Here is a 110,579-nt window from a genome sequence, read left to right as displayed (position 1 = left end):
AGCGGCGGCATCAGAACCGCGGAGGCGGCGGCGGAGATGATCGCGGCGGGCGCGACCCGGCTCGGGCTGTCCAAGTCGCGCGACGTGCTCGACGGTTTCCCGGCCTGACCGGCGCCGGGAAGGCTTCGCGGCCTTCCGGTTCGCCCCCGCGCCTCCCGAAGATGTTGCGCCGCCGCGCGTCAGCAGCGCATGTCGGAGCTGTTACCGGCGGGCTCGAGTTGCGCACGCCCACCGGAGAGATGAACGTCGACGCCCGAATCGGTGACCTTCACCTCGGTCGCGGTCATGCCGAGCGGGTAGCTCTGCAGACTCTGAGTGAACAGGTCGACGATGCTCTGCACGAAATCGGCGGGCAGACCGATGCCGAGCAGTTCCGCCGACATCGTCTCCACCTGTACTGCGCCGTTCACGATCTGCGGCTTCAGCTGGAGTTCGGCGATGCCGCCGAGCACCGCCAGGGTGAGCATGCCGGAACTCGCCGAGGAGGTCACACCGCTGACCATGCCGCCGAGTGTCTCCTTGATCCCTTCGTTGCTCCAGGTCACGTCGGCCGAGGAGCTACCGATCACGCTGCCGTTGTGGTCGGCGACGTCGACGTCCCGGAAGACGGCGTGCACCACCATGCCGACGGCGGGCCCGAACTTGGAATCGGCACTGTTCACGCGCACCGACGGCACCTTGCCGTCGATCCAGGTGAGCAGCATCGGCTTGGGCCCGAAGCTCACATCGATCTTCGATCCCATTTCCTTCTCGAACTGCGAGCTGATGCAGTTCGAGACCGTGTGCCTGGCGTAGGCCTCGCCGCCGACCAGGACCGTGGCGAGCAGAACCGCTACCACGGTCAGGGCGATCAGCAGGCCTCGCCGGTTGATCGTCGAGGTGGAGGTTGCGTTCGTACTCATGGTCAAAATTCTTCCCGACCTTTCTGAGCCGTCTCTGTGGAGGCAGTGAGGGGTTCGAATGTGACATGAAGCACAAAATCCGAGCGTAGCCTGATGTCCATGGCTGGCGATGGGGCAAGCCGCGCGATCGGATCCGCGGAACAAGGATGGCGTGTCCTGCGCCGCTGGGCGGGTCGGCACGCCGGTTTCTTCACGACTCGGCAGGTGCTGCGCACGGGGTGCGGGGCACGGGTGCGGGTGGCCCTCGGCGACGGTTCGGTGACCAGGGCGGGAATCGGCATGCTGCGGTTGGCCGGGTGGCCGGAAGGTCCACTCGACGAATACGCGATGTGGACGGCCTGGTTCGACGGCGCCGCGGCCGTTTCCCACCAGAGTGCGGCGGAGCTGCACGGGCTCGGCAGCCTGCGCCCGCGCTTCCTGCACCTGTCGGTCCGGACGGGCCGTCCGCCGGTCACGCCGCGGCTGGCGGTGGTGCGCCGCTCGCTGGCCGGCGCCGACGTGGAATCCACGGGACCGTTCCTGGTGACGACGCCGGTGCGCACGGTGCTCGACCTTGCCGAGGCCGATATCGGCCAGGCCGCTCTCAACGAGGTGGTCGCCGACGCGGTGGCCATCCACCGGTGCGCGGGCGAGGAGATCACCGACGCGGGGGCGCGCTTGTCGCCGCGCGCCGCGCGCCGGGTGTACCAGGCGCTTGCCGTAGCGTGACGAAACCGGCCCTCAGCCTCGATCGAGCGGCGCGACCGCCTGCCAGGGCACCGAGAGCACGTTGTCGCGCAGTCGGCGGCGGTAGCAGCGAATCGGGAAGCCCTCGGCGCGCAGCGCCTGCGCGGCCGCGCGCCAGCGGACGCGAGGACCGAACGGCGCCATCGGCGCGGCGTGCGCCCACGCGCGATCGGCGGCGGCGAGCAGCGCGTGGATCGGTTCGCCGGGGACATTGCGGTGGATCAACGCCTTCGGCAAGCGTTCGGCGAGGTCGGAGGGCCGTTCCACGGTGAACGGGTCCCAGGCCAGCGTGAGCGAGCGCGGCCCGTCCCGGTCGAGCAGGACCCATGCGCAGCGTCTGCCCAACTCGTCACAGGTGCCGTCGACCAGCAAGCCGTCCGGCGCCAGCCCGGCCAGGACGGTCGACCACGCCTCGGGCACCGCCGATTCCGGATACTGCCGCAGCACGTTGAAGGCGCGCACCAGCACAGGTCGCATCCCGGCCAATTCGAAGCCGCCGCGCGCGAAGGTGACGCCGTCGCGGCCGGGCACCACGCGCCGCGGATCGATCTCGAGCCCGACCACCCGCACGTCGGGGCGGATCGTGCGCAGCCGCGCGGCCAGCTCGAACGTGGTCCAGGGGCTCGCGCCGTAGCCGAGGTCGACCACCAGTGGATCAGGCGCGCCGCGCAACCGGTCGGCGACGGATTCGTCGTTGATCAGCCAGCGATCGCTGCGGCGGAGACGGTTGACGGCGGTGGTGCCGCGGGTGATGGTGCCGACCGGTTTGGTCAGCGAGTGGAGTGCTGTTCTTCCAGCCACCGCACCGTGAACTCTGCTTCGCCGCGGAACAGGTCGACCAGGTTGACCAGCATCAGCTGTTCCAGGCGCGGCCCGACCATGGGAATGAACACCTTCGCCTCCGAGGCGAAGCGCATGGTGCAGCCGGTCTCGGTGGGGAACAGGCGGATGGCGCCGCCCAGGCTGCCGGGCCCCGCCGGGATGGACGCCGAGTACTTGCCGGTGGTCTCCTCGGCGTCGTACGGGCTGTAGGACTCCTTGCGGGTGATCACCATGTCCTTGCGCATCACCGTCTGGGCGATCTCCGGCAGCATGTCGCGGGGCAGGACGTGATGCAGTTCGACGTCGATGCCGCCGTCGCTCGCCTCCAGCCGGACCACCTGGTTGCCGGGAGTGAGCTTCCGCATCTCTTCCATCCGCGCTTCCCAGTAGTCGCGGTTCGACAGCGCCGCGTACAGCTCTTTCGTGGTGTGCAGCGGATAGCGGGCGGAGTAGTCCAATCGGCGTGCCATGGGCTCACACGTTACTGGGTGCGACGGCGCCGACCTCGGCGGGCGGGTGGAGTACCCACCAGCCACGAACGCGGGGACCGTGGGGTGTGACGTCGAACAATGCCCGCACGCGCCGGGTGGGTCAGTGCTCCGCGAGCCAGGTGGCGGTGAACTCGGCCTCGTTCTTCAACAGCTCGGTGAGGTGCTCCGCGATCGCCTTCTCGATCTTGCCGCCGAACAGCGGAATCTTGACCTCGATGGTGCCCTCGACCGTGGCGACGGCGCCGGAGCCCTCGGCGGCCAGGGTGATGGTGCCGCGCACCTCGGCGGGCGCGCCCTCGACGCGGGCTTCGAAGGTGGCCTCGTCTCCGGTCCATTGTTCGGCGCGCGGAATGATCAGGTCGCCGGGGCGCACCGCGGTGATCGCGGGCGGCAGCTGCTCGGCGGGGATGGCCTGCACCATCTCGACGCGCGCCTGGTCACCGCTGACGGTGACCGAATCCAGCCGGGCGTTGGGGCCACCGACCGCCGCGATGCGATCCTTCCAGTACTGGTCGTTCGCGAAAGCCGCGCGCACCGCGGCGGGCGGATGAGAGTAGCGGGCCGTGTACGCCAGCGGTGTAGCCATGGGTGCACACGCTACCGTGCGGCGCTGGAGCCGCACGAGTCGTGCCGCCGGAGCTGCCTGCGGTGGAAATACGCTGGCGAATAGCTGTCAGTGGGCGCCGCAACCGGGCGTTCGAGCTTCGGGAGTGACGCCCCCGATCTGCCCGAGGCGGAATACGCGAGCGTGCGGTCATCAGGGCGCACGCTACCGTTTAGCATCGTGCGAACTTCACGAGTGGTGCCGTCGGAACTCCTCGCCGGTACCGGTGCGCGGCTGCGCGCGGACGTGCCGCTTTCGGAGCTGACCACACTGCGGGTGGGCGGGCCCGCTCTGGTCGCCGACTGCGCGACGACCGAGGCGCTGGTCGCGACGGTGCGCGCGCTGGACGCGGCGGGCGTCCCGATACTGCTGCTCGCCGGTGGCTCGAATCTGCTGATCGCCGATGACGGCTTCGACGGCGTGGTGGTGCGGGTCGCCACCACCGGTGTCGAGATCGGCGACGGCGGCGTGGTCGCCGAGGCCGGCGCGAACTGGGACGACGTGGTGCGCGCGACAGTCGCCGCGGGCCTCGGCGGGCTGGAGTGCCTGTCCGGCATTCCCGGCTCGGCCGGTGCGACGCCCGTGCAGAACGTGGGGGCCTACGGCGCGGAGGTGGCGAACCTGCTGCGCCGGGCACGCCTGCTGGACCGCGCCACCGGGGAGGTTCGCTGGGTGGAACCGGGCGAACTCGGCTTCGGTTACCGCACCAGCGTGCTCAAGCACCGTGACGACGCCGTCGTGCTCGCGGTCGACTTCGCTTTGCGCACCGACGGTTCCAGCGTGCCGCTGCGGTACGGCGAACTGGCATCGACGCTGGGCGCCGCGGTCGGCGAGTCCCGGCCCGCGGCGCAGGTCAGGGAAGCGGTCCTGCGGTTGCGGGCGGGCAAAGGCATGGTGCTGGATCCCGCCGATCACGACACCTGGAGTGCGGGATCGTTTTTCACCAACCCGGTGGTCGCGCCGGAACGGGAGGCGCAGGTACGCGCCGCGATCGCCGCTCACGTGGGCGACGTCGCGGTGCCGACCTACCCGGCGCCGGACGGGGTCAAGTTCTCCGCGGGCTGGCTGATCGAGCGGGCGGGATTCGCCAAGGGCTTTCCCGGCGACGGGGCGCCCGCCCGACTGTCGACGAAACACACACTGGCGCTGACCAATCGCGGCGCCGCGAGCGCGGCCGATCTGGTGGCGCTGGCCCGGACGGTCCGCGACGGCGTCGCCGAGCGTTTCGGGATCCGTTTGGAACCGGAACCGGTCACCGTCGGTCTCACGCTCTGACGCGCTGAGGCCGACACCACACGCTGCGACTTCGGGATGGACCGCGCGCCGCGCGTAGATTCGACGAAGTGAACCACCGCCCGATGATCCGCAGATCGGTTGCCGTGGTGTCGGCTGTCCTGCTGGTGGTCGTCGCCTCGGCGTCCGGATGCACGATAGGCCGCGACTCCGGCAAGCCGGGTGCCGCCGCAGGCCCGATCGCCACAGCGACATTGAACCCCGCCGACGATGCCGCGAACGTCAACCCGACCGCCCCGGTTTCGGTGACGATCAGCGACGGCACGATCGATCAGGTCGCGCTGACCAACGCCGCGGGCAAGCAGGTCCGCGGCGAACTCGCGCCGGACCGGCGCGGGTTCACCATCACCGAGCCGCTCGGCTACGACGCCACCTACACCTGGTCCGGCACCGCCGTCGGCACCGACGGCAAGGCGATCCCGATCGATGGCTCGTTCCGCACCCTCGCACCCAAGAGCACGGTTCCCGCGACCCTGAACATCGGCGACAACCAGGAGGTCGGCATCGCGGCGCCGCTCATCCTGCAGTTCAAGTCCTCCGTCACGAACAAGGCGGCGGTGGAGAAGGCGCTCACCATCACCACCGACCCGCCCACCGAGGGCGCGTGGGCCTGGTTTCCGGACGACGGGGGCTCCCGGCTGCATTGGCGTCCGAAGAACTACTGGACGCCGGGGACGAGCGTGCACGTCTCGGCGCGGCTCTACGGACTCGATCTGGGCGGTGGCAATTACGGTGATTCCGACCTGACCACGGATTTCCGCATCGGCCGCAGCCAGATCGTCAAGGCGAGCGCCCCGAGCCACCGCATGCAGGTGGTGCGGGACGGGCGGGTGGTGTTCGACTTCGCGGTCAGTTACGGCGAGGGCAACGAACCGCGCAACGTGACCCGTTCCGGCGTGCACGTGGTCACCGAGAAGTACGAGGACTTCATGATGTCGAATCCGCCGTACTACACCAATGTCCGGGAACGCTGGGCGGTACGCATCTCCAACAACGGCGAATTCATTCACGCCAACCCGGAATCGCTGTCGGCGCAAGGGTCGGCGAACGTCACCAACGGGTGCATCAATCTGTCGCCCGGGGACGCCCAGTCCTATTTCCCCACGGCCTTGTACGGCGATCCGGTCGAGGTGACCGGGACCTCGATCCCGCTCTCGGCCGCCGACGGCGACCTCTACGACTGGACCATCGACTGGAGTACCTGGAAAACCATGTCGGCGCTGCAGGGTGCGCCGTCGGCTGTAGTCTCCGCCACGCCCCTGCCGCCGCAGCCCGCCGGAGCGCGCTGACCGGCGCTAGCGCGCCTTCACGCGCTGCGGTTCGAACTCACTGTCGTCCGCGTGTTCCGCTTCGACCTCGCGGTTGGCGGCGCGTTCGGCCCGGATCGCGTCGTGCCGCTCGGCGAGCAGGTCGCGGATCTCGGTCAGCAGTTCGACCTGGCTGGGCTCGGCGGCCTTCGGGGTGCCGAAGCGGTTCTTGATGGTCTTCATCGGCAGGATCAGCACGAAGTACAGCACCGCGGCGACCATGACGAAATCGATGGTGGCTGTGATGATCGGGCCGATGGCGATGAAGGTGGCGGGCTTGGACGGGATCAGCTGCACGCCGAGACCGAGCTGATTGGTGCTGCCGAAGACCGCGAGCAGCGGATTGACCACGCCTTTCGTCACCGACGTCACCACGGAGGTGAACGCGGTGCCCATCACGACGGCGACCGCGAGGTCGATGACGTTCCCGCGCATCAGGAACTCTTTGAAGCCCTTGAGCATGAGCCGAATCACTCCCATCCGATGTCCTTGGCTTGCGGCTGCACGGATGGTAGCGGCTCCGGGCGAAGAGCGACGTCCTGGCAATCCGCGGCCGGACCGACGGCGCCGGCCGAGTTATGCGCTCAGCTATGAGGTGCGGCGGGCGAATCGGCCCGCGTCCGCTTGGTCGCGCGGCTTGATGATGATCTGGTCCAGGTTGACGTGCGCGGGCCGGGACGCGACGAACCCGATGACTTCCGCGATGTCCTGGGCGACCAAGGGGTCGATGCCCTCGTACACCTTGGCCGCCCGGTCGGCGTCGCCGCCGAAACGCACCAGCGAGAACTCGGTTTCCACCGCGCCGGGGGCGATCTCGGTCAGCCGCACCGGCTGACCGAGCAGCTCGCCGCGCAGCGTACGGTGCAGCACGGCCTGGGCGTGCTTGGCGGAGGTGTAGCCGGAACCGTTGTCGTAGGCGGTGAACGCGGCCACCGACGTGACGGTGACGATCAACCCGTCACCGGAGGCGATCAACTTCGGCAGCAGGGCCTTGGTGACGCGCAGCGTGCCGAGCACGTTCGTCTCCCACATCCAGCGCCAGTCGTCCAGATCGGCCTCGGCGACCGGAGCGAGCCCCTTGGCGCCGCCCGCGTTGTTGACCAGCACGTCGACGCGCTCGACGGCTTCGCCGAACGCGCGCACCGATTCGTCCGAGGTGACGTCGAGTTCGACTGCGGTGCCGCCGATCTCGTCGGCGAGGCGGCGGAGCCGATCGAGCCTGCGCGCGCCGACGTAGACGTGATAGCCCTGCTTCGCCAGCTCCCGGGCGGTGGCCTCCCCGATCCCCGAGCTGGCTCCGGTGACGACGGCGGTGCGAGTGCTCATGCCCAGTGATCCTAGGTGCGCGAGGTTTGCCGGATGCGGCCGGTCGTCGCGTGCGCGGTTAGCCTCGGGGCATGGCTATTCGGGACGTGGTGAGCGCGGACGGAACGAACATCGTCTACCGGGTGAGCGGTCCGGCGCACGGCAGGCCGCTGGTGTTGCTGCACGGTTGGTCGGCGAATCTGCGCTGCTGGGGCGCGGCCGCCGACGACCTCGCCGCCCGTTTCCGGGTGATCGCCGTCGACCTGCGCGGTCACGGCTACTCCGACGCGCCCACGGCGGGCTACGACGACCCGAAGAACTGGGCGGCAGACCTCGCGGCGGTGCTGGCGGCCGAAAGAATCGCGTCCGGCGCGGTGCTACTCGGCTGGTCCTATGGCGGGATCGTGCTGTCGGACTACTTGACCACTTACGGCACCGACGCCGTCGCGGGTGTCGTCTACACCGGCTCGATGGCGAACATAGGTCCCGGCGTGCCGGGCGCGGCGACCGGCGACATGATGCGCGAGGCCATCCCCGGTGTCTTCGAGGAGAGCGCGGGCCGGGCGGTGCGGGCCTTCGGTGTGTTCGGCAACGCCAACACCGGACCGGGCGCGGACAAGGGGCCGGATGCCCAGCGCCTGTTCGGGGCCAGTCTCGCCACCTCGCCCGCGGTGCGCAAAGCGCTGTTCTACCGGACCGTCGACAACACCGAGATGCTGCGCGCATTGGACGTTCCGGTGCTCGTCCTGCACGGGACGGCCGACCGGGTCGTCCCGATCGAGAACGGCCGCTACATCGTCGAGGCCGTCCCGGACGCGCGCGCGTCGTTCTGGGAAGGCGCGCAGCACGGGCTGTTCATCGAGGACCGTCCCCGGTTCGTCGACGAGGTCGGCGCGTTCGCCGAGAGCCTGTGATCGGATTCATGTCGGCCCTGTGATAGCTCTCACTTGCCGTGGATAGCGTGTCTGGGCCGGGGAACGCAACGTGCACTATGGATAGTGTGAGCCAGCGCCAGGGCCTACGGCCGAACCGTATCGCCGTGTTATCGGTGCACACCTCACCACTCGCTCAGCCGGGCACCGGCGACGCGGGCGGCATGAACGTCTATGTTCTGCAGACGGCCGTCGAGCTGGCCCGCCGCGGCACCGAGGTGGAGATCTTCACCCGGGCCACGGCGTCCAACGTCCCGCCCGTCCAGGAGGCCGCGCCCGGCGTGCTGGTGCGCAACGTGGTGGCGGGCCCGTTCGAGGGGCTGGACAAGCACGATCTGCCCACCCAGCTGTGCCCCTTCACCGCGGAGGTGCTGCGTCAGGAAGCCAGGCACCTGCCCGGTCACTACGACCTGGTGCACTCGCATTACTGGCTGTCCGGCCAGGTCGGCTGGCTGACCAGGGACCGCTGGCGGGTGCCGCTGGTGCACACCGCGCACACGCTGGCGGCGGTGAAGAACGCGGCGCTGGCCGAGGGCGACTGTCCCGAACCGGCGACACGCGAGATCGGCGAGAAACAGGTGATCGCCGAAGCCGATCGACTGGTCGCCAACACCGCCGAGGAGGCCCGTCAGCTGGTCGAGTTGTACGGGGCCGATCCCGAGCGCATCGATGTCGTCCCGCCCGGCGCCGACCTCACCCGCTACCGCCCCGGTGACAAGGCCGCCGCCCGTGCCGCGCTCGGGCTGGCCGCCGACGAGCGGATCGTCGCGTTCGTCGGCCGGATCCAGCCGCTGAAGGCGCCCGATGTGCTGGTGCGCGCCGCGGCCGAGGTGCTGCGGACCGACCCGGATCGCGAACTGCGCGTGCTGATCGTGGGTGGCCCGTCCGGCAGCGGGCTGGAGCGGCCCGACGCGCTGATCGATCTGGCCGCCGAGCTGGGGATCGCCGAGCGGGTCAGCTTCCTCCCCCCGCAGCCGCCGCAGCGGCTGGTGCAGATCTATCGCGCGGCCGACCTTGTGGCGGTGCCGAGTTACAACGAGTCCTTCGGCTTGGTCGCCATCGAAGCGCAGGCCAGCGGCACCCCGGTGCTGGCCGCCGATGTGGGTGGCCTGGGCACGGCGGTGCGCCACGAGGTGTCCGGCCTGCTCGTCCCCGGACACCGCACAGTGGATTGGGCGAACGCGCTGCGTCACCTGCTGGACGACCCCGACCGGCTGCGTCGGATGAGTGAGCAGGCCGTCACGCACGCGGCCAACTTCTCCTGGGCGCACACCGCCGACGGGCTGCTCGCCAGCTACGCCGCTGCTCTGGCCGGTTTCCGGGACGAGCGGGCGGGCCTCGGCGGCCGCGGCCTGGCGCACAGCATGGTGCGCGACGATGCCTACGACCGAGTCTCCGCGGGCCCGGCCGGAGAACGGACGGCCGCCCTGCTCGGCGAGACCAGCCAGTCCAGATCGCGGGCGCTGTGGCGGCGCCGGATGGGAGTACGCCGGTGAACGAGGCACAGGTGACCGCGCAGCTCATCGACGAGACGCTGCGCGACAGGGAGATCGAGTACACCCGGCCGGGGGAGGAGACGTTCGTCGTCGTCCTGCCCGGCGAGCGCAAGCTGAAGACCACGGTGATGCTCACGGTGGGCAAGCACGGCGTCCGGTTCGAGGCGTTCGTCTGCCGCAAGCCGGACGAGAACTTCGAGGGCGTCTACAAATTCCTGCTGCGCCGCAACCGCAGGCTCTACGCCGTCGCCTACACCCTCGACCGGGTCGGCGACATCTACCTGGTGGGGCGGATGTCCGCGCACGCCGTCACCGCCGACGAGCTGGATCGGGTGTTCGGGCAGATTCTCGAGGCCGTCGACGCCGACTTCAACGTGCTGCTGGAACTCGGCTTCGCGGAATCCATTCGGCGGGAATGGAAGTGGCGCGTCTCGCGCGGCGAGTCGCTGCAGAACCTGCGCGCCTTCGAGCACCTGGTCGATTCCGCGGACAAGCCCTAGCCGGTCGCCGGACCCGGCGCGCCGGGTGACAATCGCAGGCGGCTCGGATCGGCGGAGGGATACGGCGTTGGCGATTCTCGCTCTGGACATCGGCGCGACCAAGTTCGCGGCCGGAGTGGTCGGCCCCCGTGCCGAGGTGCGCGATGTCCGCCGGGTGGACGTGCCGGACGCCGCCGTGTGGGATGCCTGTCGTGAACTGCTGCTGGCGGTGGCGAATGGGGAACCCGTCGACGCGGTGGGGATCGGGGCGGCGGGACCGGTGGACGTGCGGACCGGCGTCACGGGTCCGTTGAACATTCCCGAGTGGAAAGCGGGATTCCCGCTGGTCGCGGCCGTGCAGGAGTTGTTTCCCGCCGCGACGATTCGTTTCGCTATCGACGGCGCCTGCCTCGCGCTGGCCGAACATCGCCTCGGCGCGCTGCGCGGGGTGCCCGACGCGCTGGCCATGACCGTGTCATCGGGGATCGGCGGCGGCATCGTCGCGGACGGCAAAGTGCTGCTCGGGCGCACCGGAAATGCCGGGCACGTCGGCCACATCGTCGTTCCCGGGTGGGACACGCCTTGCGGCTGCGGTGGCCGCGGCTGCGTCGAGGCGGTCGCGAGCGGCATGTCGTCGGTGCGCTGGGCGCGCGAGCAGGGCTGGTCCGGCGCGACGGGCGCGCACCTGGCCGCGGACGCGCACGCGGGCGACGAGATCGCCGTCGCCGCGCTGCACCGAGCGGGCACCGCGCTCGGCGCGGCGATCGCCTCCGCCGCGGCCCTGCTGGACGTCGACCGGGTGGTGATCGGCGGCGGATTCGCGCAATCCGGTGCGCCGCTGTGGGATCCACTGCGGGCCGCGCTGAACGCGCACGCCGGGTTGACGTTCCTGCGCGGGCTGCGAGTGGAACTCTCCGGAATCACGCACGGCGCCACCCTGGCGGGCGCTGGCGTGCTCGCCGCGGGCGGACCGGTCTGACTTCGCGCTTTCCCGCCCGCGCCGGGGCGGCGTGGCGGGAACCGATGCGACCCGGCTGAGCACGCATGGGAGGATGACGGCATGACGTACACCCTCGTGCTGCTGCGCCACGGCGAAAGCGAATGGAACGCCCTGAACCTGTTCACCGGCTGGGTGGACGTGCATCTGACCGACAAGGGCATCGCCGAGGGCAAGCGTGCCGGGGAGCTGCTGGCCGAGCACGGCATCCTGCCGGACGTCGTCTACACCTCGCTGCTGCGCCGCGCGATCTCCACCGCGAACATCGCGCTGGACGCCGCCGACCGGCACTGGATCCCGGTGATCCGGGACTGGCGGCTCAACGAGCGGCACTACGGCGAGCTGCAAGGCAAGAACAAGGCGCAGGTCCGGGAGAAGTACGGCGACGAGCAGTTCATGCTGTGGCGCCGCAGCTACGACACCCCGCCGCCGCCGATCGACCCGGCCAACGAGTACAGCCAGGAGGGTGATCCGCGCTACGCCGGCATCGACGTCCCGAAGACCGAGTGCCTGCTGGACGTGGTCAACCGGATGGTGCCGTACTGGGAGTCGACCATTTCGAAGGACCTGCTGTCCGGCAAGACCGTGCTGGTCGCCGCGCATGGCAACTCGCTGCGCGCGCTGGTCAAGCACCTCGACCGGATCTCGGACGAGGACATCGCGGGCCTGAACATCCCCACCGGCATCCCGCTGCGCTACGAGCTGGACGAGAACCTTCGCCCGGTGCGCCCGCACGAGTACCTGGATCCCGAGGCGGCCGCCGCCGGAGCCGCTGCCGTCGCCGGGCAGGGCGGCAGATAGCCCGCACAGCGCGAGCCTGCCACGCGCCGTCACCCGCCAGGGTGGCGGCGCGTTGTCGTTTCCGAGGCAGGCCGGCGGTGTTGCCGGGCGACACGCCGATGGGACGGGATCGACCTGCGGCGCGGCCACGGCAGATTAAGTTACCCACTGTTTTTACCGGCAAGTAGATAGGTACACTCTGGTCGTTCGACCAGCCGAGAGGTGGACCACGTCCGATGAAGTACGCGTTGCGGGCCACGGTGGCGGCAGTTGCCGTCACGATGCTCGTTCCCTTCCTCGCCGGCGGCGCCGATGCCGTCGCGCCGCCCACCGGTCCGGACGGCGGTCCCGCGGGAGCAGCCTGGGCGGCCACCCAGGACGGCCCCCAGCAGTACCCCAACATCCATATCCAGTGGGACGTCCCGATCACGATGAGTGACGGGACGGTCTTGAAGGGCAACGTCTACCGGCCCGCGGACGTCTTGGGCCGTCCCGTGGACGCGCCCACGCCGACGATCGTCAACCTCACGCCGTACACCAAGCTGGTCTCGAACCTGGCCGATCACGCCCAGTCGATACCCGGCCTGTCCGACGCGCTGATCGAGTTCTTCCGGCAGATCGACATGAGCGGCACCCCGCTGTCCGGCGTCACCGATCTGACGAAGGCGTTCGGCGGCGGCGAACTGCGCAACTTCACCGTCGACCGGCAGTTGATCAAGAGCGGCTACTCGCAGGTGGTCGTCGACGTGCGCGGCACCGGTTTCTCCCAGGGCGTCTGGGACATGCTGCGCGGTCGCGAACAGCAGGACACGGTCGAGGTGATCGACTGGGCGTCGCGCCAGCCGTGGTCCAACGGGCGCGTCGGCATGAACGGCATCTCCTACTCCGGGATCAACCAGGTGCAGGCCGCCGAGCAGCGGCCGCCCGCCTTGCAGGCGATCTTCCCGGTCGTGCCGGGCAGCGACCTGGTCAACGACGTGCTGGCGCCGGGCGGCGGCTTCGGCTTCAACTTCATCCCGCTGTGGCTGACCGCGATCAACGGCTTGAAGCTTCTGCCCGACCTGGCCTCGGTGCTCAACGGGCAGTTGGACACCACGTGGCTGGCCGACCGCGCCCGCGACCCGTTGACCTTCATGGACGTGCTGCTGAACGTCTACACCACCGCGCGCATAGAGGATCTCGACCCGCGCGCCAAGGAACTGCTCACCGACGGCTCCGCGCCGCGGCGGGACTGGCTCGGTGATCCGAGCGGAATCCGGACGCCGACCTTCGTCACCGGCGGCTGGCACGACCTGTTCACCTACTCGGAATCCAAGATCTACAACGAGATTCCGCTGCCGCCGGGCCAGAAGCAGTTGCTGATGGGCAACACCTACCACCTGAATTCGGGCAACGAGTACGGCAAGCCGGGCCTGCCGCCGCGGCTGGACGTGCTGCAGCGCGCGTGGTTCGACAGGTGGCTCAAGGACATGGACAACGGCATCGACCAATACGGTCCGATCACCTTGCGCCAGCAGGGCGGCGGCTGGATCACCACCGACTCGTTCGCCGCGCCGAGCCCCTCGGCGGGTCCAGCCCAGGCGGTGCACCGCAGGATGTACCTGACGGCGGCGCCCAGTGGCACCGCGAACAGCGTCTACGACGGTTCGCTCAGCCCCGAGGACAGCGGCGAGCCCGCCCGCTTGACGGTCGCGCCCGGCCTGACCAGCCTGTGCTCCAACGATGCGGCCCAGGGCAGCGCCGGTGTGCTGTCGGTCATCGACGGTTGCGCCAAGGATTCCAGGGTCGAGGAACTCAACGGACTGACCTTCACCAGCGCCCCGGTCGCCGAGCCGACCTCGATCTCCGGGCGGATCGCGGTCCGGCTCAACACCGTCCAGGACGCGGCGGACGGCTACTGGGTGGTCACCGTGAACGACGTCGCGCCGGACGGGCAGTCCAGCGTGCTGTCCTCGGGACAGCTCATGGCCTCGCTGCGGGCGATCGATGACGCGAACAGCAGCAAGTCGGCCAACGGCGACTACACCGATCCGCGGCCGTTCACCTCGCTGGAGCAGCGGCAGCCGACGGTACCGGGCGAAGCGACCACGCTGGACATCGCGCTGCCCGCCACCGAGGCGCTCCTGCAGCCGGGCCACCGCCTGCGCGTCGACGTGTACGCGGGCAACTTCCCCAAGGGCCTTCCGATCCTGCCGATGCTGATCGACACCGGCCTGCGGCCCCAGCATCTGGAGCTGGATCCCGACCGTCCGAGCTTCGTCAACATCCCGGTCCGGGGGAATCCGGGCTGGTAGACCGGGGCGTGCGCCCTCGCGCATCAAGGTTGATACCGCGGGGTATGGGTGAGGGAGCACGCTCCGACCGGTTCTGTGCACAGGCCGGGAAAAATTTTCCGCGCGTGTGTCGATCGTGTGGACTTCCCGTTCGACCTATGGGTGAGAGGGTCCAGTCAGGGACCCGGACAGCCAGGGAGACGACGATGAAGTTCATGCTGATCATGCGCGCCACCGACGAGGGCTACGCCACGATGGTGAACACCGACTTCGAGCAGATGCTCGACACCATGGGCAAATTCAACGACGAGCTGATCCGGGCGGGTGTGCTACTCGCGGCGGAGGGGCTGGAGGACGCCGCCGAGGGCGTGGTCGTCGACTACTCCGCCGAGACCCCCATCGTCACCGACGGCCCGTACGGCGAGACCAAGGAGCTGTTCGGTGGGTTCTACCTGCTCAACGTGGCGTCGAAGGAGGAGGCGATCGAGTGGGCAAAGCGGATGCCGATCACCGGTCCCGGCTTCAAGACCGAGATCCGCCGGGTTCCGACGATCGACGAGTTCCCGCAGGACAACGTGTGGGTCCAGAAAGAGCGGGCGTGGCGCGAGGCCACCGGTCAGCTCTGAGCGGATCGAGGCACGATGGGCGACCACACCGGCCGTGCGGCCGTCGCGGCGGTCTGGCGGATCGAGTCGGCCCGGATCGTCGGCGCGCTCGCCCGTTACACCGGCGATTTCGCGCTGGCCGAGGATCTGGCACAGGAGGCCCTGGCCGAAGCGCTCGTGACGTGGCCGCGCGAAGGTGTACCGCGCAACCCCGCCGGGTGGTTGCTCACCGTCGGCCGCCGTCGCGCGATCGACGCGTTCCGCAGGCGTTCCGCCCTCGACGAAAGGTACGCCGCCTTCGCCCGTGACCTGGGTGAGGGCGGCGCCGTCTCGGGCGGCGCACCGGCCGATCCCGTCCGGGACGCCCAAGACGTGCTGTGGGATCCGGACCGGATCGATGACGACCTGCTCGCGCTGATGTTCGTCGCCTGCCACCCCGTGCTGTCGCGGGAGGCGCGGGTGGCGCTCACCTTGCGGGTGGTCGGTGGTCTGACCAGCGACGAGATCGCCAGGGCGTTCCTCGTTCCGGCCGCCACCGTGCAGGCTCGGATCACGCGCGCGAAGAAGACCCTCGCGGCGGCGCGGGTGCCGTTCGCCGTGCCCCCGGCCGACGAACGGAGCGAGCGCCTCGGCTCGGTGCTCAGTGTCGTCTACCTGATCTTCACCGAGGGGTCGTCGGCCAGCTCCGGTGCGGAACTGATCCGGCTCGACCTCGCGAGCGGGGCACTGCGCCTGGCCCGGGTGCTCGCCCGGCTGATGCCGGAGGAGCCCGAAGTGCACGGCCTGCTGGCGCTGCTCGAACTGACCGCGGCGCGTTTCCCCGCCCGCACCGGCCCGGACGGCGAGCCGGTGCTCTTGGAAGACCAGGACCGCCGCCGCTGGGACCGGGCCGCGATCGGCCGGGGCCGAGCCGCGCTGGCCCGCGCCGAGCAGGCCGGCCGGGGACTCGGCGCCTACGGCTTGCAAGCCGCGATCGCCGAATGCCATGCCGTCGCCCCGTCGGTCGAGGAGACGAACTGGGAGCGCATCGTGCTCGTCTACGAGGCGCTCGGCCGGCTCGCGCCGTCGCCGGTGGTCGACCTCAACCGGGCGGTGGCGGTGGCCATGGCGCAGGGGCCTGCCGCGGCACTGCCCCTCGTGGACGAGCTGGCGGCCACCGAGGCGCTTTCGCGGTCGCACCTGCTGCCGAGCGTTCGCGGGGAACTGCTCGTCCGGCTGGGACGCACGCAGGAGGCGCGCACCGAACTCGAGCGCGCCCTCGGGTTGTGCGGCAACCGGCGCGAGCGGGTGGTACTGGAGCGCAAGCTGGCCGGTCTCGACGCGGTCGACCCGGATTGATCGCCGGTGTCAGTCGGCGACGGCGAACGCGGCCGCCAAGGGCGGGAACATCGCGCGGGCGTCGTGTCCGGCGAACCAGAGACCGACGGCGAACACCGATGTCGCCTCCAGGTACCGGGCCCGGTGCAGCCCACCCGCCGGAAACGGTTGCGCCCCGAGATCTTCGGCGAGCGCCGCGACCGCCCGCACCGCGGCCTCGTCGTCGCCGCAGAGCGGCATCGCCAGGCGGCGCTCGTCGAAGACGCGCGCCGTCGCCTGCCACACCTCGGCGGCACACAGGTTGAACGCCTTCACCACATGCGCTCCCCGCGCTTGCGCCGCGATCCGCTCGGCGACCGCGTCCTCCGTGAGGACGAACGCGGTGACCCCTTCGGGCGCCGCGGCGTCCGGGGCGAAGGCGTTGGTGCAGTCGATCACCGTGCGACCTGCCAGCAGCTCGCCCACGGCGCTCAGCACCTCCGGCAACGCCGCGACCGGTAACGCGAGCAGCACCACATCCCCGAAAACCGCTGCGTCGGCGACTGTTCCGGCTCGCGCGCCGATCGCGGCCGCCAGTTCCGCCGCGGCGCCGGGGGATCGGGCGCCGACGAGCACCTCGTGACCCGCCGCGCTCCAGCCGCCGCCGAGCGCCCGCGCCATCGCGCCCGCGCCGATGATTCCGATTCGCATCCGAACTCCTGACTCGAAAGGTGTACGGAGACGAGGCTAGGAATCCCGATAGGCACCCCAGGGTGCGCAACGGCGCTGGCAAGCTGGAGCCGTGAGCGCCGCACCGAGTGATCCGGTCACCGCCGAACGGGTGGAATTCGCGCCCTACGGCGACTTCGAATCCGACTGCCCGGCCCGGATGGGCGTGGACATCTTCGGCAACTCCTGGTTGCCGGTGATCGTCTACCTGCTGCGCGAGGGCCCCATGCGGCCCGGTGAGCTGCGTACGGCCATCGGCGGGATCAGCCAGAAGATGCTGACGCAGACGCTGCGCCGGATGGAACGGATGACGCTGGTGCGCAGGCGTCGCTACGCGCAGGCCCCGCCGCGCGTCGAGTACGAGCTGACCGCCGCGGGCGCGGACCTGCTCGCCCCGATCTACGCCCTCGGCGACTGGGTGGACAAACACGGCCGCGCGGTCAACGAGGCGCTCGCCCGAGCCGACGACACAGCAGACTGACCGGTCGGTGAATACGCCGCGGGTACGCAAGGCCGAACAGTGCGTAAACATGCGGCTAACGGGGCCGGAAGGGGCTATGACCTGCGCGAAACTTCGTGTACCCGGCGTTGGCCGGTGGGTCGGCGACCGTACGATTCAAGTGTGAGTGTTCCCCAGGCCGTGCTGCTGGCCATCTTGGCGGCTGTCGTCGGCCTGGCAGTCGGCGGGCTATTGATCCCGTATGTGAATGCCAGGCAGGCCGCGCGCAGGCAGGCCGAGTCCGGTCTCACCATGTCCCAGGTCCTCGACCTCATCGTGCTCGCCTCCGAGAGCGGGATCGCCGTCGTCGACGAGTACCGCGACGTGGTGCTGGTCAATCCGCGCGCGGAGGAACTCGGACTGGTCCGCAATCGCCTGCTCGACGAGCGCGCGTGGGCCGCGGTGGAGAAGGTACTTGCCACCGGCGAGTCCGCCGAGTTCGACCTGACCGCGAAGAATCCGGTCCCCGGCCGCGGCCGCATCGCGGTGCGCGGCGTCGCCCGGCAGCTGTCGCGCGAGGAGACCACCTTCACCGTGCTGTTCGCCGATGACGATTCCGAGCAGGCCCGCATGGAGGCCACCCGCCGCGACTTCGTCGCAAACGTCAGTCACGAGCTCAAGACCCCGGTCGGCGCGATGAGCCTGCTCGCCGAAGCTCTCCTGGAATCCGCCGAAGATCCGGAGGCCGTGCGACACTTCGGTCAGCGTGTGCTCGGCGAATCGCGCCGCCTCGGCAAGATGGTGACCGAACTCATCGCGCTCTCCCGCCTGCAGGGTGCGGAGAAGCTGCCCGAGCTCGAGGTGGTGGACGTGGACACCGTGGTGACGCAGGCGGTCGATCGTTCCCGCACCGCCGCCGAAGCCGCCGGGATCACCGTCAGCACCGATCGTCCGAGCGGGCTCGAGGTGCTCGGCGACGAGACTTTGCTGGTCACCGCACTGTCCAACCTGGTGGAGAACGCGATCGCCTACTCACCGGCCGGCTCCCATGTGTCGGTGAGCCGCTCGTTGCGCGGCGATCACGTGGCGATGGCGGTCACCGACCGCGGCATCGGCATCGCCAAGGAGGATCAGGAGCGGGTGTTCGAGCGATTCTTCCGGTCCGACAAGGCGCGTTCGCGCCAGACGGGCGGCACCGGACTCGGCCTGGCTATCGTCAAACACGTGGCCGCCAACCACAACGGGGAAATCACCTTGTGGAGCAAGTTGGGCACCGGATCGACGTTCACCTTGCGCATACCCGCCCACCACGAAGCAGGCGCCGACGACGACAACGACGGCGCCGTGGTGAGCACGATAGAAACAAGCCCGCGTCCTACCGGACCGGGCCGACCGAATGGTGTGGAGGCACGCAGATGACGAGTGTTCTGATCGTCGAGGATGAGGAGTCGCTGGCCGATCCGCTCGCGTTCCTGCTGCGCAAGGAGGGTTTCGAGGTCACCGTGGTGGGTGACGGGCCGTCCGCGCTCGCCGAGTTCGACCGGTCCGGTGCGGACATCGTCCTACTCGACCTCATGCTGCCCGGCATGAGCGGTACCGACGTGTGCAAACAGTTGCGCACCCGCAGCGGCGTCCCGGTGATCATGGTCACCGCGCGCGACAGCGAGATCGACAAGGTGGTCGGCCTGGAACTGGGCGCCGACGACTACGTCACCAAGCCGTATTCCGCGCGCGAGCTCATCGCGCGCATCCGCGCCGTGCTGCGCCGCGGCGCGGGCGACGAACTGGAGGGCTCCACCGAGAGCGGCGTGCTGGAAGCGGGCCCGGTCCGGATGGACGTCGACCGGCACACCGTGATGGTGAACGGCAAGCCGGTCACCTTGCCGCTCAAGGAATTCGACCTGCTCGAATATCTGCTGCGCAATTCCGGGCGGGTGCTCACCCGCGGCCAGCTGATCGACCGCGTGTGGGGCGCCGACTACGTCGGCGACACCAAGACCCTGGACGTGCACGTCAAGCGGCTGCGTTCGAAGATCGAGGCGGACCCGGCCAAACCGGAACACCTGGTCACCGTGCGCGGCCTCGGCTACAAACTCGAAGCGTAGGGCCGAACGAATCCCCACCGCCAGGTGTGCGGCCCATGTGCTCACGAAACGGACAACCGATTTCGTGAGCACATGGGTAACTCCCCGGTACGCCAGAGCCTGGGCGGCGCCCGACGCAGGACCTGAACGCGGATCTCGCGTCGTCGACCAGTACGGCCTGAGTTCCCGGAGAGGCGGGCGGCTCAGGGGAAGTAGATCCAAGTGGTGCCGAGCGGGGTCTCGGTCTTCTGCAAGGTGATCCAGCCCAGATCGTCTTCCTGCATGCAGTCGTAGAGGTCCGCGGTGTTGGTGCCGCGGCAGGCGATGGTGTGCGAGGTGCCGTACGGGCTCGCGATCAGGAGCTTGCCCGCGGCCTTGGCGTTGACCGCGGCCGGGTCGGTGGCCGCCACGAACTCCGTGGTGAAGTCGTAGAACTTGTGCGGGTCGCCGTTCGGCTCGGCGTGGGCTACTCCGGTCAGCGAGAGGGCGGCGCCCAGGGCGATGGTCGCCACGGTGAAAACTTTCTTGGACATAACCGCACATCAAACCCGATCCGGGTAAAGCTCGCATGGCGACGGGGTGAACCGCCCGTCGGACCGGGCCGCCGACGGCCATCCGGCCGAGCGCTCGCTCGGCAAACGATCAGGCGTGCGGATCAGCGGAATCGCGCAGCCGCTCGGCGTGCACCGTCGCCGGGTGGACGGCGATCAGGCCGAGGCCCTCGCGGCGCTTGCAGTGCCGGGCCAGCTCGGCGTACGCGGGCGCGCCGATCAGTTCGGTCAGCTCGGGAGCGTAGGACTGCCACACCGGCTTGCTGCCGACATGGGCGTCGGGGGAGCCGGAGCAGTACCAGTCCAGATCGGCGCCGCCCGGCCCCCATCCGCGGCGGTCGTACTCGGTGATCACGGTGCGCAGGATCTGCACGCCGTCCGGCCGGTCCACCCAGTCCTGGGTCCGGCGGATCGGCAGCTGCCAGCACACGTCCGGCTTGACCTCCAGCGGCTCGATGCCGCGCCGCAGCGCCATGGTGTGCAGCGCGCAGCCGACGCCTCCCGCGAAGCCGGGACGGTTGAGGAAGATGCACGCGCCCTGGAACCGCCGCGTGCGCAGCGCGGGCTCGTCGTCCAGTTCGTCGAGTTCCAGATAGCCGCTCTTGGTGATCTTGCCCTGCGCGTTGGTCGCCTCCTCGCGCAGTTGCCAGTCCTGCGGTGTGAGCATCTTCACGGCGCGGCTCAGTCGCTTCCGGTCGTCCTCGTCGGAGAGGAACGCCCCGTGCGAGCAGCAGCCGTCGTCCGGCCGGTCGGACAGGATCCCCTGACAGGCCGGGGTGCCGAATACGCACGTCCACCTCGACAGCAGCCAGGTCAGGTCGGCGACGATCAAATGCTCGTCGTTTGCCGGATCGACGAACTCGATCCACTCACGGGGAAAGTCGGGGTCGACTTCGGGGGCCGGGTCGATCTTCCCCGCTGGTCGGGGCCGGGTCGGGCTGCTCGGGGATGCGCCTACCGTCACGAAATAGGACGCTAACAGTTCAGTCGCCTGGGTTGTAGTGCCGCATCACCCAGTACCGTGTTCATGTGCGGCTTGGGGTACTCGACGTCGGAAGCAATACCGTTCACCTGCTCGTGGTGGACGCGCACCGTGGCGGTCACCCCCTCCCGATGAGTTCGACGAAAGCCACCTTGCGGCTGGCGGAGAACATCGACGCCGCGGGGTGCATCACCGAGGCGGGCGCCCAGCGGCTGATCGACACCGTGTCCGAATTCGCCAGCATCGCCGAGACCTCCAAATGCGTCGAGCTGATGCCGTTCGCCACCTCCGCACTGCGGGAGGCGGCCAACTCCGAGGAGGTGCTCGGCCGCGTGCGCGCGGCGAGCGGCGTCGATCTGCGGGTGCTGACCGGCGTCGACGAGGCGCGGCTGACCTTCCTCGCGGTGCGCCGCTGGTACGGCTGGAGCGCCGGGCGCATCCTCAACTTGGACATCGGCGGCGGCTCGCTGGAAATGACCAACGGCGGCGACGAGGAACCGGACGTCGCACTGTCTTTACAGCTGGGCGCGGGCCGGCTGACCAGGGAGTGGCTGCGCGAGGATCCGCCCGGCAAGCGCCGGGTGGCGGTGCTGCGCGACTGGCTCGACGCCGAGCTCGTGGTCCCGGCGAAGAAGCTGCTCGAGCCGGGTAAGCCCGACCTCGCCGTCGGCACTTCGAAGACGTTCCGGTCCCTGGCGCGGTTGACCGGAGCGGCACCCTCGGCGGCGGGCCCGCGGGTGCGCCGTACACTCACGAGCTCGGGCCTGCGCCAACTGATTGCGTTCATCTCGCGGATGACCGCGGCGGACCGTGCAGAATTGGAAGGCGTAAGTTCCGATCGGTCACAGCAATTGGTGGCCGGTGCGTTGGTCGCGGAGGCGAGTATGCGGGCACTTTCGCTGGATTCCTTGGAGATTTGTCCATGGGCGCTGCGTGAAGGGCTCATCCTGCGCAAACTGGATACCGATATGAATGGTGGACCCGAAGCAACGTACTCAGCGGGCTCGGCGACCGGTGACGGTCGTCCGGCGTCCGGCAGCGGCGCCCCGGCGCCGGGCTCGATCGGGACGGTGTCGTCATGAGTGAGGACTCCAAACAGTTGTCGGTCGCGGAACTGCTGGCGCGCAACGGCCAGCAGAGCGGCTCCTCGTCCGGCGGTGGCAGGCGCCGCCGCAGCGGGCGCGGCATCTCCGTCGCCGAACTCACCGGCGACCTGCCGGTCATCCGGGAAGGCGGTGGTCACTCCGCGCATGCGGCGCCCGATGCCGGTGCGGACGAGCAGGCGTACGCGCCGCCCTCGTTCGATCCGCCCGCGCCGGAGCCGGTGTCCTACTCGCCCGAGCCGCAGCCCGACACGTCCTCGTATTCACCCATGTCGGGCCCGATCTCGATGTACGACCCGCTGGCCGGTTACGCGCAGCCCGATCCGCCGCGGGCCGATCCGCCGCCCGGGCGGTCCAGCCGGGTCATGCCCGGCCGGGAGATGCCTTCCGCTCGGCACGGCACGTCGTTCGACCCGCTGTCGCCGGATACTCCGGTGTCCGACCTGTTCTCGGCCGCGCCCGTCCCATATGTCCCCGACCCGCTGCCCGAGCCGCCGCCGCGCTCGGGGCGCAGGCGCAGGCGGGAGGAACCCGACGAGCAGGCCACCGAGGTCCGGTCCTGGCACGATGTCTCGCCCGAGCCGTTCGGCGGCGGCGCGCCGCCCGATCGCGGTCTCGGCGAACCGGGTCGCAACAGCCATGCCGAACCGGACGAGTCCGCGTTCGGCCGCTCCGCCCTTCCCGAGCGCAATGGCGCCAGGGGCGGTCGCGCGGCGCGGCGCAGGGCGGCCGAGGCGGCCGAGGATCTCGGCCCGTCCACCGCGGCCTGGTCACCGTCCACCGGCGGGTTCGCGCCGGAGTCCGCACCGCTGCCCGTTCCGCCGCCGCCCGATCCGAGACCGAAGCAGAGCAGACCCGCTCCTCCCGAGCCGCAGCCGGAGGGGCATCGCAGATCTGCCCGCCGCGAGGGTGTCGGCGAGAACGGTCTCCCGGCCTGGTCCGCCCGGCGGCACAAGCCGCAGCCCGATCCCGCGCCGGAATCCGGCGGTCTCCCGACCGCCGCGTGGTCGCTGGCCAGTCAGGACCAGCAGTTGCTCTCTGGCCAGACGGTCGCGGGCGACCTGCTGCGCGACGGCGTCGAGCGGGCCGAGCGCGGGGGAGCGCAACGGCGCGGGCGTGGGCGCGGCGGACGCGCCGCCGTCGACGTCGCGGAGATGGACGGCGTCACCGACGTCTACGAGCCGATCGAACTGGACGAGGAGGACGACGAGGACGACCTCCCCGCCGCACCTCGCGCCGCTACCCGGGCCGCGTCGCGCCGGTCCCGGACGGCCAGGAAGACCGAGGACGACGACAACCGGCGGCAGTGGATGATCCTCGGCGGTCAGAGCACCGGCGCCGCCGTCGCGGGCATGCTGTTGTTCAAGGGCTTCGAGCGCATGTGGGAGATGCTCCCCTGGGTGGCGCTGGCACTGGCGATGATCGTGATTCTCGGCCTGGTGGCCCTCGTGCGGATTCTGCGCAGGACCGACGACATCCTCAGCACTGTGATCGCCGTCGTCGTTGGCATCTTCGTCACGCTGGGGCCACTGGCGTTTCTTCTCAGCACGAACTGAGCAGGGAGCAGTCGTGGCGAATATCGGACAAGCGAACGAGACCGGGGTGGGGTCGCGCACGGGCGCCGCACCGCCGGATGACGCCGAGGGCGCGGCCCGGCCGCGGCCGATCCAGGTGGGACTCTCGACCGCCTCGGTGTATCCGCAGAACACGGAGGCCGCGTTCCGGTACGCCGCCGAGCTGGGTTACGACGGCGTCGAGCTGATGGTGTGGGCCGAGCCCGCCAGCCAGAGCATCGCCACCGTGCAGGCCTATTCGCGCAAGTACGGCGTTCCGGTGCTCGCGTTGCACGCTCCCTGCCTGCTGATCTCGCAGCGGGTGTGGGGCTCGGACCCGGTGGCCAAACTGGAGCGCAGCGTGCACACCGCCGAAGCGCTGGGCGCGAGCACGGTGGTCGTGCACCCGCCGTTTCGCTGGCAGCGCCGCTACGCGGCCGGATTCGCCGCGCAGGTGGCCGAGCTGGAGGACAACAGCCCGGTGATCGTGGCCGTGGAGAACATGTTCCCGATGCGGGCCGACACGCTGTTCGGCCGGCGCGAAGGCGCGGTGAAACGGCTGGAGCGGCGTGGCGGCCCCGGCCCCGCGGTCACCGCCTTCAGCCCCTCCTACGACCCCACCGACACCGGTTTCCGCCACTACACCTTGGACCTCTCGCATACCGCCACCGCCGGGGCCGACCCCTTGGCGCTGGCTGCGCGCATGGGCTCGGGTCTGGCGCATCTGCACCTGGCCGACGGCCGGGGCGCCGCGCACGACGAGCATCTCGTTCCCGGCGAGGGCACCCAGCCGTGTGTCGAAGTGTGCGCGGACCTGGTCCGCACCGGCTTCAGCGGCCAGGTCGTCGCCGAGATCAACACACAGAACGCGCGCACCACCAAGGAGCGGGCCGAGATGCTGCACCGCACGCTGGCCTTCGCCCGCAAACACTTGGTCGTCGACGCGCCCGCCCCCGCCGGTGCGAGCCGGAGGTCGCCCGAACCCCCGATGTGACGCTCGTCGCTTCTGCGGCGTGCGGCGATGCGATGCGGTCCCGGGTGCGTTGTACGCTGTACGAACCCTTCGGCGGCGCTGCGGCCGCAGCCGCGAAACGAGGCCGTGGGGGTGGAGGGTCGACGGACAGGAGTGAGCATGACGATGGAGCTGACGGCCGATTTCGGCCCGGCGGCCACGACCGACGCGCCGTTCAGCCGGGTGTGCGCGCTGCGCGAGGCATCGCCCGCCACCGCGGAGACCGGCCGCTATCTGGGCGTCATCGACGACATCTGGACCATCGGCCCGAAGGTGCACGGCGGCACGATGGTCGCGGGCAGCGCGGCGGCGGCCACGAATTGGCTGCGCGCCTCCGATCCCGCGCTGGTCGGCATGGCTCCGATCGCCGCGAGTTCCGATTTTCTCGGCGCGCCGAACCCTGGCGAGGTCGAGTACGAGGTGCGCGTCCGCAAGATCGGTCGCCAGATCTGCCTGGCCGACACCGACCTGATCCAGGACGGCCGCGTCCTGGTGCGCACGGCGCTGACCTTCAGCCGCCTCGACGACGCGGAACCGAGCTACGCTCCGCGGCACTCCGACATGCCCGTGCAGCCGCCCGCCGACGCCATCGGCTACGAGCCCGGTTCCCAGATGGGCGACATCGTGCACGTCGGCCGGGGTGCGGAGATCTTCCTCGATCGCGCGTGGGCCCGTTTCCTCGACGGCGCGAAGGGCGAACCCCGCCTGCGGATGTGGATCCGCCCGCGCCCGGGCGACGAACAGGACCCGGACGTGGCGATGTACTTCGCCATGATGAGCGCCGACATGAGCCCGCCGGTGCCGATGAACCTCGGTCACTTCGGCTGGGCTCCCACCGTGCAGATGACCACCTACCTGCGCCGCAGGCCCGCGCCGGGCTGGCTGCGGATCATCGCCACCACGCACGAGGTGGGCGGGCGCATGTTCGACGAGGACCAGCTGGTGCTCGACTCGACCGGCGCCGTCGTCGCGCAGAGTCGTCAGCTGGCGCTCGTTCCCCAGCGCTGAGCTCCGGCGCGCGCCGTCTAGCCTTGAGGCCCATGACGAGAATTGCGGTGATCGGTGGCGGGCGCATCGGGGAGGCGTTGGTCGCCGGGTTGCTGGAGTCCGGGCGGCTGACCAAGGATCTGGTCGTCGTGGAGACCCATCGGGAACGGGCCCATCAGCTCGCCGACCGTTTCGGCATCCGGGTCACCGACGATCTGGCCGATGCCGCCATCGGCGCGGATCTGCTGGTGATCGCGGTGAAGCCGAACGACATGGACGCGGTGCTCGCGCCGTTGGGCAAGGCGGAGATCGGCAGTGACCGCGATCAAGTGCTGGTCTCGCTGGCGGCCGGTGTGCCGACCGGCCGGCTGGAGGCCAAGATGCCCGCCGGGTTCCCGGTGGTGCGGGTGATGCCGAATACGCCGATGCTGGTGGGGCAGGGGATGAGCGTCATTGCGCCGGGGCGCTACGCGCGCGAGCAGCATCTGGAACTGGTGACGGAGGTGCTCGGCGCGGTCGGCAAGGTGGTCACCGTGGCGGAGAGCCAGATGGATGCCGTCACCGCGGTGTCCGGATCGGGGCCCGCCTATTTCTTCCTGGTCGTGGAGGCCATGGTGGAGGCGGGCGTCGGGCTCGGGCTCACCAGGGATGTGGCCACCCAGCTCGTCGTGCAGACCATGGTCGGCTCGGCCGCCCTGCTCGACAGTTCTCCGCAGACGGCCGCGGAATTGCGCGCCGCGGTGACCTCGCCGGCGGGCACCACCGCGGCCGCGATCCGCGAGCTCGAGCGCGGAGGACTACGCTCGGCGTTCTACGAAGCCCTCGTGGCGGCCAAGGAAAGGTCGCTGGAACAGGGCGCGTCAGCGGAGTGACCGGTCTGTTTCAAATCGGAAAACCCGATTTCTCACTCCCGTCGCAGTAACACCACTGGTCCCGCTAAGCTTCAAGGAGCACGTGCGTGTCTGTTCCGCCGGTGGGGAAGCCGGCGGCGCGGACGTGCCGGAGGTCAATGGTGCAATGATGTCTGCGAACAAGATGTCTGCGAATTCCGGAGCGTCCGGCGGCTCCGGTCCCGCGGGCGGTCGGGGGAATTCCCGTACCCAGCGTGAGGCCGCGACACAGGGGCAACCCGTGCTCGGCGGCGGCACCCAGTTTCTCACCGTCGCCGAAGTGGCGAATCTGATGCGGGTGTCCAAGATGACGGTCTACCGGCTGGTGCACTCGGGCGAGTTGCCCGCCGTGCGCGTCGGCCGATCGTTCCGGGTGCACGCCAAGGCTGTACACGACTATCTGGAAACGTCCTATTTCGACGCCGGATGAGGCGGTTTCGAGACCAGCGGGGCGTGCCGGTACGATAGATCCTCGGTTCGTGTTCGCCCGCCGGTGGCATCGCTGTTCGTTGCCTCGTGGTATCCGGCGGCGCGAACACGGGGCGTGAGCTTGCCCAGCGACCCGGCCCGTCGGCCGGGCCGGGGCGGACGGACGTCCGGCAATCGCGCACGGGCAGCGTGCGCGCCGAGTAGAGAGAACGCGAGGACAACCCTATGGGTTCTGTGATCAAGAAGCGCCGCAAGCGCATGTCGAAGAAGAAGCACCGCAAGCTGCTTCGCCGCACGCGTGTCCAGCGGCGCAAACTCGGCAAGTAGGCATCGCTGCGTGTTAGCTGCGAGGGGCCCGTCACCAATAGGTGACGGGCCCTTTTGTTTGAAATTTGAAATTTTGGAATCGCCATTTGTATCACGTGACTGAAGTCATCGTTAGATCCTGGTTAATACTCTCGGTGAGCGGGTAGGCAGCCGCTACGCTGGGCACTGGGAATAATCACAAGGGCGGGCTGGCAAGGGAAAGGGTGCCGGTGGGTTCTGAGGGTCGGGAAGGACACGCGCCGAAAGTAGTGCTGGTCACCGGAGCCAGCCGCTTCTTCGGCGGCACGGTCGTCGCACGCCTCGCCCAGGATCCCGGGATCGAGCGCATTCTCGCCGTCGACACGATGACCCCCGGCCGAGAGCTGCAGCGGCGCATGGGCCGCGCCGAATTCGTGCGAGCAGACATCCGAAATCCGTTGATCCGTAAGGTGATCGATGGTGGCGAGGTGGACACCGTGGTGCACACCGCGCTGCTGCCCCGCCCGCCCGCGGGCGGCGGCCGCGCGGTGATGAAGGATCACAACGTCCTCGGCGCGATGCAGCTGTTCGCGGTGTGTCAGAAGGTGGCTTCGGTGCGCCGGGTGGTGCTGCGCTCCTCGTCGGCGGTGTACGGGTGCAGCGCGAAGGATCCCGCGAAATTCAGCGAGGAAATGAGCGCGCGTACGCCTCCGCGCGGCGGGTTTGCCCGCGACCTGATCGATATAGAAGGTTACGTTCGCGGGCTCGCCCGGCGGCGTCCCGATATCGCCACGTCAATTCTGCGATTCGCGCCGATCGTGGGCCCGCGGCTGGCCGCCCGCGGTGTGCAATATCTGCGTTCGCCGGTGACCCCGACCGTATTCGGCCGGGACGCCAGGATGCAGCTGCTGCACGAGGAGGACGCGGTGGCCGCGCTGACCCATGCGGCCCGGCGCACGGTCGGTGGCACGTATAACATCGCGGGTGACGGCGCGCTGTCGCTGTCCCAGGCGGTCCGGCGGGCGGGCCGGATCGAGTTGCCCGTTCCCTTCACGATGTTCCGCACCGCGGGTCGCTTCCTCATGGGGCCGGTGATGCGGGAGTTCTCCGCCGAACAGCTCGACTATTTCCACTTCGGCTGTGGCCTGGACACCACGCGCATGCGCACCGAACTCCAGTTCGAGCCGCGCTGGACGACGGTGCAGGCGTTCGACGACTTCATCGGGGGCGCAGCGTTGCGGCCCGTAGTCGATCCAGCGTGGATCGACGCCGCAGAACACAAACTGCTCGGCCTGCTCGGGGCCGGTACGGGAGCACACCAATGAATGACGTAGCGAAAGTCATCCAACTCCACGATCTGCAGATCGAGACGCGCCAGCGTCCGGCGCCACGCCGCCTGGCTGCTCCGAGTCCGGTGACCTCGCTGGTCGAGCGGCGCGCGGCGGTGACGCCCGCCGCGCCGCAGTCGCTGTCCGGGATGCTGCGTGGCGCGCTCGGCAAGCAGATCTCCAAGACCGCCGACTTCGCGCGCCGCAGGCTCACCGGCGACTACCACCTCGACGAATTCGGTTTCGACGAGCATCTGCTCGAGTCGGTCATCCTGCCGGCCCTGCGGCCGCTGTCGGACCTGTGGTTCCGGGTGGAGGTCAGCGGGCTGGACAACCTGCCGGCGGCGGGCGGTGCGCTGATCGTGGCCAACCACGCGGGCACCGTGCCGCTCGACGGCTTGATGTTGCAACTGGCTGTGCACGATCGGCACCCCCAGCAGCGGGCGTTGCGCTTGCTCGCCGCCGATCTGATCTTCGAGACGCCGGTGCTCGGGGTGCTGGCTCGCCGGGCGGGGCACACCCTGGCCTGCCGGGAGGATGCCGAACGCCTGCTGCGCTCCGGCGAGCTGACCGGCGTGTTCCCGGAAGGGTTCAAGGGCGTCGGGAAGCAGTACACCGATCGCTACAAGTTGCAGCGCTTCGGCCGCGGCGGCTTCGTGGCTGCGGCGGTGCGCACCGGCGTGCCGATCATTCCGTGCTCCATCGTCGGCTCCGAGGAGATCTACCCCAAGCTGGCCGATCTGAAGCCGCTGGCCCGGCTGCTCGGCCTGCCGTACTTCCCGGTGACGCCGCTGTTCCCGCATCTCGGCCTGCTCGGCGCGGTGCCGCTGCCGTCCAAGTGGTACATCGAATTCGGCACCCCCATCCCGACCACGCCCTACGAGCCGGAAGCCGCCGACGACCCGATGACCATGTTCGAGGTCACCGACCAGGTTCGCGAGACCATCCAGCAGACGCTCTACAAACTGCTCACCAAGCGCCGCAACGTCTTCACGGGGTAATCGCTAGTCGCCGTCGCGGCGGCGAGTCACCGCCGCGGCGACGGCTCCGCCCGCCGCGCCCAGGGCGAGGGCGGTGGGCACACCGATCTTGGCGGCCTTGCGGCCGGTCCGGAAGTCACGGATCTCCCAGCCTCGGTTCTTGGCGACCTCGCGGAGATCCGAGTCGGGGTTGATCGCCACGGCCGTGCCGACCAGCGAGAGCATGGGCACGTCGTTGTGGCTGTCGGAGTATGCGGTGCAGCGCTTGAGGTTCAGGCCCTCACGGATCGCCAGGGTGCGCACGGCGTGCGCCTTGCCGAGGCCGTGCAGGATGTCACCGACCAGGCGGCCGGTGAATTTCCCGTCGACGCTCTCGGCCACGGTGCCCAGCGCTCCGGTGAGCCCGAGCCGCTTCGCGATCACCTGCGCCAACTCCACCGGCGTCGCGGTCACCAGCCACACCTGCTGGCCCGCGTCCAGGTGCATCTGCGCGAGCGCGCGGGTGCCCGGCCAGATCTTGTCGGCGATGATCTCGTCGTAGATCTCCTCGCCCAGCGCGGCCAGTTCGGCGGTCGAGCGCCCGGCGATGAACGCCAGCGCCTTCTCCTTGCCACTGGCCATATCGGTGCTGCTCTCTTTACCGGTGACCCGGAATTTCACCTGCTTCCAGGCGACGTCCACCAGATCGGAGGTCTTGAAGTACTTGCGCGCCGCCAGACCGCGAGCGAAATGCACGATCGAGGCGCCCTGCACCATGGTGTTGTCGACGTCGAAGAACGCCGCCGCGGTCAGATCGCGCGGGGCCTCGGGGCCCGCCTCCAACTCGCCCGCGGCGAGTTCGGCGTCGTGCAGCGTCAGCGCCGCGTCCGCGCTCGCCTCACCGGCCAGATTGGCCCGCAATTCCTCTTCACTCGGGCCGAAAGGGCTGCGCGAGATGCGGGCGAGCTGATCCTGCAGCCCCTGGCCCATCTGGCTCAGATTCCACCGCGCCGGAAACTCACCGAATCGTCCCGCGATGAATCCGGCCCTCGCCACCTTCGATCGTTCCGGCACCAGTACCTCCGCCCGTCGCGCGAACCATGTCAACAGTAACCGGATCAACCGACAGTCACGGCAGAAGGCGGCGCGCGACACAATCGCGTGGCGCGTACCGGACCGCCCGCCGTGCGGGGCGCGGATTAAATTCCGGTCATGACCAATCCCACACATTCGGTGACATTGCTGACTCGCGCGGGCTGCGGGCTGTGCGCGACGGCACTGGAACAGCTGCGCGAGATCTGCGCCGAATTCGGAATCGAACCGGGGACCGTCGACGTCGACGAAGCCGCCGCTACCGACCCTGGCCTGCGCGCGGAGTACGGCGACCGGCTTCCCGTCGTCCTGCTCGACGGCCGCGAACACAGCTATTTCGATGTCGACGAGACCCGATTGCGGGCCGACCTGAAGCGCTGAGCGCGCCGTTTTCCGTCCGATTCGGCCGCTGTGCTGGTCGCGGCGGAAAATGAGGCCAATTTCACCGACTTTGTGCAGGGCTTCACAAGCAGTTACGGTGGTGGCACGCGACCCGCATGCCGAGGCTGCGGAGCCGCCCCGAAATCCGAAACTTCGACACCCTGGCACCGGACCGTCCCCGGGGCAGCGGGTCGAGCGACGAACCGGAGCCCCCAGGCCCGGGACGAGGAGCCGACGACGTGACAGAGCAGCATGAGGCGCCAGGCGGCGTCTCCGGCAGGGCTCTGCAGAAGGACATCCCGCAGGCCACCGTCGCGCGGCTGGCTACCTATCTTCGGGTCCTCGCGATGTTGGCCGACGACGGTGTTGCCATCGTATCTAGTGAGGAACTGGCTGTCGCGGCGGGTGTCAATTCGGCCAAATTGCGCAAGGATCTCTCCTTCCTCGGCCCCAACGGCGTTCGCGGCGTCGGCTACGACGTGGCCAAGCTCCGCTCCCGGATCGAGGACGTGCTCGGCCTGTCGCAGGGCCACCGCGTCGTGCTGGTCGGCGCGGGGAACCTGGGCCGGGCCCTGGTCGGTTACGGCGGGTTCCAGCGGCGCGGTTTCACCGTGGTCGGCATTCTCGACAGCGATCCCGATGTGGTCGGCCTGCCGGTCGCGGGCCTGGTGGTGCGCGACGTGGCCGAGCTGGGCGCGGCGGTCGCCGAGCTGGAGCCGACCATCGCGGTCATCACCGTTCCCGACGACGCGGCCCAGGACGTGTGCGACCGGCTCGTCGCGTCGGGCCTGCAGTCGATCCTGAGCTTCGCGCCCTGTGAGCTGGTCGCGCCTGCGACGGTCGAGGTCCGTCGCGTCGACCTGGCCGTCGAGATGCAGATGCTGTCGTTCGAACGGGTGCGCAACGCGGAGCAGGCTCAGCTGCCGGAGGTCGCGCACGCCGGATCGGGCCGCATCGCGCACCGCCTGCCCACCCCGCACGCGGCGCCCGCGCACCCGGCACTCCAGCACTCGACAACCCCGCATACGACAACCTCGCATACGGCAACGGAGCCAAGCAGCAAGGGATCGGTGGTCACACCATGAGTGAGCGCAGCGAGCGAATCATGCAGCACAGCACGGCGGAGCGTTCCGTCCGTGCCGGGGCGGTGGCGGCATGAGCGTTCTCCTCGTCGGAATCTCGCACCGCAGCGCGCCGGTCCCCGTGCTGGAGAAGGTGGCCGTCACCGATGCCGACCGGCCGAAGCTGATCGACCGGTTGATCGCCTCGAGCCACGTGTCCGAGGCCATGATCGTGTCCACCTGCAACCGGGTGGAGGTCTACGCGGTGGTCGACGCCTTCCACGGCGGTCTCGCCGAGATCGGCGATCTGCTGACCAAGCACTCCGGCCTACCGATGCCCGATCTGACCAAGCATGCCTACGTCCGCTACTCCGAGGCCGCCGCCGAGCACCTGTTCGCGGTGGCCAGCGGCCTGGACTCGATGGTGGTCGGCGAGCAGCAGGTGCTCAGCCAGATCCGCGGCGCGTACGCCTCCGCCGACGCGCAGAGCGCGGTCGGACGGACCCTGCACGAACTGGCGCAGCACGCGCTGCGGGTGGGCAAGCGCGTGCACGCCGAAACCGGCATCGACCGCGCGGGCGCGTCGGTGGTGTCGGTCGCGCTGGATCGCGCGCAGCAGGTGCTCGGCCCGCTGGCCGGGCGTACCGCCGCCGTGGTCGGCGCAGGCGCGATGGGCGGCCTCGCGGTGGCGCATCTCTCCCGCGCCGGGATCGGCCGGATCATCGTGGTGAACCGCACCATCGAGCGGGCGCGCAGACTCGCCGAGACCGCGCGCACGCACGGCGTCGAGGCCGAGGCCATGGAACTGTCGCGGCTCACCGAGGCGATGGCGGCCACCGACGTGGTGGTCACCTGTACCGGTGCGGTCGGCGCGGTCGTGACGCTCGCCGACACCCACCGCGCGCTCACCGACCGCGAGCGCGGCGAGGAATTCGCCACCGTCGAGCGGCCGTTGGTGTTCTGCGATCTCGGCTTGCCGCGCGATGTCGAGCACGCCGTGGCCGGCCTGCCCGGTGTCACGCTCATCGATATCGAGACGTTGCAGCGCGATCCGGCCGCGGGCGCCGCCGCCGACGACACCGCGGCCGCCCGGACGATCGTCGCCGACGAACTGGCCAAATACCTGGCCGGACAGCGGATGGCCGAGGTCACCCCGACGGTGGCCGCGCTACGCCAGCGCGCCGCGGAGGTGGTCGAGGCCGAACTGCTCCGGCTGGATTCCCGGCTGCCCGGCCTCGCCGACCCGGAACGTGACGAGGTCGCGCGCACGGTGCGCCGGGTGGTCGACAAGCTGCTGCACGCGCCGACGGTGCGAGTCAAGCAGCTCGCGTCCACGCCGGGCGGCGACAGCTACGCCGAGGCGCTGCGCGAATTGTTCGAACTCAAGCCCGGTGCGGCCCAGGCGGTCGCCGCGCCGATGGAGATCACCGCGCTCGCCGGCGATCGCGCCGAGCTCAGCGACGGAGAGATCGCGCTGGCCGACGATTTCACCGCAGGCCATCGCGGCGAGGAACAGGGGCAGACGGCATGACCATGGTCCACCAAGAAGGCAACACGATCGCGGACGACACCCGCGCTCCGTGGCGGATCGGCACCCGCGGCAGCCTGCTCGCGCTCACCCAGGCGGGCACGGTGCGCGACGCGCTGATCGCGGCCGGGCAGCCTGCCGAGCTGGTCGTCATCAAGACCGCCGGTGACCTGTCGTCGGACCCGGTGCAGAAGATCGGCGTCGGCGTGTTCACCTCCGCGCTGCGCGACGAGCTGGCGGCGGGCGCGATCGACATCGCCGTGCACTCCTACAAGGATCTGCCCACCGCGCAGGACCCGCGCTTCACCATCGCAGCCATCCCGCCCAGGGAGGACCCGCGCGACGCGCTGGTCGCGCGCGACGGGCTGGTGCTCGGCGAGCTGCCCGCGGGCGCCAAGGTGGGCACCTCCGCGCCGCGGCGCGCCGCTCAGTTGCGGGCGCTCGGACTCGGGCTGGAGGTCGTTCCGCTGCGTGGCAACCTGGACACCCGGCTGCGCAAGGTCAGCGAGGGCGAGCTGGACGCCGTCGTGGTGGCCAGAGCCGGACTGGCCCGTATCGACCGGCTGGACGCGGTCACCGAGGCGCTGGAGCCGGTGCAGATGCTGTCGGCTCCCGCCCAGGGCGCGCTCGCGGTGGAATGTCGCAGCGACCACGCCGCGCTGGTGGAGATCCTGTCCGGCCTGGACGACGCGGCCACCCGTGCCTCGGTCGTCGCCGAGCGGGCCCTGCTGGCCGAACTGGAGGCGGGCTGCACCGCGCCGATCGGTGCGCTCGCCGAGGTCGTCGAATCGCTCGACGACGAGGGGCGGATCGTGGACGAGCTGTCGCTGCGCGCGTGCGCCGCGGCCGTCGACGGATCCGACGTGCTGCGGGCGTCGGTGGTCGGCGCCCCGGCCGACGCGGCGGAACTCGGCCGCGCGCTCGCCCGCGAGTTGCTCGACATGGGCGCGCGCGAGTTGCTCGCCACCGAACCGGACGACGGTTCCCCCACCCGGGCGGTGAGTTCGCCCGCCACAGACTTGCCCAACCCCAGCCCAATGGAGAACAGCCGATGAGCCAGCGAAGCACAGGCACCGTGCCCTCGGGTTTGCCGGAGCCGAGCGCAAGCGAGGTGCAGGCATGAGCCGAGCCGCAAAGAAGCACCCCGGTCGCATCCTTTTCGTCGGATCGGGTCCCGGTGACCCGGCGCTGCTCACGGTACGTGCGCGTGAGGTGATCGGGCGGGCGACGCTGGCGTTCACCGACCCGGACGTCGACAAGGGCGTGCTCGCCCTGATCGGCACCTCCGTCGAACCGGGCCCCGACGGGGAACGTCCCGTCGACGTGCGTCCCGCGCTCGGTGAGCCCGCCGAGGTGGCCAAGACGCTGATCGCCGAAGCGCGTGCCGGGCACGACGTGGTGCGCGTGGTCGCGGGCGACCCGCTGACCACCGACTCGGTGATCGCCGAGGTCAACGCCGTCACCCGGTCGCACATGGTCTTCGAGGTCCTGCCCGGCCTGCCCAACGGCTCCGCCGTGCCCAGCTACGCGGGCATCGCGCTGGGTTCCGGGCACACCGAGGCGGACGTGCGCGGTGAGGTCGACTGGGCCGCTTTGGCGGCCGCGCCGGGCCCGCTGGTGCTGCACGCGACCTCCGGGCATCTCGCCGAGACCGCGAGCGCCCTGGTCGAGCACGGCATGGCGCCGCAGACGCCGGTCGCGGTGACGGTGCGGGGCACCACCCGGCAGCAGCGCACCATCGAGGCCACCCTGGCCACGCTGAACAGCGCGGCCTCCGAACTGGTCGGCCCGCTGGTGGTGACCATCGGCAAGGTGGTCGCGCAGCGCTCGAAGATGTCCTGGTGGGAGTCGCGCGCGCTGTACGGCTGGACCGTCCTGGTGCCGCGCACCAAAGACCAGGCCGCGGAGATGAGCGAACGACTCGTCACGCACGGCGCCATTCCGATGGAGGTGCCGACCATCGCGGTCGAGCCCCCGCGCAGCCCCGCCCAGATGGAGCGCGCGGTCAAGGGCTTGGTCGACGGGCGCTACCAGTGGGTGGTGTTCACCTCCACCAACGCGGTGCGCGCGGTGTGGGAGAAGTTCGCCGAGTTCGGCCTGGACGCGCGGGCGTTCTCCGGCGTGAAGATCGCCTGTGTGGGCGAGGCCACCGCGGAGAAGGTGCGCTCGTTCGGCATCAACCCCGAACTGGTGCCAAGCGGTGAGCAGTCCTCCGAGGGCCTGCTGGCCGACTTCCCGCCCTACGACGACGTGTTCGACCCGGTCAACCGGGTGCTGCTGCCGCGCGCCGACATCGCCACCGAGACGCTGGCCGAGGGCCTGCGCGACCGCGGCTGGGAGATCGACGACGTGACGGCCTACCGCACCGTGCGCGCTTCGCCGCCGCCCGCGGAGACCCGCGAGATGATCAAGACCGGCGGCTTCGACGCGGTCCTGTTCACCTCGTCCTCCACGGTTCGCAACCTGGTGGGCATCGCGGGCAAGCCGCACGCGCGCACCATTGTGGCCTGCATCGGCCCCAAGACCGCCGAAACCGCCATCGAATTCGGCCTGCGCGTGGACGTGCAGCCCGACGTGGCCCAGGTCGGTCCGCTGGTCGAAGCCCTCGCCGAGCACGCGGCCCGGCTGCGCGCCGAAGGCCTGCTGCCGCCTCCGCGCAAGAAGAGCCGCCGCAGCAGGTAGCTCGTTCGGCCGCGATCGCGCCGCGGCGTGTTCGCGGCCCCGGTTTGGCTCCGGTTCGCGCGACCGCCGCTTCGGGTACGCGGCGGCCGCGCAGACGCGATCCGGGCCGCGAACGGCGGATGTTCGGTTTCGCTTGCGCTGGAAACCGGTGGTCGGGGTGCGCTGGGCGCGTCGCGGGCGACCGTTGCGTCCAGGGGCGCCTCTCAGGGTCGCGCGGCCGGATTTCCCTTGGCCACCGCCCCCATGCTGTCCGGGGGCTCTGATCCGGGTATATCGGCCCAGTGATGGCGCCGCCCTTCCGTTCGTTCGCGGTCGCGAATGCGCGCTGGGGCACGCGCGGAGGCGGCTTCGCGACCGCGAGCCGAACGGGGGCCGGCTCTCAGTACCGTCTGCGCATCAAGGTGCGGACCATGGAGCAGGTGGCGTCGGAGGGGGGCCGGATGCCGATCACCTCGGCGGTGTGCCTGATCCGCTTGTTCGTGGCGTAACTCGGTGCGTAGACGCCGGAGTCGAGCAGCGCGATCGCCAGCCGCATCGCCTTCAGCCGCCGGTTGTGCAGGACATACCAGGCCCGTGGGCGGCCCGCGGGCAGCGGACGCTTCTGCAGCGGGGCGTAGGGGCGATCGATGAGAACGGTTTGCGGTGTGCGCATTGGCATCCCTCCCGTGGCGATCGGGGGCGGGCGAGCCCCCTCGAACGTACCTTCGATTCTACCTCGGGGGACCGACAAACTTCGCTGGCCACAAGGGTTTTCGGGCCTCACCAGGGGCAGCGGCGTCACAGATCGTGCAACAGCCGCAGCGCCTGCGGATGACCCCGTTCGGCCGCACGTTCGAGCCACTGCCGGGCTTCCCGTTGTGCCGGTGTGCGGCCGGTGGCGATGGCGGCGGCGGTCCGCAGCACCTCGGGATCGGCGAAATCCCCTGCCACGTAGGGCGTGTTCGACGCGCGCAGCAGCAGTGCCAGGTGGAACATCGAGTCGGGGTCCCCCGCTTCGGCGCCTTTACGCAGCCACTGCTCGCCCTCGACGTGCCGGCCGCGGTCCAGATGCAAGGCGCCCAGCACCGCCATCGCGTCCGTTCGTCCGCGACGCGCGGCCTCGGTGAGCAGTTCGATCGCGCGGTCGAATTCGCCGCGGCGAGCCAGATGCAAGCCCAAACTGCGCATGGCCGTCGGGTTTCCGGCACGGACCGCGCGCTCGTACCACTGCTCGGCCTCCTCGTCGCAACCGCGCCGATTCGCGAGAACGCCCATATTGCACAGCGCTTCGGGCAACCCACGCTCGGCGGCGGGCCGCAGCCAGTGCTCGGCCTCGTCGAAATTCCCGCGCTCCACGTGGAGCAGCCCCAGCTGTATCCCGGCCGCCTCGTTGCCGCGCGCCGCGGCGGTCTCCAGCCAGCGCATCCCCTCCCCGATCCGGCCGTCCGCGCCGAGCAGCGCGCCGAGCATCCCCATGGCGGGCGGGCTGCCGCCGGCGGCGGCACGGCGCAACCAGTGTTCGGCGCCCGCCGCGTCGCCGGCGTCCCAGAGCGCCTCGGCGCGCCGCTGCATGGCGAGCAGTTCGACCTCGCTCGGTGGGTCGGTCATCTCAGCACCCGGCCTGGCGATATCCCGCGGACAACACGCTGTCCATCATCGCGCCTGTTCGAGCGGGGCGCGGTACCCGTTCGCGCGCGCGTACGCGGTCAGCTGCTCGTCGTAGTTGCGCAGGCTGTCCAGCAGCCAGGTGTGCCCGGTGTCCTTGACGACCACGATCGGCCCGCGGCCGCCCGGCGGGAGCGTGGGCACCGAGCCGTCGAGGTACCAGCTCGTGGTCGACCACGGGAAGATGAACGCCCAGCCGATGTCGGCCACCCGTTGCGGCGGTCCGAGCTGCAGGGGGTCGGCGGGGGTGGCGTGCCGCGCGCTGTGCTGGGCGAGCAGATGCCTGGCGCTGTTGCGGGCCACCCGCACGTCCAGCGGGCCCGAGGTGGTGCAGGGGAACCGCAGACTGATCTCCGCCCCGGGGCGCAGCATCCGGCCCGCCTGTTGCATCACCTGGCACGGCCTGCTCTGCAGGCGCAGGAAGACGCTGCGGGCGGTCTCGGAGAATCGAAGCCCTACGGTGGCGTCCTCGGTGCCGCCGACCAGGTGCGTCCCCCGGCTGCGCGCCCACTCGGCCTCGTCGGGACGGATGCCGAGCGCGGCGAAGGCGACGTGCGCGCCGGGCATCACGCCGGGCGCGGCCGACTGCCGTGCGACGAACTCCACACTGAAATTGCACCCGGTGGCGTCGGTGGCCCGCCAGATCCGCAGCACCGACGGGGGCGGGGGCAGGTTGTCGGTCAGCACGGGCCACCAGTCCGACAGCAGGACCGCCACCCACGACTCGAAGTCGGCGGCTCTGGCCAGCGAGATATCGATGTGCGGATCGGTCATGCTGTCCCCCAGCGGGTCTCGCCCCTAGTCGGAGTATGCGCCTTCGGAGTCGGAACCAGGTGAGATTTCACACACCGTTATCAGTCGGATGACATGGCCGATCACCACGTAACGGACCGGGGCCCGCGAGCAGGCCACAGGCGCTCGCGACATCGGATCGCACCGGGCGTATCGTGCGATTCATGACCGGAATGGACCGCCCACGGCGGTTGCGCCGTACCCCGGCTATGCGTCGACTCGTGGCCGAAACAACACTCGAACCACGCCAATTGGCACTACCGATGTTCGTCGCCGACGGCTTGGCGGAGCCGCGCCAGATCGGCTCCATGCCGGGCGTGGTGCAGCACTCGCTGGACTCGCTCCGCAAGACAGCCGTCGAGGCGGTCACCGCGGGTGTCGGCGGCATCATGCTGTTCGGCGTGCCGCGTCCGGAGGACAAGGACGCCGTCGGCAGCGCGGCCAGCGACCCGCGCGGCATTCTCAACCGGGGCCTGCGCGCGCTCGCCGACGAGGTGGGCGACTCGACCGTCGTCATGGCCGACACCTGCCTGGACGAGTTCACCGACCACGGCCACTGCGGTGTGCTGGACGCCGACGGAGCGGTCGACAACGACGCGACGCTGGACCGCTACGTCGAGATGGCGCTGGCACAGGCCGAGGCGGGCGCCGACCTGCTCGGTACCAGCGGCATGATGGACGGCCAGGTCGGCGCGATCCGGCAAGGTCTGGACGAGGCCGGGCGCATCGACACCGGCATTCTGGCCTACTCGGCGAAATACGCCTCGGCGTTCTACGGCCCGTTCCGGGAGGCCGTGGGTTCCTCGCTGCAAGGCGACCGGCGCACCTATCAGCAGGACCCGGCCAATCGCCGCGAGGCGATCCGCGAACTGGAACTCGACCTGGCCGAGGGCGCGGACATCGTGATGGTCAAACCGGCGATGTCGTATCTGGACATCCTGCGCGAGGTCGCCGATCGCTCGACGGTCCCGGTCGCCGCCTACCAGATCTCCGGTGAGTACGCGATGATCACCGCCGCCGCCGAGCGCGGCTGGATCGATCGCCGGGGCGCGATCCTCGAGTCGCTGGTGAGTATCCGCCGGGCCGGCGCGGACATCGTGCTCACGTATTGGGCGACCGAGGCCGCGAACTGGCTGTCGTGACGAATATGGCGGAACCGTTCGCCGCGGGTCCGGCCCGGCCCCCGATGCCGGAGGACGTCGGTACCGCGCGGCAGCTGTGGTGGGGCGTCATCGTCTTCGGCGTCGTGCAGCTGGTCTCTTCGATCCTCGCCGCGCTGGATCAGCGGCACACCTTCGCCGAGGAGGTCTTCGAGCAGGCCAGAGTGCAGGATCCGCAGGTCACGATGGCCAGCGCCGAACTGATGGTGTCGGTGGTCTACATCGTCGTGGTGCTGCTCGGGCTGGGCGTGGCGGCGCTGGCATCGGTGATCGTGCACCAGTTCGGGCGCGGCAAGCCATGGGCGCGCACCCTGCTGACGGTGATCGGCGCATGGGTGGTGGTGATCGGCGTCGGGGCGCTGCTGGCGATCGACGCGGTGACCGGGGCGGCCTCGCTCGTGGCGGGTGGCGCTTCCATCGTTCAGGCGGTGCTCGCGGCCGGAGCCGTCTATCTGTCCCACCGGCCCGAATCCACCGCCTACTTCCAGCCGGGCGGCCGCTGAGCGCGCCGATGGAACACGTTGCCAATTTGTCCCAGACATTCCGGCATGTATGGTGAGGGTTGTCACAGTGGACGTGGGAACCGGTAGTCACTTGCCATCCGTTGTCGTGGATTACGTGCGGGAACTCGGCAAATGGCCCCGGAGGATCGGAGGCAACGATGCGAGTGGTGATCCAGCAGCCGCACAGCATTCGGCGAGATCTGGCCGTCTTGAGCCTGCTGATTCTGTTCGCTGTGTTGACCGTCGCCGTGCTGTTGCTGCCCGGCTCGAGTCACTGATTCCGCTTTCCGCCGTGTCGGAGCACGCTGCCGTGGGGGGCCCGGCGTGACCGCAGCGGCCGCCTTGTTCTCCGAACCGGGTGCCCGGTGGCGTGCGGTGGCCTACGGGCCGATCCTGTGCCTGGCCGTTCTCGTTCTCGAACTCGTCACCGGTGGCGACGTGCACTGGTTCGCCCTGGTGTTCTGTGCCGCGCTGATCGCGGGTTTCGTTGCGCTGCAGGTGGTGGCGGGCAAGCGCCACGTCAGCGTGGAGTTGACCACGGAGACGCTGCGTTCGGGCGCGGAGTCGCTGCCGGTGAGTTCGATCGCGGAGGTCCTTCCCGAACGCGACGAGGACTCCTGGGACGACGAGGAGTGGGAGTCGGCCAGGGCGCTGGGTGAGCTGACCGGCGTGCCCCGCCGCCGCACCGGCATCGGGTTGCGGCTGGCCGACGGCGGCTTGGTGCAGGCCTGGGCCAGAGACCACAAGGCGCTGCGCACGGCGTTGACCGAGGCCGTCCAGCGCAGTTCGGACGGAGTGGACCGTTGAGGCGCTGGATCGTCGCGGTGCTCGTGGAAGTGGATCTGTTCGTGCTCGCGCTGATCGGGGCGGCGCTGAGCGCGCACGCGGGCGTGCGCACCACCGACTTCGCGCCGTCCGGCGACGCCCCGGGTTTCACCGCCACCCGCTACGCCGGACCCTGGTGGCTGTTGGCCGCGGTACTGGTCGCCATGGCCGGCGTGCTGGCCATCGACGCCGCGGCCCGGCTCGGGCGCGGTCTGCGCGGCGGCGAGGCCGGGAGCTGATCGGCGCGAGTCCGCTTGTGGCCGTTTGACCGCGCGGTGCGCGGGAATGCCCAGCACATGAAACCAACTGTCCAGCGAACACTTTTCGGTGCGGTGGCGGCCGGTGTGATCGGCGCGGCCGCGGCCGTACCGGTCACCGCGTCCGCCGAAGCCGTTCCGGGAACACCTGTTCCGGTGACACCGGTTTTCGCGGCGACTCCGCCCGCGCCGTTGCTGCACGCACTGCCCACGCCGTTGGCGTGCCTGGTGACCACCGGGTTCGCCAAGTTCTGCCTGGGCCTCACGTAGCCACGGATTGCCTGCGAACCGCTGCGTACGGCGCGCGAACGCGTTACCGTGCAACCGCGCGCCGCCAGGTGCCCGACGTCGCCGACCGCGCGCTTTGGCTGGAATGGCCCTGGGGCCGTTAGTATTTCGGCCGTAGTTCGAAATGCGTGTCGATGAAGGAAAGTATTCGATGAACCGGTTCGCCGTGAAGATCTTTGCCGCGTTTGCCGTGGCCGCCGCCCTCGGGATCGGAGCCGCGCCCGCGGGCGCGACCCCGGGATTGCCGTTGGAGGACGCGAGCCCGGTCGACGCGCCGATCCTCGTGCCGGATTCGGGTTCCGCGGGCCCCTACAACGGCTTCATGTGCTTCCTGCACACGATGTCGGCCCAGGTTCCCTGCATGTACGCCTGACCGGCCGCGCGCCCGGTCAGTTCCAGTGCTGGTAGATGTCCAGCACACGGCCGTTGCGGGTACCGGGCGCGTTCAGGTAGACGGTGACCGTCCCATCCGGATGGCCTGCGGCCTCGAGCACCACTTGGCGCAGCGTGGCGTGCACCGCGCCGCGGTCGTCGCGGTAGATCTCGGAGTCGCTCTTCAGCCCGGCGCCGATCCGGTTGGGCGGGACGAACATGGTGACCACGGCGGGAATCGGCCCGCCGGCCAGCGCGGTGGTCATCGTGTGGTCCAGCGGGATGGCCAGCCGCGCCTCATCGAGTTGATCGAGCGGCTGCGCGGCGGCGGACCCGGCGCCGAGTGCCACAGCGGCTCCCGCGACGACGGCGAGCACACCCACGCTGACGATGGCAATCCGCATGCAGACCCTCCCGGATGGTGGACGAATGTGAGCTGAGACTACGCACCGGCAACCGCTCAGCGATCGAAATCCGCGCTAACCCCACCTCGGCGTGTTGCCGGGCGGCTGCGGCCTGCATCACTGCACTACACCCTGTCGTCAAACGGATTTTTCGGTGCTGAGAGACTGGAACGCGTGAGTTCTTCTCCGCGCGTGACCAGTGCAACTGTGCCGGTTTCCGCTCAGCTCTTCGACCGGGCGAGTTCGGTGATTCCGGGTGGCGTCAACTCCCCGGTGCGGGCATTTCGATCAGTCGGCGGCACACCGCGATTCATCGCCTCGGCCGACGGCTACACGCTCGTCGACGCCGACGGAAACGAGTACGTGGACCTGATCTGCTCCTGGGGGCCGATGATCCTCGGCCACGCCCACCCCGCGGTCGTCGATGCGGTGCGCCGCGCGGCGAGCGGTGGCCTGTCCTTCGGCGCGCCGACCGAGGCCGAGATCGAACTCGCCGAGGAGATCGTGCGGCGGGTCGAGCCGGTGCAGCGGGTGCGGCTGGTGAACTCCGGCACCGAGGCCACCATGAGCGCGGTCCGGCTGGCCCGCGGCTACACCGGGCGGACCAAGATCATCAAGTTCGCCGGCTGCTATCACGGCCACGTGGACGCGCTGCTCGCGGACGCGGGTTCCGGCGTCGCCACGCTCGGACTGCCCACCTCGCCGGGCGTGACGGGCGCGCAGGCGGCCGACACCATCGTGCTGCCCTACAACGACCTCGACGCCGTCGCCGCCGCGTTCGCCGCGAACCCCGGCGAGATCGCCTGCGTGATCACCGAGGCGGCCGCGGGCAACATGGGTGCGGTCGCGCCGCTGCCGGGGTTCAACGCGGGCCTGCGCGCGCTGACCGCCGAGCACGGTGCGCTGCTCATCATGGACGAGGTGATGACCGGTTTCCGGGTCAGCAGCGCGGGCTGGTTCGGCCGGGAGGGCGTCGCGGGGGACCTCTACACCTACGGCAAGGTGATGAGCGGCGGCCTGCCCGCGGCCGCGTTCGGCGGACGCGCCGAGATCATGAACCATCTCGCGCCGCTCGGGCCGGTCTACCAGGCCGGGACGCTGTCCGGTAACCCGGTCGCCGTGGCCGCGGGCCTCGCCACGTTGCGCGCGGCCGACGATGCGGTCTATGCCGCGCTGGACCGCAACTCCCAACGGCTCGGCGAGCTGTTCTCCTCGGCGCTGACCGCCGCGGGGGTCGGGCACCAAGTCCAGTTCGCGGGCAATATGGTGAGCGTGTTCTTCGCCGAACGCCCGGTCACCGACTACGCCGCCGCCAAGGCGAGCGAGACGTGGCGCTACCCAGCCTTCTTCCACGCCCTGCTCGACGGTGGCGTGTACGCGCCGCCGAGCGCGTTCGAAGCGTGGTTCGTTTCCGCGGCGCTCGACGAAGACGCGTTCGACCGTATCGCTGCCGCCCTGCCCGCCGCCGCGCACGCGGCGGCGGCCGCCACCCCCGAAGGATCCCGCGCGTGACCTCCGACCTCGATCAGCCCGATGCCGACCGGCGCGAGCCGGCCCAGCCGTCCGCCGAGCCGGACGTGACCGCGACGAACGGCGCGGCCGCTGTCGCGTCGGTCATCGACCCGGTCGCGGAGGCGACCGTGATCGACGCGGGCGAGCAGTTCGCCGCCGCGAGCGTCGCCGGGGCCGCGACCATCGAGGCCGTGGCCTCCAAGCTGGTCGACGCGGGCGCTCACTTCGCCGCCGCCGCGGGCGCGAGCGCGCGGGCCCGCAAGGACGGCGAGGCCGCCCCCGCCGCGAACGAGACCTCCGCGCCCGACCCGGTCGAGCCCGCCGACAGCCGGATCGGCGGCGAACGGGCGCATGACGGCGGCACGGCTCCCGTCGAGACGATCGTGCACGTGCTGCGGCACGGCGAGGTGCACAATCCCAACGGCATCCTCTACGGCCGCCTGCCCGGCTTCAGCCTCTCGGTGGCGGGGCGCGCGCAGGCCGCCGCGGTCGCGCGGACCCTGGCCGATCACGACATCGCGCTGGTCATCGCGTCGCCGCTGCAGCGCGCCCAGGAGACCGCCGAGCCGATCGCCGCGCAGCACGACGTCATCGTGCGCACCGACGAGAACCTCATCGAAGCGGGCAACACTTTCGAGGGCCTGCGCGTCTCCGTCGGCGACGGCGCGCTGCGCAAGCCGCGGCACTGGTGGAAGCTGCGCGATCCCTTCACCCCGTCCTGGGGCGAGCCCTACCTGCAGATCGCGCACCGCATGCTGGCGGCGGTGAACAAAGCCCGGGTCGAAGCGGCCGGGCGGGAGGCGGTGCTGGTCTCCCACCAGCTACCGGTGTGGACGCTGCGGCGGTTCCTGCAGGGACAGCGGCTCTGGCACGACCCGCGCCACCGGCAGTGCTCGCTCGCGTCGCTGACCTCGCTGGTCTACCACGGCGACACGCTCGTCGACATCGTCTACTCCGAGCCCGCGGGCGGCTCGGACCCCTCGGTACACGGCGCATGATCCACCGCACCGCGTTCCCCTTCCCGCCCTCGGCACGCGCCGGGCGGGTGCTGCCGGTTCTGCTCGCGTGCGTGGCGCTGATCGCCGCGCTCGCGGGTTGTTCGACCGGTTCGGACGCGGTGGCCACGGGCGGCACCTTCGAATTCGTCTCGCCCGGCGGCAAGACCGACATCCGCTACGACCCGCCCGCCGCGCGCGGGACCATCGGCGAACTGGCCGGTCCGGACCTGATGACGGCGGGCAAGACCACGTCGGTCGAGGACTACGCGGGCAAGGTCGTGGTGCTGAACCTGTGGGGGCAGTGGTGCGGTCCGTGCCGCGCCGAGGCGCCCGCCCTGGAGCAGGTCTACGAGGCGACCAAGGACAAAGGCGTCGCCTTCCTCGGCATCAACGTCCGCGATCCGCAACAGGACAAGGCCCAAGATTTCGTGGTCGACAACAAGGTCGGCTACCCGTCCATCTACGACCCGTCGATGCGCACGCTCTTGGCGCTCGGCGGGAATTTCCCCACCAGTGTCATCCCCACCACTCTCGTCCTCGACCGGCAACACCGGGTCGCCGCGGTCTTCCTGCGGTCCCTGCTCGCCGAGGATCTGCAGCCAGTAATCGAAAGTATCGCCGCGGAGGAAGAACAGTGAATCGCGACCGCCGTACCCGCCACCTGCGTGCCTGTCGGCCACGGCAAGGCGCCCGACGAATCGGCGGCGGATGGGCCGTCGACGACCGGTGGGCGGGTATCGCCACCGTGCCGCGCAGCGTCGCGGCGGAGTCCCTGCTGGACTTCGCCGTGTTCGAGGAACCCGAGACCACCGAGCGGACGGTGGCGCCGGGCCGTGGCGCCGGGCGATCGCCGGAGGACACGCGGGAGGACTCGGTGTGACCCTCGCGCGCACCGCGCCGTGTACCGGGGAGGACCTGTGATGGTGCTCGCCGGCGTCGGTGATTCCTTCCAGCAGACGGCGGCTTCCGGGCCGCTGCTGCTGGCCCTCGGCGCGTGCCTGCTCGCTGGTCTGGTGTCGTTCGCCTCGCCGTGCGTGGTGCCCCTCGTGCCCGGGTACCTGTCCTACCTGGCCGGACTGGTCGGCGCCGAAGCGCCGCCCGCCACCGTCGCGGAGGCCGCTGGGACCCGTCCCGGACGCGCGAGCGTAGCCGCGCCGCGGTTGCGCTCCGGACGGATGCGGGTCGCGGGCGCGGCGGGCTTGTTCGTCGCCGGTTTCACGGTGGTCTTCGTGCTCGCGACCGCGACCGTGTTCGGCGTCATCCAGACCCTCAACGTGAATCGGGAACTGCTGCAACGCATCGGCGGCGTGGTGACGATCCTGATGGGCCTGGTCTTCATCGGCCTGGTGCCCGCGTTGCAGCGCGACACCAGGATGGAGCCGCGCAGGCTCACCAGCCTCATTGGCGCACCGCTGCTGGGCGGGGTGTTCGCGCTGGGCTGGACACCGTGTCTGGGCCCGACGCTGTCCGGTGTCATGGCGGTGGCCGCGGGCACCGACGGGACGACGGCCGTGCGCGGGGTCGCGCTGATCGTCGCCTACTGCCTCGGGCTGGGTCTGCCGTTCGTCGTGCTGGCGTTCGGGTCGGCGAGCGCGTTGCGGGGTGTGGGCTGGCTGCGCCGTAATTCCCGCACCATCCAGATCGTCGGGGGCATGCTGCTCGTCGCGGTCGGCGCCGCGCTGGTCACCGGGGCGTGGGACCAGTTCGTCGCCTGGGTGCGCGACGCGTTCGTCTCCGAGGTGACCCTGCCGATATGACCGTGACCGATCACCCCGCGATCGAAAGCCCCGAACGGCCGCCGCGTCAATCCGTCGCCGGACGCGCGTGGGCGTTCCTGCGCAACACCTGGCGCGGGCTCACGAGCATGCGCACCGCTCTGGTGCTGCTGTTCCTGCTCGCGCTGGCCGCGATTCCCGGTGCGCTGCTGCCGCAGCGCAATCTCAACGAGCAGAAGGTCGAGCAGTACATCGCCGACCGGCCCACGCTCGGCCCCTGGATGGACCGCTTCGAGCTGTTCGACGTGTTCTCCAGTTTCTGGTTCACGGCCGTCTACGTGCTGCTGTTCATCTCACTGGTCGGTTGCATCCTGCCGCGCACGTTCGATCACTACCGCGCGTTGCGTACTCCGCCGGTGCGCGCGCCGCGCAACCTGACCAGGCTGCCGCATCACTATGCGAGCCGGGTCGAGCGGTCGCCGCAGGAGCTGATCGAGCACGCGCGCGCACAACTGCGCGGCTGGCGCAGCGAGGTCCGCCCCGGTCCCCGCGAAGGCGAACTGGCCCTGTCGGCGGAGAAGGGCTACACCCGCGAGCTCGGCAACCTGGTCTTCCATCTCGCGCTGGTCGGCCTGCTGATCGCCATCGCCGTGGGCAAGCTGTTCGGCTACGAGGGCAGCGTCATCGTCCTGGCGAACAACGGACCCGGCTTCTGCACCACCTCGCCCGCGGTGTTCGACTCGTTCAAGGCGGGCAACGTCAACGACGGCACCGGCATGACCCCGCTCTGCGTGCGGGTGAAGGATTTCCGGGCCGACTACCTGACCAACGGGCAGGCCGAGATGTTCACCGCGAACCTCGCCTACCAGGCGGGCGACGATCTGCGGACGAACTCGTGGCGCGATACCCAGGTGCAGGTCAACCATCCGCTCCGGGTTGCCGGTGATCGGCTCTACCTGCAAGGACACGGCTACGCGCCGACCTTCACCGTCACCTTCCCGAACGGCCAGGCCCGCACCGAGTCCATCCAGTGGCGTCCTGACGACGCCTCGACATTCCTGTCCAGCGGCGTGCTGCGGATCGACCCGCCCGGCGGCATGTACGCCACCGACGAGGAACGCCGCAAGAACCAGATCGCGATCGAGGGGTTGTTCGCGCCCACGGCGATGTTCCACGGGTCGTTGCTGAGCTCGGCTTTCCCCGCGATGAATGATCCCGCCGTCGCGGTCGACATCTATCGCGGTGACACCGGCTTGGACACCGGGAAGCCGCAGTCGTTGTTCGCCCTCGACCCCGAGCAGGTCAAGCAGGGCCGGCTGACGAAGGAGGCCAGGGTCAATCTCCGTCCCGGCGAGTCGGCCACGCTGCCGAACGGCACCAAGGTCACCTTCGACGGCGCGCAGGAGTTCGTGAACCTCCAGGTGTCACACGACCCCGCCCAGCAGTGGGTGCTGGTGAGTGCGCTGCTGATGATGGCGGGCCTGCTGGTATCGCTGCTGATCAAGCGCCGCCGGATCTGGGTGCGGGTGTACCCGGCCGAGGACGCGGCCGGTACCGTTGACCAACGACGCACTGTAGTAGAGATGGGCGGGCTCGCCAGGACCGACCAGGCGGGCTGGGGCGGCGAGTTCGATCGGCTGCGCGCCCGCCTGCTCGACGAGCACGCCGAGACCACGGGAGAGTGACCATGCCGATCGACGAGACCATCGCCAGGTACAGCGATTTCGCGTTCAAGACGGCGATCGTGGTGTACGCGCTGGTGCTGGTACTGCTGATCTGGCAGTACGCGACGGCCCGCAGTCGTCAGGTCAGCGAGCGCGAACTGGTGACCGTGGGCGGCGGATCGACACCGCAGGGGCCCGGCCGGGTCGTCGAGCCCGCGCAGCGGCCGCTGTCGGAGCGGCTGGGCAATATGGCGTTCTCGGTGCTGATGGTCGCCATCGCGCTGCACGTCGGCGCGATCGTGTTGCGCGGCTTCGCGACCCACCGCTTCCCGCTGGGCAACATGTACGAGTTCGTCACCATGGCCACGGCCGCCGCCGTGCTGGTCGGGATTCTGCTGTTGCGTGAGCAGCGCTACCGTGCGATGTGGGCGTTCCTGCTGGTCCCGGTGTTGATCCTGCTGTTCCTCGCGGGCACGGTGCTCTACGCCGACGCCGCGCCCGTGGTGCCCGCGTTGAAGTCGTTCTGGCTGCCCGTGCACGTGACCATCGTCAGCGTCGGCAGTGGCGTGTTCCTGTTCGCCGGTGTGGCGAGCATGCTGTTCCTCTACCGCCTGCGCCAGCCGGACGGCCAGGAGTCCGCCAACGTCCTCGGCGCCATCGCCCGCCGCCTGCCCGACGCGCGCACCCTCGACCGGCTCGCCTACAAGGCCACCATCATCGGCTTCCCCCTGTTCGGTGCGGGCGTCATCCTCGGCGCGATCTGGGCCGAAGCCGCCTGGGGCCGCTTCTGGGGCTGGGACCCGAAGGAGACCTGCTCCTTCATCGCCTGGGTCCTCTACGCCGCCTACCTGCACGCCCGCGCCACCTCCGGCTGGCGCGACACCAAGGCCGCCTGGATCAACATCGCCGCCTTCGTCGCGATGCTGTTCAACCTGTTCATCATCAACATGGTGATCAGCGGGTTGCACTCGTACGCGGGGTTGAATTAAGGCGTCCTGACCGCCTGCATCGGCCGTTACCATTGCGGCATGTCGGTGCCACGTATCGAGCGGCCGGACCTTCCCGAGTCGATGACGTGGGAGGAGTTGCAGCGACTTCCCGAGGAGATCGCGGAACAGATCGAGTTGTGGGACGGTCGTGTGGTCTGGGTACGGCGGGGGCCCGGCGAACACCAGGTCTTCACGCGTCGCCTGACGAACTCGCTCGAGCGGTGCGCGCGAAAGTCGATGTCCGACGAGCCGGAACACTGCTGGCGGGTCAACTTCGAAACCAACGTGTTCTTGGGCCGCACCGGGAAGTCCAACTTCCTGACACCGGACTTCCTTGTCCACCGCTGCCTCGAATCCCCTTATCAGGACGTGCGGGGGAATGATGTCGTGCTGGTCGGCGAAGTCTTGTCCCCGTCCAACACACAGACCGACATCGAAGCCGAAAAAGGACGCTACGCCAGCGCCGGGATCCCGTGGTACTGGGAAGTGACGTTGGCCCGTGAGGTCAGCGCGATCGCCACCGTCCGCGCTTATGGTCTGGACATCGGCCATGCGCAGCTGCCGGAGGGGGTCCACCCACTGCGCGCGGCCAACTACATCCTCGCCGCCGAGTGGACCGACGAGAACCCGGATGGGATCGAGTTCGACTTCCCCTTCCCGCTCAGCATCCCGTGGACCGAACTCGAATACTGACGCATGCGTTCGCCGTGATCACACTCCATCCATGCGGGTCGCTCCTTATCGGGCAGGATAGCTGTACCGATGGATGCCTCTCGAGTACCTCCTCTCGAGCGCCTCGGTGCAAGTGCGGTTGCCCGGTGAAGAAGTACGCCAGGTCCCGCTGGCGATCTTCGAGCAGCTGTCGGTGGCCTTCGAGTTTCAGCAGGCATGGACGGACCTGCATCCGATCGGCTTCTGCATGGGCACAAGGGGATTCACCAGGTCGGGCATCAGATCCCCGGGTGCCGACGTCGTTGTGATGCAGACGGAATCAGCAGTCGTGCCGCACGGACGATGAGCCCCGGAGTGCCGCATCTTGCACGCGCGTCAGCTCGAGAGGTGGGCCTCGATGCCGTTGAGCAGGAAGGCGAGACCGATCTGGAAGGTTTGGTCGGCGTCCGGGTGGGCCCCGTCGCGGATGACCGTAGCCAGCGCGGGGAATCGGCCGGTGGCGAAGGTGCGAGTCAGGTAAGGGCCGAAGGATGCCTGCCACTGCTTCTCGTCCATTCCGGTGGCTCGCTCGGCGCGCCGCTCGGCGATCTCCCGGCGTACCGCACCGATCACGTACGCATCGACCGCGGCGACCACCGGCATGACGATGTCCACGTCGACACCGCCCAGTGCGGACACCACGGCTTCACCCCTGGCCAGCGCGTGCGGCCCGAGCTGGGGCCGTCCGCCGAGCAGGTCGGCGAACCATTCGTGCTGGTGAGCGGCTTCTCGGGTGGTTTCGGCAAGGGAGCGCAGCACCTCCCGCCAACCGTCTCCGGCAGGCCGGATCTCGGCGTAGACCGCATCGACCATCAGGTCGAGCAACTCGTCCTTGGTGGCGATGTAGCCGTACAGCCGCATCGGCCCGACGTCAAGCGCGGCCGCGACCTTGCGCAGCGACACCGCTTCCAGACCGTCCGCGTCGGCCAGCCGGATCGCCGCTCGTACGATCCGCTCCCGGCTCAGCGGGGCCGGCACCGGTCGAGGCGGTGGCTCCGGCCGCTCCCATACCAACATGGCGCTGACAATACATCGCACGTTTCAATACACTGTATCTAGGTAATACAGTGTATTGAAGGACGATCATGACTATCACCATCATTGGAGCGGGACTCGGCGGCCTGGCTCTCGCACGGGTGCTGCACAGGAATGGCATCGACTCCGTCGTGTACGAACGCGACGCGTCACGCGACGCGCGCGGTCAGGGCGGCATGCTCGACATCCACTCCGGTCAGCGGGCGCTGCGCGAGGCCGGCCTGATCGACCAGTTCTACGCGATCGCTCGCGGCGAAGGCCAGGACATGCGTCTTCTCGAGCCGGACGGCACCCTCCTGCTCCAGGAGGACACGCCCGACGACGCCCCACTCGATCGCCCCGAGGTCGACCGCGCCGATCTCCGCAATCTGCTGCTGGATTCCCTCCCCGAACGCACGGTGCGCTGGGGGCACGCGTTCGAACGCGCCGACAACGGCCTGCTGCACTTCACCAATGGCGGCAGCGCGACCTACGACCTGCTGGTCGGCGCGGACGGCGCGCAATCGCGGGTCCGCGCGCTGCTCACCGACGCCCGCCCGGCGCATATCGGCCAGAACGTAGTAGAACTCGGCATCCCCGACATCGACCGCACCCACCCCGATCTCGCGGCGATGGTCGGGCGCGGCAACTACTGGGTACTCGGCAACGGAATATCCCTGGCGGCGCAGCGCAACGGCGACGGCCGCGTTCGCATCGGCCTCAGCTTCTACAACACCGCCGAAGACTGGATCGAAACCAGCGGGATCCCGTTCGACGACCCGGCCGCCGCCCGGGAGCGGCTGATCGACCTGCTCCCCGGCTGGCACTCACGGTTCACCGCGCTGATCGCCGCCTGCGACGACACGGTCGCGCCGCGGTCGATCACCACTCTCCCGACCGGCCTGACCTGGCCGTCGACGCCAGGCGTCACTCTGCTCGGCGATGCCGCCCACCTGATGCCGCCGGTGGGAGAGGGCGCCAACATGGCGCTGCTCGACGGCGCCCTGCTCGGTCTCGCGCTGGCCGAGCACCCGGACGACTTTCCCTCCGCCGTCGCGGAATACGAACGTGAGATGTTCGAACGCACCAGTGCCGCCGCTCGGATGTCCGCGGGCATACAGGAAATCCTGATGTCGCCGGACGCCGGCCGGAGAATGCTCGCGTTCTTCCAGCCGAGCTGAAACGCGACCGGCGACGGTCGGCCCGCCGGTCGTCCAGCCGACGCGATCACTTTGCGGTTTTCAGATGCGTGACTCCGCTCGAGGGCATGCGCTGAGGCCCTTGTGTGCGCAAACCGCCTGGCGTCGCATCCATCCGGGCGCACAGTTGTGGGTTCCGTGGGTCAGGACACCAGGTAGAGGCGTTCGTTGGGGAGGCGGGGGAGGCCGGTCGGGTCGCCGGGGAGGACGGTTACCGCGCCGGGGCGGTGGCGAGCGTTCCAGTCTTGGACGAAGATCAACGCGGCGGTCAGGCAGGCTGCGAAAAGAGCGGTGACGCGGACCATCCATCCTGTATCAGGCGGGGAAGCACGCGGCTCAACTGGCCGTACTCGTTGTCGTGGTAGAGCTTCACCGCGGCAACAAGCGACTCGTTCATGCTTCGGTCGGAGGGGATTTCGGCTGCCTGCTCGTTCGCTACAGGTTCGAGCGCCTGTCGAGTCCGGAGCCAAAGACCGCCGCTTTCACCTTCGGGCCGGTGCGGGTTGGGACCGAGCAGCGCAGAAAGCGGACAGCTCATCGCCACGGCCAGTCGCCGAAGCGTCTGTATTCGGGTGTCGTCGCGCTCGCCTTGTTCGATCTTGCGAATCAGGGACAGTGACACCCCTGAATCTCGTGCGAGGTCACGTTGCGTCAGACCGCTCCGCTTGCGAACAGATCGCAAGCGGTCCCCCAGATCTGTGCCCATGGCCCGAGGCTACGGGACTGCCTCATTCTCCGTCAGGTTCGGCTCTACGGGAGCAGAAATCCGGCGACAGCTGTCGCTGACACAGCGGCAAGCAGTGTGGTGCCGAGGGGTCGGCACTGCGCGCCGCACTCTGCCGAGTAGGGGGCGAGTGTTATCCCGGAATAGTAGGGTTTTTATTGCTACCCGATGTCCGAGAATTTGGAGGGAAACCTTTTCAGACTTTCGAACCAAATTGTGCGAGACCGCCTTCGGTCTTCGATTACGCGCAAGCCCGCAACGTGCGAGTTGGCAACACGCCTAAACATCCACCGGCAGAACCAATAATGCTTCGAGTCTCGGGTATTACGGGACACAAGACTTCGCATGTCTGTTAATGCGCAGGCGTCACGGGATGACGGACTGCGCTACGGGCGAGGGGGCGTGCCTACAGCCGCGCGACGCAGACTACGAAATGCCGCTGCTGGTAGACGATTCCGCTGTCGGCCGAGCCGCAGGCGTTCACGTCGACGGTGTTCTGCTTGATGTCGATCACGCGGACCGCGCCCGGCGTGTGGGCGGCGCAGTCGAGGCGCTTGGGGCTGCCGGGGGTCAATTCCATGCAGCCGCCGACGACCCAGTCGATGTCCAGGCACAGCGCGGCCGCCGTCGCGCCGTGCAGGGTTTCGTTGTAGGTGTGGTCGGCGTCGGTGGGGCAGGTGGCGTTGGCCGGTGCCTTCTCGACGACCTTGTAGACCGAGTTCGGGCTGCCACAAGCGGTTTTGTCGATCGCGCCCGCGCCGCCGAGCTGCACGCAGTCGCCGATGTTCACCTGCAGGCTGGTGGCGCTCTTGTTCGACGCGCCGCGCAGCGCCGACGTGGTCGGCAGTGCCTCCGTGGTGGTCGGCACCGGTTCCTCGGTGGTGGGCGGGGGCGTCGATGTGGTTCGCGCGGTGGCGGTCTGAGCGGCTGCGGCCGGCTCCTCGGCGGGGCCGGACATCGATAGCGCGGCGACGACCACGAGAGTGGCCGCCAGTCCGGTCCCGACCATGAAGGCGGCCAGGGTGATACCGGCGCGGACACGTTGGCGCGACACGTACGTCCTCCAGAGCTCTGAACCTTCGAACCCACCTAGCGACCCGAAGTTGTGAATCTTGCGGATTGAAGACCCCGCCATGCTTACACTACGCGGCGCGTCCGCGTCGAGTTTTGCTTCCCAGGGGAGCGATCCGTCCTGGCAATTCACCTGCGTCTTCGCATCCGGGGCAGCAGTGATCACGATCGGATAACGAACTCGGTGATCATGTGTGCCGACCGCCAGGTCTGGAAACAAGTCACGGGCGCGGTACAGTCACACGCCATCCGGCCTCCGGAGCCGGGTGTCTCGGTGAGAAGGAATTCCAGAATGAAGTTCGGCACTATTGCCGCCATTACGCTCGGTGCGGTTGCCGCAGTGGGCATCACAGCGGGGGCCGCGAACGCGAAACCCATAGAACCGGAGCGTGAGATCACGACGACCGGTGTCGAGCAGGGAGTCGACTACCACACCACGGTCTCCCGTGAGACCGGAGCCATCACCACCGCCGTCGAGCACGGCACCTTCGCGGTGGTCGACGACGGCACCAAGATCAAGCTGACCTCCGATACCGGGGCCGTGGTCGCCGAAGTGCCGCTGAGCTTCCAGGTTTCCGGCAGCAAGCTGTCGGTCGCGCACGAAATCAGCGACAGTGGACGGCGTCTCGCGCTCACCCCGGTGGCGGGCGCCAAGGAGATCGGCGAGATGCAGCCGATCAGCTCGATGAACCGGCTCATCGCCGAGCTCAACCAGAACGTCGTCGGCGTGGTCGCGGGCGCGCTGGTCGGCGGCCTGCTCGGGGCCCTGATCGGTCTCGGTTTCTTCAGCATCATCACCGGCCCGATCGGCCTGGTCGTCGGCGCGATCGCGGGCGGAGCCATCCAGGGCGGGCAGCCGTTCACCGACGCGCTGATGGCGGTCGTCAACGGCGAACCCTGATCGGTATCGCACGGGCCGGATGCGGCAGGCGCACCGCAGCGCGCCTGCCGCGTCCGGACCGGTCAGCCGATCGCCGTGGCGCCCGACGGAGAGCTCGGGACGCCGCCATGGCTGATGCGCGGAGCGAAGAGAACGCGCGAACGCCGGATATCGCCGGACGCGTGCTATCGCGCGGGTGGAGCGAAACGGTCAGCGCTCGGTGGAACCGGACTCGCCGTCGCGGTGCTGGCGAGATAGTCGCCAGAGGAACTCCGGGTCGTCGTCGGGTCCGATGACGCGCTTGCGCTGTGGTGAACGCGTCTGCGGTGCAGTGGGTCCAGTCCGCTCGGGGCCGAACGCCTTCCAGCACAACACCGCTATTGCCACCACCGCGATGAGTGCCAACAAGTACGTCACGTCGCTCACCTCCTGATTACGAGGGTAGCCGCGGACGTGACTCCCGCACACCGCAGACGCAGAAAATGGTCTGCGGGCGAGCGCGGACCCGAGCACGACGGGCCCGCGTGCCCTGCGATCAGCGTGCGGTCGCCTCGGTGGTCAGCGACTTGAGCAGCTGGAGTACTTCCGATTCGCGAAACCGGCGATGTCCGCCCGGTGTGCGCAGCGACCCGAGGCGCCCGGCGTGGGCCCAGCGCGTCACGGTCTTGGGGTCGACGTGGAACAGGGCAGCAACCTGGCCCGGAGTCAGCAGGGTGTCCTGGCCGCCGACGGTGATCGCAGTCATAGCAAACCTCTCCGTTCTCGACAGTTCCCTCATCAGATGGCGCCATCGTCGCACTGAAACCCCTAGGTACTCGAACCACCTACAGTTGGTAAAGGGGAGGTAATAGACAAAACGGATGTGCGCCCCACCCCCGGCTTTGGGCGTGCACCGGGGACGGGCAACAGCTTCGCATAGGCTGAGGGATGTGCGTGACGCAACTCCACCAAAAGGTGCTTCCGGACAGCAAACGGCTGGCGCAGGTCGTCGGCTGGCCCGCAATCTGGCCCTCTACACCGTCGCCAGGTTGGGTCTCGTGGTAGTGCTCACCGCGGTGATCGTGCTGGCCGCGCGGCTGGTGTCGGTGGACATCCCCTTGGTGGTCGCGGCCCTGTTCGCATTGATCATCGCGATGCCGCTGTCGCTGGCCCTGTTCAAGCGGCTGCGGGCCAAGGTGAACGAGGACATCGCCCTGGTCGACGAGCGCAGGCGGCGGGACAAGGCCGAGCTACGGGCGCGGTTACGCGGCGACGAGCCGCCCACTCCGCCGGAGGCGGGGACGTCTTCGTGAAGTCCTGTGATCACACCGCACCGCGGGACTGGGTCGACAACGCGGTGCGGCTGATCGACGCCGACGCCCAGCGCAGCGCGGACACCCATCTGCTGCGCTATCCGCTGCCGGTCGAGTGGAACGTCCAGCTCTATCTCAAGGACGAGTCCACGCACATCACCGGCAGCCTCAAGCACCGCCTGGCCCGCTCGCTGTTCCTGTACGCGATCTGCAACGGCTGGGTCACCGAGGGGACGACCGTGGTGGAGGCGTCCTCCGGTTCGACCGCGGTCAGCGAGGCCTACTTCGCCAAGCTGCTCGGCCTGGACTTCGTCGCGGTGATGCCAGCGAGCACGTCTCCGCAGAAGGTCGCGCTGATCGAGGCGCAGGGCGGACGCTGTCATTTCGTGCGGCGCCCGCCGGACATGTACACCGAGGCGGCGCGGCTGGCGGCCGAGTGCGGCGGTCACTACATGGACCAGTTCACCCACGCCGAGCGCGCCACCGACTGGCGCGGCAACAACAACATCGCCGAGTCGATCTTCCAGCAGCTGGCGTTGGAGACCAACCCGGTGCCGGAATGGATCGTGGTGGGGGCGGGCACGGGCGGCACCAGCGCCACGATCGGCCGCTACATCCGCTACCGCAGGCACGCGACGAAGCTCGCCGTGGTCGATCCGGAGAACTCCGCTTTCTATGGCGGTTACGAGACCGGGGACGCGGCTTATCAGACCGGAATGCCCTCCCGGATCGAGGGCATCGGCCGTCCGCGCGTGGAGCCCTCGTTCGTCGGCCAGGTGGTGGACCGCATGTTCGAGGTGCCCGACGCGGCGTCCATCGCGGCGGCCAGGTTCGCCAGCGCGCGGCTCGGCCGCCGGGTCGGCGGATCAACCGGGACCAACCTGTGGGGCGTCTTCGCCCTGATCGCCGAGATGCTCGCCGAAGGCCGCGGCGGCAGTGTCGTCACCCTGCTGTGTGACGGCGGGGATCGTTATGCCGGAACGTATTTCGATGACGAGTGGGTCGCCCGCCAGGGGTTGGATCTCGCCGCGCCGACAGCGGTCCTGGAGAAATTCGTGGCAACCGGGATCTGGGACGCCTGATCGGTTCGCGCCTCGCGGAGGTGCTGTTCGCTGGAAGCGGAACGGGGTCCTGTCGCGCCCGCTGTCGTCAATTTTTGTTGACACCATGCCCTGGCGTCAATCAAAATTGACGACATGACGGAAGCGACCACACTCGCGGCCGCCGCGGGCAGCCCCGATCCCAAGGTCGGGCTGCGCGCGGTGCTCGCCCTACGCAGGCTGCTCGAACGCCTCGAAGCGATCCAGGTGGCCAACGCCCGTGCCCAGGGCTGGTCCTGGCAGGCGATCGCGGAAGCGCTCGAGGTCAGCAAGCAGGCAGTCCACCAGAAGTACAACCGGAAAGGCAGGGGCCACTGATGTTCGAACGGTTCAGCAGGTCGGCGCGCACTGCGATCGTCATCGCCCAGGAGGACGCACGCGAACTCCGCGCCTCGAACATCGAGGTCGAGCACGTGCTGCTCGGATTGCTCGCGCAGGCCGAGCCGGCGTTGACGGCCCTGCTCGCGGAGGCGGGACTCACTCGCGACGGCGTGCGCCGCGCGCTGGCCGAACAGGGCAACGGCGTGCCGCTCGGCCCCGAGGACGCCGAGGCCTTGCGATCCATCGGCATCGATCTGGATGCCGTCCGGGAATCGCTGGAAGCGCATTTCGGCGAGGACGCCCTCGACCGCGCCGCACCGGACCCGCGACGGGGGCTCATCCCCTGGGGGCGCGGTGGGTACTACGGGCACATTCCCTTCACCAAGGAAGCCAAGAAGGTCATCGAACTCTCGCTGCGGGAGGCGGTGGGACGCAAGGACAAGACCATCGAATCCGGGCACATGCTGCTCGGCATCCTGCGTGCCCCCAACCAGACGACGGTGCGCCTGTTCGGTGGACCCGACGCGATCCACGAGTTGCGCCCCAAAGTGCACGCCCTGCTCGACCGTGCGGCTTGAGCCGGTGGACATGCGCTGCCGGAGTTCGGGTTTTCCAGCGGCGCGTGTCCGCCCTCGGCGCCTAGCATTGGGCCATGCAGCTCGTGATTCGGTTGATCATCAACGCGGTGGCCATCTGGCTGGCCGCCTTCTGGGTCGACAAGATAGACATCCTCGCTCCCGAAGGCGGAAACGGCGCCAAGATCGGTGTCGTCATCGCCGTGGCCGCGGTGTTCACGGCGGTGAACGCGGTGGTCAAGCCGATCGTGAAGTTGCTGTCACTACCACTGGTGATCCTGACGCTCGGCCTGTTCCTGCTGGTGGTCAACGCGTTCATGCTGTGGCTGACCGCCGAGATCACCGACGCGTTCACCGATTACGGCCTGCGCGTCGAGGGTTTCTGGGCCGCGGTGTTCGGCGGCATCATCGTCTCGATCGTCAACTGGGTGCTCGGCATCCTGGTTCCGGACGAGGACTGATCCCCTACGCGGACTCGGTCCGCGTGGGAACCTTCAGCGGGCCGGCGCGCCGGCCCGCGACCGGGGAAAGGCTCGGTGCGCTAGCCCAGCCCGACCGCCAGCGCGGTGACCGCCGACCACACCAGGAGGGCCAGGCCGGAGTCCCGCAGCGCCGGAATCAGTTCCAGGCCGCCCTTGCCGCCGCGCACCGGCGCGTTGGCGCGCACGGCGAGCGGGATCGCCAGCAGCCCGGCCAGGGCCCACGGGGTACGGGCGACGAGCACCAGCGTCGCGAGGAACGGCACCGTGAGCAGCGCGAGATGCAGGGTGCGGGTGCGCGGGTCACCGAGTTTCACCGCGAGGGTGACCTTGCCGGAGCCGGTGTCGGTGGGGATGTCGCGCAAGTTGTTCGCGACCAGCACGGCGCTGGAGAACGCGCCCACCGCGATCGCGAGCACCGCGCCCACCCAGTCGATCCGGCCCGCCTGCACGAACTGGGTACCGAGCACGGCGACCAAGCCGAAGAAGACGAATACCGCCACTTCGCCGAACCCGCTGTAGCCGTACGGGTTGCTGCCTCCGGTGTAATACCAGGCGCCGGCCAGGCAGGCCGCGCCGACGAGCAGCAGCCACCACGCGCTGGTGAACACCAGCACCAGACCGAAGACGGCGCCGATGACGAGGCTGACGATGGCGGCGGTCTTCACCGCGGTGGGGGAGGCCAGCTTCTGCCCGACCAGGCGCAGCGGGCCGACCCGGACGTCATCCGTGCCGCGGATGCCGTCGGAGTAATCGTTGGCGTAGTTCACGCCGACGATCAGCGCCAGCGAAACGAGCAGCGCGAGAATCGCTTTCCACCACACCGCACCGTCGACGGACGCGGCGGCGCCGGTCCCGGCGAGCACCGGGGCGATCGCGTTCGGCAGGGTGCGGGGTCGCGCGCCCTCGATCCATTGCGCTGCTGTAGCCATGTCCGCAGCATAATCGGCGCAGTCGGACGCAGTCCGGCTGCAGACCGCGCACGGCCGGAGCGAAGGCGGAGGTACCTCCTGGTGCGCGTGCGGCGATCAAGCCGTTTCGGTGGTCGCCGCCTGCTGCAACCGCGCCAGCCCCTTTTCGAAGTCCCGGCCGACGAACTTGTCCATCGGGATGAACTTCCCGATGACGCCCATCAGGCCGGTCTGCTGCCCGGTCATCCGCCAGGTCACCTCGGTGCCGGTCTCGACGGGGGCCAGGAGGAAGGTCACCATATTGGTCGCCTTCATCGGCTTCAGGAATTCCAGGCGCACCCCGATCTCGCGGTCGGCGCTGCCGATGATCTCCATGCTGCCCGCGCCCGCCTTGCGGTTGCCGCTCCAGGCGTAGCGCGCGCCCACACCGGAGCCGGCGCCGGAATAGCTGCGCTGGAGTTGCGGGTCGAGATCCTCCCAAGGCGACCACTCGACCCATTTGTGGAAATCGTTGATCAGCCCGTGCACACGCGCGGGGTCGGCCGTGATCACGGCCGATCGGACCACCTCGAACTCAGCCATGGGGTCAGACTATGCGACCGATTGCTCACAGTCGCGGCAAAGAAATCGTGTCGGCTCCGTCCGGCCTGCTCGCCTACGATGACCGCGGGATGTTTCCGGCGCACAGCGGCCCGCACGGCCACAGTCGAGCAGTGACGACGCCCGCAGGCGAATCGGTCGTGGTGGCCCTGCTGGGCGAGGTCGCGCTGCGCCGCGACGGCGCGCTGACGCCCCTGCCCGGCGCCCGATCCCGGCTTCTGCTCACCGCGCTGGCCCTGCGGCCCGGTCGCAGCCGCGGCGCCCAAGCGCTGATCGAGGACGTCTGGGGCGAACAGCCGCCGCGGGCGCCGATGAACGCGCTGCACACCCAGGTCTCCCGGCTGCGGTCGGCGCTGCCGGAAGGAGTGCTGGAGATCGGCCCGGCGGGATACCGGTTGACCCTCGGCGCCGACGAGGTCGACCTGTCGTCGGTGGGCGAACGTGTGACGCGGGCACGCAGGCTGCACGCTGCGGGGGATCTTCCCGGCTGCCTGGCGGAGATCGCGCAGGCGCGGGCGCTGTGGCGCGGGGATCCCGGCGCCGACCTGCCGCCGGGTGACCTGGCCGACGAGCTGCGGGTCGCGGCCGGGCGGCGTCTCGCGGAACTCGACGAGCTCGAACTCACCGCACGCGAAGGCGGCGGCGACATCGACGGCGCCTTGGCTCTGGCGCGTGCACGCGCCGCCGCCGACCCGCTGGACGAGCCCGCGCAACTGACCCTGATGCGTCTGCTCGTCGCGGCGGGACGGGCCAACGAGGCGCTGGAATCGTTCGCCGCCTTCCGCTCCCGGCTGGTCGATCAGCTCGGCACCGATCCCGGGCCTGCGCTGTCCGCGGCGCACACGGCGATCCTGCGCGGCGAGCCGATCGGGCCCACCGTGCCGCGACCCGGCGCGGGCGGTGCCGTGACGCCGGTGGTGGACGCGAATTCGAGCGGTGGGCCGTCGGCCCGTTCGGTGCTCTCGGCCGAGGCCGCCGCTCCCGCGGAACCACCGCCCGTCGCCATGGGCCTGCGCGCCGCGCCCAACGCGCTGCTCGGCCGGACGGACGATCTGGCCGCGCTGACCGGCCTGCTGCACACCTGCCGGGTGGTGACGGTGCTCGGACCGGGCGGCGCGGGGAAGACCAGGGTCGCCAACGAGCTCGGCGCTCGGGTGGCGCGCACCCGCCCGGTGGCACTGGTCGAACTGGCCTCGGTGCGCGCCGAAGGCGGCGACGCCGGAGTGGAGGTCGAGGCGGCGATCGCCGCGGTGCTCGGGCTCAGCGAGGTCACCTTCGACACGGCGACGCTGCGCTCCGGGCAGACGGTCGATCTGCGCAGGCGGTTGCGTGACGCGGTATCGGCGCGCCCGATGCTGCTGATCCTGGACAACTGCGAGCACCTGATCGACGCTGTCGCCGTGGTGGTCGCCGACCTGATCGGCCTCGCGCCCCGGCTGACCGTGCTCACCACGAGCCGCTCGCCCCTGACCATCACCGCCGAGACCGTGTATCCGCTGCCGCCGCTGACCATCGATCCTGCGGGCTCACCCGCCACCGAGCTGTTCGCCGCGCGCGCCAGAGCCGTGCGCCCCGCGGTCCGGCTAGACCCGGAGATCGTCGCCCAGCTCTGCCACACACTCGACGGGCTGCCGCTGGCCATCGAGCTGGCCGCGGCCCGGGTCCGGGCGATGAGCGTCGAAGAGATCAACGAGCGATTGGCCGACCGGTTCGCGCTGCTGCGCCACGGCGACCGCAGCTCGCCCGAACGGCATCGCACCCTGCACGCGGTGATCGACTGGAGCTGGAACCTGCTCGACCGCGAACAGCAGGCGACGCTGCGCCGATTGTGCCGGTTCCCCGCTGGTTTCACACTGTCCGCCGCCGAGGCGGTCGCGGGCGGAGCAGGCGTGACCGATGTCGCGGCGGCCGTCGACGGCCTGGTCAACCAATCGCTGCTCACCGTGCTGGACGACGAGGTGCTCGGCACCCGCTACCGGATGCTGGAGACGGTGCGGGAATTCGGCGAAGAGCAGCTGACCGCCGCCGCGGGGGAGCCGTCGGCAGTCGACACCCGAATGCTGCGATGGGCCAAGGACTACGCCGATGACGTGGCGAGCCGGTACATGACCGGCGATCAGTTCCACCTCGCGTTATCCGTGGCGGCGGAGCTGGACAACTTGCTGGCCGCGCTGCGCTGCGCCATCGAGCGACGCGACGCCGCGACGGCCTACACGGTGTTCCCCGTCGTCGGCACGCTGTGGGTGATCCGCGGATCGCATATGGAAGTGATCGCGTGGGCCCAGCGGGTCATCGAATTGGATGCGGTCGATCTCGGGCGGGAAGGGCCGCGTGCGGACCTCGTGCTCGTCACCTATCAGATGATGTTCCTGCATCTCGCCTACACCAACGGCAGCGCCCGAGCCCTCGCGGAACTGCGCCTGCGCGTGCGCCGATTGCTTCGCCCCGGCGTAGAACTCACCGACAACAGCCGCTTCATCGGCCGGGTCGTGCTCACCCGAGCCGACGGACGCGGAATCGGCAGGCTGCTCGCGGAGGCGGTCCGCGCGGCCGATCCGGAGACCAGGGCCTCGGCGCTGCTGTTGCGGGCCAACATGCGAGAGAACCTCGGCGACGTGCGCGGCTCCACCATCGACGCGATCAAGGCGCTGAATGTCCTCGGGCGCGAGAACGTCTGGAGCGTGGCCATGGTGAGCAGACACCTCGGACAGGTCTGTGGGCAGATCGCGCAATACGCCGAATCGGTGACCTATTACCGCCGCGCGCTCGACGTGTTGCAACGGCTCGGAGCCTACGAGGACACCGTGGAACTCCGCAGCCTGCTGGTGGCTTCGCTGGTCGGCATCGGTGAGCTGGAGCAGGCCCGGCGGGAACTCGACCTCGCGTTCGGCACACCGGACCTGGACAGTTCGTCGCTCGGACGGAATCGGTTGCTGTCCACGGTGATGCAGAGTTCGGCCGAAGTGGCGTACGCGGAGGGTGACATCGCGGGCGGATCCGCTCGCTACGAACGCGCGCTGGAGCTGTTCGGCTGGCCGGACAACGCACTCGGCCCCGGCCCCGGAGCCCTGATGCTCGCCGCGGCGGCGCTCGGCGCGCAGGTACTGCACGGCGGTGCGGGCAGGGCGGCTGTCCTGGCGGCACAGCTGGCCGAACTCACCGTTCCGACGATGAGCCAGTACCGAGATCTGCCGCAGATCGGCGCCGTCGCCTGCGCGATCGGCTCGTACCTCGTCGCCGCCGACCGTGAGCCGAGCATGGGTCTCGACTTGCTGGTGCTGGCCCCGAACGTCTTCTGCCGTCAAGATTTCCCCTCGATGCGCTGGCGACGGCACCTGGACGCGGCGATCGCGAAACTCGGCGCCGATCAGGTCGCGGAAGCTCGCCGCCGTCTCGGCCATCTGCGCCGGAATGATTCCGCCGACCGCATCATGCGAATGCTCCAGAGCTCGAGCGCGGCCCACTGACGAGTCCAACGGCCTACGCCCTCCGCGACGGCACCGACGTGCGGGCGGCATCGAGCCGAGATGCGCAAGCAGGCCGGGCGACTGTCGTCACCCGGCCTGCGCTGGTGTGGTGGCGGCTCACGCCCGGCGCATGTACGCCTTGACCGTGAGCGGAGCGAAGATCGCGATGACGACCAGCGCGCCGATCAGCGACCAGGCGAGGTCGCCGCCGAAGCCGGCGCCGTTCATCAACCCGCGGCAGGCGTTCACCATGTAGTACACGGGGTTCACGTGATTGAGGCCCTGCATCCAGCCCGGCATCGTGCTCACCAGCGCGAAGGCGCCGGACATGAAGGTCAGCGGGAACATGATCATCATCGAGATGCCCTGCACGCCCGCCGCGCTCTTGCCGGTGACCCCGACCAGCGCCCAGATCCAGCTGATCGCGAACGAGCAGACCACGATGACCAGGCCCGCCGCGACGACCCCGACCACGCCGCCCTCCGGGCGATAGCCGATGGCGACGCCGACGACGATGGTGAGCACGGTGGCGATGACATAGCGCACCATGTCCGCCAGCAGCGCGCCCGCCAGCGCCGAGATGCGGGCGATGGGCAGGGATTTGAACCGGTCGAAAACGCCCTTGTCCATGTCCTCGCGCAACTGGGTGCCGGTGACGACCGAGGTGAGCACCACGGTCTGCACCAGGATCCCGGGAATCAGGACCGGCAGATAATCCCGCACACTGCCGCCGATGGCCCCACCGAAGATGTAGGCGAACAAGGCGGTGAAAAGGATCGGCTGCACGGTCACGTCGAACAGTTGCTCGGGCTTGTGCTTGATCTTCAACAGGCCGCGGTAGGCCATGGTGAACGAATTCGCCGCCGCCTGGCCGAGCGGAACGCGGTTGCTCACTGCGGGAATTGTCGCCGGCGCTGCTCGGCGCGTGTCGGTCGCGGTGATGGTGGTCATGCTGTGCTCCTCCTCGGCATGCGCGGGCCCTTCGTGGTCACGCAGGCTGCCGCCTGCGCGGACGCTCACGCCGCGCTCCGCTCGGACTCGTCGGTGGTGTCTTCGGCGGGGTGGCCGGTGATGGTGAGGAACACCTCGTCCAGGCTCGGCTTCGTCACGGTGATCTCGTCGACGCCGATCTCCCACTCGCGCAGGCGGATCAGCAGATCGGCGGTGACACCGGCGTCGGCCAGCGGCGCGGTGAGCCGCCCGGCCTCCGGGGTGATCTGCGCTTCGACGCCGAGGAAATCGCCGATGATGCGGCGCGCCTCGTCGAGCTGTGTGCGATCGACCAGGGTCAGGTGCAGCGAGGAGCCGCCCACGGAGGCTTTCAGTTCGTCGGCCGTGCCGTCGGCGATCACCTTGCCGCGGTCGATCACCGCGATCCGGTCGGCCAGCTGATCGGCCTCGTCCAGATACTGGGTGGTGAGCAGCACCGTCGCGCCTTCACGGACGAGGCGGCGGATGGTCTCCCACATCTGGGCGCGGGTGCGCGGGTCGAGCCCGGTCGTCGGTTCGTCGAGGAACAGCAGCGGCGGTGTCGCGATCAGGCTGGCCGCCAGATCGAGACGACGCCGCATGCCGCCGGAGAAGTTCCGCAGCGGCTTGTCCGCCGCCTCGGTGAGATCGAACTCCGCCAGCAGCTCGTCCGCCTTGCGCCGGGCATCGATCCGGCTCAGGCCGAGCAGGCGGGAGAAGATGATCAAGTTCTCGGTGGCGGACAGGTCCTCGTCGACCGAGGCGTATTGCCCGGTGACGCCGATGAGCGAACGGACGGCCGTCGGCTCGGCGACCACGTCGTGGCCGAAGATGCGGCCGCTGCCGCCGTCCGGGCGCAGCAGGGTCGCGAGCATCCGGATGGTCGTGGTCTTGCCTGCGCCGTTCGGACCGAGCACGCCGTACACCGAGCCCTGCGGCACCGCCAGGCTCACTCCGTCGACGGCCCGCTGTTCCCCGAACACCTTGACCAAGCCGTCCGCCTCGACGGCGAGCGCTGAAGTTGGTGCGAAAGAAGTCATGTGGACAACTGTGGACACCCGCACTTGCACGGCTCTTGCACGGCGCTGGCGGGTCCGCTCTGGCGCGACAGCGATCATCGCGGCCACCGCCACCCCGCCGGCCGCGGGAACCCGTCGGCGACGACCCGCGGTGCAATGCCCGGGCCGGATCGAGGCGGTGCGCCGGTCGCGGACCAGCGGTCGCCTACCCTCATGAGTTGTGAGCACAGCCGCTGACACGACTGCCGTGACGAACCTGATAGCGAAGTACGCGGAACTGGTCGACCTGGGGGATTTCGCCGGTGTCGGCGCGCTGTTCGCGGACGCGGTGTTCATCGGCAGCGGTACTGCGATCCAGGGGTGCGAAGGCGTCGAGGAAATGCTGAGCAGCACGGTGATCCGCTATGCGGACGGCACGCCGCGCACCCACCATGTCACGACGAACATCGCCATCGAGTTCGACGACGAAGCGAATTCCGCTGCGGCGCGTTCCTACGTCACCGTGCACCAGGCGCTCCCGGACTTTCCGCTGCAAGCCGTGGCGGCGGGCCGCTACCACGACCGTTTCGAACGCGTCGACGGGCAGTGGCGATTCGCGGAGCGCCGGGTTCGTATCCACCTGGTGGGCGACCTGAGCCGCCACCTGCGCCTCTAGCCTCCACGTGCCCTGCAAGCGGTGGCGAAGCGGGCGTCGCGCCGGACGCGTGTGCCGCCCGGTCCCGCTAGCGGGTCGACTCCGCCAACAGGTACTCGCGGAGTTTGGCGCGGTCGGGCTTGCCGGGGCCGCGGAGGGGGAACTCGTCGAGGACGGCGAGTTCGCGGGGGGCGGCGATGGAGTCGAGTTCGTCGGCGACGTATTCGCGCAGTTCGGCCAGGTCGGGTGTGGCGCCGGGGGCCGGGATCACCGCGACGGCGACGCGCTGGCCGAGTCGTTCGTCGGGTAGGCCGAGGACGACCACCTCGCTGATCGCCGGGTGATTGATCAGCACGGCCTCGACCACCTGCGGGATCACCAGCAGGCCGCCGGTCGTGATGGCCTCGTCGAGCCGTCCGGTGATGCTCAGCACGCCGTTGTCGTAGGTCCCCGCGTCCTCGGTGCGGAACCAGCCCGGTTCGGCGAAGGCGGGATGGTCGGGCTGGTTGCGGTAACCCGAGGCGATCATCGCGCCGCCCAGCACGACCCGGCCCTCTTCGATGCGGACCTGCGTGCCCTCCAGCGGCACGCCGTCGTACACGCAGCCGCCGCAGGTCTCACTCATGCCATACGTGCGCACCACGGTGATGCCCGCGGCTCGCGCCCGCTCGTAGACCGGCAGCGGAGTGGCCGCGCCGCCCACCAGCACTCCGTCGAGTTCGGCCAGCGCGGCGGTGGCGACCGGCGACTCCAGCGCCTTGATCAACTGGGTCGGCACCAGCGCCGTGTAGCGGCGTTCCCCACGCATACCCGAGATGGCGCCCCCCAGGGCCTCCGGCAGGAATCCGCCGGACACGTCCAGCACGGTGGGCTCCGTTCCCGCCAGGATGCTGCGCAGCAGCACCTGGATACCGGCGATGTGATGGGTCGGCAGGGCCAGCAACCAGTTGCCAGGGCCGCCGAGCCGCTCATGGGTCGCGGTGCCGCTGGCGCGCAGGGCCGCCGAGCTGAGCATCGCGCCCTTCGGCACGCCCGTGGTGCCGGAGGTGGTCACCACCAGAGCGATGTCCTCGTCGATCGGCTCGCCCGGCGACAGGGCGTCGCTCAGGCGCCGCGCCTCGCGTCGATCGCTGGTGGGAATGGGCAGCCACGCGGCCCCGCTACCTTCCAGCGCCTCCCGCAGGTGCGGCATGACGTCACCGAGACCGGACCCGGTGGGCATCGGCAAGGTACGCAGTGTCTTGCTCATGCCATGCCCCGCCGCTCGCCAGGCTCGGTCGTGCCCAGTGCCGCAGTGCCCATGGCTCGCTCGCTGCACTCCCTCACGGTAGGGATCGTGTCATGCCCGCGTCGCCGCGTGCGGAACGGGTCGGTATGCCGGAGTGGCGCACCCGCGGCGCGGTCACCCGGTCGGATCGGGGCTCAAGTACGACAGACATCGAGACTGCGATTCATTCGGTCGGACGGGACACGGACACAGCCGGCCCGGACGTCGGCGGTCGGGTGGCCATCCGAGCGTTATCGTCCTCGCCGGTTGTCGGGTTGGCAACTCGGTGCGGTCCGCGCAACTACCGAACGGAACCGTTACTCCGACGCCGGCCAGCGGGAATCCCGTCGGATCGGATGGGCCGGTGGAACCTCGACGAACACGATCGGCACACCGTCGGGATCGCGCACCCACATCTCGTGCAGGCCCCACGGCTCCTCGACCGGAGCGCGATCGATCGCGATGCCCTTCGACGCCAGCTCCGCGGCGGTGGCAGACACGTCGCGCACCTGGAGCCAGATCGCGCCCTCGAACGACGACGACCTACCCGACCCACCGTGCGCGGCCACCTCGATCAGCGACTGTCCCGCGAAGAGGACCGTGCCACCCGGATACTCCCGCGCGATGGCCAGTTCCAGCCCGTCCCGGTAGAATGCGAGCGTCGCCTCGTAGTCGGCGGGCCGCAGGATGATCCGGCTGCTGAGGATGTCCATGTCAGAAATACCAGGGGTAGGGAGTCCAGTCCGGCTTGCGTTTCTGCAGGAAAGCGTCGCGGCCCTCGACGGCTTCGTCGGTCATGTAGGCCATTCTGGTCGCCTCGCCCGCGAAAAGTTGCTGGCCCACCAGTCCGTCGTCCAGCAAATTGAACGCGTACTTCAGCATGCGCTGCGCCTGCGGGGATTTGCCGTTGATGTCGGCGGTCCACTCCAGCGCGACGTCCTCCAGCTCGGCGTGATCGACGACCTTGTTCACCGCGCCCATCTGGTGCATCTCCTCGGCCGTGTACGGACGGCCGAGGAAGAAGATCTCCCGCGCGAACTTCTGCCCGACCATCTTGGCCAGATAGGCGCTGCCGTAACCGCCGTCGAAGCTGCCCACGTCGGCGTCGGTCTGCTTGAAACGGGCGTGCTCGCGGCTGGCCAAGGTGAGATCGCAGACCACGTGCAAGCTGTGCCCGCCCCCCGCGGCCCATCCGTTCACCAGCGCGATCACCACCTTCGGCATGAAACGGATCAACCGCTGCACCTCCAGGATGTGCAGGCGGCCCGCGCGGGCCTGATCGACCGTGTCCGCCGTCTCTCCACTGGCGTACTGGTACCCGCTGCGGCCGCGGATGCGCTGATCGCCGCCGGAGCAGAAAGCCCAGCCGCCGTCTTTGGGGCTGGGGCCGTTTCCGGTGAGCAGCACCGCGCCGACATCCGCGGTCATCCGGGCGTGGTCGAGTGCCCGATAGAGTTCGTCGACCGTGTGCGGGCGGAACGCATTGCGCACCTCCGGCCGGTCGAACGCCACACGCACGGTGCCCTGCTCGATGTGCCGGTGATAGGTGATGTCGGTCAGATTCTCGAATCCCGGAACGGGACGCCACAGCTTCGGATTGAACGTCACCGGGCAATGCTAGGTCTCGCACGGCTCGAAAGTCGTGGTCGGGCCCGTGCGCGGCGAGGATCGGAGCGGGCGAGCGCCTCGGCCCTCGGAAGCAGGCGGGGCGGTGCGCCAGTGATGTATCCCGGATCTTCGCGCGGCGTCCGCGGCCCTCGATTTGACGGTGTAAAACAACGCGTTACCGTGCAGGTATGAGCGAGCGAGTGAAACCGGTTATAGACCGGAGCGCGGTGGACGGATCCCGGTACGAGAAGCACGGCGGGTTCCCGAAGGTCACGCCGGCGAAGATCGGACCGAACTTCGGCGAGTTCGTCGAAGCCATGCGGACGTTGCAGGACCTCGCGGTGTCCGTGGACGCGCCGGACGACGTCTTCGGGGCCGCGCGGGCCAAAGCCCGCGAGCTGATCGACCTGCTGGAGCCCTACCGCGCCCCCGAATTGCAGGGGCCCGCGGGACGGGCCGTCGAATTGCCGGGAAGGGGAAGCCTTCTGCTGCTGCCGTGGCAGGCGGTGGCGGCGGGGCCCGACGGCATCGAGATGACGGGCGTGTTCCGCCGCTTCCATCTCGGCGGCAACGGCGCCGCGCACGGCGGCGTGCTGCCGCTGCTGTTCGACGACCTGCTCGGCATGATCGTGCATTACGCCGGACGGCCGATCAGCCGCACCGCGTACCTGCATGTGAACTACCGCAAGATCACTCCGCTGGAAACTCGGCTGACGGTTCGCGGACGGGTCGACCGGATCGAAGGACGAAAAACTTTCATCACCGCCGAATTGCTCGATGAGCAGGGCGATCTGCTCGCGGACTGCGAAGGTCTGATGGTCGAGTTGCTACCGTGGCAGCCGTAGCCGGGTGAATGCTGGCGCGGGTGCGTATAGTTGCCCTCGCTCGTTCATCGATACCGATCCGGAGGAACCTGAAAGTGGTTGCAGCACTGTCTGAATCCCTGCTCGACGACGCGAAGCGCCCGGCTTTCCTTGCCGATGCCGTCGAGGTTCTCGACGCCGAGGTGTCGGACAAGGGTGGTGCGTCCGGCCTGGCTGTGAAGGGTGGCTACGCGGCGGTCAAGAAGATCAGCCCGTCCATCGTCCCCGATGCGCTGGAGTCGTTGGCGCCCAAGCTGGTCGCGCAGCTGGAGCCGTTCTGGCAGGAGTACGCCGCGTCGGGCAACGGCAAGTTCGCCGACCTGCTCGTCGCCAAGTCCGACGAGGTCGCCGAGGCGTTGCTCGCCGTCACCGACGCTCGGGCCGAGGCCTCCAGCCGCCCTGCCCTGCAGAAGGTCTACTCCTCGATGCGTTCCTCGGCCAAGAAGAACGTCGTCGAGGCGCTGCCGCGGGTCGGCGACCTGATCCAGAAGCACGCTGGGTGATTTGCTCGTCCAGCGCCCGCGGCGCTGGGTGTTCGCGGCCCCCTCATGGCTCGCGCCCGAGTGTCCCCCATTCGGACGCGAGCCGGGCCGCGAACGGAACATGCTAGATCTCGCTTCGCTCGAAACCGGTCGTTGCGCCGGTGCCGTCGAGGGGGGAGGCAGGGTCGGATCCGAGCCCTGCCTCCGAGTGTCGCGGACCTGCGGCCAGGGCGAGTGATCCGGGCCGCGAACGGGGCAGTGTGCGACGACACAGTGTGATTGCGAGCCTCCCGGCGGGGACTTCTAGTTGACTGTCTGCCAGTCTGGAGGCGTGAACCCGTCTACAGCACAAGCGCAGGTCGTCGTCGACGAGCTCGTGCGCGGGGGCGTGCGGGATGTCGTCCTGTGCCCCGGCTCCCGGAACGCTCCGCTGGCCTTCGCCCTTCAGGCCGCCGACGCGGCCGGGCGGCTGCGCCTGCACATGCGGATCGATGAGCGCACGGCGGGCTTCCTCGCCGTCGGGCTCGCGATCGCGAGCCGGCTCCCGGTCCCGGTCGTGATGACCTCGGGGACCGCGGTGGCCAACCTCGGGCCCGCCGTGCTGGAGGCGAACTACGCCCGGGTCCCGCTGGTGGTGCTCAGCGCCAACCGGCCCTACGAGCTGCTCGGATCCGGCGCGAACCAGACCGTGGAACAGTTCGGCCTGTTCGGCAGCCAGGTCCGCGCCACGATCTCACTCGGTCTCGCGGAGGAAGAGGCGGGCGACGCCGATCACCCGCCCTACGACCAGCAGAACAGCCAATGGCGCTCCGCGGTCTGCCGGGTGCTGGCGGCGGCGCGCGGCACCCGCTCCGGCAACGCGGGCCCGGTGCACTTCGACGTACCGCTGCGCGAGCCGCTGGTCCCGGACTTGGGGCCGGGAGAGACGGCGCCCGCGGGCCGCGCCGGCGAGTGCGCTTGGACCGAGACCCAGTACGCGACTCTGGACGTGCCGCTCGATCTCGATCTCACGCCGGACACGGTCGTGATCTCCGGACATGGCGCCGGGCTGCGGCCCGAGCTGGCGGAACTGCCGACCGTCGCCGAGCCCACCGCCCCCATGCACGGGCCCGCACTGCATCCGCTCGCACTGCCTCTGCTGCGGCCGAAACAGGCGATCATCACCGGCCGCCCCACCCTGCACCGGCAGGTCTCCAAGGTGCTCGCCGACCCGGACGTCCGGGTGTACGCGCTGACCACCGGCCCGCGGTGGCCGGACGTGTCCGGCAACGTGGTCGGCACCGGGACGCGTGCCGTCACCGCCGGTGCTCCCAGCCCGCAATGGCTGGAGCACTGCCGCGAATTGAACACGAAAGCCGACCAGGTGGTGCGCGCCGAACTCGCACGGCACCCGAAACCCACCGGGCTGCACGTCGCCGCGGTCGTGATGGACGCGCTGCGGGACGGCGACCAACTCCTGCTCGGCGCCTCCAACCCGGTGCGCGACGCCGCGCTGGTGTCGCATCCGCGTCCGGGGATCAAGGTGCTGTCCAACCGCGGCGTGGCCGGTATCGACGGCACGGTGTCCACGGCGGTCGGCGCGGCGCTGCACCATGACGGGCGCACCATCGCGCTGATCGGTGACCTGACCTTCCTGCACGACGCGTCCGGCCTGCTGATCGGGCCCGGTGAACCGCGGCCTGCCGATCTGACCATCGTCGTGGCCAACGACGACGGCGGCGGCATCTTCGAGCTGCTCGAGCAGGGCGACCCGCAGTACGCGGGGGTGTTCGAGCGGGTCTTCGGGACGCCGCACGGTATGGATCTCGCCGCGTTGTGCGCCGCCTATCGCATCCCGCACCGGCAGGTGGATCCGCAGCAGCTGGCCGTCGAGCTGACCGGGCACGCCCATGGCACGCGGGTGCTCGAGGTGGCCACCGAGCGGTCCAGCCTGCGGGAACTGCACGCGACGGTGCGGGCGAAGATCCAGCCCTGACCGGGCGGCCGCGCCGGGCCGTCAGTAGCCGGATTCCTCCTCGGGCTCGTCGTCGAGCGGAACCGCGATGGACTGCTCGATCACGTCCGCCGGGTTCGCCTCCAAGACGTCGCGCTCCAGAACCGCCCGTCCGACGGTGTCGTCCTGCTCGGGCAGGTCGTCGGCGAGCACCGGCTCCTCCGGATACGCCGGAACCGACTGCTCGGCGAGATCGGCCTCCGGGACCGCGTCGGCAAGGGGATCTGACATCGTGCGCTCCTCTCCGCGTGGGCCTCTCGCTCGGCATACCCGTCGCGGGACGCCGCAATCGAGGCGGACGATCAACTTCGACTGGATCGAGGATGCCCGTGGTCCGGTCCTACGGCAAGCATTCGGCGCGTCGAGTTCGCCGTTCTTCGCCGGCCTGCGGCGCGGTCGCGTTCGCGGGATGTTCGACCAGCGCGAGGGTGCGTCCGGCCATGAACCGCGCGGTTCGCACCGCCACCCCCGACCGTGTCACCTCGCTGACTTCCACCACGCCCCGCGCGATCCGTACCTCGACCCGCCGCCCCGCCCGGGTAGCCGCGATCTCGTAATTGCGAGAGCCGTCGCCGACGTCGACGACGATCTCCACTCGATCACCCTTCATCTTTCAATTGTCCGCTTTTCCAGGGCTTTTCGCCGCTACGAGTTGGTTGCGGAAGACCTCGCCGCTGAATTTCGCCGCCTCGCTCCGTCTGCATTCCCGGAGACGTTCCACACCCCGAGGAGGCCAGATGAATCCCGAGTTCGACTTCGAGCCCGCGGCCGCCGCTTTGGCGACCGTCGTCGGCGGCATTACCGACGATCAGCTCGCGGCGGCGACGCCGTGCGCGGACACCACGGTCCGCGATCTGCTCGCGCACGTGGTCGATCTGACCGAGGCATTCCGGCAGTCGGCCACCAAGGAGGCCGTCGGCGGTTCGGTCGCGCCCGCTCCTCCTGCCGAGCGCGCGTTGCCCGAGGATTGGCGGCAGCGCATTCCGGCGCAGCTGGACGCCTTGGTGGCGGCGTGGCGGGAACCCGCGGCCTGGGACGGCGCGACGGAGGCGGGCGGAGTGAGCGAGCCCGCGCCGGTGATGGCGAGGATCGCCCTGGACGAGGTGGTCGTGCACGGCTGGGATCTCGCGAAGGCCACCGGTCAGCCCTTCACCTGTGCCGCCGGGCATCTGGCCATCTTGCTGGACATGCTGCGGGAAACTCCGGCCGAAGGCGTGCCGGGCCTGTTCGGCCCGGTGGTGCCGGTCGCGGCGGAAGCGTCTGCTCTGGAGCGGGTCCTCGCCTTCACCGGCCGCCGCGCCGAGTGGACCGCGGGCGCTGTGCTCGGCTAATCGACCGGTGGGGCGGGGCGCGAGCCGGTCGGCACGAAAGTGCCCGCAGTCACGGCGTCGGCGGCGGCGCGGGCCGCCGTATCCGCCGCGTCGTCGTCGATCGGATCGCCGCTGGCGAGCAGTCGGTAGTAGAGCGGGGCCGACACCGCCGACAGCACCGCGCGTGCGTCGGTGTGCGCCGGCGCTTCGCCGCGCGCTACGGCGGCCGCCACACACGCCGACCACTCGGTGAGGCGCACGTCGTAGAAGCGGCGCAAGGCGGTCGCGGCGGACTCGTCGCAGGTGGCGGCGGCGATCACGGCGCGGAAGAGTCTGCCTTGGCGGGGATCGGACAGCGTTCCGGCGACCAGGCGGGCGTTGGCGGTGAGGTCGCCGAGCAGTGAGCCGGTGTCGGCGTGCGGCAGCGACTGCTCGGCCATGTCGACCAGCAGGTCGGCGATCAGGCCGGTGGGCGTGCGCCAGCGGCGGTAGACCGTGGTCTTGCCGACCTCGGCGCGTGTCGCGACCTCGGCCAGGTCGAGGCGGGCGAAGCCGCGTTCGGCCAGCAGGTCGCCCGCGGCTCGCAGGACGGCGGCACGGACCCGCGCGGTGCGTCCACCGGGTCGAACCGATCCGGGGGTGCTCTCTTCCGACTCCATAACGGAACTCCAGTTTCATTTGAGGGCGATCAGGTGTACTGTTCGATACGTTAACGGAACTATAGACCCTTTAGGAGGGAGTCTCGGTGAACGTTCGGACGCAGGACGCGCAGATGGAGTACCGGCGGCTCGGCGCATCGGGTTTGCACGTCCCTGCCTTGAGCTTCGGTGCGGGCACTTTCGGCGGTCGCGGCGAACTGTTCGGCGCGTGGGGTGACACCGACGCCGACCAGGCGCGGCGGCTGGTCGACATCAGCTTGGACGCGGGCGTGAGCATGTTCGACACCGCCGACGTCTACTCCGACGGCGCCTCCGAGGAGGTGCTGGGCGCCGCGGTCAAGGGCAGGCGTGACCGGGTGCTGCTGTCCACCAAAGCGACGCTGCCCACCGGCCCCGGACCGGCGGCCGCCGGTTCCGGCCGGGCCAGGCTGATCGGCGCGGTGGAGGCGTCGCTGCGCAGACTGGGCACGGACTACATCGATCTGTTCCAGCTGCACGCTTTCGACGCGGGCACGCCGGTGGAGGAAGTCGTCGCCGCACTCGACGATCTGGTGCGGGCGGGCAAGATCCGCTACGTCGGCGCGTCGAACTTCGCGGGCTGGCAACTGATGAAATCCCTTGCCGCGGCCGATCGCAACGGCCTGACCAGGTATGTCGCGCACCAGGTCTACTACTCGCTGGTCGGGCGGGACTACGAATGGGAGCTCATGCCGCTGGGGCGCGACCAAGGCGTCGGCGCGGTGGTCTGGAGCCCGCTCGGCTGGGGCAGGCTCACCGGCAAGATCCGGCGCGGACAATCACTTCCGGAAGGAAGCCGCCTGCATCGGACCGCCGAGGCCGGGCCGCCGGTGGACGACGACAAGCTCTACGACGTGGTCGACGTCCTCGACGAACTGGCCGCCGAAACCGGCAAGACGGTCCCGCAGATCGCCCTCAACTGGCTGCTGCGACGCCCCACGGTCGCCACCGTCATCGTCGGCGCCCGCAACGAGGAACAATTGCGCCAGAACCTCGGCGCGATCGGCTGGGAACTCGATGCCGACCAGGTCGCCCGCCTGGACAAGGCAAGCGCCACCACCCCGCCCTATCCCTACTACCCGTACTACCGCCTCCCGGACTTCACCCGCTTGAACCCGCCCGCCGTGTGAGCGAAGAATGCGGCGGCAGACCGTCAGTCCGCTCGGACCTGGACCGTCAGTACACGTCGCGGACGTAGCGTTTTTCGGCGACGAGCTGCTTCTTGAAGGCCAGGGCGCCGTCCTCGTCGAGCTTGCCGTGGATGCGGGCGATGCGCAGGAGCGCCTCGTCGACGTCCGCGGCCATGCGGCTGGCGTCGCCGCAGACGTAGAAGTGGGCGCCGTCGCGCAGCCAGGACCACAGCTCGGCGCCGTGCTCGATCATTCGGTGCTGCACGTAGATCCGCTCCCGCTGGTCCCGGGAGAAGGCCAGGTCGAGCCGGGTCAGGAAGCCGGAACGGAACATGTCCTCCAGCTCGGCGCGGTAGTAGAAGTTCTGCGCGGCATGCTGATCGCCGAAGAACAGCCAGTTGCGTCCGGTGCAGCCGAGGGCCCTGCGCTCCTGCAGGAACCCGCGGAAGGGCGCGATGCCGGTGCCCGGGCCCACCATGATCATCGGCGCGGTCGGGTCGGCCGGGGGCCGGAAATGTGGTGCGCGCTGCAGGAAGATCGGCACCACCGCCTCCGCGCCCGCCCGATCGGCGAGGAACGTCGAGCACACCCCGCCGCGCCGGGCCGCCGAACCGGTGGCGGCCGGGTCGCCGTAGCGCACGATGCCGACGGTCAGCTCCACCTCATCCGGGCTGACCAGCGGGCTCGACGAGATCGAATACTGGCGCGGTTGCAGCTTCTTCAGCGCGCCGAGCCACTCCACCAGATCCGCCCGCACCGGGAAGTCGCGCAGCACGTCCACGGCCTGCCGGTCCCACAGGTAGTTCGCCAGCTCGTTGCGGTTGTCCCGGCGCAGCAGTTTGGCGAGCTTGCCGCTGTGGTTGCGCTCGGCGAGGAAACCGAGCAGGTCGTGACCGACCTTGGTGATGTCGTAGTGCGTGCGCAGGGCCTCTGCCAAGGTGAGTTCGCGCTCGTCGACCTCGACCGCGCGGCGACCGTCCAGCCCGGTGGCGGCCAGCCATTCGGTGACCAGCGCGTCGCTGTTCACCGGCCAGACGCCCAAGGAGTCGCCCACCTCGTACCCGGCGTCCAGACCGCGCAGATCGAACCCGAAGCGGCGCACCTCTTTCGGTGATCCATCGGCCGAGAGCAACTCGTTGCGCAGCAGCGGAGCGCGCAGCGGCGCAGCGCGGGTGAACGGCGCGGGAACTTTACGGTCGCGCGCCGGTACGGCAGTCGGCAATTCCAGCGTCGCGACACCGCCGCCACGGGGCGCGGAGCGACCCGGACCGGTTCCGAGGGGCACCGGCGAGCTGGTGGGGGAGCCGGGCTCCGTGTCGCCGAAGGCGGCGAGTACGTCATCGAGCCAGCGCTGCGCCGCGTCTTCGTAGTCGGGTTCGCTGTCCACGCGCGGCAGCAACCGGGTCGCGCCGAGTTCGGCGAATTTCTCGTCGAGTTTGCGGCCGTATCCGCAGAAGTCGTCGTAGGAGGAGTCGCCGAGGGCGAACACCGCGTAGCGCACACCCGTCAGCCGCACGACGGCGTCGGCGAGGCGATCCCAGAAGTCGGCTCCGTTGTCCGGCGGCCCTCCGTCGCCGAACGTGCTGCTGACCACCAGCACGTCGCCCTGGACGGCGTTTAGGTCGCAGGAGTCCAGGTCCAGCAGGCGCGGCGCGAAGCCGTGTCCGGCCAGGTGCGCCGAGACGGTGGCCGCGAACTCCTCGGCGGTGCCGGTCTGCGAGGCCCACAGCACCGTGATCGCGCGGGCGGCCGCTCCCTCGTCCATCGTCGGAGCAGGGCCCGCCGCGCCACGCGAATACATCCCGGCCAGCAGCCCGTCTACCCACAGCCTGCTGTGCGCGGACATCGGCGCCGAGTCCGGGAGCACCGGCTGACCGGCCACCGGAAGCGCCTGCAGCGCGGCCAGAAAGCCACTCAGGTAGATCCGCTCGGTCTCGCTGAGCGTGGGCGCGGTGCCGCTGTCGAGGCCGAGCACGGCCGCCAGCGGATGCGCCGATTCCGCCACGGGCACCGCGGCGGGGACCTCCGGGCGCCGCACCGCCGCCACCCGGCGCAGCGCCACCGCGCACGCCTTGAACTCCGGTTGCAGGGAAACCGGATCGACCGCGTCGTTGGTGACCGCGTTGATGGTCAGGTATTCGCCCTGCTCGTCGTTCCAGTGGAACGGCACGAAGCAATCGCCCGGCCGCACTCGATCACTGACCTGCACCGGCAGCACGGCGCGACCGCGACGCGAGGCGATCTCGAGCTGATCGCCCGCGCGCAGGCCGAGGCGTTCGGCGTCGGCCGGGTGCACCTCGACGAACGGAGCGCCGTTCAGCTTGGTCAGCTTGTCGATCTTGCCGGTCTTGGTCATCGTGTGCCATTGGTGCTGCAGGCGGCCGGTGTTCAGCAGGAACGGGTAGTCGTCGTCCGGCATCTCCTCCGGCAGCAGGTGCGGGCGCGGCCAGAACACCGCGCGGCGACTCGGCGTCGCGAAGGCCAGCCGGGGCCGGTGTCCGTGCGCGTCGACGAACAGTGTCTGGCTGACCCCGTCGTTGATGTAGCGGATCGGATTGCGCCTGCGTTCGGGCTGCGCGCACGGCCACTGCATCGGCCCTTCGCGCAGCGCCTCGTAGCTCACGCCGCGCAGGTCGTAGCCGGTGGCGGGATTCGCGAACCGGGTGATCTCGTCGAACACCTCGGCGCTGGAGGCGAAGTCGAAGCCGGGGAAGCCCATGGCGGTGGCGATGTCAGCGATGATCCGCCAGTCGGGTCGCGCGTCGCCGGTGGGTGGCACCGATTGCTGCAGCAGGGTGAGATTGCGTTCGGAATTCACCATCACCGCGTCCGCCTCCGCCCACAGCGTGGCGGGTAGCAGCAGGTCGGCATACGCGTTGGTCGCGGTCTCGGTGTAGGCGTCCTGGGCGATCACCAGTTCGGCCGCTTCCAATCCCGCGATCACGGTCTTGCGGTTGGACACGGTGGCGACGGGATTGGTGCAGATGATCCAGGCCGCTTTGATCGTCCCCTCGGCCAGTTCACGGAACATCTCCACCGTGCCGGGCCCGGCTTCGGTGCGCAGGGTGCCGGGCTCCAATTCCCACGCGGTCTCGACGAAGGCGCGGTCCTCGGCGGAGAGCAGGCTGCGCTGACCGGGCAGGCCGGGGCCCATGTATCCCATCTCGCGCCCGCCCATCGCGTTCGGCTGTCCGGTGAGCGAGAACGGCCCGCTGCCGGGACGGCAGATCGCGCCCGTGGCCAGGTGCAGGTTGCACAAGGCGTTGGTGTTCCAGGTGCCGTGGGTGGATTGGTTGAGTCCCATCGTCCACAGCGACATCCACTCGCCGGCTTCGCCGATCCACCGGGCGGCGGTGCGGATGTCGGCTTCGGCCAGCCCGGTGATCTCCGCCACTCGCTGCGGCGGGTAGTCCGCGAGGAACTCCGGCATCGCGTCCCAGCCCTCGGTGTACTCGGCGATGAACTCCTCGTCGATGTCGCCGTTCGCGACCAGCAGGTGCAGCAGCCCGTTCAGCAGCGCGAGGTCCGTGCCGGGAGCGATCTGCAGGAACAGGTCCGCTCGCGCGGCGGTCTCCGTGCGCCGCGGGTCCACCACGATGAGCTTCGCCCCGGCTTTCAGCCGGTCGGCCATCCGCAGGAACAGGATGGGATGGCAGTCGGCCATGTTCGCGCCGATCACGAAGAACAGGTCGGCGTGTTCGAAGTCGTCGTAGGAGCCGGGCGGCCCGTCCGCGCCGAGCGACTGCTTGTATCCGGTCCCGGCGCTGGCCATGCACAGCCGCGAGTTCGCCTCGACGTGCACCGTGCGCAGATAACCCTTGGCCAGTTTGGTGGCGAGGTATTGCGCCTCCAGTGACATCTGCCCGGAGACGTAGAGCGCGATCGCGTCCGGACCGTGCTCGTCCAGGATGGCGCGCAACCGAGTGGCGGCCTCGTGCACGGCCTCGTCCACCGGGAAGGGCACCGGGACCTGGCCGCGCTCCGAACGCCGGTAGGCGGTCTCCATCCGTCCGGTGGTGCGCATCAACTCGGCGTGCGTCGCGCCCTTGGTGCACAGCCTGCCCGCGTTGGCCGGGTGCAGTTTGTCGCCGCTGACCTTGGCGATCACCGGCTTCCCCGCTCCGCCCGGTGCGGTCGTCACCGTGATCCCGCAGCCCACGCCGCAGTACGAGCACGCCGTTCGGGCGATGCCGTCGCTGTGGCCGGTCACTGGGTCGGACATGTCTTCGATCATGCGGACCGCCGATTGCGCGGGATTTACCCCGCGTTATCGCCAGGTGACATTCCACCTCACCGTGCTCGAATCCGGCGGTGAGGTGTGACCGAGGTCTCCGGGTCAGTCGAGTTTGTATGCCCGATGCAGCGCGACTATGCCGCCGGTGAGGTTGCGCCACTTCACCGACGACCACCCGTTCGCCGCGATCCGCATCGCCAGCCTGCGCTGATTGGGCCAGTCCGAGATGGATTCGGCCAGGTAGACGTAGGCTTCGGGATTACTGCTCACCACACGCGCCACCTTGGGCAGCGCCTTCATCAGGTACTCCAGATACACCGTGCGCAACACCGGGAGCACCGGCGCGGAGAACTCGCACACGACCAGCCTGCCGCCGGGCTTGGTGACCCGCAGCATCTCGCGCAGGGCTAGGTCGGTGTCGGCCACGTTGCGCAGCCCGAAGGAGATCGTCACCGCGTCGAAGGAGTCGTCGGCGAACGGCAGCGCCATGGCGTCGGCCGCCACCATCGGCACGTCGCGGAAACGGCCCGCGCTGAGCATGCCCTTGGAGAAGTCGGCCGCCAGGCACCAGGCGCCGGATTTCTGCAACTCCAGCGTCGACACACCGGTGCCGGCGGCCAGATCCAGCAGCCGCTCGCCCGGCCGCGGCGCCAGCGCCTTGCGGGTCGCCCAGCGCCAGTAGCGATCCTGCCCCGCGGAGATCACCGTGTTGGTCAGGTCGTATCGCCGGGCGACGCCGTCGAACATCGCCGCTACTTCGCGCGGCTGCTTGTCCAGCGAGGCCCGGTTCGATTGCGTTTTCGCCACGCCACGACCCTAACTCGCGGTCTGTTACGAACCGAGCGCGGCGCGTGGATACTTCCGTCACGTCCGAGCGCGGGTTCAGGCCGTATGCGGCAACCGAATCCGCGTGCCGGTCACTTCGGTGTAGTGGCCCATCAGCTGGGTGCAGATGGCGGGCCAGGTTCGCGACAGCACCGACTTCCTGGCCGCTCCGGCGAAGCGGTGGCGCAGCTCCGGATCGCGCAGCGCCCCGACGGCGCTGGGCAGCAATTCGCCGAAGCGATCCACCGGCAGCAGATAGCCGTTGCGACAGTGAGCGATCAGGTCGCGCGGACCGCCCGCGTCGGGGCCGATCACAGGCACACCCGACGCCAGCGCCTCCTGCACGCCCTGGCAGAACGTCTCGTGCTCGCCCGCGTGCACCATCACGTCCAGACTGGCGTACGCCCGCGCCAGCTCGTCGCCGCCGAGTTCGCCGGTGAACACCGCGGTCGGCATCGAGCGGGCCAGCCGCTGACGCTCCGGCCCGTCGCCGACGATCACCAGCTGGACATCGGGCTCGGCGCCGAGCACCGCCAGCCGCTCGACGTGCTTCTCCGGCGCGAGCCGCCCGACGAAGCCGACCAGCAGCCGGTCGCGGCCGGCGAGCCAGGTCTCGCGCAGCTCGGCGGAGCGGGCGCTGGGCCTGAAACGCGCGATGTCGACCCCGCGTCCCCACCGGTGCACGCGCGGAATGCCGTGCCGGGCCAGGTCCTCGGCCGCCGCCCGGGACGGGGCCAGCGTCCGGGTGGCTCCCTCGTGGATGCGGCGGGTCCAGCCCCACGCGGCACGACCGGCCAGCCCGAGCCCGTAACTTTTGGCGAAGCCCGCGACGTCGGTCTGATACACCGCGACGGTCGGCAGATCCAGCCGTAGGGCCGCGCCCAGTCCGCCCGCGCCGAGCAGGAACGGCGAGGCCAGGTGCACCACGTCGGGGCCGAAGTCCTCGATGGCCGAGACGATGCGCGGCTGCGGCAGCCCGACCGGCAGCGAACTGACCTTCGGCACCATGACCGCGGGCACCCGGTGAACGGGGAAACGCCCGTGCTCGCGCGGTGCGGCGGCCTGACCCCGCGGGGTGTCGGGGGCGATGACCAGGGCGTCGTGCCCGTGCCGGTCCAAGTGCTCCAGCACCCGCAGCACGGAGTTGACGACGCCGTTCATATTCGGCAGGAACGACTCCGCGACGATCGCTACACGCACGTTCTCAGCCTGACCGGTACACCGCGCCGCGCCGCCACACCGAAGTGAAGCGCACGAAAAGATCCGGCGAACTATCGGGGCGCTGCGGGTCTTCGCCCGGCCACGGAGTTCAGGACTGCGGCGCGGGCCGGGGAACCGGCTCGGGACGCCGGCTCGCGCGGAAGAGCAACCACAGCGCGGGCAGCGCGAGCAGCCACACCACCACGATGACCGACAACGCGGGCGGAATGGCGACGCGCACGTCACGGCCTTCCACGCGCACCAGGTCGGGGTCGCTGCGGCTGTATTCCACCCGGATCCGCTCACCCGCGGTGAGGTTGGTGGGATACAGCACGCCGACCTTCGGATTGTGCGTCTCGCCGTCCGGTGTGACGTACATGACCGCCGAGCGCAGCCGTCCCGCCGAGAGCACCTCGGCGGTGGTGCTGCCCTTGTCCGAGCTGATCAGATAGTCGTTGCGCCACGCGGCCAGCACCAGCAGCCCGACGAGCACGCTCACCGCCGTCGCGGCGATCAGCACCCCGATCCTGGCCCGTCGCAGGCGGATCGGCCGCCCTTGGAACTGGCTGGTTTCCGACACCGCCACAGGCTACCGACCGGCTCGGCTACGGTGGCGGCCATGTCCCGAAAATTCAGCTTCACCGTGCCTTATACCGTCCCGGTCGAAGATCTCCACCGGGCACTCACCACCGACGACGTCTGGCGGGCTCGCTTCGCCGACGCACCGACCGCGACGCTGGACCTGTCGCATCCGGACGGCGCGGGCACCATTCGCATCCATATGACCGAAAAGGCCGCCGAGGACAAGGTACCCGCGCTGGTCCGCAAGGTGCTCAAGAGCGAACTCACCTTCTCCCGCACCGACAACTGGCAGCCGCTGGTCGGCGAGGTCGCCAAAGGCACCTTCGAGGCCACCACCGGCGGCATCAACACCGCGATGTCCGGGTCCTACGAGATCCGTTCCACCGCGGAGGGATCCGAGCTCGAGGTGGCGGGCACCGTGCAGGTGAAGGTGCCCGTGGTCGGCGGCGCGATCGAGCCGCTCGCCGAACAGTTACACCATCGGGTACTCAACAGCGAGCGCAAATTCATCGAGGAGTGGTTGTCGGCGAAGCCGACCGCCTGAGCGCACGTTGCCCCGGCCCGGCCGGGGCAACGCCGTCGTGCCTACGCGAAATCCTGCGGCGAGTACTCCTTCGGCTCGACCAGGACCAGCCAGTTGCCCGAGTTGTCCCGGATGATCGCCTCGGTGCCGTAGGGCCGTTCGGCGGGCGGCTGGACGAACTCCACGCCCTTGGCGGTGAGTTCCTCGAAGGTCTTCTGACAGTTCTCCGTACGCAGGCCGAGCGAGCCGTGCGTGCCGTTGGCCAGCGCGCGCCGCACGGCGTCGGCGTAGTTCTCGTCCAGCGGCGGGCCCGGGAGCATCAGCGTGATCTCCAGCTCCGGATGCGCGGGATGCGCGACGGTGACCCAGCGGAAACCGTTGTCGCCCATGGTGACGTCGCCGGTCTCGACGAAGCCGAGCTTGTCGACGTACCACTCCTTCGCGGCGGTTTGGTCGGTGACATACACCGTGACCAGGGAAACATTCGTAATCGTCGTCATGCGGGCCAGGCTATGGCGGCCGCCCTGCCACCGGCTTCTCCGAAATTGCGCGGTTCGCTCAGCCGCGCGGCTTGCGGTCGGAGAGCCCGTGCATGAAGACGAAACAGCCGGGAATGCGCGGAGCGCCGTCGGCGAACTTCGCTTGGTACTCCGACGGCGTGACGCCGACCAACTGCCGGAATTTGCTGCTGAACGAGCCCAGGCTGCTGTAGCCCACCAGCATGCACACCTCGGTGACGGTGAGATTGGTCGCGCGCAGCAGGTCCTGGGCGCGTTCGATGCGCCGCTCGGCCAGGTACGCGGCCGGGGTCAGGCCGTAGACCGCGGCGAACGCCCGGAGGAAGTGGTATTTCGACACCCCGGCGGCCGCCGCCAGCCCGTCCAGATTCAGCGGGTCGGCGTAGTGCCGATCCGCCAGGTCCTTGGCTCGGCGCAGATGCGGCAGCAGAGCCAGCGCGGGCGATCCGCGAGCTCGTTGTCCGCCCATCGCGTCTCCCGGATCTAGGCGAACGGCGGACGCTCGTCGAAGCGCAGCGACGCCCGGCCCGCCATCCGCCACGCCCGGGCGGTCAGGTCGACGTCCTCGTCGGTGACCAGATTGCCCATCACTCGGACCGCCGTGCGCTGCAGGTACTTCGAGCGCATCACCGGCGGGCCGCCCAGCGGCACCATGCGCGGATGCGTGGCCAGGCCCGCGATCCGCCGGGCGACCGAGAACGTGCGGCCGTAGCGGGCGCGCAGCACCTGCGGCCAGATCGTGCTGAGGTCGGGTTCGTCCAGCAGGTCGGCCAGCATGTGACCGCCCTCCAAGCCGTAATCGATGCCCTCGCCGTTGAGCGGGTTCACGCACCCGGCGGCGTCACCGATGAGCACCCAGTTGCGTCCCGCGACGTTCGAGACCGCCCCGCCCATCGGCAGCAGGGCCGAGGCCACCGCGCGCAGCGAGCCCTCGAATTGCCATTCCTCCGTGCGCAGGGCGGTGTAGTGCGCCAGCAGCGGCTTCAACGCGATATGCGAGGGCCTGCGTTCCGTCGCCAGCGACCCGACACCGATGTTCACCTCCCCGTTGCCCAGCGGGAACACCCAGCCGTAGCCGGGAACCAGCTCGCCGGCGGCATCGCGCAACTCCAGGTGCGAGGTGATCCACTGATCGTCGCTGCGGCCGGACCGGATATAGGCGCGCGCCGCGGTGCCGTACGCGTACTGCCGATGCCAGACGCGGCCGAGCAGCCGCCCGATCGGCGAACGCACCCCGTCGGCGACCACCAGCGTCCGGCACGCGATCGTGCGCGTGCCGTCGGCCGTCCGCACCGTCACGCCCGTGACCCGATCGTCCTCCCGGGTGACGTCGACCACTTTCGTGCCGTCCACCATGCGCGCACCGGACTTCACCGCCGTCTCGCGCAGTTTGTCGTCGAGTTCGGTGCGCGGAACCGCGCTTCCGTACGTCGGGAAGGAACCGCCCGGCCAGCTCAGCAGCGCCTCGCGGCCGAAGCCGGTCATCCGCAGACCGTGGTTGACGGTGTGCGCGCGCACCCACTCGCCGAGACCGAGCTGCTCCAGTTCCGCGGTCGCGCGCGGGGTCAGCCCGTCACCGCAGGTCTTGTCCCTGGGAAAGACCGCGGAATCGATGAGCACCACGTCCCGTCCCGCCCGTGCCGCCCAGGCCGCCGACGCCGATCCGGCCGGGCCAGCGCCGACGACCAGCACCTCGGCCCGGCTGGGCAACGCGTGCTCGTCGCTCGCGGGACTCGCTTCCGGTGAACCCATGCGCTCCATACTCGCAGGGCCCGCTCAGCGATGTCGACGGCGGTCGCGCTCGCGTCGTGGACGGTCACCGGCGACGCGCCGCGAATGTGGCCGATCCACCACAGAGTGACGGTGTTCATGGGCCATCCGACCGGGACACGCTAGGTTCTCTACCGTGGGGTCGGACGCATCGCTGGGAGAAGAAATGAGCACATCGGCCATGAGCGAGCGCAGCGAGCGAATCATGGACACGGCGCACGGCGGAGCCGGGGACGAAGCGAGCACGGTCGTGGCCGGAGTCGACCTCGGTGACAGCGCGCTGGCCGACGCCGTGCGCGACGGGCTGGCCGCAGTGGAGAAACTACTCGTAGACGAGCTCTCCGACGGTGCGGAATTCCTCCAGGAAGCCGCGCTGCACCTGGCCAAGGCCGGCGGTAAGCGCTTCCGCCCGCTCTTCACCATTCTCACCGGACAGCTCGGCCCGCGCCCCACCGATCCCGCTCTGGTCACCGCGGGCACCGTCGTCGAACTCGTGCACCTGGCCACGCTGTACCACGACGACGTGATGGACGAGGCTCCCATGCGCCGCGGCGCCCCGAGCGTCAACTCGCGCTGGGGCAACAACATCGCCATCCTCGCGGGCGACTATCTGTTCGCGCACGCGTCCCGGCTCACCTCCACGCTCGGCCCCGACGCGGTGCGCATCATCGCCGAGACCTTCGCCGAACTCGTCACCGGTCAGATGCGCGAGACCATGGGCGCTCGCGAATCCCAGGACCCGGTCGAGCACTACCTGCGCGTGGTGTGGGAGAAGACCGGCTCGCTGATCGCCGCGTCCGGCCGCTTCGGTGGCACCTTCTCCGGGGCCGACGCCGAGCACGTCGAGCGACTGGCCCGCCTCGGTGACGCGGTCGGCACCGCCTTCCAGATCTCCGACGACATCATCGACATCTCTTCCGCGTCCGAGCAGTCCGGCAAGACTCCCGGCACCGACCTGCGCGAGGGCGTGCACACCTTGCCGGTGCTGTACGCGCTGCGCGAGGAGGGCGCGGACGGCGATCGCCTGCGCAAGCTGCTGGCCCGTCCGCTGGAAACCGACGACGAGGTGGACGAGGCGCTCGCCCTGCTCGCCGACTCGCGCGGCATGACGCTGGCCAAGGAGAAACTGCAGGGCTACGCCGACCTCGCCTACGCCGAACTGTCCGCCCTGCCCGGCGGCCCGGCCAACGACGCGCTCGAGCGGCTGGTCCGCTACACCATCGAACGCGTGGGGTGAGCGCGGCGCGGATGCACCGGAACTTTGCCTGGAGCTTCTATCGTTTATCTGGTGTAAGGCAACTCGGTGAACGGGGGAGCGGCAAGGGAGACGTATGCACGGGCACGGGTTTGCGAACGGGCTGAAGACCTTCGGGCTGATGGTGGGCCTGTCGGCCCTGATCGTGGTCATCGGCGCGCTGTTCCGCAACCCGACGATCCTCGTCGTCGCGATCCTGCTCGCGGTGGGCATGAACGCCTACGCGTATTTCAACAGCGACAAGATCGCGCTGAAGGCCATGCACGCGCAGCCGGTCAGCGAACTGGAGGCCCCGGTCATGTACCGGATCGTGCGTGAGCTGGCCACCATCGCGCGGCAGCCGATGCCCCGGCTGTACATCAGCCCGACCAACGCCCCCAACGCCTTCGCCACCGGACGCAGTCCCCGCCACGCCGCGGTCTGCTGCACCAGCGGCATTCTGCAGCTTCTCGACGAGCGGGAATTGCGGGCCGTGCTCGGGCACGAACTCTCGCACGTCTACAACCGCGACATCCTCATCTCCTCGATCGCGGGTGCGCTCGCGGCCGTCATCTCCGGCGTGGCGAACCTGGCCATGTACCTGTCCATGTTCGGCGGCAACCGCAACGGCGAGGGCCCGAACGTGCTGGCCGTGCTGCTGGTGTCGCTGCTCGGCCCGATCGCCGCGACGCTGATCAAACTGGCCGTCTCGCGCTCGCGCGAATTCCAGGCCGATCAGTCCGGCGCCGAGCTGACCGGTGACCCGCTGGCCCTCGCGTCCGCCCTGCGGAAGATCGAACGCGGCGTGCAGACTGCCCCGCTCCCGCCCGAGCCGCGGCTGGCGTCGCAGTCGCACCTGATGATCGCCAACCCGTTCCGTGCGGGTGAACGGGTCGCGCGCTGGTTCTCCACGCATCCGTCGATGAACGAACGCGTCGCCCGGCTCGAGGAGATGGCGGGCGGCCCGCGCCGGTACTGAGTCCGGGGGAGTTCAGTCGTCCAAGGCCAGTTGGTCTTCGTAAGCGCGAAACGTCTCCACGAACAACCGCCGCTGCTGCGCGGTGAGCGGCTCGAGCACCGTGCGCCAGGCGCGAGCGCTGCGTCCCAGCCATTTGTGCACGGCTTGCTCATGCGCCGGAGCGATGGCGACGATGGTGCGTCTCCGGTCGTCGGGGTCGGCGCCGCGTTCGAGCACACCCTGCTTGCTGAGTTCGCCGACCATCAGGCTCACCGTCGTCGGCGCCACCTCCAGGCGTGCGGCCAGATCCGTCACCGTGGTCGGTCCGTCGAACACCAGATTGGCCAGCAGCGACAAGTGCCGAGGCGCCAGCGAGAACGACTCCAGCTCTTTCGGAACGCCCAGCTTCTTGGCCCGCCCCACCACGCGCGGCATCAGCAGCAGCAGCGTGCGGATGCCTTCGTCCACGCCGAGTCCCGGCCGCTCCTCGGTTGACATGCCGACCGCCCTCCGAACGTGGACACGCTGAACGCGACCGACCCCACCGCGCTGCGGCCCGGCGGTCAGCGGTAGTTGACGAACTGCAGCGCGATGCCGAAATCCTCGCCCTTGAGCAGGGCGATGACGGCCTGCAGATCGTCGCGCTTCTTGCTGCTCACTCGCAGCTCCTCGCCCTGGATCTGCGCCTTCACGCCCTTCGGGCCCTCGTCCCGGATCTTCTTGGAGATCTTCTTCGCGTGCTCGGAGTCGATGCCCTGCACCAGCGAACCGGTGATCTTGTACACCTTGCCGGAGGAGACCGGCTCGCCCGCGTCGAACGCCTTCAGCGAGATGTCCCGGCGGATCAGCTTCTCCTTGAACACCTCCAGCGCGGCCTTCACACGCTCCTCCGCCTCCGCGGTGAGCACGATCTTGTCCTCGCCGGACCATTCGATCGACGCGCCGGTGCCGCGGAAGTCGTAGCGGGTGTTGAGCTCCTTCTCCGCCTGATGCAGGGCGTTGTCGACCTCCTGCCGGTCGACCTTGCTCACAACATCGAAAGACGAATCAGCCACGCTGCGCTCCTGTTCTGACGGTCCGACGGGTGAGTTGAACCCGAGGCTTCCAGCCACCGTCGGTTCTACCCGGAGACCCGAGGGTAGTCGCGTCGCACGGCCGATAGCCAGCCGGTTTGCATTCAGGGTGCGGGTTCGATGTATTCTGCTCAGCGCGCGAAACAATGCGCGAACGGCAGGTTGCCCGAGCGGCCAATGGGAGCAGACTGTAAATCTGTCGGTGAAAGCCTACGTAGGTTCGAATCCTACACCTGCCACCGTCGTTCGCTGAGTGAGCCCTGTACGCAGAAAGCGCGTACAGGGCTCACTTTGTCTGTCTTGTGCGGGTGCAACCCCCACACCCCGCCCGGCGGGGCTTCGCCCCCGGACCCCCTTTGTGATCGTTGCGTTGATCACGTTTGTCTCGTTGGGTTGTGAGCGGCGATCGACTGACATTCTTCGTCGGGCCGGGTTGTGTGCGTCTGCGGCCGCATGCCCGTCATGACTCTTCCGCCTTCCCTCCCTTCCTGTTCTCTTCGTTGTTCTCTTCGTGCCGACCTTCTTCGCGTCGATCGCCTCTTTGTGCCGGTCGCTTCTTCGCGTCGATCGCGGCGCCCACCAACTGATCGTTCGCTGTTGCGGGCGATCGGTCGCTTCGCCTCAGCGTTTCCATCTGTCGTCGGGCGGGGGCATCGGTTTCGATCGGGCGCGGGTTCGGCCGAGACGCATCGCGCTTTCGGTCGAGATCCGTCGGACGTTTGTGTCCTCTGTGGCGCGATTGCCGGCGTGGCCCATGTTTGCGTTGAAACGATCTCCGGGTTGCGGGCGGACGGCACTGCCGTGTAGTCGTGAAAGGGGGCCGGTGGTTGCCGTCGATGCGTGGAAAACAACCCTTTGACCACGCGGTTTGGTGCTGAGACCGGTGAGTGTGTAACCTCGTTCAAGACTTCACCGCGCTGAGGTCGAGCGTTCGAGGCTCGGTGCGGAAGTAGTCATGCCCCCTTAGCTCAGTCGGCAGAGCGTTTCCATGGTAAGGAAAAGGTCAACGGTTCGATTCCGTTAGGGGGCTCGCCGGATTGCCGGTGGTGACCGACTCGGCATCGCTCCCGTAGTGCGGGCTCGGCACCATGGCAATGCGACGCCGTGGCGGTGTAGCTCAGTCGGTAGAGCAAACGACTCATAATCGTTGTGTCGCCGGTTCAAGTCCGGCCATCGCTACCACAACCGATACAAGCCCATCAGGTACCGGAAAGAAGGCATATCGTGGCCGCGAAGTCCACCGATGTCCGGCCAAAGATCACCTTGGCCTGCGAGCAGTGCAAGCACCGCAACTACATCACCAAGAAGAACCGGCGCAACGACCCGGATCGTCTGGAGTTGAAGAAGTTCTGCCCGAACTGCGGCACGCACCGGGCGCACCGCGAATCCCGCTAGCCCTCCACGCGTGAACTACCGCGTGGTCTAGCGCCGGGAGTGGCCTCCCGGTATCTCGGGCCGTGGCACCGCGAGGGCCGGACAACTGTCCGGCCCTGACGCATTTTCACGGTGTGGGTGCGGTGGTGAGCGCTCCGCAGACTCCGGGTGACGGGGTCAGATAGGTACAGTCCTCCCGTGACAATCAACACCGGTACAGACGAAGCGGTCCAGACGGGCGAGGCGCTCGACCCCGCGGCGAACGCCGCGGCGATGGTCGGTCACCACTACCGCGTCGACGACTACTACGAGGTCGGCCGCGAGAAGGTGCGTGAATACGCCCGCGCCGTGCAGGACTACCATCCGGTGCACTGGGACGAGGACGCGGCGCAGGAGTACGGGTACGACAACCTGCTCGCGCCGGTCACCTTCATCTCCCTGGTCGGGATTCTCGCGCAGCGCAAACTGTTCGAAGAGGTCGTCACCGGCTACGACCTCAGCCAGATCATGCAGACCGACCAGATCCTGGAATTCCATCGCCCGATCAGGGTCGGCGACCAGCTCACCTGCGATGTCCACCTGCACTCGTTCCGGCAGGCCTTCGGCGGCGACATCATCGTGACCAAGAACATCGTCACCGCACAAAACGACGAACTGGTGCTCACCACCTACACCACACTCGTCGGCCGCAGCGGCGGCGACATCGACCCGAACCTCAACGCCGCCGTCCGCAACGTGCTCATGCACGGCATCGGCGAGGACGCGCCGGGACACCACCCGCGCACCTCGCTCGCGGTGACCCAGGCGCCCGCGCCGGTCGTGCCGCCCGCGGAAGGCGTGCGCACCAAGCACGCCGTCCGGTTCGAGGACGTCTCGGCCGGTGACGAGTTGCCCGCCCGCATCGTCCGGCTCACCCGCGGCGATCTGGTGAACTACGCGGGCGTCTCCGGCGACGCCAACCCGATCCACTGGAGCGACGAGGTCGTCAAGCTGGTCGGCCTGGACAACGTAGTCGCGCACGGCATGCTGACCATGGGTCTGGGCGGCGGGTTCGTCACCTCGTGGCTCGGCGACCCAGGCGCGGTCAAGGAGTACAACGTCCGCTTCACCAGCCCCGTCTATGTGGGCTCCGACGAGGCGGCCGAAATCGAGTACACCGGTAAGGTGAAGTCGGTCGATCCGGAGACCAGGACCGCGGTCGTGGCCATCGTGGCGAAGGCGGCGGGGAAGAAGATCTTCGGCCGCGCCACCGCGACGGTGCAGCTGGCCTGACCAGGGACGGCGACCCGGATTGGCTAATGCCGCGCACGGTAACGTACACTCAGGTTTCTGGGGTCGCCAGCCGCTGCGCGCTGCTCTGAGGGGCTGGTTCCAGGCGGTCCGTGCGGATCGCCCACGGGGCCGGCAACTGCCGGAGCGGCGCGCGTGTTGTGTGACACCAGGGCACAACTGAATATCGACACAGTGGTTGGACAGCCAACACCGTCCAACCGAAGGGGCGTAGCTCAACTGGCAGAGCAGCGGTCTCCAAAACCGCAGGTTGCAGGTTCAAGTCCTGTCGCCCCTGCCCTGGATGCCAGCGACGAGAGAGGATCGACGTGAGCGAGCGTGGCGAGCGAGCCATTGGCACAGCGCGCATCGCGCACGACGGCACCAAACGGAGCGAGGAGAAGGCGTGAGCGACGAGCGGGACACTCGCCGCGGCGCACATGCCGCCGACGAAGGCGATGACACCGCCGCAGCGACACGACCGAGCGGAAAGCGGTCCGCCCGGCGGACTCGCGCTGGGTCCTCACAGGTCGACACGGGCGCTATCGCCACGCTCGACCGTCCGTCGCGGAAGGCAACCAAGGCGACCGATCGGGCCGAACGCAAGAAGTCGGGTAATCCGTTCAAGCGTTTGATCAAGTTCCTGCGTGAGGTCATCGCGGAACTGCGCAAGGTGATCTGGCCCAACCGGAAGCAGATGGTCACCTATACGAGCGTTGTTCTGGTGTTCGTGATTTTCATGGTCGCGTTCATCAGCGGGTTGGATCTGGCGTTCATCAAGGGTGTCAACTGGCTGTTCGGCTAGCTGAACGACGCCGACAGCCGGTAGCCGATCCCGGGGCGGACACGGGTGGCAGTTATGTCGCCGCGCGCCCGGCCCGGCACGCAGAGGATGTACGTGACGACACAGGAAGCGAGTGCCCCAGTGAGCACCCCGGAGAACGACACACACGACAAGTTCCCGGCCGACGACGCGGTGGCCGAGCCCACCGACTCCGTCGAGGAGTTCGCGACCGACGAGCCCGCGGTCGAGGAATCGGAGCCCGCTGAGTCCGCCCCTGCCGCCCCGATCGATGCCGAGCCCGCCGATCCGGTCGCCGAGATGAAGGCAGCGCTGCGGCGCGCCCCCGGCGAGTGGTACGTCATCCACTCCTACGCCGGCTACGAGAACAAGGTGAAGGCCAACCTCGAGACCCGCGTGCAGAACCTGGATCTGGAGGACTACATCTTCCAGGTCGAGGTGCCCACCGAAGAGGTCACCGAGATCAAGAACGGGCAGCGCAAGCACGTCAACCGCAAGGTGCTGCCCGGTTACATCCTGGTCCGCATGGAGCTCAACGACGAATCGTGGGGCGCGGTGCGCAACACCCCGGGCGTCACCGGGTTCGTCGGCGCTACGTCGCGCCCGTCGCCGCTGTCCATCGACGACGTGGTGAAGTTCCTCGTCCCGGCCGCGCAGCAGCAGAAGAAGCCCGCCACGGCGGCCGCGGCGGCGACCACCGAGACCGCTGGCGGCGAGGTCGCGCCGAAGCCGGTCATCGAGGTCGACTTCGAGGTCGGCGAGTCGGTGACCGTCATGGACGGCCCGTTCGCGACGCTGCCCGCCAGCATCTCCGAGGTCAACGCCGAACAGCAGAAGCTCAAGGTGCTCGTGTCGATCTTCGGCCGCGAGACCCCGGTCGAGCTGGCGTTCACCCAGGTCGCGAAGATCTAGATTCGTTCCGTCGACGACGGGATGAATCGGCCCGCGCGGCGGGTCGGTTCACCAGACTTGCAAAGAGCAAGGGACACCACACACCTAGGAAAGAAAGATGCCCCCCAAGAAGAAGAAGCTCGCCGGGATCATCAAGCTTCAGATCCAGGCCGGCCAGGCGAACCCGGCCCCTCCGGTCGGCCCCGCGCTCGGTCAGCACGGCGTCAACATCATGGAGTTCTGCAAGGCGTACAACGCCGCGACCGAGTCGCAGCGTGGCAACGTCATCCCGGTCGAGATCTCGGTGTACGAGGACCGGTCGTTCGACTTCAAGCTGAAGACCCCGCCCGCCGCCAAGCTGCTGCTCAAGGCCGCAGGCGTGCAGAAGGGCTCGGCCGAGCCGCACCGCAACAAGGTCGCGAAGGTGACCATGGACCAGGTGCGCGAGATCGCCAAGACCAAGCAGGAAGATCTGAACGCCAACGACCTCGATCAGGCGGCCAAGATCATCGCGGGTACCGCGCGTTCGATGGGCATCACCGTCGAAGGCTGAGCGGAATCGCTCCCTGGTGGGAGGGCCGGCCAGGCCCGATAACCACGTCTGAACCACTGATAAGGACAGAGAATCATGGCAAAACGAAGCAAGGCGTACCTCGCCGCGGCCGAGAAGGTCGATCGCACCAAGCTCTACTCCCCGCTGGCCGCCGCGCGCCTGGCGAAGGAGACGGCCACCACCAAGACCGACGCGACCGTCGAGGTCGCCGTGCGTCTCGGTGTGGATCCTCGCAAGGCCGACCAGATGGTCCGCGGCACGGTCAACCTGCCGCACGGCACCGGTAAGACCGCCCGCGTCATCGTGTTCGCGGCGGGCGAGAAGGCCGCCGAGGCCGAGGCCGCCGGTGCGGACGCCGTCGGCGCCGAGGACCTGATCGAGCGGATCCAGGGCGGCTGGCTGGACTTCGACGCCGCGATCGCCACCCCGGACCAGATGGCCAAGGTCGGCCGGATCGCGCGTGTTCTCGGCCCGCGCGGCCTGATGCCGAACCCGAAGACGGGCACGGTCACCACCGACGTGACCAAGGCCGTCAACGACATCAAGGGCGGCAAGATCAACTTCCGGGTCGACAAGCAGGCCAACCTGCACTTCGTCATCGGCAAGGCGTCTTTCGACGACAGCAAGCTGGTGGAGAACTACGGCGCCGCGCTGGACGAGATCCTGCGCGCAAAGCCGTCGACCGCCAAGGGCCGCTACGTCAAGAAGGTGACGGTCTCGACGAACACCGGACCGGGCATCCCGGTGGACCCGAACCGCACCCGCAACCTCCTCGACGAGGACGCGTAAGCAGCGGCTGAGCCGACCGCGACGGCGGGAACGCGTAATGCGTTCCCGCCGTCGCGCGTTTGCGGACTAATCCACTCGGTGGCGTGGTTGGCGTTCGATGTGACCCTCGTTTTGCTGATCTCCGGCAGTACTCGCGCCGCTTCCACCAATTCCGCCGCACTGCGGACTGTCTCGGCCATAGCCCCCGAGGGGGTGGAAACCGCCTGCTACGACGGCCTCGCGGACCTGCCCGCCTTCGATCCCGACGACGACGGCACCGCTCATCCATCGGTTGTCGCACTCCGCGAACAACTTTCGCGCGCCGCCGCCGTGCTGTTCTGCACTCCGGAATACGCGGGCACCTTGCCGGGCAGCCTGAAGAACCTGTTGGACTGGACCGTCGGCGCGGGCGACCTCTACGGCAAACCGGTCGCCTGGATCACCGTCGCGGTCCCCGGGCGCGGTGACGGCGCGACCGCGACGCTGCGCACCGTGCTCGGCTACGTCGGAGCCGACATCGATTCCGATGCCTGCCTGCGGCTGCCGGTGCTGCGCGAGGACGTCGGCGCGGACGGATTGGTCGCCGACGCCGAGTTCCGCTCCGGCGCCGCGACCGTCCTGCGTGAACTCGTCCGGCATGCCGAGCGCGCGACGCCGTGAGAAAGGTCACCGCCGCGGCCTTCCGCTACTGCTCGGCCGAGCGGGCGTAGCGGAAATATCAGTCGCTACACAACGATTCGACGGCCGGACGGTTTCGGTCCGGCCATTCACCGGCCCCCCGTTTTGGCAGATGGGAACCCGTCCGGGTACATTGGACGTCAGTTATCGACGAGTTCGATCGCTACCCAATCCGTTCTACCGAAGACCGTTGGTCGCCGATCCCGCATGGGTTCGGTCGAAGGTCCGGCGACATTGCCGGCGGCCCACGCAGGGAGAGCCGAGGCTGGGAATTGATCCGGGTGGATCCCGGATCGGTTTTCTGTTGCGCCCCGGAACGCTCTGCGTTCGGGGCGTTTGTTTTGTCGCCGGCCCCTGATCGGTAGTTCGCGTATACGAACCGACCAATCAGAGAGGAGGCGAAGTATGGCAAAACCCGAGAAGGTCACCGCGGTCGAGGAGATCGCGGAGCAGTTCAAGAGCTCGACGGCCACCGTCGTCACGGAATACCGTGGCCTGTCGGTCGGCAAGCTCACCGAGCTGCGGCGCGCGCTCGGCGCCGACGCCACGTACTCCGTCGCCAAGAACACCCTGGTCAAGCGTGCTGCCGCTGAGGCGGGCGTGGAAGGTCTCGACGACCTGTTCGTCGGGCCGACCGCGATCACCTTCATCACGGGTGAGCCGGTCAACGCGGCCAAGGCCCTGAAGACCTTCGCGAAGGACAACAAGGCGCTCATCATCAAGGGCGGCTACATGGACGGCGCTCCGCTGTCCGTGTCCGAGGTCGAGCGGATCGCCGACCTGGAGACCCGCGAGGTGCTGCTGGCCAAGCTGGCGGGCGCGCTCAAGGGCAACCTCACCAAGGCCGCCGGTCTGTTCAACGCTCCCGCCTCGCAGGTGGCCCGCCTGGCCGCCGCGCTGCAGGAGAAGAAGCAGGCCGAAGAAGGCGGAACTGCCGCCGAGTAATGCCGCGCGGCACGACTCGCCCGATAGACATCAACTACCGAAAGGAAAACAACAATGGCCAACGTTGACGAACTGCTCGAGACCTTCGGCAACATGACCCTGCTCGAGCTGTCGGACTTCGTGAAGAAGTTCGAGGAGAAGTTCGAGGTCACCGCGGCCGCTCCGGTCGCCGTTGCCGCCGTCGGCGGTGCCGCGGCTCCGGCCGAGGCCGCCGAGGAGCAGGACGAGTTCGACGTCATCCTCGAGGGCGCGGGCGACAAGAAGATCCAGGTCATCAAGGTGGTCCGCGAGATCGTCTCCGGCCTGGGCCTGAAGGAGGCCAAGGACCTCGTCGAGAGCGCTCCGAAGCCGATCCTGGAGAAGGTCGCCAAGGATGCCGCCGAGGCCGCCAAGGCGAAGCTGGAAGAGGCCGGCGCCAAGGTCTCGGTCAAGTAATTCACGACCGAACACGCCGAACGGGCGGTCCCCTTTGTGGGGCCGCCCGTTCGTGTTTCCCGGCTATCTCGCCGCTATTGCTGATACCGAAAAGATTGCGGAGTTACTCCGCAGTCAGGTAGGGGTGTGCCCCGTCTCGCTCATGGGTTACAGTGACCGAACCCACACGTGACGGACCGTGGTGACCGAGCGCGCGGTTCGCCGGTGGGCAGCTCGCTGAGAATTGTGGAGGTTGGCGTGGGCGTCGAGGTCAGGACCGAGGGTGTAACCAAGTCTTTCGGTTCCCAGCGAATTTGGCAGGACGTGTCGTTGACGTTGCCTTCGGGCGAGGTCAGTGCGCTGTTGGGCCCGTCGGGTACCGGTAAGTCGGTGTTCCTGAAGTCGCTGATCGGACTGCTGCGCCCTGAACGCGGCTCCATCTTCATCGACGGCACCGATATCACCACCTGCTCCAACAAGGAGCTCTACGAGATCCGCAAGCTTTTCGGCGTGCTGTTCCAGGACGGCGCGCTGTTCGGCTCGATGAATCTGTTCGACAACGTGGCCTTCCCGTTGCGCGAGCACACCAAGAAGAGCGAATCCGAGATCAAGCAGATCGTCATGGAGAAGCTGGAGCTCACCGGTCTGCTCGGGGCCGAGGGCAAGCTGCCCGGCGAGATCTCCGGCGGTATGCGCAAGCGCGCCGGTCTGGCCCGCGCCCTGGTGCTGGATCCGCAGATCATCCTCGTCGACGAGCCCGACTCCGGCCTGGACCCGGTGCGCACCTCGTACCTGTCGCAGCTGCTGATCGACATCAACGCGCAGATCGACGCCACAATCCTGATCGTCACGCACAACATCAACCTGGCGCGCACCGTGCCGGACAACATCGGCATGCTGTTCCGCCGCCAGCTGGTCATGTTCGGCCCGCGCGAGGTGCTGCTCACCTCGGACGAGCCGGTGGTCAAGCAGTTCCTCAACGGCCGCATGATCGGCCCGATCGGTATGTCCGAGGAGAAGGACGAGGCGCAGATGGCGCGCGAGCAGGCTCTCGTGGACGCCGGGCACCACCACGGCGGCGCGGAGGAGGTCGAGGGCATCATCCCGCAGATGCGCGCGACCCCGGGTATGCCGGTGCGCCAGGGCGTGCTCCGCCGCAAGGAACGCGTCCGCGAAATCATGCACACGCTGCCCCATGCGGCCCAGGTCGCGATCCGCGAATCACTTGCGGAGAACGACGACACACAGGTGATGGCGTACAACAGCGGCGACCTGGCTAATTATCAGGGCGGCTCGTACGACACCACCGTGCGACACAACGCAACTAACGGGTAACATCTGCGATCGTGAATTCGACCCTGGCGCGATTGCGAACTCCCCTGGAGTCGGGGTTTGCCCAGGCCGGCAATATATTTGCGCTGCTCATCGACGTTATGCGGAAGACATTTCGTCGTCCGTTCGAGTGGCGGGAGTTCATCGAGCAGTCGTGGTTCATCGCGAGCGTCTCGATCCTGCCCAGCGCGCTGGTCGCGATTCCGTTCGGCGCGGTCGTGGCCTTGCAGACCGGCTCGTTGATCAAACAGCTGGGCGCGGAGTCCTTCACGGGCGCGACCAGTGTGCTGGCAACCGTCCAGCAGGCCGCCCCCGTCGTGACCGCCCTGATCATCGCGGGCGCGGCCGGTTCGGCGGTGGCCGCCGATCTCGGCTCGCGCACCATCCGCGAGGAGATCGACGCGATGGAAGTGCTCGGCATCGATCCGGTGCGAAAGCTGGTGGTGCCGCGCGTGCTCGGCATGATGCTGGTCGCGCTGCTGCTCAACGGCCTGGTCTCGGTGGTCGGCATCGCCGGTGGGTACTTCTTCAACGTGTTGCTGCAAGGCGGCACCCCCGGCGCCTACCTGGCGTCGTTCTCCGCCCTCGCTCAGCTGCCGGACCTGTGGATCGGTGAGATCAAGGCGGCGGTTTTCGGTCTGCTCGCCGGCGTCATCGCCGCGTACAAGGGGCTGCATCCCAAGGGGGGCCCGAAAGGAGTCGGTGACGCGGTGAACCAATCCGTGGTGATCACGTTCATGGTGCTGTTCTTCGTGAACCTCATCCTGACGCTGGTGTACCTACAGGTCGTCCCGGCCAAGGGCGCCTGACAGATGGCCACGTCGTACCGGACCCCGGTCGCCAAGTCCATGCGCCGGGTGGGTGAATTCGCTCGTATGCCGCTCAACGTCATCGATCGCGCGGGCGAGCAGATGTCGTTCTACACGCGGGCCATCGCCTGGATCCCGCGGACCGCGGTGCACTACCGCAAGGAAGTCATGCGGTTGCTCGCCGAGGTCACCTTCGGCAGCGGCGCGCTGGCGGTGATCGGCGGCACCATCGGCGTCATCGTCTTCATGTCCGGCTCCGTCGGCGTCGTCGTCGGGCTGCAGGGCTTCAAGGCGCTCGACGCGCTCGGCAGCTCGGTGCTCACCGGCTTCCTCACCGCCTACATCAACACTCGCGAGATCGCTCCGCTGGTCGCCGCCCTCGCCCTGTCGGCCACGGTCGGTTGCGGTTTCACCGCGCAACTGGGCGCCATGCGGATCTCCGAGGAGATCGACGCGCTCGAGGTGATGGCGGTGCCCGGCGTGCCGTTCCTGGTGACCAGCCGAGTGATCGCCGGGTTCCTCGCGGTGATCCCGCTCTACATCGTCGGACTGCTCGGCACGTTCCTGGCATCGCGGTCGATCAGCATCTGGTTCAACGGCCAATCCAGCGGGTCCTACGACCACTACTTCAGTCTGTTCCTGCCACCGGAGGACGTGCTCTATTCGTTCCTCAAGGTGCTGGTCTTCGCGTTCGTGATCATCATGGTGCACTGCTACTACGGGTTCCATGCCACCGGCGGCCCCGCCGGCGTCGGCGTCGCGGTCGGCCGCGCGGTCCGCGCCGCGATCGTCCTGGTGAACGTGCTCGACTTCTTCCTCAGCCTCGCGATCTGGGGCACCACCACCACGGTGCGGGTGGCCGGATGAGCCGCACGCAGGCCTGGCGCTCGACCGCGAAGCTGCGAACCCGAGCGCTCGGCATCGCTTTCTTCGTCGTGGTCGCGCTGTTCCTCTGGACCACCGTCGCGATCTACAACAAGCAGTTCGTGAAGACGGTGCACGTCGACCTGATCACCGACAGCGTGGGCAACGCGCTGACCCGCAACGCCGACGTGAAGGTGCGTGGCATCACCGTCGGCGAGGTGCGCTCGAGCAGTTCCGAGGGCGGCGAGGTGACGCTGAACCTGGCCATCAATCCGGACAAGGCGCAGCAGATCCCCGCCAACGCGACCGCGCGGCTGCTGCCCAAGACGCTGTTCGGCGAGCGCTACGTGGATCTGGTGATCCCGCAAGACCCGAGCCCGCAGCATCTCACCGATGGCGTGACGCTGCACCAGGACGTCAGCGGCAACGCCATCGAGTTGAGCAAACTGCTCGACGACCTGCTGCCGTTGCTACAGGCCATCCCGCCGCAGGATCTCGCGGCCACGCTGGGCGCGCTGTCGCAGGCGCTGGCCGGTCAGGGCTTCGCGCTCGGCGAGACGGTGGACAAGCTGGACGACGCCTTCCGCCAGGTCAACGTGGTTCTTCCGGACCTGCAGGCCGATCTGCGCAGTTTCGCCGAGGTGGCGGCCACCTACTCCGACGCGGCGCCGCAGCTGATCCAGGCGCTGGACAACCTGCGCACGACCAACGCGACGATCGTGCAGCGGCGCACCGACATCGACGCCCTCTACGCGACCTTGACGCCGACCGCGGCCACCACCACCGATTTCCTGATCGCCAACCGCGACAACATCGTCGACGTGGCCGCCGACTCCCGCCCCGCGCTGGAGCAGCTGGCCTACTACTCGCCGAACTACGCCTGCGCGCTGGCCAACTTCGCGCAGCTGAAGCCGCGCATCGACCGGATCTTCGGCAAGGGCACCGACCTGCCCGGCTCGCGGGTGACCATCGAACTGACCAATACCCGCGGCAAATACCTGCCCAATCAGGACGAACCGCGCTGGCTGGATACCAGGGGGCCGTGGTGCATCCCCGAGATGCCGCTGGGCGTCGACCCCGGCCAGTACACCGGCGGCCCGAACAACGACGGCTCCTACGCCGTGCCCAGCCGCAATCCCGGTGATCAGCAGATCGGTCACCTGGAGCCGCCGCAGTTCGGCGTCCACCCGGCGAGCAAGATGCCGACGATCGCCGGTTCCCCCATGGAGCAGCAGTCGCTCGGCGCGATCTACGGCGCGGCCAACGGCGTCGCCCCGGACCAGGTGCCGGGCTGGGTGACCCGGGCCGGTGCGCCCGCGTTCCGTGGAAGCGAGGTGAGCGTGCGATGAAGCAGCATCTGCGCGGCCTGGGCGGGCCGTTGACCAAGCTGATCATCTTCGTCGTGGTGACCCTGTTCGTCACCACCGTGCTCGCGCTGTCCATCGCGAACTACAGCGGCGGCGGTACCGGGTTCAAGGCCAGATTCACCGACGTCACCGCGCTCAACCCCGGCGACGAGGTCCGCATCGCGGGCGTTCGGGTCGGCAAGGTCACCGACGTCTCGATCGTGGACAAGCGCCTGGCCGAGGTGGAGTTCGACCTCACCGACCGGGATTGGCTTCCCGCCTCGACCACCGCCACGATCAAGTACCGCAACCTGGTCGGACAGCGCTACATCGCGCTGGAGCAGGGGACCGGCGAGCAGGGCCGCAAACTGAACAAGGGCGGCACCATCCCGCTGGAGCGCACCAGGCCCGCGCTGAATCTGACCACGCTGTTCAACGGATTCCGGCCGCTGTTCCGGACGTTGACCGCCGAGGACGTGAACAAGCTGTCCTTCGAGATCATCCAGGTCTTCCAGGGCGAGCAGGGCACCATCCACGATCTGGTCGCCACCACCGCGAACCTGACCAACAAGATCGCGGACAAGGACGCCGTGATCGGTGAGCTGACCCGCAACCTGACCGCCGTGCTGGATACCGTCAATCAGCGCGACGACCAGTTCGATCAGTTGATCGTGAACACGGAGGCGCTGATCAGCGGCCTCAACGCCGAACGCGACACGATCGGGCGCTCGGTGACCTCGCTGGCGAACCTGACTTCCGCGACCTCGGATCTGCTCGTCCCGGTGCGTCCGACCCTGCAAGGGTCGATCGCGGGTCTGAGCCAGTTGACCGGCACGCTCGACGAGCGTTCGGATGAGGTGAACGAGGCGCTGTACAACCTGCCGTTGAAGATGGAGAAGCTCGGGCGCGCCGCCAGTTACGGCTCCTGGTTCCAGTTCTATCTGTGCGGCATCGACATCGTGGTCGGACCGGGCGCCGTCGAGGCGCCGCAGCTCAACCTGCCCGCCGGACTGCCGACGATCAACCAGCCGTTGTACACCAACGCCGCGCCGCGCTGCCATGGGAAGGCTCGCTGATGGACGACCGCATTCTGCTCGGCAAGCGCAGCCCGGCGTTCCTGGGCGCGCTCGGCATCGCCGTCGTGCTGTTGGTGACGATGTCGGCCTTCTTCCTGGATCGGTTGCCGATCATCGGGGCCGGGACCAAATACACCGCGGAATTCAGCGAGGCGGCTGGTCTGAAGAAGGGCAACGAAGTCAGGGTGGCGGGCGTCAAGGTCGGCTCGGTGTCCGACGTCCGGCTCGCCGGTGACCGCGTGCTCGTGGACTTCCGCACCAAGGACACCTGGATCGGCAACGAGACCACCGCGTCCATCCAGATCAAGACACTGCTCGGGCAGAAGTACCTCGCGCTCGATCCGAGGGGCTCGAAGCCGGCCACGCCGAGTTCGCGGATTCCGCTCTCGCGCACGGTCTCCCCGTACGACGTGGTGGACGCGTTCACCGATGCCGCGCGCACGATCGATCAGATCGACACCACGCAGCTGGCCAAGAGCATGCAAGTGCTGTCGGAGGCGTTCGAGACGACGCCGCCGGAGATCCGCGGTTCCATCGACGGTGTGGCACGGCTGTCGGAGACGCTGGCCAAGCGCGACCAGGAACTGAAGAAGCTGTTCGCCGCCACCAGGCAGACCACCCAGATACTCGCCGACCGCAACGCGCAATTCGAGCGGCTGCTCGGCAACGGCGGTCAGCTGCTGGCCGAGCTGAACATCCGGCAGCAGTCCATCAAGCAGCTGCTGTCGGGCGCCAGGACGGTATCGGCGGAGCTGAGCGCGCTCGTGCACGACAACGAGGAGCAGATCGGGCCCGCCCTGACGAACCTGCGCGCCTCGATCGATCTGCTCAACGCCAACCAGCAGAACATCTCCAAGACGCTCGAGCTCGCGGCGCCGTTCTACAGCCTCTACGCCAGCGTGCTGGGCACGGGGCGCTGGTTCGACGCGGTGATCGTCAACGTTTTGCCGCCCGCACTGCCCGAAATCCCCGGCTACCGTCAGCCGATCCGCACCCTGGGAGGTAACTGACGTGGCGGACAACTGGCGTAGCGATCCGGTCGGTGCGGTGCGCGGCTCCAGCCGCGGCGCCAAGGTGGGCATCGCGCTGGTCGTCGTCCTCGCCGTGCTGGTGGCGGTGGTGCTGTGGTGGCTGTTCAACCGGCTGACCACCACCAAGATCACCGCGTACTTCGATCGCTCGGTCGGCATCTACGAGGGCTCGGACGTCCGGATTCTCGGCGTGCCGGTCGGCTCGGTGGACTCGGTGGAGCCGCAGGGCGATCAGGTGAAGATCGTGATGAGCGTGGACCGCAAGTACGACGTGCCCGCGGGCGCGCGGGCCGCCCAGATCACGCCCTCGATCGTGTCGGACCGCTACATCCAGCTCACTCCCGCCTACACCGGCGGCCCGAAGATGGCGCGGGACGCGACCATTCCGCGGGAACGCACGGCGACGCCCGTCGAAGTCGACCAGCTGTACAAGAGCATCACCGAGCTCTCGGAGGCGCTGGGACCCAACGGCGCCAACGCCGAAGGCGCGGTGAACGAGCTGGTGCGCACCGGCGCGGCGAACCTGGCGGGCAACGGCGAGGCACTGGCCAACAGCCTCACCCAGTTGTCCAGGGCGGCCCGCTACCTGTCGGACGCGCGCGGGGACATCTTCGACACGGTCAAGAACCTGCAGTCCTTCATCACCATGCTGGCGCAGAACGATCAGCAGGTGCGGCAGTTCAACACCCAGCTGGCGGATCTGTCGACGTTCCTCGCCGACGAGCGCGAAGACCTCGGCGCGGCACTGCATCTGCTGTCGATCGCGCTGGGTGACGTCGCCCGCTTCATCGACGACAACCGGGACCTGATCGCGAGCAACGCCGAAGGGCTCATCCAGCTCACCAAGACGTTGTCCGATCAGCGCAACGACGTGGCCGCCCTGCTGCCGGTGTTGCCGGTGGCGTTGAGCAACCTGATCAACGTGCACAACGCCGAATCGGGCACCCTCGACATGCGCGCAAACTTCCCCGAACTGCAGGACCCGTTCGGCGTGGTGTGCAAGATGCTCGACCTTTCCAAGCTGAAGCCGGGCGATCCCAAGTTCGAGGCGCTGGGCAGGCAGATGCGGCCGATCCTCGACCACTGCAAGGAGATCACCGACCAGATCACCGCCGGGGTGCAGACCCCGACGCTGAACCTGCCGTTCGGCATCCTCAGCGGCGAGAACCAGCAGCGTGACCCGGTGCCGGGCACGGTGCCCGGCACCCCGTCGGACCGGCTTCCGCCGTCGCAGGGAGGGGAGCGATGAGCCTTCGAATCCGTTCCGTCGCACGCGGTCTCGGCGGGGCCGTGGCGCTGGCGCTGTCCGCCGCGCTGGTCACCTCGTGCGCCGCTGACGGCATCTACAGCGTCCCCCTGCCCGGCGGCGCGGATGTGGGCGAGCACCCGATGCACATCGACATCCAGTTCGACGACGTCCTCGACCTGGTGCCGCAGTCGGCGGTCAAGGTCGAGGGCGTGCCCGTCGGCCGGGTCGAGAAGATCAGCATCGGCAAGGACCAGTGGACCGCCACGGTGCGCACCGTGGTCAATTCGTCGGTGAACCTGCCCGCCAATGCGCGCGCGGAGGTCAGGCAGTCCAACCTGCTCGGCGAGAAGTTCATCGAGCTGTCCAAGCCCGCCGCCGATCCGGAGCCCAGGAGGCTGGCCGACGGCTCGGTCATCCCGGTCGATCGCACCCGGCACGCGACCGAGGTCGAGCAGGTGCTCGGCGCGCTGTCGCTGCTGCTCAACGGCGGCGGCGTGGCGCAGTTGCAGCCGATCGTCACCGAGCTGAACAAGACCCTCGGCGGTCGTGAAGACCGGGTGCGCTCGCTGATCGAGCAGGCCAACACGCTGATCGGCGGCCTGAACCAGCAGGTGGACGACATCACCCGCGCGCTGGACGGCCTCGACGTGCTCAGCAGCCGGGTGAGCAAGCAGACCGATCAGATCGGCAAGATCCTCGACCAGCTGCCGCAGGGCATCAAGATCCTGGAAGAGCAGCGCCCGCAACTGGTCGCCCTGCTCGCGCAGCTGGACCGGCTCGGTGAGGCGGGATTCGACGTCCTGAACACATCGAAGGACGACTTGATCCGCGATCTCACCTCACTGCGGCCCACCTTGCAGGAGCTGGGCCGGTCGGCGCCGGATCTGATCACGGCGGTCCCGCTGATCCCGACCTATCCGTTCCCCGACTCGGCGCTGGAGAGCACCTTCGGCGGCAGCGTGAACACGTGGCTGTCGGTGGACCAGCAGATCGGCGTCACGCTGAGCAATCTCGGTGTGGGCAAACCGGATCCGGTCTACATTCCGCCGGTCGGTCCGCCCGTACCGGTGAACCCGACCAATCCGTACTACAACGGCAACGGCCCGCGTCCGGGCTGGCCGACGGTGTCGATCCTGCCGCTGCCGCCGTTGATGGCGCAGCCGCCCGCGCCCGGCGTGCCCGGTCCGGTCGGGGCGATCCTCGAGCAACTCGGCGTAGGGAGTGGTCCGCGATGACCCGTCTGGTGCGGTGGCAGCTCATCGCCTTCGTGGTGATCGCGGTCCTCGGCGTCGTCTATGTCGGCGGCAAGTACATCCGGCTCGACCACATGTTCGGGCTCAACGAGTACACGGTGAAGCTGCGCGCGGCGCAGACCGGCGGCATCTACAAGGGCGCCGAGGTGACCTATCGCGGCGTCCCGGTCGGCCGGGTCGGCGAGCTGGAACTCACCGGCGAGGGCGTGGTGATGAATCTCGTCATCGACACGAGCGCACCGCAGATCCCGGCGTCGGCGAAGGCGGTGGTGGCCAACCGGTCGGCGATCGGCGAGCAGTACGTCGACCTGCAGCCCGACTCGGACGCGGGCCCGTTTCTGCGGGACAACTCGGTGATCACCTCGGCGACCCTGCCGGTGCCGGTCGAGGAACTGGTGTCCAGCGTGGACACCTTCGCGGGCTCGGTGGACCTGGCCGCGCTGAACACGACGGTCCGCGAGCTGGGCAAGGCGTTCGACGGCAAAGGCGACGACCTGCAGGTGCTGATCGACTCGCTGAACAAGTTCACCGAGACCTTCCACGCGACGCTGCCGCAGACGACCCAGCTGATCCGCGACGGCCGCATCGCCCTCGGCACGCAGGCCGAGCAGTCCGCCCAGATCCGTGAATTCAGCGACGGCTTGGACAAGCTCACCGCGCAGCTGCGCTCCAGTGACCCAGACGTGCGCAGGCTCATCGGCACCGGGACCGACGCGGGCGAGCAGCTCGGCGCGCTGATCAATGAGAGCGGCGGCGCACTCACCCAGGACCTCGCCAACCTGCGGCTGCTGCTGCAGGCGATCTCGCCGAAGTTCTACGCGATCAAGCCGTTGCTCCAGATGCTCCCGCAGCTGTCGATCGGCGGGTCCTCGACCGCGCCCGGCGACGGGACCAGCCACTTCGGCCTGGTGCTCGAGACCAACAATCCGCCCGCCTGTACGGTGGGCTACGAGGGCACGTACCGGATTCTGGAACAGATGAAGGCGCAGAACCCGGACTTCGACGACACGCGCGACGAGTTCCCGTTCAACAAGGACGCCAAATGTCTCGTGCCGTTCGGTAATCCGACCGCCGTCCGGGGCGGCGAGCGCGCCGAGTTCGCCGATCCGGCCATCGTCCAGCCCTGGGATTCCAACCCCAAGACCGATCCGGAAAAGCTGAACCTGACTCCGGTGGCCGTGCAGTTGTCGACCCTGCTGGGGGTCACGCCGAAGCGGTGACCAGGAGCAATGACGTTAGGGTGTCTCGCGTGAGTGACTGGAGCGAGCGAACCACGGCCACCCGGCCCTGGAGCGCGACCGAGCCGACCGACGGCGAGACGCTGTCGTGACCGCCGACCTGACCAAGCAATCCGGCCAGGCGTCGCCGGACACCGAGGCGACCGCCGAGGGCACGCCGGCCTCGTCCGCGCAGCCGGTCGTGGGCGATCCGAAGACGACGGACGAACCGGCGGGCGGCGCGACCGAGCGCCCGGGCGGCGCGTCCGCGCTGAGCCGCGTGGCCTTGGTCTGCTCCGCGGTGTTGCTGGCGATCGCGGTGATCAACGCCGCGTGGTTCGGCGCGGGCTGGGTGCGGTCCGCGCTCACCGACGGCCCGCGCGGTGACGCCAGGGACACCGCGCTCGACGCCGCGCGGCAAGCCGCGCTGAACATGACCTCGATGAACCTCGACGACGTGCCCGGCTCGCTGGCGCTGGCCCGGACCTCGATGACCGGCGCGCTGCTGGATTCGGCCACGAAGAACAAGGACCAGGCCGAGCAGATGGCTCAGCAGAGCGGGGTCGGGATGACCTCGAAGGTGCTCGGCGCCGCGCTCACCTCGCTCAGCAGCGAGGAGGACAAGGCCTCCGCGCTGGTCGTGCTGCAGGTCACCGAGAAGGGCAAGGACAAGCCGTCCGCCGACTACCGCTACACCTGGACCGTCGACCTGGCCAAGGACGGCGACGTCTGGAAGGCCGAGCAGATCTCCTCGCTGAGCCAGCCGGTGTTGCTGAGCGGCGGCCCTGCGGCGCCGACGCCCGCGCCCGCGGCCGACCAGTCGCCGGCCGCGCCGAAGCCGGGATCGTAGGAGGAACCTCATGACGTCTCGCCGACCGGTCAACCGGGTCACCTCCAAGCGCAGGCCCGCCGCGGAGTCGTCGGCCCGCGCCGCCGCCTCGCGGTCCGAACGGCCCGTAACGGCCCGCAAATCGCGTGTCGCGGGCGTTTCACGGTCTGCCGTGAAGCCGGACACCCTCCGCGCCGAGCAACGTCCCGCGGACGCGGCCGGTTCGGCATCCTGGCGCAAGATCGTGTCGCGCGGCCGAGACCGCTCCCAGCGGCGTACGACGGGACGACCGCGCTGGGGCGTCACCGCGGCCTTGCTGATCGCCGCGCTCCTGCTCGGCGGATTCGCCTGGTTCGCCGCGCAAAAGCCCGGCGTGGACATGTCGAACAAGGCGTATGTGGACAACGGAGCCACCCAAGAAGTGCGGGCGGCTGCCGACAACGCGCTGCGGACCGTCTACGCCTACGACGTCAAGAACATCGACGGCTACCGGGACACTGCGAAGCAGGTGCTCACCGGCAAGATGCTCGCCGATCTGGACAAGTACGCCGACACCACTATTTCGGCGGTAAAACAGGCCCAGACCAGCGCCGACGCGAAAGCCGATCCGATTGCTGTGACATTGCTCACGGACGATCGCGCCGAGCTGATCGTCAACCTGGTGGTGAGCGCCACCAAGGACGGCGTGGCGCAGCAGAGCGTGGCGGGCCCTGTGGTCCTGCACATGCAGAAGGTGGACGGTCGCTGGCTGGCCAGCGACATCGTCGATCAATAACAGCTACGCATCGGCCGGGATGACGCAGCGCGCCAGGCGATCTCGCCGACGCTCCGGCCGGGCCTGCCACTTGACGAGTTTCGCCCGAACCGTCACGCTATTCACAACAGCGGCAGCTGTCACAGTGGCTTCCAGCGCACCGCGGCTCAGGACGCAGCCAGCGACTTCGGCCCGGCGCGCCAGCCATGCGGACGATCACACGGGTGGTACTTTGACACCCCCGTGTACTTGGGTGTAGGTTTGGACGTTGCGCTGGCTGCCTCCTGTCCATACCTCGATTTGCACACGTAAGTTCACCCTTCCGGTGTTACTTCCGTTGTTGCCTGTTCGAGTTTCGTTCGGGTAGTAACCAGCGGAATTCGTAGCAGACAAGCGACGGTCGCGGACCACCACGCGACGCGCGTGAGGTGCTGGAAGGACGCATCTTGGCAGTCTCCACCCAGACCAAGGCAGTTGCCGGAATCCCCGGAGCCCCGTTGCGGGTGTCTTTCGCGAAGATCCGTGAACCCTTGGAGGTGCCCGGACTTCTCGATCTACAAACGGAATCGTTCGCCTGGTTGATCGGTTCGCCGGAATGGCGCGAGCGCGCGGCCGCTCGCGGCGACGTCGGCCTAGTCGGTGGCCTCGAGGAGGTACTCGAGGAGCTGTCTCCGATCGAGGACTTCTCCGGCTCCATGTCGCTGTCCTTCTCCGACCCGCGCTTCGAAGAGGTCAAGGCCTCGATCGATGAGTGCAAAGACAAGGACATGACGTATGCGGCTCCGCTGTTCGTGACGGCGGAGTTCATCAACAACAACACCGGTGAGATCAAGAGCCAGACGGTCTTCATGGGTGATTTCCCGATGATGACCGACAAGGGCACGTTCATCATCAACGGCACCGAGCGTGTCGTGGTGTCGCAGCTGGTGCGTTCGCCGGGTGTGTACTTCGACCACAGCGTGGACAAGGGCACGGAGAAGGATCTGCACAGTGTGCGGGTCATCCCGAGCCGTGGCGCGTGGCTGGAGTTCGATGTGGACAAGCGCGACACCGTGGGTGTGCGCATCGACCGCAAGCGCCGCCAGCCGGTCACCGTGCTGCTCAAGGCGCTGGGGTGGACGACCGAGGAGATCGTCGAGCGCTTCGGCTTCTCCGAGATCATGATGTCGACCCTGGAGAAGGACAACACCGCGGGCCAGGACGAGGCGCTGCTCGATATCTACCGCAAGTTGCGTCCGGGCGAGCCGCCGACCAAGGAGTCGGCGCAGACCCTGCTGGAGAACCTGTTCTTCAAGGAGAAGCGCTACGACCTCGCGCGCGTCGGTCGCTACAAGATCAACAAGAAGCTCGGCATCCACGTGGGCGAGCAGGTCGTCGGTTCGGTGCTGACGAAGGAAGACATCGTCAACACCATCGAGTACCTGGTGCGTCTGCACTCGGGCGACAAGGTGATGACCGCCCCCGGCGGCGCCGAGGTTCCGGTGGAAGTGGACGACATCGACCACTTCGGCAACCGCCGCCTGCGCACCGTCGGTGAGCTGATCCAGAACCAGATCCGGGTCGGCCTGTCCCGCATGGAGCGGGTGGTCCGCGAGCGGATGACCACGCAGGACGTCGAGGCGATCACGCCGCAGACCCTGATCAACATCCGCCCGGTCGTCGCCGCGATCAAGGAGTTCTTCGGAACCTCCCAGCTGTCGCAGTTCATGGACCAGAACAACCCCCTGTCGGGCCTGACCCACAAGCGCCGCCTCTCGGCGCTCGGCCCGGGTGGTCTGTCCCGTGAGCGCGCCGGCCTGGAAGTCCGTGACGTCCACCCGTCGCACTACGGCCGCATGTGCCCGATCGAGACCCCGGAAGGCCCGAACATCGGCCTGATCGGCTCGCTGTCGGTGTACGCGCGGGTCAACCCGTTCGGCTTCATCGAGACGCCGTACCGGAAGGTCGTCGACGGCCGGGTGACCGACGAGGTTCGTTACCTGACCGCCGACGAGGAGGACCGCCACGTTCGCGCGCAGGCCAACTCGCCGGTCGACGCCGAAGGCCGTTTCCTCGAGGACCGCGTGCTGTGCCGCCGCGGCAACGAGGAGAACGAGCTCGTCGCGGCCACCGAGGTCGACTACATGGATGTCTCGCCGCGCCAGATGGTGTCGGTCGCGACGGCGATGATCCCGTTCCTCGAGCACGACGACGCCAACCGTGCCCTCATGGGTGCGAACATGCAGCGTCAGGCGGTTCCGCTGATCCGTTCCGAGGCCCCGATCGTGGGCACCGGCATGGAGCTGCGCGCGGCCGTGGACGCGGGCGACGTCGTGGTGAACGAGAAGGCCGGTGTGGTCGAGGAGGTTTCCGCCGACTACGTCACCGTGATGGCCGATGACGGCACGCGCAAGTCCTATCGGATGC

General features: G+C 69.0%; 120 protein-coding genes and 4 tRNA genes (1 of these 124 running past the window's edge). 86 read left to right on the top strand and 38 right to left on the bottom strand.

What is annotated here, in order from left to right; all coding sequences use genetic code 11:
- A protein-coding gene (deoC, locus tag NNI01S_RS03415; RefSeq protein ID WP_063017373.1) for a deoxyribose-phosphate aldolase crosses the window boundary here: on the top strand, positions 1-108 show its 3' end. The gene continues 561 nt to the left of window position 1, outside the view; 108 of the gene's 669 nt are visible here — the last part of the coding sequence; its start codon lies beyond the left edge, outside the window; its stop codon occupies positions 106-108.
- Between the two features lie 71 nt (positions 109-179).
- Here deoC and NNI01S_RS03410 read toward each other — a convergent pair whose 3' ends face one another.
- Positions 180-902, bottom strand: coding sequence for an LmeA family phospholipid-binding protein (locus NNI01S_RS03410; RefSeq protein ID WP_063017371.1), 723 nt, complete (start codon positions 900-902; stop codon positions 180-182).
- A gap of 99 nt (positions 903-1,001) precedes the next feature.
- On the opposite strand from NNI01S_RS03410, the gene NNI01S_RS03405 reads away from it, so the two are divergent.
- On the top strand, positions 1,002-1,610 hold the full coding sequence (locus tag NNI01S_RS03405) for a type IV toxin-antitoxin system AbiEi family antitoxin (protein ID WP_063017514.1): 609 nt from the start codon (positions 1,002-1,004) through the stop codon (positions 1,608-1,610).
- Positions 1,611-1,622: 12 nt separating this feature from the next.
- On the opposite strand, the gene NNI01S_RS03400 is transcribed toward NNI01S_RS03405, so the two are convergent.
- The 3 genes from NNI01S_RS03400 to NNI01S_RS03390 all read right to left on the bottom strand — a co-directional run bounded on the left by NNI01S_RS03400 (position 1,623) and on the right by NNI01S_RS03390 (position 3,527).
- Positions 1,623-2,429: a class I SAM-dependent methyltransferase gene (locus tag NNI01S_RS03400; protein WP_245675951.1), complete on the bottom strand. Its 807-nt coding sequence runs from the start codon at positions 2,427-2,429 to the stop codon at positions 1,623-1,625.
- A complete protein-coding gene (locus NNI01S_RS03395; RefSeq protein WP_063017369.1) occupies positions 2,399-2,920 on the bottom strand; it encodes a DUF2505 domain-containing protein in 522 nt (173 codons plus the stop codon). The genes NNI01S_RS03400 and NNI01S_RS03395 overlap by 31 nt, the downstream gene beginning before the upstream one ends.
- Positions 2,921-3,041: 121 nt before the next feature.
- Complete coding sequence (locus NNI01S_RS03390) at positions 3,042-3,527, bottom strand: DUF2505 domain-containing protein (RefSeq protein ID WP_063017367.1); 486 nt, start codon at positions 3,525-3,527, stop codon at positions 3,042-3,044.
- A gap of 198 nt (positions 3,528-3,725) precedes the next feature.
- Here NNI01S_RS03390 and NNI01S_RS03385 point away from each other — a divergent pair, with 198 nt between their 5' ends.
- Together NNI01S_RS03385 and NNI01S_RS03380 are read left to right on the top strand one after the other, a co-directional pair.
- Complete coding sequence (locus NNI01S_RS03385) at positions 3,726-4,820, top strand: UDP-N-acetylmuramate dehydrogenase (protein WP_439956114.1); 1,095 nt, start codon at positions 3,726-3,728, stop codon at positions 4,818-4,820.
- An 83-nt stretch (positions 4,821-4,903) separates the two neighbouring features.
- Positions 4,904-6,127: a L,D-transpeptidase gene (locus NNI01S_RS03380; RefSeq protein ID WP_063017363.1), complete on the top strand. Its 1,224-nt coding sequence runs from the start codon at positions 4,904-4,906 to the stop codon at positions 6,125-6,127.
- Positions 6,128-6,133: 6 nt separating this feature from the next.
- On the opposite strand, the gene mscL is transcribed toward NNI01S_RS03380, so the two are convergent.
- Positions 6,134-6,607, bottom strand: coding sequence for a large conductance mechanosensitive channel protein MscL (mscL, locus tag NNI01S_RS03375; protein ID WP_063017361.1), 474 nt, complete (start codon positions 6,605-6,607; stop codon positions 6,134-6,136).
- A 126-nt stretch (positions 6,608-6,733) separates the two neighbouring features.
- The gene (locus NNI01S_RS03370) at positions 6,734-7,471 is read right to left on the bottom strand and encodes an SDR family NAD(P)-dependent oxidoreductase (protein WP_063017359.1); all 738 of its coding nucleotides are present in this window, start codon (positions 7,469-7,471) and stop codon (positions 6,734-6,736) included.
- 71 nt (positions 7,472-7,542) lie between these two features.
- Here NNI01S_RS03370 and NNI01S_RS03365 point away from each other — a divergent pair, with 71 nt between their 5' ends.
- The 8 genes from NNI01S_RS03365 (at position 7,543) to NNI01S_RS03330 (ending at position 16,350) form a co-directional block, all read left to right on the top strand.
- On the top strand, positions 7,543-8,364 hold the full coding sequence (locus NNI01S_RS03365; protein ID WP_063017357.1) for an alpha/beta fold hydrolase: 822 nt from the start codon (positions 7,543-7,545) through the stop codon (positions 8,362-8,364).
- A gap of 77 nt (positions 8,365-8,441) precedes the next feature.
- Positions 8,442-9,878 (top strand): D-inositol-3-phosphate glycosyltransferase, encoded by a 1,437-nt coding sequence (gene mshA, locus NNI01S_RS03360; protein ID WP_063017355.1) that lies wholly within the window; start codon positions 8,442-8,444, stop codon positions 9,876-9,878.
- The gene (locus NNI01S_RS03355; RefSeq protein WP_218019154.1) at positions 9,875-10,378 is read left to right on the top strand and encodes a type III secretion system chaperone family protein; all 504 of its coding nucleotides are present in this window, start codon (positions 9,875-9,877) and stop codon (positions 10,376-10,378) included. Before mshA ends, NNI01S_RS03355 begins: the two co-directional genes overlap by 4 nt.
- A gap of 67 nt (positions 10,379-10,445) precedes the next feature.
- Positions 10,446-11,336: an ROK family protein gene (locus NNI01S_RS03350; protein ID WP_063017353.1), complete on the top strand. Its 891-nt coding sequence runs from the start codon at positions 10,446-10,448 to the stop codon at positions 11,334-11,336.
- 81 nt (positions 11,337-11,417) lie between these two features.
- Positions 11,418-12,155: a phosphoglyceromutase gene (locus NNI01S_RS03345; protein ID WP_063017351.1), complete on the top strand. Its 738-nt coding sequence runs from the start codon at positions 11,418-11,420 to the stop codon at positions 12,153-12,155.
- 215 nt (positions 12,156-12,370) lie between these two features.
- The gene (locus tag NNI01S_RS03340; RefSeq protein ID WP_063017349.1) at positions 12,371-14,428 is read left to right on the top strand and encodes a CocE/NonD family hydrolase; all 2,058 of its coding nucleotides are present in this window, start codon (positions 12,371-12,373) and stop codon (positions 14,426-14,428) included.
- A gap of 185 nt (positions 14,429-14,613) precedes the next feature.
- Positions 14,614-15,033, top strand: coding sequence for a YciI family protein (locus NNI01S_RS03335; protein ID WP_063017346.1), 420 nt, complete (start codon positions 14,614-14,616; stop codon positions 15,031-15,033).
- Positions 15,034-15,048: 15 nt separating this feature from the next.
- A complete protein-coding gene (locus tag NNI01S_RS03330; protein ID WP_063017344.1) occupies positions 15,049-16,350 on the top strand; it encodes an RNA polymerase sigma factor in 1,302 nt (433 codons plus the stop codon).
- A 9-nt stretch (positions 16,351-16,359) separates the two neighbouring features.
- Here NNI01S_RS03330 and NNI01S_RS03325 read toward each other — a convergent pair whose 3' ends face one another.
- Entirely contained in the window at positions 16,360-17,019 is a 660-nt protein-coding gene (locus tag NNI01S_RS03325) for an NADPH-dependent F420 reductase (protein ID WP_063017342.1), read from the bottom strand.
- 91 nt (positions 17,020-17,110) lie between these two features.
- On the opposite strand from NNI01S_RS03325, the gene NNI01S_RS03320 reads away from it, so the two are divergent.
- The 3 genes from NNI01S_RS03320 to NNI01S_RS03310 all read left to right on the top strand — a co-directional run bounded on the left by NNI01S_RS03320 (position 17,111) and on the right by NNI01S_RS03310 (position 19,581).
- Positions 17,111-17,518 carry a winged helix-turn-helix transcriptional regulator gene (locus NNI01S_RS03320; protein ID WP_084488414.1) on the top strand — a complete coding sequence of 136 codons (408 nt, stop codon included), beginning with the start codon at positions 17,111-17,113 and terminating at the stop codon, positions 17,516-17,518.
- Positions 17,519-17,659: 141 nt separating this feature from the next.
- Positions 17,660-18,895: a sensor histidine kinase gene (locus NNI01S_RS03315; RefSeq protein ID WP_063017341.1), complete on the top strand. Its 1,236-nt coding sequence runs from the start codon at positions 17,660-17,662 to the stop codon at positions 18,893-18,895.
- Complete coding sequence (locus tag NNI01S_RS03310) at positions 18,892-19,581, top strand: winged helix-turn-helix domain-containing protein (RefSeq protein WP_063017339.1); 690 nt, start codon at positions 18,892-18,894, stop codon at positions 19,579-19,581. Before NNI01S_RS03315 ends, NNI01S_RS03310 begins: the two co-directional genes overlap by 4 nt.
- A gap of 182 nt (positions 19,582-19,763) precedes the next feature.
- Here the strand turns inward: NNI01S_RS03310 and NNI01S_RS03305 are convergent, their stop codons facing one another.
- Both NNI01S_RS03305 and NNI01S_RS03300 read right to left on the bottom strand, forming a co-directional pair.
- On the bottom strand, positions 19,764-20,093 hold the full coding sequence (locus NNI01S_RS03305; RefSeq protein WP_063017337.1) for a hypothetical protein: 330 nt from the start codon (positions 20,091-20,093) through the stop codon (positions 19,764-19,766).
- A 109-nt stretch (positions 20,094-20,202) separates the two neighbouring features.
- On the bottom strand, positions 20,203-21,075 hold the full coding sequence (locus tag NNI01S_RS03300; protein ID WP_084488412.1) for a DUF3109 family protein: 873 nt from the start codon (positions 21,073-21,075) through the stop codon (positions 20,203-20,205).
- A gap of 65 nt (positions 21,076-21,140) precedes the next feature.
- Here NNI01S_RS03300 and NNI01S_RS03295 point away from each other — a divergent pair, with 65 nt between their 5' ends.
- The 9 genes from NNI01S_RS03295 (at position 21,141) to NNI01S_RS03260 (ending at position 29,681) form a co-directional block, all read left to right on the top strand.
- Entirely contained in the window at positions 21,141-22,175 is a 1,035-nt protein-coding gene (locus tag NNI01S_RS03295; RefSeq protein ID WP_063017335.1) for a Ppx/GppA family phosphatase, read from the top strand.
- A complete protein-coding gene (locus tag NNI01S_RS35570; RefSeq protein ID WP_063017333.1) occupies positions 22,172-23,752 on the top strand; it encodes an Rv0497 family membrane protein in 1,581 nt (526 codons plus the stop codon). The genes NNI01S_RS03295 and NNI01S_RS35570 overlap by 4 nt, the downstream gene beginning before the upstream one ends.
- Positions 23,753-23,867: 115 nt before the next feature.
- The gene (locus tag NNI01S_RS03285) at positions 23,868-24,743 is read left to right on the top strand and encodes a sugar phosphate isomerase/epimerase family protein (protein WP_063017504.1); all 876 of its coding nucleotides are present in this window, start codon (positions 23,868-23,870) and stop codon (positions 24,741-24,743) included.
- Between the two features lie 138 nt (positions 24,744-24,881).
- Complete coding sequence (locus NNI01S_RS03280; protein ID WP_084488410.1) at positions 24,882-25,769, top strand: thioesterase family protein; 888 nt, start codon at positions 24,882-24,884, stop codon at positions 25,767-25,769.
- Positions 25,770-25,801: 32 nt separating this feature from the next.
- A complete protein-coding gene (proC, locus tag NNI01S_RS03275) occupies positions 25,802-26,620 on the top strand; it encodes a pyrroline-5-carboxylate reductase (protein ID WP_063017331.1) in 819 nt (272 codons plus the stop codon).
- Between the two features lie 145 nt (positions 26,621-26,765).
- Entirely contained in the window at positions 26,766-27,068 is a 303-nt protein-coding gene (locus NNI01S_RS03270) for a helix-turn-helix domain-containing protein (protein ID WP_435825095.1), read from the top strand.
- A gap of 224 nt (positions 27,069-27,292) precedes the next feature.
- Positions 27,293-27,394: a 30S ribosomal protein bS22 gene (locus NNI01S_RS33215; protein WP_003402602.1), complete on the top strand. Its 102-nt coding sequence runs from the start codon at positions 27,293-27,295 to the stop codon at positions 27,392-27,394.
- A gap of 209 nt (positions 27,395-27,603) precedes the next feature.
- Positions 27,604-28,677: an NAD-dependent epimerase/dehydratase family protein gene (locus tag NNI01S_RS03265; protein ID WP_063017502.1), complete on the top strand. Its 1,074-nt coding sequence runs from the start codon at positions 27,604-27,606 to the stop codon at positions 28,675-28,677.
- Positions 28,674-29,681 carry a lysophospholipid acyltransferase family protein gene (locus tag NNI01S_RS03260; protein WP_063017329.1) on the top strand — a complete coding sequence of 336 codons (1,008 nt, stop codon included), beginning with the start codon at positions 28,674-28,676 and terminating at the stop codon, positions 29,679-29,681. The genes NNI01S_RS03265 and NNI01S_RS03260 overlap by 4 nt, the downstream gene beginning before the upstream one ends.
- A 3-nt stretch (positions 29,682-29,684) precedes the next feature.
- Here the strand turns inward: NNI01S_RS03260 and NNI01S_RS03255 are convergent, their stop codons facing one another.
- On the bottom strand, positions 29,685-30,629 hold the full coding sequence (locus tag NNI01S_RS03255; RefSeq protein ID WP_063017501.1) for an HAD family hydrolase: 945 nt from the start codon (positions 30,627-30,629) through the stop codon (positions 29,685-29,687).
- A gap of 222 nt (positions 30,630-30,851) precedes the next feature.
- On the opposite strand from NNI01S_RS03255, the gene NNI01S_RS03250 reads away from it, so the two are divergent.
- From NNI01S_RS03250 to NNI01S_RS03230, 5 genes are all read left to right on the top strand, one after another.
- Entirely contained in the window at positions 30,852-31,112 is a 261-nt protein-coding gene (locus NNI01S_RS03250; protein ID WP_063017327.1) for a glutaredoxin family protein, read from the top strand.
- Between the two features lie 239 nt (positions 31,113-31,351).
- Positions 31,352-32,197 carry a redox-sensing transcriptional repressor Rex gene (locus NNI01S_RS03245; RefSeq protein ID WP_063017325.1) on the top strand — a complete coding sequence of 282 codons (846 nt, stop codon included), beginning with the start codon at positions 31,352-31,354 and terminating at the stop codon, positions 32,195-32,197.
- A gap of 70 nt (positions 32,198-32,267) precedes the next feature.
- A complete protein-coding gene (locus NNI01S_RS03240; RefSeq protein ID WP_063017323.1) occupies positions 32,268-33,704 on the top strand; it encodes a glutamyl-tRNA reductase in 1,437 nt (478 codons plus the stop codon).
- Positions 33,701-34,756: a hydroxymethylbilane synthase gene (gene hemC / locus NNI01S_RS03235; RefSeq protein WP_063017321.1), complete on the top strand. Its 1,056-nt coding sequence runs from the start codon at positions 33,701-33,703 to the stop codon at positions 34,754-34,756. The genes NNI01S_RS03240 and hemC overlap by 4 nt, the downstream gene beginning before the upstream one ends.
- 64 nt (positions 34,757-34,820) lie before the next feature.
- The gene (locus tag NNI01S_RS03230; RefSeq protein ID WP_063017319.1) at positions 34,821-36,383 is read left to right on the top strand and encodes a bifunctional uroporphyrinogen-III C-methyltransferase/uroporphyrinogen-III synthase; all 1,563 of its coding nucleotides are present in this window, start codon (positions 34,821-34,823) and stop codon (positions 36,381-36,383) included.
- A 379-nt stretch (positions 36,384-36,762) separates the two neighbouring features.
- Here NNI01S_RS03230 and NNI01S_RS03225 read toward each other — a convergent pair whose 3' ends face one another.
- From NNI01S_RS03225 to NNI01S_RS03215, 3 genes are all read right to left on the bottom strand, one after another.
- Complete coding sequence (locus NNI01S_RS03225; RefSeq protein ID WP_157114571.1) at positions 36,763-37,035, bottom strand: hypothetical protein; 273 nt, start codon at positions 37,033-37,035, stop codon at positions 36,763-36,765.
- Positions 37,036-37,160: 125 nt separating this feature from the next.
- Positions 37,161-37,970 carry a tetratricopeptide repeat protein gene (locus NNI01S_RS03220; protein WP_063017315.1) on the bottom strand — a complete coding sequence of 270 codons (810 nt, stop codon included), beginning with the start codon at positions 37,968-37,970 and terminating at the stop codon, positions 37,161-37,163.
- A gap of 45 nt (positions 37,971-38,015) precedes the next feature.
- Positions 38,016-38,801 carry a hypothetical protein gene (locus NNI01S_RS03215; RefSeq protein ID WP_063017313.1) on the bottom strand — a complete coding sequence of 262 codons (786 nt, stop codon included), beginning with the start codon at positions 38,799-38,801 and terminating at the stop codon, positions 38,016-38,018.
- A 182-nt stretch (positions 38,802-38,983) separates the two neighbouring features.
- On the opposite strand from NNI01S_RS03215, the gene hemB reads away from it, so the two are divergent.
- The 6 genes from hemB (at position 38,984) to NNI01S_RS03185 (ending at position 42,225) form a co-directional block, all read left to right on the top strand.
- Entirely contained in the window at positions 38,984-39,961 is a 978-nt protein-coding gene (gene hemB, locus NNI01S_RS03210) for a porphobilinogen synthase (RefSeq protein WP_063017311.1), read from the top strand.
- 5 nt (positions 39,962-39,966) lie between these two features.
- A complete protein-coding gene (locus tag NNI01S_RS03205) occupies positions 39,967-40,482 on the top strand; it encodes a hypothetical protein (RefSeq protein WP_063017309.1) in 516 nt (171 codons plus the stop codon).
- Positions 40,483-40,806: 324 nt separating this feature from the next.
- Positions 40,807-41,289, top strand: a complete 483-nt coding sequence (gene mce1N / locus NNI01S_RS03200; protein WP_063017307.1) for a transport-regulating membrane protein Mce1N — start codon at positions 40,807-40,809, stop codon at positions 41,287-41,289.
- Complete coding sequence (locus tag NNI01S_RS03195) at positions 41,286-41,546, top strand: hypothetical protein (protein WP_063017305.1); 261 nt, start codon at positions 41,286-41,288, stop codon at positions 41,544-41,546. Before mce1N ends, NNI01S_RS03195 begins: the two co-directional genes overlap by 4 nt.
- A 57-nt stretch (positions 41,547-41,603) precedes the next feature.
- Entirely contained in the window at positions 41,604-41,834 is a 231-nt protein-coding gene (locus NNI01S_RS03190) for a hypothetical protein (RefSeq protein WP_157114570.1), read from the top strand.
- Positions 41,835-42,003: 169 nt separating this feature from the next.
- Positions 42,004-42,225: a hypothetical protein gene (locus NNI01S_RS03185; RefSeq protein WP_157114569.1), complete on the top strand. Its 222-nt coding sequence runs from the start codon at positions 42,004-42,006 to the stop codon at positions 42,223-42,225.
- A 16-nt stretch (positions 42,226-42,241) separates the two neighbouring features.
- On the opposite strand, the gene NNI01S_RS03180 is transcribed toward NNI01S_RS03185, so the two are convergent.
- The gene (locus NNI01S_RS03180) at positions 42,242-42,628 is read right to left on the bottom strand and encodes a hypothetical protein (protein ID WP_063017299.1); all 387 of its coding nucleotides are present in this window, start codon (positions 42,626-42,628) and stop codon (positions 42,242-42,244) included.
- A 192-nt stretch (positions 42,629-42,820) separates the two neighbouring features.
- Here NNI01S_RS03180 and hemL point away from each other — a divergent pair, with 192 nt between their 5' ends.
- The 9 genes from hemL (at position 42,821) to NNI01S_RS03135 (ending at position 50,524) form a co-directional block, all read left to right on the top strand.
- Complete coding sequence (hemL, locus tag NNI01S_RS03175; protein WP_435825096.1) at positions 42,821-44,140, top strand: glutamate-1-semialdehyde 2,1-aminomutase; 1,320 nt, start codon at positions 42,821-42,823, stop codon at positions 44,138-44,140.
- Between the two features lie 332 nt (positions 44,141-44,472).
- Positions 44,473-45,138 (top strand): histidine phosphatase family protein, encoded by a 666-nt coding sequence (locus NNI01S_RS03170; protein ID WP_063017500.1) that lies wholly within the window; start codon positions 44,473-44,475, stop codon positions 45,136-45,138.
- Entirely contained in the window at positions 45,135-45,776 is a 642-nt protein-coding gene (locus NNI01S_RS03165; RefSeq protein WP_063017295.1) for a TlpA disulfide reductase family protein, read from the top strand. The genes NNI01S_RS03170 and NNI01S_RS03165 overlap by 4 nt, the downstream gene beginning before the upstream one ends.
- Positions 45,773-46,018 (top strand): hypothetical protein, encoded by a 246-nt coding sequence (locus tag NNI01S_RS03160; RefSeq protein WP_063017293.1) that lies wholly within the window; start codon positions 45,773-45,775, stop codon positions 46,016-46,018. The genes NNI01S_RS03165 and NNI01S_RS03160 overlap by 4 nt, the downstream gene beginning before the upstream one ends.
- Positions 46,019-46,058: 40 nt before the next feature.
- Positions 46,059-46,895, top strand: coding sequence for a cytochrome c biogenesis CcdA family protein (locus tag NNI01S_RS03155; RefSeq protein ID WP_063017291.1), 837 nt, complete (start codon positions 46,059-46,061; stop codon positions 46,893-46,895).
- The gene (resB, locus tag NNI01S_RS03150) at positions 46,892-48,538 is read left to right on the top strand and encodes a cytochrome c biogenesis protein ResB (RefSeq protein ID WP_157114568.1); all 1,647 of its coding nucleotides are present in this window, start codon (positions 46,892-46,894) and stop codon (positions 48,536-48,538) included. The genes NNI01S_RS03155 and resB overlap by 4 nt, the downstream gene beginning before the upstream one ends.
- A gap of 2 nt (positions 48,539-48,540) precedes the next feature.
- Entirely contained in the window at positions 48,541-49,506 is a 966-nt protein-coding gene (ccsB, locus tag NNI01S_RS03145; RefSeq protein WP_063017289.1) for a c-type cytochrome biogenesis protein CcsB, read from the top strand.
- Between the two features lie 39 nt (positions 49,507-49,545).
- Positions 49,546-50,199, top strand: coding sequence for a Uma2 family endonuclease (locus NNI01S_RS03140; protein ID WP_063017287.1), 654 nt, complete (start codon positions 49,546-49,548; stop codon positions 50,197-50,199).
- A gap of 73 nt (positions 50,200-50,272) precedes the next feature.
- The gene (locus NNI01S_RS03135) at positions 50,273-50,524 is read left to right on the top strand and encodes a hypothetical protein (protein WP_063017285.1); all 252 of its coding nucleotides are present in this window, start codon (positions 50,273-50,275) and stop codon (positions 50,522-50,524) included.
- Between the two features lie 29 nt (positions 50,525-50,553).
- Here NNI01S_RS03135 and NNI01S_RS03130 read toward each other — a convergent pair whose 3' ends face one another.
- Complete coding sequence (locus NNI01S_RS03130) at positions 50,554-51,234, bottom strand: TetR/AcrR family transcriptional regulator (RefSeq protein WP_063017283.1); 681 nt, start codon at positions 51,232-51,234, stop codon at positions 50,554-50,556.
- Between the two features lie 68 nt (positions 51,235-51,302).
- Between NNI01S_RS03130 and NNI01S_RS03125 the strand changes: the two genes are divergently transcribed.
- The gene (locus NNI01S_RS03125; protein WP_063017281.1) at positions 51,303-52,412 is read left to right on the top strand and encodes an FAD-dependent oxidoreductase; all 1,110 of its coding nucleotides are present in this window, start codon (positions 51,303-51,305) and stop codon (positions 52,410-52,412) included.
- A gap of 286 nt (positions 52,413-52,698) precedes the next feature.
- Here NNI01S_RS03125 and NNI01S_RS33210 read toward each other — a convergent pair whose 3' ends face one another.
- Both NNI01S_RS33210 and lppU read right to left on the bottom strand, forming a co-directional pair.
- Entirely contained in the window at positions 52,699-53,136 is a 438-nt protein-coding gene (locus NNI01S_RS33210) for a helix-turn-helix domain-containing protein (RefSeq protein ID WP_084488403.1), read from the bottom strand.
- 424 nt (positions 53,137-53,560) lie between these two features.
- Positions 53,561-54,208, bottom strand: coding sequence for an LppU family putative lipoprotein (gene lppU, locus NNI01S_RS03120; protein WP_063017279.1), 648 nt, complete (start codon positions 54,206-54,208; stop codon positions 53,561-53,563).
- Positions 54,209-54,517: 309 nt separating this feature from the next.
- Between lppU and NNI01S_RS03115 the strand changes: the two genes are divergently transcribed.
- The gene (locus NNI01S_RS03115) at positions 54,518-55,126 is read left to right on the top strand and encodes a DUF8020 domain-containing protein (protein WP_063017277.1); all 609 of its coding nucleotides are present in this window, start codon (positions 54,518-54,520) and stop codon (positions 55,124-55,126) included.
- A gap of 189 nt (positions 55,127-55,315) precedes the next feature.
- Here NNI01S_RS03115 and NNI01S_RS33205 read toward each other — a convergent pair whose 3' ends face one another.
- A complete protein-coding gene (locus tag NNI01S_RS33205) occupies positions 55,316-55,522 on the bottom strand; it encodes a hypothetical protein (protein ID WP_084488442.1) in 207 nt (68 codons plus the stop codon).
- 118 nt (positions 55,523-55,640) lie between these two features.
- A complete protein-coding gene (locus NNI01S_RS03110; protein ID WP_040783886.1) occupies positions 55,641-55,850 on the bottom strand; it encodes a BldC family transcriptional regulator in 210 nt (69 codons plus the stop codon).
- Positions 55,851-56,034: 184 nt separating this feature from the next.
- Here NNI01S_RS03110 and NNI01S_RS03105 point away from each other — a divergent pair, with 184 nt between their 5' ends.
- The 5 genes from NNI01S_RS03105 (at position 56,035) to NNI01S_RS03085 (ending at position 58,854) form a co-directional block, all read left to right on the top strand.
- A complete protein-coding gene (locus NNI01S_RS03105; RefSeq protein WP_245675949.1) occupies positions 56,035-56,397 on the top strand; it encodes a DUF4229 domain-containing protein in 363 nt (120 codons plus the stop codon).
- Positions 56,394-57,479, top strand: a complete 1,086-nt coding sequence (gene cds1 / locus NNI01S_RS03100) for an L-cysteine desulfhydrase Cds1 (protein WP_063017275.1) — start codon at positions 56,394-56,396, stop codon at positions 57,477-57,479. Before NNI01S_RS03105 ends, cds1 begins: the two co-directional genes overlap by 4 nt.
- 114 nt (positions 57,480-57,593) lie before the next feature.
- Complete coding sequence (locus NNI01S_RS03095; protein WP_063017273.1) at positions 57,594-57,815, top strand: helix-turn-helix domain-containing protein; 222 nt, start codon at positions 57,594-57,596, stop codon at positions 57,813-57,815.
- On the top strand, positions 57,815-58,396 hold the full coding sequence (locus NNI01S_RS03090) for a Clp protease N-terminal domain-containing protein (RefSeq protein WP_063017272.1): 582 nt from the start codon (positions 57,815-57,817) through the stop codon (positions 58,394-58,396). The genes NNI01S_RS03095 and NNI01S_RS03090 overlap by 1 nt, the downstream gene beginning before the upstream one ends.
- A 74-nt stretch (positions 58,397-58,470) precedes the next feature.
- Positions 58,471-58,854 (top strand): phage holin family protein, encoded by a 384-nt coding sequence (locus NNI01S_RS03085; protein ID WP_063017271.1) that lies wholly within the window; start codon positions 58,471-58,473, stop codon positions 58,852-58,854.
- Positions 58,855-58,934: 80 nt separating this feature from the next.
- On the opposite strand, the gene NNI01S_RS03080 is transcribed toward NNI01S_RS03085, so the two are convergent.
- Together NNI01S_RS03080 and NNI01S_RS03075 are read right to left on the bottom strand one after the other, a co-directional pair.
- Complete coding sequence (locus NNI01S_RS03080; protein ID WP_063017270.1) at positions 58,935-59,804, bottom strand: 1,4-dihydroxy-2-naphthoate polyprenyltransferase; 870 nt, start codon at positions 59,802-59,804, stop codon at positions 58,935-58,937.
- Between the two features lie 96 nt (positions 59,805-59,900).
- Complete coding sequence (locus tag NNI01S_RS03075; protein ID WP_063017269.1) at positions 59,901-60,365, bottom strand: SRPBCC family protein; 465 nt, start codon at positions 60,363-60,365, stop codon at positions 59,901-59,903.
- Between the two features lie 131 nt (positions 60,366-60,496).
- Between NNI01S_RS03075 and NNI01S_RS03070 the strand changes: the two genes are divergently transcribed.
- Positions 60,497-63,850, top strand: coding sequence for an AfsR/SARP family transcriptional regulator (locus tag NNI01S_RS03070; protein ID WP_245675948.1), 3,354 nt, complete (start codon positions 60,497-60,499; stop codon positions 63,848-63,850).
- A 117-nt stretch (positions 63,851-63,967) separates the two neighbouring features.
- On the opposite strand, the gene NNI01S_RS03065 is transcribed toward NNI01S_RS03070, so the two are convergent.
- Complete coding sequence (locus NNI01S_RS03065; protein WP_063017494.1) at positions 63,968-64,801, bottom strand: ABC transporter permease; 834 nt, start codon at positions 64,799-64,801, stop codon at positions 63,968-63,970.
- Positions 64,802-64,866: 65 nt separating this feature from the next.
- Positions 64,867-65,859 (bottom strand): ATP-binding cassette domain-containing protein, encoded by a 993-nt coding sequence (locus NNI01S_RS03060; RefSeq protein WP_063017268.1) that lies wholly within the window; start codon positions 65,857-65,859, stop codon positions 64,867-64,869.
- 199 nt (positions 65,860-66,058) lie between these two features.
- On the opposite strand from NNI01S_RS03060, the gene NNI01S_RS03055 reads away from it, so the two are divergent.
- A complete protein-coding gene (locus NNI01S_RS03055) occupies positions 66,059-66,493 on the top strand; it encodes a nuclear transport factor 2 family protein (protein WP_063017267.1) in 435 nt (144 codons plus the stop codon).
- Positions 66,494-66,560: 67 nt separating this feature from the next.
- On the opposite strand, the gene menE is transcribed toward NNI01S_RS03055, so the two are convergent.
- From menE to NNI01S_RS03040, 3 genes are all read right to left on the bottom strand, one after another.
- Positions 66,561-67,721: an o-succinylbenzoate--CoA ligase gene (gene menE, locus NNI01S_RS03050; protein ID WP_063017266.1), complete on the bottom strand. Its 1,161-nt coding sequence runs from the start codon at positions 67,719-67,721 to the stop codon at positions 66,561-66,563.
- Positions 67,722-68,056: 335 nt separating this feature from the next.
- Positions 68,057-68,452, bottom strand: coding sequence for a VOC family protein (locus tag NNI01S_RS03045; protein WP_063017264.1), 396 nt, complete (start codon positions 68,450-68,452; stop codon positions 68,057-68,059).
- Position 68,453: 1 nt separating this feature from the next.
- Positions 68,454-69,347, bottom strand: coding sequence for a 1,4-dihydroxy-2-naphthoyl-CoA synthase (locus NNI01S_RS03040; protein ID WP_063017262.1), 894 nt, complete (start codon positions 69,345-69,347; stop codon positions 68,454-68,456).
- A 188-nt stretch (positions 69,348-69,535) separates the two neighbouring features.
- On the opposite strand from NNI01S_RS03040, the gene NNI01S_RS03035 reads away from it, so the two are divergent.
- The 3 genes from NNI01S_RS03035 (at position 69,536) to menD (ending at position 72,667) form a co-directional block, all read left to right on the top strand.
- On the top strand, positions 69,536-70,192 hold the full coding sequence (locus NNI01S_RS03035) for a PaaI family thioesterase (protein ID WP_063017260.1): 657 nt from the start codon (positions 69,536-69,538) through the stop codon (positions 70,190-70,192).
- A gap of 74 nt (positions 70,193-70,266) precedes the next feature.
- Positions 70,267-70,713, top strand: a complete 447-nt coding sequence (locus NNI01S_RS03030; protein WP_063017258.1) for a DUF6918 family protein — start codon at positions 70,267-70,269, stop codon at positions 70,711-70,713.
- 310 nt (positions 70,714-71,023) lie between these two features.
- A complete protein-coding gene (gene menD, locus NNI01S_RS03025; protein WP_063017257.1) occupies positions 71,024-72,667 on the top strand; it encodes a 2-succinyl-5-enolpyruvyl-6-hydroxy-3-cyclohexene-1-carboxylic-acid synthase in 1,644 nt (547 codons plus the stop codon).
- Positions 72,668-72,688: 21 nt separating this feature from the next.
- On the opposite strand, the gene NNI01S_RS03020 is transcribed toward menD, so the two are convergent.
- The gene (locus tag NNI01S_RS03020; protein ID WP_063017255.1) at positions 72,689-72,916 is read right to left on the bottom strand and encodes an Rv3202a family protein; all 228 of its coding nucleotides are present in this window, start codon (positions 72,914-72,916) and stop codon (positions 72,689-72,691) included.
- A 109-nt stretch (positions 72,917-73,025) separates the two neighbouring features.
- A complete protein-coding gene (locus tag NNI01S_RS03015) occupies positions 73,026-73,295 on the bottom strand; it encodes a DUF8836 family protein (protein WP_063017253.1) in 270 nt (89 codons plus the stop codon).
- 127 nt (positions 73,296-73,422) lie between these two features.
- Between NNI01S_RS03015 and NNI01S_RS03010 the strand changes: the two genes are divergently transcribed.
- The gene (locus NNI01S_RS03010) at positions 73,423-74,016 is read left to right on the top strand and encodes a TIGR03086 family metal-binding protein (protein WP_063017251.1); all 594 of its coding nucleotides are present in this window, start codon (positions 73,423-73,425) and stop codon (positions 74,014-74,016) included.
- Here the strand turns inward: NNI01S_RS03010 and NNI01S_RS03005 are convergent.
- A complete protein-coding gene (locus NNI01S_RS03005) occupies positions 74,013-74,654 on the bottom strand; it encodes a TetR/AcrR family transcriptional regulator (RefSeq protein WP_063017249.1) in 642 nt (213 codons plus the stop codon). The two genes, NNI01S_RS03010 and NNI01S_RS03005, sit on opposite strands and share 4 nt — an antisense overlap.
- A gap of 113 nt (positions 74,655-74,767) precedes the next feature.
- Here NNI01S_RS03005 and NNI01S_RS03000 point away from each other — a divergent pair, with 113 nt between their 5' ends.
- Positions 74,768-75,802 carry an aldo/keto reductase gene (locus NNI01S_RS03000; protein WP_063017247.1) on the top strand — a complete coding sequence of 345 codons (1,035 nt, stop codon included), beginning with the start codon at positions 74,768-74,770 and terminating at the stop codon, positions 75,800-75,802.
- Between the two features lie 46 nt (positions 75,803-75,848).
- Here NNI01S_RS03000 and NNI01S_RS02995 read toward each other — a convergent pair whose 3' ends face one another.
- From NNI01S_RS02995 to NNI01S_RS02980, 4 genes are all read right to left on the bottom strand, one after another.
- Positions 75,849-80,024, bottom strand: a complete 4,176-nt coding sequence (locus NNI01S_RS02995) for a bifunctional nitrate reductase/sulfite reductase flavoprotein subunit alpha (protein ID WP_174554356.1) — start codon at positions 80,022-80,024, stop codon at positions 75,849-75,851.
- 114 nt (positions 80,025-80,138) lie between these two features.
- A complete protein-coding gene (locus NNI01S_RS02990; protein ID WP_063017246.1) occupies positions 80,139-80,843 on the bottom strand; it encodes a demethylmenaquinone methyltransferase in 705 nt (234 codons plus the stop codon).
- Positions 80,844-80,918: 75 nt separating this feature from the next.
- A complete protein-coding gene (locus tag NNI01S_RS02985; RefSeq protein ID WP_063017244.1) occupies positions 80,919-82,061 on the bottom strand; it encodes a glycosyltransferase family 4 protein in 1,143 nt (380 codons plus the stop codon).
- Between the two features lie 109 nt (positions 82,062-82,170).
- Positions 82,171-82,641 carry a DUF3592 domain-containing protein gene (locus NNI01S_RS02980; protein ID WP_084488440.1) on the bottom strand — a complete coding sequence of 157 codons (471 nt, stop codon included), beginning with the start codon at positions 82,639-82,641 and terminating at the stop codon, positions 82,171-82,173.
- 39 nt (positions 82,642-82,680) lie between these two features.
- Here NNI01S_RS02980 and NNI01S_RS02975 point away from each other — a divergent pair, with 39 nt between their 5' ends.
- Positions 82,681-83,187 (top strand): DUF2505 domain-containing protein, encoded by a 507-nt coding sequence (locus NNI01S_RS02975; protein ID WP_063017242.1) that lies wholly within the window; start codon positions 82,681-82,683, stop codon positions 83,185-83,187.
- Between the two features lie 41 nt (positions 83,188-83,228).
- On the opposite strand, the gene NNI01S_RS02970 is transcribed toward NNI01S_RS02975, so the two are convergent.
- Genes NNI01S_RS02970 through NNI01S_RS02960 form a run of 3 tightly spaced genes read right to left on the bottom strand, consistent with a single transcriptional unit; the run spans position 83,229 to position 85,436 of the window.
- A complete protein-coding gene (locus NNI01S_RS02970) occupies positions 83,229-83,666 on the bottom strand; it encodes a VOC family protein (protein WP_063017240.1) in 438 nt (145 codons plus the stop codon).
- Positions 83,667-83,724: 58 nt separating this feature from the next.
- Positions 83,725-84,153: a helix-turn-helix transcriptional regulator gene (locus tag NNI01S_RS02965; protein ID WP_063017238.1), complete on the bottom strand. Its 429-nt coding sequence runs from the start codon at positions 84,151-84,153 to the stop codon at positions 83,725-83,727.
- A 14-nt stretch (positions 84,154-84,167) separates the two neighbouring features.
- On the bottom strand, positions 84,168-85,436 hold the full coding sequence (locus NNI01S_RS02960) for a geranylgeranyl reductase family protein (RefSeq protein WP_063017490.1): 1,269 nt from the start codon (positions 85,434-85,436) through the stop codon (positions 84,168-84,170).
- A gap of 223 nt (positions 85,437-85,659) precedes the next feature.
- On the opposite strand from NNI01S_RS02960, the gene NNI01S_RS02955 reads away from it, so the two are divergent.
- Complete coding sequence (locus NNI01S_RS02955; protein WP_063017489.1) at positions 85,660-86,691, top strand: polyprenyl synthetase family protein; 1,032 nt, start codon at positions 85,660-85,662, stop codon at positions 86,689-86,691.
- A gap of 94 nt (positions 86,692-86,785) precedes the next feature.
- Positions 86,786-87,667: a zinc metalloprotease HtpX gene (gene htpX / locus NNI01S_RS02950; protein WP_063017236.1), complete on the top strand. Its 882-nt coding sequence runs from the start codon at positions 86,786-86,788 to the stop codon at positions 87,665-87,667.
- A gap of 12 nt (positions 87,668-87,679) precedes the next feature.
- Here the strand turns inward: htpX and NNI01S_RS02945 are convergent, their stop codons facing one another.
- Positions 87,680-88,144, bottom strand: coding sequence for a MarR family winged helix-turn-helix transcriptional regulator (locus tag NNI01S_RS02945; RefSeq protein WP_063017231.1), 465 nt, complete (start codon positions 88,142-88,144; stop codon positions 87,680-87,682).
- Positions 88,145-88,209: 65 nt separating this feature from the next.
- The gene (locus tag NNI01S_RS02940) at positions 88,210-88,701 is read right to left on the bottom strand and encodes a YajQ family cyclic di-GMP-binding protein (protein ID WP_063017228.1); all 492 of its coding nucleotides are present in this window, start codon (positions 88,699-88,701) and stop codon (positions 88,210-88,212) included.
- A 174-nt stretch (positions 88,702-88,875) separates the two neighbouring features.
- Here NNI01S_RS02940 and NNI01S_RS02935 point away from each other — a divergent pair.
- From NNI01S_RS02935 to NNI01S_RS02815, 25 genes are all read left to right on the top strand, one after another.
- Positions 88,876-88,958: transfer RNA gene (locus NNI01S_RS02935), tRNA-Tyr, on the top strand.
- 718 nt (positions 88,959-89,676) lie between these two features.
- Positions 89,677-89,749 (top strand) — tRNA-Thr (locus tag NNI01S_RS02930).
- A 76-nt stretch (positions 89,750-89,825) separates the two neighbouring features.
- Positions 89,826-89,901 (top strand) — tRNA-Met (locus tag NNI01S_RS02925).
- Positions 89,902-89,943: 42 nt separating this feature from the next.
- Complete coding sequence (gene rpmG / locus NNI01S_RS02920; RefSeq protein ID WP_011211653.1) at positions 89,944-90,114, top strand: 50S ribosomal protein L33; 171 nt, start codon at positions 89,944-89,946, stop codon at positions 90,112-90,114.
- A 183-nt stretch (positions 90,115-90,297) separates the two neighbouring features.
- Positions 90,298-91,365: a fused (3R)-hydroxyacyl-ACP dehydratase subunits HadA/HadB gene (locus NNI01S_RS02915; protein WP_063017488.1), complete on the top strand. Its 1,068-nt coding sequence runs from the start codon at positions 90,298-90,300 to the stop codon at positions 91,363-91,365.
- A 222-nt stretch (positions 91,366-91,587) separates the two neighbouring features.
- Positions 91,588-91,660: transfer RNA gene (locus tag NNI01S_RS02910), tRNA-Trp, on the top strand.
- A gap of 108 nt (positions 91,661-91,768) precedes the next feature.
- Positions 91,769-92,167, top strand: a complete 399-nt coding sequence (gene secE, locus NNI01S_RS02905) for a preprotein translocase subunit SecE (RefSeq protein ID WP_063017226.1) — start codon at positions 91,769-91,771, stop codon at positions 92,165-92,167.
- Between the two features lie 120 nt (positions 92,168-92,287).
- Positions 92,288-93,076 (top strand): transcription termination/antitermination protein NusG, encoded by a 789-nt coding sequence (gene nusG / locus NNI01S_RS02900; protein WP_063017224.1) that lies wholly within the window; start codon positions 92,288-92,290, stop codon positions 93,074-93,076.
- Positions 93,077-93,173: 97 nt separating this feature from the next.
- Complete coding sequence (gene rplK, locus NNI01S_RS02895) at positions 93,174-93,608, top strand: 50S ribosomal protein L11 (protein ID WP_039802009.1); 435 nt, start codon at positions 93,174-93,176, stop codon at positions 93,606-93,608.
- A 75-nt stretch (positions 93,609-93,683) separates the two neighbouring features.
- Positions 93,684-94,397, top strand: coding sequence for a 50S ribosomal protein L1 (gene rplA, locus NNI01S_RS02890; protein ID WP_063017222.1), 714 nt, complete (start codon positions 93,684-93,686; stop codon positions 94,395-94,397).
- Positions 94,398-94,496: 99 nt separating this feature from the next.
- On the top strand, positions 94,497-95,036 hold the full coding sequence (locus NNI01S_RS02885) for an NADPH-dependent FMN reductase (protein WP_063017220.1): 540 nt from the start codon (positions 94,497-94,499) through the stop codon (positions 95,034-95,036).
- Positions 95,037-95,459: 423 nt separating this feature from the next.
- Positions 95,460-95,999: a 50S ribosomal protein L10 gene (gene rplJ, locus NNI01S_RS02880; RefSeq protein ID WP_063017218.1), complete on the top strand. Its 540-nt coding sequence runs from the start codon at positions 95,460-95,462 to the stop codon at positions 95,997-95,999.
- Positions 96,000-96,053: 54 nt separating this feature from the next.
- Positions 96,054-96,434 (top strand): 50S ribosomal protein L7/L12, encoded by a 381-nt coding sequence (gene rplL / locus NNI01S_RS02875; RefSeq protein WP_040696004.1) that lies wholly within the window; start codon positions 96,054-96,056, stop codon positions 96,432-96,434.
- A gap of 225 nt (positions 96,435-96,659) precedes the next feature.
- Complete coding sequence (locus tag NNI01S_RS02870; RefSeq protein WP_063017217.1) at positions 96,660-97,748, top strand: ABC transporter ATP-binding protein; 1,089 nt, start codon at positions 96,660-96,662, stop codon at positions 97,746-97,748.
- Between the two features lie 98 nt (positions 97,749-97,846).
- On the top strand, positions 97,847-98,554 hold the full coding sequence (locus NNI01S_RS02865; RefSeq protein WP_228829281.1) for an MlaE family ABC transporter permease: 708 nt from the start codon (positions 97,847-97,849) through the stop codon (positions 98,552-98,554).
- 3 nt (positions 98,555-98,557) lie between these two features.
- Positions 98,558-99,421: an MlaE family ABC transporter permease gene (locus tag NNI01S_RS02860; protein ID WP_063017215.1), complete on the top strand. Its 864-nt coding sequence runs from the start codon at positions 98,558-98,560 to the stop codon at positions 99,419-99,421.
- Complete coding sequence (locus NNI01S_RS02855) at positions 99,418-100,767, top strand: MCE family protein (RefSeq protein ID WP_063017213.1); 1,350 nt, start codon at positions 99,418-99,420, stop codon at positions 100,765-100,767. The genes NNI01S_RS02860 and NNI01S_RS02855 overlap by 4 nt, the downstream gene beginning before the upstream one ends.
- Positions 100,764-101,840 (top strand): MCE family protein, encoded by a 1,077-nt coding sequence (locus tag NNI01S_RS02850; protein WP_174554354.1) that lies wholly within the window; start codon positions 100,764-100,766, stop codon positions 101,838-101,840. Before NNI01S_RS02855 ends, NNI01S_RS02850 begins: the two co-directional genes overlap by 4 nt.
- Positions 101,840-102,850, top strand: coding sequence for an MCE family protein (locus NNI01S_RS02845; protein WP_063017211.1), 1,011 nt, complete (start codon positions 101,840-101,842; stop codon positions 102,848-102,850). The genes NNI01S_RS02850 and NNI01S_RS02845 overlap by 1 nt, the downstream gene beginning before the upstream one ends.
- A 37-nt stretch (positions 102,851-102,887) precedes the next feature.
- Positions 102,888-104,120 carry an MCE family protein gene (locus tag NNI01S_RS02840; protein ID WP_063017484.1) on the top strand — a complete coding sequence of 411 codons (1,233 nt, stop codon included), beginning with the start codon at positions 102,888-102,890 and terminating at the stop codon, positions 104,118-104,120.
- The gene (locus NNI01S_RS02835; protein WP_063017209.1) at positions 104,117-105,355 is read left to right on the top strand and encodes an MCE family protein; all 1,239 of its coding nucleotides are present in this window, start codon (positions 104,117-104,119) and stop codon (positions 105,353-105,355) included. Before NNI01S_RS02840 ends, NNI01S_RS02835 begins: the two co-directional genes overlap by 4 nt.
- On the top strand, positions 105,352-106,593 hold the full coding sequence (locus NNI01S_RS02830; protein ID WP_063017207.1) for an MCE family protein: 1,242 nt from the start codon (positions 105,352-105,354) through the stop codon (positions 106,591-106,593). Before NNI01S_RS02835 ends, NNI01S_RS02830 begins: the two co-directional genes overlap by 4 nt.
- Before the next feature lie 106 nt (positions 106,594-106,699).
- Positions 106,700-107,440: a hypothetical protein gene (locus NNI01S_RS02825; protein WP_174554353.1), complete on the top strand. Its 741-nt coding sequence runs from the start codon at positions 106,700-106,702 to the stop codon at positions 107,438-107,440.
- Positions 107,441-107,450: 10 nt separating this feature from the next.
- Positions 107,451-108,194: a hypothetical protein gene (locus NNI01S_RS02820; protein WP_063017205.1), complete on the top strand. Its 744-nt coding sequence runs from the start codon at positions 107,451-107,453 to the stop codon at positions 108,192-108,194.
- A 407-nt stretch (positions 108,195-108,601) separates the two neighbouring features.
- On the top strand, positions 108,602-110,579 hold a 1,978-nt coding region (locus tag NNI01S_RS02815; protein WP_501193586.1), incomplete at its 3' end, for an RNA polymerDNA-directed RNA polymerase subunit B.

The organism is Nocardia niwae NBRC 108934 = DSM 45340 (genome assembly GCF_001613465.1).
In the GTDB taxonomy this organism is placed as follows: Bacteria; Actinomycetota; Actinomycetes; order Mycobacteriales; family Mycobacteriaceae; genus Nocardia; species Nocardia niwae.
This window is presented reverse-complemented; position numbering and strand designations above follow the sequence as displayed.

Bases quoted from the DNA above. Each gene is read 5' to 3' on its own strand.
- NNI01S_RS03370 (WP_063017359.1), bottom strand. From the start codon at position 7,471: ATGAGCACTCGCACCGCCGTCGTCACCGGAGCCAGCTCGGGGATCGGG.
- NNI01S_RS02860 (WP_063017215.1), top strand. From the start codon at position 98,558: ATGGCCACGTCGTACCGGACCCCGGTCGCCAAGTCCATGCGCCGGGTG.
- NNI01S_RS03045 (WP_063017264.1), bottom strand. From the start codon at position 68,452: ATGGACATCCTCAGCAGCCGGATCATCCTGCGGCCCGCCGACTACGAG.
- NNI01S_RS03270 (WP_435825095.1), top strand. From the start codon at position 26,766: ATGATGTCTGCGAACAAGATGTCTGCGAATTCCGGAGCGTCCGGCGGC.
- resB (WP_157114568.1), top strand. From the start codon at position 46,892: ATGACCGTGACCGATCACCCCGCGATCGAAAGCCCCGAACGGCCGCCG.
- htpX (WP_063017236.1), top strand. From the start codon at position 86,786: ATGCACGGGCACGGGTTTGCGAACGGGCTGAAGACCTTCGGGCTGATG.
- NNI01S_RS03250 (WP_063017327.1), top strand. From the start codon at position 30,852: ATGACCAATCCCACACATTCGGTGACATTGCTGACTCGCGCGGGCTGC.
- hemC (WP_063017321.1), top strand. From the start codon at position 33,701: ATGACCATGGTCCACCAAGAAGGCAACACGATCGCGGACGACACCCGC.
- NNI01S_RS03255 (WP_063017501.1), bottom strand. From the start codon at position 30,629: ATGGGCCAGGGGCTGCAGGATCAGCTCGCCCGCATCTCGCGCAGCCCT.
- NNI01S_RS03380 (WP_063017363.1), top strand. From the start codon at position 4,904: ATGATCCGCAGATCGGTTGCCGTGGTGTCGGCTGTCCTGCTGGTGGTC.
- rplJ (WP_063017218.1), top strand. From the start codon at position 95,460: ATGGCAAAACCCGAGAAGGTCACCGCGGTCGAGGAGATCGCGGAGCAG.
- NNI01S_RS03260 (WP_063017329.1), top strand. From the start codon at position 28,674: ATGAATGACGTAGCGAAAGTCATCCAACTCCACGATCTGCAGATCGAG.
- NNI01S_RS03190 (WP_157114570.1), top strand. From the start codon at position 41,604: ATGAAACCAACTGTCCAGCGAACACTTTTCGGTGCGGTGGCGGCCGGT.
- NNI01S_RS03115 (WP_063017277.1), top strand. From the start codon at position 54,518: ATGAAGTTCGGCACTATTGCCGCCATTACGCTCGGTGCGGTTGCCGCA.
- NNI01S_RS02845 (WP_063017211.1), top strand. From the start codon at position 101,840: ATGGACGACCGCATTCTGCTCGGCAAGCGCAGCCCGGCGTTCCTGGGC.
- NNI01S_RS03035 (WP_063017260.1), top strand. From the start codon at position 69,536: ATGAGCGAGCGAGTGAAACCGGTTATAGACCGGAGCGCGGTGGACGGA.
- NNI01S_RS03310 (WP_063017339.1), top strand. From the start codon at position 18,892: ATGACGAGTGTTCTGATCGTCGAGGATGAGGAGTCGCTGGCCGATCCG.
- NNI01S_RS03230 (WP_063017319.1), top strand. From the start codon at position 34,821: ATGAGCCGAGCCGCAAAGAAGCACCCCGGTCGCATCCTTTTCGTCGGA.
- NNI01S_RS03340 (WP_063017349.1), top strand. From the start codon at position 12,371: ATGAAGTACGCGTTGCGGGCCACGGTGGCGGCAGTTGCCGTCACGATG.
- NNI01S_RS35570 (WP_063017333.1), top strand. From the start codon at position 22,172: ATGAGTGAGGACTCCAAACAGTTGTCGGTCGCGGAACTGCTGGCGCGC.
- NNI01S_RS03205 (WP_063017309.1), top strand. From the start codon at position 39,967: ATGGCGGAACCGTTCGCCGCGGGTCCGGCCCGGCCCCCGATGCCGGAG.
- mshA (WP_063017355.1), top strand. From the start codon at position 8,442: ATGGATAGTGTGAGCCAGCGCCAGGGCCTACGGCCGAACCGTATCGCC.
- proC (WP_063017331.1), top strand. From the start codon at position 25,802: ATGACGAGAATTGCGGTGATCGGTGGCGGGCGCATCGGGGAGGCGTTG.
- NNI01S_RS03135 (WP_063017285.1), top strand. From the start codon at position 50,273: ATGCCTCTCGAGTACCTCCTCTCGAGCGCCTCGGTGCAAGTGCGGTTG.
- NNI01S_RS03060 (WP_063017268.1), bottom strand. From the start codon at position 65,859: ATGACTTCTTTCGCACCAACTTCAGCGCTCGCCGTCGAGGCGGACGGC.
- NNI01S_RS03080 (WP_063017270.1), bottom strand. From the start codon at position 59,804: ATGGCTACAGCAGCGCAATGGATCGAGGGCGCGCGACCCCGCACCCTG.
- NNI01S_RS33215 (WP_003402602.1), top strand. From the start codon at position 27,293: ATGGGTTCTGTGATCAAGAAGCGCCGCAAGCGCATGTCGAAGAAGAAG.
- NNI01S_RS02955 (WP_063017489.1), top strand. From the start codon at position 85,660: ATGGACACGGCGCACGGCGGAGCCGGGGACGAAGCGAGCACGGTCGTG.
- NNI01S_RS02835 (WP_063017209.1), top strand. From the start codon at position 104,117: ATGAGCCTTCGAATCCGTTCCGTCGCACGCGGTCTCGGCGGGGCCGTG.
- NNI01S_RS03130 (WP_063017283.1), bottom strand. From the start codon at position 51,234: ATGTTGGTATGGGAGCGGCCGGAGCCACCGCCTCGACCGGTGCCGGCC.
- NNI01S_RS02855 (WP_063017213.1), top strand. From the start codon at position 99,418: ATGAGCCGCACGCAGGCCTGGCGCTCGACCGCGAAGCTGCGAACCCGA.
- NNI01S_RS02830 (WP_063017207.1), top strand. From the start codon at position 105,352: ATGACCCGTCTGGTGCGGTGGCAGCTCATCGCCTTCGTGGTGATCGCG.
- NNI01S_RS03335 (WP_063017346.1), top strand. From the start codon at position 14,614: ATGAAGTTCATGCTGATCATGCGCGCCACCGACGAGGGCTACGCCACG.
- NNI01S_RS03240 (WP_063017323.1), top strand. From the start codon at position 32,268: ATGAGCGTTCTCCTCGTCGGAATCTCGCACCGCAGCGCGCCGGTCCCC.
- mscL (WP_063017361.1), bottom strand. From the start codon at position 6,607: ATGCTCAAGGGCTTCAAAGAGTTCCTGATGCGCGGGAACGTCATCGAC.
- NNI01S_RS02970 (WP_063017240.1), bottom strand. From the start codon at position 83,666: ATGACGACGATTACGAATGTTTCCCTGGTCACGGTGTATGTCACCGAC.
- NNI01S_RS03155 (WP_063017291.1), top strand. From the start codon at position 46,059: ATGGTGCTCGCCGGCGTCGGTGATTCCTTCCAGCAGACGGCGGCTTCC.
- NNI01S_RS03095 (WP_063017273.1), top strand. From the start codon at position 57,594: ATGACGGAAGCGACCACACTCGCGGCCGCCGCGGGCAGCCCCGATCCC.
- NNI01S_RS03220 (WP_063017315.1), bottom strand. From the start codon at position 37,970: ATGACCGACCCACCGAGCGAGGTCGAACTGCTCGCCATGCAGCGGCGC.
- NNI01S_RS02820 (WP_063017205.1), top strand. From the start codon at position 107,451: ATGACGTCTCGCCGACCGGTCAACCGGGTCACCTCCAAGCGCAGGCCC.
- NNI01S_RS02965 (WP_063017238.1), bottom strand. From the start codon at position 84,153: ATGGGCGGACAACGAGCTCGCGGATCGCCCGCGCTGGCTCTGCTGCCG.
- rplA (WP_063017222.1), top strand. From the start codon at position 93,684: ATGGCAAAACGAAGCAAGGCGTACCTCGCCGCGGCCGAGAAGGTCGAT.
- NNI01S_RS03085 (WP_063017271.1), top strand. From the start codon at position 58,471: ATGCAGCTCGTGATTCGGTTGATCATCAACGCGGTGGCCATCTGGCTG.
- NNI01S_RS03110 (WP_040783886.1), bottom strand. From the start codon at position 55,850: ATGACTGCGATCACCGTCGGCGGCCAGGACACCCTGCTGACTCCGGGC.
- NNI01S_RS02865 (WP_228829281.1), top strand. From the start codon at position 97,847: ATGCGGAAGACATTTCGTCGTCCGTTCGAGTGGCGGGAGTTCATCGAG.
- NNI01S_RS03180 (WP_063017299.1), bottom strand. From the start codon at position 42,628: ATGCGGATTGCCATCGTCAGCGTGGGTGTGCTCGCCGTCGTCGCGGGA.
- NNI01S_RS03325 (WP_063017342.1), bottom strand. From the start codon at position 17,019: ATGCGAATCGGAATCATCGGCGCGGGCGCGATGGCGCGGGCGCTCGGC.
- NNI01S_RS03010 (WP_063017251.1), top strand. From the start codon at position 73,423: ATGAATCCCGAGTTCGACTTCGAGCCCGCGGCCGCCGCTTTGGCGACC.
- NNI01S_RS02850 (WP_174554354.1), top strand. From the start codon at position 100,764: ATGAAGCAGCATCTGCGCGGCCTGGGCGGGCCGTTGACCAAGCTGATC.
- NNI01S_RS03410 (WP_063017371.1), bottom strand. From the start codon at position 902: ATGAGTACGAACGCAACCTCCACCTCGACGATCAACCGGCGAGGCCTG.
- NNI01S_RS03165 (WP_063017295.1), top strand. From the start codon at position 45,135: ATGATCCACCGCACCGCGTTCCCCTTCCCGCCCTCGGCACGCGCCGGG.
- NNI01S_RS02975 (WP_063017242.1), top strand. From the start codon at position 82,681: ATGTCCCGAAAATTCAGCTTCACCGTGCCTTATACCGTCCCGGTCGAA.
- NNI01S_RS03075 (WP_063017269.1), bottom strand. From the start codon at position 60,365: ATGGCTGAGTTCGAGGTGGTCCGATCGGCCGTGATCACGGCCGACCCC.
- NNI01S_RS03225 (WP_157114571.1), bottom strand. From the start codon at position 37,035: ATGCGCACACCGCAAACCGTTCTCATCGATCGCCCCTACGCCCCGCTG.
- NNI01S_RS03395 (WP_063017369.1), bottom strand. From the start codon at position 2,920: ATGGCACGCCGATTGGACTACTCCGCCCGCTATCCGCTGCACACCACG.
- NNI01S_RS03020 (WP_063017255.1), bottom strand. From the start codon at position 72,916: ATGTCAGATCCCCTTGCCGACGCGGTCCCGGAGGCCGATCTCGCCGAG.
- NNI01S_RS03280 (WP_084488410.1), top strand. From the start codon at position 24,882: ATGACGATGGAGCTGACGGCCGATTTCGGCCCGGCGGCCACGACCGAC.
- menE (WP_063017266.1), bottom strand. From the start codon at position 67,721: ATGAGCAAGACACTGCGTACCTTGCCGATGCCCACCGGGTCCGGTCTC.
- NNI01S_RS03125 (WP_063017281.1), top strand. From the start codon at position 51,303: ATGACTATCACCATCATTGGAGCGGGACTCGGCGGCCTGGCTCTCGCA.
- NNI01S_RS03365 (WP_063017357.1), top strand. From the start codon at position 7,543: ATGGCTATTCGGGACGTGGTGAGCGCGGACGGAACGAACATCGTCTAC.
- NNI01S_RS03305 (WP_063017337.1), bottom strand. From the start codon at position 20,093: ATGTCCAAGAAAGTTTTCACCGTGGCGACCATCGCCCTGGGCGCCGCC.
- NNI01S_RS03065 (WP_063017494.1), bottom strand. From the start codon at position 64,801: ATGACCACCATCACCGCGACCGACACGCGCCGAGCAGCGCCGGCGACA.
- rplK (WP_039802009.1), top strand. From the start codon at position 93,174: ATGCCCCCCAAGAAGAAGAAGCTCGCCGGGATCATCAAGCTTCAGATC.
- NNI01S_RS03185 (WP_157114569.1), top strand. From the start codon at position 42,004: ATGAACCGGTTCGCCGTGAAGATCTTTGCCGCGTTTGCCGTGGCCGCC.
- NNI01S_RS03015 (WP_063017253.1), bottom strand. From the start codon at position 73,295: ATGAAGGGTGATCGAGTGGAGATCGTCGTCGACGTCGGCGACGGCTCT.
- NNI01S_RS02960 (WP_063017490.1), bottom strand. From the start codon at position 85,436: ATGGGTTCACCGGAAGCGAGTCCCGCGAGCGACGAGCACGCGTTGCCC.
- NNI01S_RS02995 (WP_174554356.1), bottom strand. From the start codon at position 80,024: ATGTCCGACCCAGTGACCGGCCACAGCGACGGCATCGCCCGAACGGCG.
- NNI01S_RS03390 (WP_063017367.1), bottom strand. From the start codon at position 3,527: ATGGCTACACCGCTGGCGTACACGGCCCGCTACTCTCATCCGCCCGCC.
- hemB (WP_063017311.1), top strand. From the start codon at position 38,984: ATGACCGGAATGGACCGCCCACGGCGGTTGCGCCGTACCCCGGCTATG.
- NNI01S_RS02945 (WP_063017231.1), bottom strand. From the start codon at position 88,144: ATGTCAACCGAGGAGCGGCCGGGACTCGGCGTGGACGAAGGCATCCGC.
- NNI01S_RS33210 (WP_084488403.1), bottom strand. From the start codon at position 53,136: ATGGGCACAGATCTGGGGGACCGCTTGCGATCTGTTCGCAAGCGGAGC.
- NNI01S_RS03330 (WP_063017344.1), top strand. From the start codon at position 15,049: ATGGGCGACCACACCGGCCGTGCGGCCGTCGCGGCGGTCTGGCGGATC.
- NNI01S_RS03000 (WP_063017247.1), top strand. From the start codon at position 74,768: ATGGAGTACCGGCGGCTCGGCGCATCGGGTTTGCACGTCCCTGCCTTG.
- NNI01S_RS03215 (WP_063017313.1), bottom strand. From the start codon at position 38,801: ATGACCGATCCGCACATCGATATCTCGCTGGCCAGAGCCGCCGACTTC.
- NNI01S_RS03090 (WP_063017272.1), top strand. From the start codon at position 57,815: ATGTTCGAACGGTTCAGCAGGTCGGCGCGCACTGCGATCGTCATCGCC.
- NNI01S_RS03140 (WP_063017287.1), top strand. From the start codon at position 49,546: ATGTCGGTGCCACGTATCGAGCGGCCGGACCTTCCCGAGTCGATGACG.
- NNI01S_RS03405 (WP_063017514.1), top strand. From the start codon at position 1,002: ATGGCTGGCGATGGGGCAAGCCGCGCGATCGGATCCGCGGAACAAGGA.
- rplL (WP_040696004.1), top strand. From the start codon at position 96,054: ATGGCCAACGTTGACGAACTGCTCGAGACCTTCGGCAACATGACCCTG.
- ccsB (WP_063017289.1), top strand. From the start codon at position 48,541: ATGCCGATCGACGAGACCATCGCCAGGTACAGCGATTTCGCGTTCAAG.
- NNI01S_RS03005 (WP_063017249.1), bottom strand. From the start codon at position 74,654: ATGGAGTCGGAAGAGAGCACCCCCGGATCGGTTCGACCCGGTGGACGC.
- NNI01S_RS03345 (WP_063017351.1), top strand. From the start codon at position 11,418: ATGACGTACACCCTCGTGCTGCTGCGCCACGGCGAAAGCGAATGGAAC.